This window comes from Aeromonas sp. YN13HZO-058, assembly GCF_001921245.1.
Lineage (GTDB): Bacteria > Pseudomonadota > Gammaproteobacteria > Enterobacterales > Aeromonadaceae > Aeromonas > Aeromonas allosaccharophila.
The window spans coordinates 1-98,526 of record NZ_MQSY01000055.1 but is presented as its reverse complement, the minus strand read 5'-3'; the positions used below and the strand labels follow the sequence as shown (position 1 = coordinate 98,526).

The window sequence follows — 98,526 nt, the reverse complement described above, 5'->3', positions numbered from 1 at the left end:
AAATCCGAAACCAAATCAACAGGTTTCGGATTTTTACACATCAGGAGGATCGGTCAATGGATCCTTAACTGATCGGCATTAGAGCCACGGCTCTCCCTTTTTCATTGCTGCGGTTGGCGGCGTTACTGCTGCTCGCCAAGATAGTGGCGGCTGAGGCGGCGCCAGGTATCCGAGCCGATGGTGCCTGCAAGCAGCTTATTGGCGGCGGCATCAAAGCGGCCATCCGGCAGCCAGCCCAGTTGGGGTAGCAGTCGGGCCAGGGTGGCGTCATTGTGTTGCAGCTCCCGATCCAGCGCTTCCCAGAAGGCGCTCCCCTTGACGTAAAAGAGCGGGTAGTAGGAGCGATCGCCAGCTATTACCTCGCGGGCCGCCTGATAGAGGCCGCTATCGCTATGGGGCAGCTGGTTGCCCCGCTCGGCCAGCTCGTTGACCGCCGTGACCTGATGCAGCCGAAAGCGGCGCAGCGCCTTGATGGCGAGGTACTCGGCGAGGCTCTCGTTGACCCAGGTGGGTTGCGGCTCGGAGCGGCGAGCGCTGAGGATGTGTACCGCCTCGTGGGCCGAGGTGCGGAGCAGGCGCAGGGGAGCCTGTGGCGTCGGTTTACCAGCCTCGGTGGGGTAGTTTGCGACAAACACCTGATCACCGGCGGCTCCGCCGAGGGATCGGGTCGCCACATCCCGCCCCAGCCACACCAGTTGCCACGGGTGAGCGGGCGGGTCCACATCGAGCTGGAAGGCCAGATAGTCGATGATCTCATTCAGTTGCTGCTGCAAGGCCGGCAGATCGAGCTGATTGGCGGTCTCGTCATGGCTCAGCACCAGCCGCGGATCCGGCTGGGTGACGGGCACCGTTTCCAGACCAAATGGCAGGATCAGCGGCGGCTGGTTGACATCCGGCAGCGGTTGGCAACTGCCATCCGGCAGACAGATCTCCCCTCGGCGGCTCCCAAGCTGGCGCACCAGATTGCCCCATTCGGTCAATAGCCACCGGTTGGGGGCAAACAGCAGCGACTGTTGTGCCGAGGCATCCGCCCCAAGTGCCGGAGCCGGTGTGAGCGTGATCTGCCAGCCGATCTCTTTGCAGGAGAAGGGTTGATTGAGGGCCACCGGCTGGTTGTCTTCAAGGCAGACCAGCGCGGGAGAAACCGGCGTGGCACTGCCCGGTAACGGGCGGGCGGGGAGCAGGGTAAAGGGGGGCTCGCCCTGCATGGTGAGGCGTACTTGCAGCACATTGGCGCTGGCGCCCTGCTCGATAAGGTAGCGGGGGCCGCTCGCGCCATCGGCGGCGCAGGCCCACAGTGGCAGCAGCCACAGGGCAAACAGAGTGATATGACGACTCATAAGGGGGTTAGCGCTCCTGCTCGTAGCCCAGCAGATCGCCGGGCTGGCATTTGAGTTCACGGCAGATGGCCTCCAGGGTGGAGAAGCGCACCGCCTTGGCGTGGCCATTTTTGAGGATCGAGAGGTTGGCTTCGGTGATGTCGATGCGCTGCGCCAGTTCGCGAGCGGTCATCTTGCGGTCGGCCAGCAGGGCATCGAGACGGATGATGATAGGCATAGGATCCTCACACCGTCAGTTGCTGTTCGTCGGCCAGCAGTTTGGCCTCGCGCATCACCAGTGCCAGCGCCAGTACGATAAGGCCCGCCAGCAGCAGCCGGAAATCGGACGAGCTGATGGAGACGGAGCCATGTATCTCGGGGCCGCTCATGGTGAGGACGGTATCGAGCAAAGGGGTCTGGATCAGCTCGACCAGGAAGGAGACGCAGAGCAGCACTCCGATCTGCCGGTAGCGGCGGATCTGCTCGAAGGTGAACAGCAGGCCGTGGCGGTAGCCGCGAAACAGCTGCCGCAGTTGCCACAGCATCAGCATAAAGACCAGATCCGGCAACAACTGCACCAGGGTGCCGAGCAGCCGGTTGGCGGTGCGCAGCGGGTAGTCGGCCATGGTAAGCGGGGGTTCTGGCAAGAGGTCGAGGGACGGCGTTTCACTATGGGCCAGCGGCACGCCGTTGAGAATGTGCGAGCCGCTGCTGTGGATGATCTGGTTGAGCTCCTCTTGCAGCAGGTCATTGCCGCCGAACAGGTGGGACCAGGTCTCCATCAGGGTAATGGTGGGGGTGGCGAGCAGGGCAAACAGCAGCAGCCACTCGATCAGAACGCTCAGGCGTTCGAGTTTGGTCGTTCTCATCATGAACCTCATGGTGGGTGCCATCCCGCTGGCGAAATGGCTTGAAGTTTATTGTTTATCAATATGCAGATGGGCGAATGTTTATCGTTTTACGATATTCAGTCAAGGCAAAACTTATTGAAAAACGATAATTTCAATCTGCCCGAAGGGGATGACTTTTGGCTGCCGCCTCTCTAGACTGGCGAGGTTGTATACAAAAACTCAACATGGACAAGGAGTTATCGATGCACCAGGGATGGCTGCTGATCGGATTGTCGCTCACCTATCTGGGGCTGCTGTTTCTGATCGCCTTCGTGGCAGACAAGCACAAACGGCACCGTCTCAAGGGGCAACCGCTGCTCTACAGTCTGTCGCTGGCAGTCTACTGCACCTCCTGGACCTTCTTCGGCACCGTGGGGCAGGCGAGTGAATCCCCCTGGTCGCCGGTGCCCATCTACCTTGGCCCCATGCTGGTATTCCTGTTTGGCTGGCGGCTGCTGGCCCGCCTCATTCTGGTGGCCAAGCGCGAGCACATCACCTCCATCGCCGACTTTATCGCCGCCCGTTACGGCAAATCCCAGCGGCTCGCCATGGTGATCTCCCTCATCGCCATCATGGGGATCCTCCCCTATCTGGTGTTGCAACTGAAAGCCATCGTCACCGGGCTGGATCTGCTGATGGTCAACAGCGGCGGCATCAGCCCAACCAGCAATACCAGCGAGCTGGCGCTCGGGGTCACCCTGCTGCTGGCGCTGTTCAGCATCCTGTTCGGTACCCGCCATCTCGATGCCACCGAGCATCACAGGGGGATGGTGGTGGCCATCGCCTTCGAGTCGGTGGTCAAATTGCTGGCCTTTATCGCGGTGGGGGGCTTCGCCCTCTGGCTGATCCTGAGCAAACCCGGCGTTGCCCACGAGCAGGTGACCCGCGACTTCTTTGTACAGGTGATGGCGGTGAGCCCCGGCAACCTGCTGGAGCTTGCCATCTATACGGTGCTGGCGATGTGCGCCGTCATCTGCCTGCCGCGCCAGTTTCATGTGACTGTGGTGGAGAACAATCAGGGGCAGGATCTGCACTGGGCGCGCTGGATCTTCCCGCTCTACCTGTTCGTGATGGGGCTCTTTATCTGGCCATTGGCGCTGGCGGGCAAGCAGTGGGTGGGGGCCGACATGGCCTCCGACACCTATGTGATCAGCCTGCCGATGGCCCTCGGTTTTGATGGCATGGCGATGCTGGCGTTTCTCGGCGGCACTTCGGCGGCCACCGGCATGGTGATCGTCTGCACCATCGCGCTGGCGATCATGGTGAGCAACGATCTGGTGCTGCCGGTGCTGCTGCGCCGCTTCTGGCGGCAGGGGCGCGACGAGCGGCTGGTACGGCTGCTGTTGCAGGTGCGCCGTGGCGCCATCCTGCTGATCTTGCTGGCGGCTTGGGGACTCTACCTCTGGCTCGGCGATCTCACCAGCCTCTCCCGCATCGGCTATCTCTCCTTTGGCGCGGTGGCCCAGTTTGCACCGGCCCTGCTGCTCGGTCTCTACTGGCGTCATGGCAATCGCAAGGGGGTCTATCTTGGGTTGAGCCTCGGGGTGAGCCTCTGGTTCGTGACCCTGCTGGTGGAGAGTGGCTTGCTGGCGGGTTCACCGCTGGCCGAGCTGCTGGCGCCGCCGGACTGGCCCGCGTTTCGCGAGCTGAGTCTCGGGGCCTGGTGCATCTTCCTGAGCCTGCTCTTCAACCTGCTCGGCTATGTGGCCGGTTCCTTGTTGTCTCGCCCTGCAGTGAGCGAGCGGCTGCAGGCGGCCAACTTTGTCGGCAAGCCGAGCCGCGATACCGCCGCCCTCTATCAGGCACGGGTCTCGGTCAAGGAGCTGGAGATGCTGGCGGCCCGCTTCGTCGGTTCGAGCCGGGTCAAGCGCGCCTTTGGCCGATTCGCTGGTGAGCGGGGTGGCACCCTGGCGCCCCAGATGCAGGCCTCGGCCGAATTGATCGCCCACACCGAACGGCTGCTGGCGGGGGTGTTTGGCACCTCGTCGGCGCGGTTGGTGCTCGCCTCTGCCCTGCAGGGGCGCAACATGCAACTGGAGGAGATCGCCACCATTGTCGATGAGGCCTCCGATGTGTTTCGCTTTAACCGCGGCCTGTTGCAGGGGGCGATCGAGCATATCGGGCAGGGGATCTCGGTGGTGGACAGGGAGCTTCGGCTGGTGGCCTGGAACCGCCGTTACATCGAGCTGTTCCACTATCCGCCGGGTCTTATTCAGGCGGGGCGCTCCATTGAGGAGATCATCCGCTACAACGCCCAGCAAGGGCTCTGTGGCCCCGGTGATATCGAGGACCACGTGGCGCGGCGGGTCGCCTTTATGAAGCGCGGCAGCGCCCATATCTCCGCGCGGGAGCGCCCCGACGGGCGGGTGATCGAGATGCAGGGCAACCCCATGCCCGCCGGCGGTTTTGTCATGACCTTTACCGACATTACGCCGTTTCGCGATGCCGAGCGGGTGCTGCGCGAAGCGAACGAACATCTGGAGGCGCGAGTGGCCGAACGCACCCACGAGCTCTCCGAACTCAACCGCCAGCTGCTGCTGGTGAACCAGCAGGTGGAGCGGGCCAACCACTCCAAGAGCCGTTTTCTGGCGGCGGTCAGCCACGATCTGACCCAGCCCCTCAATGCGGCCAAGCTGTTTACCTCCTCCTTGCTGGAGATGCTGCCCGCGGCTGGCGAGCAGGCCCGCATCGCCCGCCATATCGATGATGCGTTGGGGGCGACCGAGGATCTCATCACCGATCTGCTCGATATCTCGCGGCTCGAAGCGGGCAAGTTCAAGGCCAAAAAGCTCGATTTTGCCCTGCGCGATCTGTTCGACAACCTCAAGGCTGAGTTTGGCGTGCTGGCGCAGGCGGGGGGGATCCACTTCTCGGTGGTGGAGAGCAAGCACGCGGTGCACAGCGATGTGCGGCTGCTGCGCCGGGTGCTGCAGAACTTCCTCACCAATGCGTTTCGCTACAACCCGGGTGGCCGGGTGCTGCTTGGTTGTCGCCGGATGGGGGAGAAGATCCGCATCGAGGTGTGGGATAACGGCCCCGGCATTCCGCAGGATAAGCAGGAGGCGATCTTCGACGAGTTCTCCCGCCTTGATCACTCCCGCACTGCCAAGGAGCAGGGGCTGGGTCTGGGGCTCGCCATCGCCCGCGGTATCTCGCAGGTGCTCGGTCACCAGCTCACCCTGCAGAGCTGGCCGGGCAAGGGGTCAGTCTTTGCGGTGACCCTCAATCTGGCGACCCGGCCGGTCACGGCTCATCAATTGGCGGCGCCGGTAGTGCGCGACAGCCAGCTGGAGGGGGTGGCCGTGCTCTGCGTCGACAACGAGCGGGACATTCTGACAGCCATGAGCACCCTGCTTGGCCGTTGGGGCTGCGAGGTGCGTTGCGCCGTTGATCTGGCCGAAGCCGAGGCGCTGGTGGCAGACGGGTTTGTGCCGAGACTCGTGCTCTCTGACTACCACCTCGACGACGGCAAGACCGGGTTGGAGGCTCTGGCCGCGCTGCAACTGCTGTGTGGCGACGAGCTGGGAGGCATCATCATCAGCGCCGATCGCAAGAGCGAGTTGCAGGCGCAGATCCGCGAGCGGGGGTATGGCTACATCAGCAAACCGGTCAAACCGCTCAAACTGCGGGCCCTGATGAACAGCCTGCTGCTGCGATAGCCGCACCCGGGGCGGCAAGCCGTGAACCGGCTCACAAAACCACGCAATGGTTGCGCGGGCCATGGTCATGGATGAATGCCGAGAACAGAGTTTTATCGGCGAAGATGCCTTCACATTCTTGTGTGATGGCAATCCATTGCTGCATTGGCTTGTCACTGTCGGTAAACGCCGACAGTAGCGGACCGGATCGGCTCACTCTATAGTCGGGATGCGATTATTTTCATCGCGAATGAAGTAACCGAAGGGCAAACCGATCGCAAGGTCGGGACGCAAAGCTTCCGGTCCAGGGATGAGCCGTACTTGAGATAGCGGGGCCACCACAGGTTGTTGTGCACCTTTGCCAAGAGGTTGCACTGCTGTCTGCGTTACCTGTCAGGGCGTAGCCCTTTTCGTTGCCAACATAACGAAATAGGGAAATATAAAAAATGCTAAGTCCAAAGCCTACCATGCTGGCCCTCGCGGTCGGTCTCTGCTGTGCCTCGTCTGCTTATGCTGCGGCGCCCGGCAAGCCGACCATCGGATGGGGCCCCACCAAGTTTTCCATCGTCGAAGTCGATCAGGCGGCCACTGCCTACAACAATCTGGTCAAGGTAAAGGATGGCGCCGATGTGGAGGTGAACTGGAACCTCTGGAGCGGCGATCTGGGCCAGAGTGCCAAGGTGCTGCTCAATGGCAATGAGGTGTGGTCCGGCCCCTCGGCCGCGGCGGGCAGCGCCAAATTCAAGGTGAAGAAAGGGGGGCGCTACCAGATGCAGGTGGCGCTGTGCAACGCCGAGGGCTGCACTCTGTCTGATGCCAAGGAGATCGTGGTCGCCGATACCGACGGCAGCCATCTGGCGCCACTCAAGGCGCCGTTGCAGGAGAACAACAAGCCCTACGCCAACAAGTCCGGCAAGGTGGTGGGGACTTACTATGTGGAGTGGGGCGTCTATGGCCGCAAGTTTACGGTGGACAAGATTCCGGCCCAGAACCTGACCCATATCCTCTATGGTTTCACCCCCATCTGCGGCGGTGATGGCCTCAACGACAGCCTCAAGGAGATCGAAGGGAGCTTCCAGGCGCTGCAGCGGGCGTGTGCCGGTCGCGCCGACTTCAAGGTGGCGATGCACGATCCCTGGGCCGCCATCCAGATGCCGCAAGGCAGCCTCACCGCCCATGATGAGCCCTACAAGGGCAACTTTGGCGCCTTGATGGCGCTCAAGCAGGCCTATCCGAACCTCAAGATCCTCCCCTCGGTCGGCGGCTGGACCCTCTCCGACCCCTTCTACTTCCTCGGTGACAAAACCAAGCGCGATGTGTTCGTCGGCTCGGTGAAAGAGTTCCTGCAGACCTGGAAGTTCTTCGATGGCGTGGATATCGACTGGGAGTATCCGGGTGGACAGGGCGCCAACCCGAAATTGGGCAGCCCGAGCGATGGTGCCACCTACGTGGTACTGATGAAGGAGCTGCGCGCCATGCTCGACGAGCTGGAGGTCGAGACCGGGCGCCAGTATGAGCTCACCTCGGCCATCGGGGCGGGGGGCGACAAGATCCAGGATGTGGACTACAAGGCGGCCCAGCCCTACATGGATCACATCTTCATGATGACCTACGACTACAACGGTGGCTGGAGCAAGACCGAACTGGGTCACCAGACCAACCTCTATGCGGCGAGCTGGGATCCCGATACCAAGTACACCACCGACAAGGCGGTCAGGCAGTTGCTGGCGCAGGGTGTTGAGCCCGGCAAGCTGGTGGTCGGGGCCGCCATGTATGGTCGTGGCTGGACCGGGGTGAGCGGTTATCAGGGCAACAATCCCTTCACCGGCACGGCCACTGACAAGGTGAAGGGAACCTGGGAGGACGGGGTGGTGGATTACCGCGACATCGTCAACAACCGGATGGGCGCAGGCTGGGAGCAGGGCTATGACGAGGTGGCCGAGGGGCCCTATCTGTTCAAGGCGGCGACCGGCGATCTCATCACCTATGACAACGAGCGTTCGGTCAAGGCCAAGGGACAGTATGTGCTCTCCAATCAGCTCGGTGGGCTCTTCTCCTGGGAGATCGATGCCGACAACGGCGACATCCTCAACGCCATGCACGAGGGGCTGGGTCACGGCAGTGGCGTCACGCCACCGGCCAACAAGCCGCCACTGGCCAACGCGGGCAGTGACCTCAAGGTGACCGGCCCGAGCGAGGTGACACTGGATGGTTCGGCCTCCCACGATCCGGAGAACAGCGCACTCAGCTACAGCTGGAAGCAGATCTCCGGGCCGCAGGCTGGTTTGCTCGATGCCACTCAGGCCAAGGCGCGGGTGGTGCTGGATGCCGTGGCTGCCGACATCAATCTGGTGTTCGAGTTGACAGTGACCGATGACCAGCAGTTGAGTGCCAAGGATCAGGTGGTGGTGACCAACAAGGCGCCGCAGGCCAATCTGGCGCCGGTGGTGAGTGTACCTGCCACGGCCTCTGTGGAGGCGGGCAAGCAGGTGACCATCAAGGCGACCGCCTCCGATCCCAATGGCGATCCCCTGACCTATCAGTGGAGCGTGCCGGCAGGCATCACCGCGACAGGTCAGAACAGCGCCACTCTGGTGGTCACCGGCCCGAGCGTGACCAGCGACACCGGCTATGACCTGAGTGTCACCGTCTCCGACGGCGGGCTGGATGCCAGCGCGACAACCCGTCTGACGGTCAAACCGGCCAGCAGCGGCGGTGGTTGCACGGCGACTGATCCGGATGCGGTCAATTGGCCAGTCTGGAAAGCGGCAAGCACCTATAACAGCGGCGACAAGGTGAGCCATAACCAGCTGGTGTGGCAGGCCAAGTACTGGACTCAGGGCAACGAGCCGAGCCGCACCGCGGATCAGTGGCTGCTGGTGAGCAAGGTGCAACTGGGTTGGGATGCCAATGTGGCCTACAACGGTGGCGAGATCACCACCCATAACGGTCGTCAGTGGAAGGCGCAGTACTGGACCAAGGGCAATGAGCCCGGCAAACACGACGTCTGGCAGGATGTGGGGGCCGCCAGCTGTAAATAAGCGTTGAATGGTGGCGGGGCATGCCAGTCATGCCCCGTGTTTCTCCCCGCACAGCTAAATGTTGGCAGGCCTGCCAACCTGTTTCGCTTCCCTTCTTGTCTCTTGCTCGACGACTGCGGCCCTTGCGGGCTAGTGATTGATGTTCTCCCCGATAGCTGGCATCTGTGCCGCCCGCTGCTCCTTGCGGCGCCGCTTGTGTTGATACATGGCTGCATCGGCCTTGGCAAATGCGGCTGCAAAGTCGCCGCGATAGGGGGCCATCCCCATGCTGCACGAGATAGTGGGGGAGGCGCTGGCCAGCATGGTCGCCAGCATAGTCATTGTCTGTTGCAGCGCGGTTGGTGCCAGAGTGGTGAGTAGCACAAACTCGTCTCCGCCAAAACGGGCGGCAATCACTCCCTGACCGAAGTGCTGGCGTATTCCATCCGCAATCAGTCGCAGGGCCTGATCACCCGCCAGATGGCCGCAGCTGTCATTGAGCTGCTTGAGGTTGTCCATGTCGATCAACAGCAGGGTGCCTTCCGGCTGTGCCTGCAGAGCGAGTTCGAATTGCTGGCGATTGGCGAGGCCGGTCAGCTGGTCGGTATTGGCCAGCTGATAGATGCGGCGGGACTGCTGATAGATGGTGATGGCGTGGCGAATATCCCGCGCCAGGATTGCCATCAGGTGGCTGTCGTAGCGGGTAAAGGCATGGCGTTTACTGCTGTCCATATTGATCATGCCGTAGAGCTGACCATCGATATGGATCGGGGTCGCCAGGGTGGCCCGGATGGGCAGGTCGCTACAGTTGACCAGCAGCTCCTTGTCCTGTTCGGACAGGGGCATGGTGGCATTGATCTTCGACAGGTCATTGATCAGCAGCGTTTTGTTGCAGCGCCCCTGAGTCAGCTTGTACTGAAAGGTGTGCTCCAGCGGCAGATTGATCCGCCGCAGCTTCACCAGATCCATGCCGATGGCCGCTTCATATCTCAACATACCTGTACCCGGCAGCAGCTTGATCAGGCAGCCCATCTCGGCCCCCGGGATCAACATCACGGCCCGTCTGAGCAGATCCTCCAGAAAGGCCTCTTCGGTCTGGTAGTGCGCCGAGTTGCGGGCCAGCTCGGCGGTGATTTCGTTGATCCGGAGCGCCTCACTGAGATGTTGCCACTGGCGCTGCAGATGGTAGCGGTAGTGGCGATAGAGCCAGAAGGTGCAGATAAGGTAGCTCTGGACCAGTAAGGTGCAGGCAAGCGGTGCCTTCTGCCAGCCGTTGAGGCTGTTGAGCAGCAGGATTATCCCCGCCAGTGGCAGTGTGTAGACCGTCAGGCGAACAAATTTGTCGTATCTGGATAGCCGGGTGCGTGAGGGGAGATCGCTGGGCATGAAGGCACCTGATGGTCATGCAAAACGGCGATTATATATTCATACATTGCGATGCAGATGGGTCTTTTGATGTGAAATACGCTTACTGATTGATTTTTATCGCATTGATGTGATTTGGATCAATAAATGGCGCGCAGCCTTCGGTTGGGGATGATGACATTCCATTCATGCATGAGTCTGTTTATTAAGCGTTAATTCTAAAAAAGTGGGTGAAATGTGGGCTTGGCAACAGCTTGGTTGGCAATGGTCGGATTTGCTTAGCTATCCGAATTACCCTAAAGTTAATCCGCGATTATTTATCGCCAAGAATAAAGTTGTGACAAGGGCAAACCGATTGAAAAGTCGGGACGCAAAGCTTCCGGTCTAAGGGACTTATCGACCTAGGATAGCGGGGCCACCACAGAGTTATGCAGGCTGCCTTTGCCAAGGGGTGGCCATTTTTGTGTTACCTGTCGTGTTGCGTTGCCCTTTCGTTTTTCCATAACGTAAAGGAAAGCAATATGCTAAGTCCAAAACCCGCATTGCTGGCCATGATGGTCGGTACTCTGCTCGCTTCATCTGCCGCTCATGCTGCCGCACCGGGCAAACCCGCCATCGGTTGGGGCCCCACCAAGTTTGCCATCGTCGAAGTCAATCAGTCTGCGACAGCTTATAACGAGCTGGTCAAGGTCAAGGATGGCGCCGATGTGACCGTCACCTGGAACATCTGGAGCGGCGATATCGGTCAGAGTGCCAAGGTGCTGCTGGATGGCAAGGAAGTCTGGTCCGGTCCCTCGTCGGCGGCGGGCACCGCCACCTTCAAGGTGCACAAGGGGGGCCGCTATCAGATGCAGGTCGCGCTGTGCAACGGCGATGGCTGCACCCTCTCCGATGCCAAGGAGATCGTGGTCGCCGATACCGATGGCAGCCACCTCGCACCGCTCAAGCCTGCCCTGCAGGAGAATAACAAACCCTATGTCAACAAGTCCGGCAAGGTGGTCGGTACCTACTATGTGGAGTGGGGCGTCTACGATCGCAACTTCAGCGTGGACAAGCTGCCCGCCCAGAACCTGACCCATATCCTCTATGGCTTCACTCCGATCTGTGGTGGTGATGGCCTCAACGACAGCCTCAAGGAGATCTCCGGCAGCTTCCAGGCGCTGCAGCGCTCCTGTGCCGGTCGCAAGGATTTCCAGGTCGCCATTCACGACCCCTGGGCAGCATTGCAAAAAGGGCAGGGTTCACTGGTCGCCTGGGATGAGCCTTACAAGGGCAACTTCGGCAACCTGATGGCCCTCAAACAGGCCTATCCTGACCTGAAGATCCTCCCCTCCGTCGGTGGCTGGACCCTCTCCGATCCCTTCTTCTTTATGCATGACAAGGCCAAGCGCGACGTGTTCGTCGCCTCGGTCAAAGAGTTCCTGCAGACCTGGAAGTTCTTCGACGGTGTAGACATCGATTTCGAGTATCCGGGTGGCGACGGTGCCAACCCCAACCTGGGTGACAAGAGCAAGGATGGTGAAACCTATGTGCTGATCATGAAGGATCTGCGCGCCATGCTCGACGAGCTGGAAGCAGAGACCGGTCGCACCTATCAGCTCACCTCTGCCATCGGTGCCGGTTACGACAAGATTGAGGATGTGGACTACAAGGCTGCCCAGCAGTACATGGATCATCTCTTCGTGATGAGTTACGACTACAACGGTGGCTGGAGCAACACCTCTCTGGGCCATCAGGCCAACCTCTATCAGGCCACCAACGGCTCGGCCAACAAGCGCTACAACACCAATGAAGCGGTTAATCTGCTGCTGGCTCAAGGTGTTGATTCCGAGAAGCTGGTTATTGGTGCCGCCATGTATGGCCGTGGCTGGAAAGGGGTGAGCGGCTATCAGGGCAACGATCCCTTCACCGGCACCGCCACCGGCAAGATCAAGGGTACCTGGGAAGATGGTGTGCTGGACTATCGCCACATCGTCAACGGCCACATGGGCGCGGGTTGGGAGTACAACTACGACGAGACCGCCGAAGCGGCCACCCTGTTCAAGCCCTCCACCGGTGAGCTGATCACCTATGACGATGAACGCTCGGTCAAGGCGAAAGGCCAGTATGTGCTGACTCACAAGCTGGGTGGTCTCTTCTCCTGGGAGATCGATGCCGACAACGGCGACATCCTCAACGCCATGCACGAAGGGCTCGGCCATGGCGAGGGGATCACCCCGCCAGTCAACAAGCCGCCGGTTGCCAACGCGGGTAGCGATGTGACCGTGACCGGTCCGGCCTCCCTGACGCTGGATGGCTCCGCTTCTCACGATCCGGAAAAAGGCACCCTGACCTACAGCTGGAAGCAGCTCTCCGGCCCACAAGCCGTGCTGAGTGATGCCACTCAGGCCAAGGTGCGGGTCGATGTGAATGCCGTGAGCGCCGATACCGCGCTGGTGTTCGAGCTGACCGTGACCGATGACCATCAACTGACCGCCAAGGATCAGGTGGTGGTGACCAACAAGGCGCCGCAACCCAACTTGCCTCCTGTGGTCACCCTGCCCGCCAGCGTCAAGGTGGAAGCGGGCAAACAGGTGAGTATCACTGCCAAGGCATCCGACCCCAATGGCGACGAGCTGATCTATCAATGGCAAGTGCCTGCCGGTATCACGGCGACCGGCCAGAGCAGCGCCACCCTGGTGGTCACCGGCCCGGCGGTCGATGTCGAAACCGGTTATGACCTTTCCGTGACCGTCTCTGACGGCGCGCTCGATGCCAACGCGGCAACCCGCCTCACTGTCACCCCGATCAACGAAGGCGGTGAGGGTGGCTCCTGCAACACCACCGACCCGGAAGCAGCCAACGTCCCCGCATGGCAGGCCAGCAAGGTCTATAACGGCGGTGACAAGGTGAGCCACAACCAGCTGGTATGGCGTGCCAAGTACTGGACTCAGGGCAATGAGCCGAGCCGTTCCGCCGATCAGTGGGCGCTGCTGAGTCAGGTTGATCTGGGCTGGAACGCGGCCGTTGCCTACAACGGCGGTGACCTGACCAACCACAACGGTCGTCAGTGGAAGGCCAAATGGTGGACTCAAGGTAATGAGCCGGGCAAGCACGATGTCTGGCTGGATGTCGGGGCGGCAAGCTGCCGTTAAGTCGAGATCGTTATGATGGTAACGGGGTCTGTTCAGACCCCGTCTTTTCCTGCTGAAAAATTTAGCCAGAGAGCAACAATAATGAAAAAAAATCGCATCACCCTTCTGCTTGCCAGCTTGATGCTGAGCGGCCACCTGTGGGCGGCCGAGGCATATGACATCAACAAATCCTATCCGGGCGGCAGCCAGGTCAACTACAACGGCCAGGTGTTCGAGGCCAAGTGGTGGGTCAATCCGGGTCAGACTCCCGGCATGGCGGTGGCCAACGAGTGGGATACCCCGTGGAAACTGATCGGCGAAGGGGAAGTGACTCCACCGGATAATGGCGATGGCGATGACAAGCCCACGCCGCCGACACCCACCCCGCCGGATGGCAGCACCACCCCTGTCTACATGAGCCAGGCCGAGCTGGATGCCAAAGAGCAGGCGCTGACCGACTTCCCGGCGATGGAAGCGGTCAAGGCCTCCATTGCTACCCGTGACAATCTGGTGGTGGAAGCGGTGCAACCGGGTCGTGCCGACAACCCGGACAACGTCAAGCTGGTAGAGAGCCTGCTCAGCGAAAGTCAGTTCAACTACCTGTTCCCGCTGCGTGCTCCGGAGTATACCTATCGCGGCCTGTTGCAGGCGGCCGCCAAGTTCCCGGCCCTGTGCAGCAACTACAGCGATGGTCGCGATGCCGAGGCCATCTGTCGCAAGACTCTGGCGACCATGTTCGCCCACTTCGCGCAGGAGACCGGCGGCCACGAGAGCTGGCGTCCGGAGGCCGAGTGGCGTCAGGCGCTGGTCTATGTCCGTGAAATGGGGTGGACCGAAGCGATGCGCGGTGGTTACAACGCCGAGTGCAGTCCCAGTGTATGGCAGGGTCAGCAGTGGCCATGCGGCACCTTCGACAATGGCGAGTTCAAGAGCTATTTCGGTCGCGGTGCCAAGCAGCTCTCTTACAACTACAACTATGGCCCCTTCTCCGAGGCGATGTTCGGCACGGTGCGCACCCTGCTCGACCAGCCTGAGCTGGTGGCCGACAGCTGGTTGAACCTCGCCAGCGCGGTGTTCTTCTATACCTATCCGCAGCCGCCCAAGCCCTCCATGCTCCATGTCATCGACGGCACCTGGCAGCCGAACGAGCACGACAAGCAGAATGGTCTGGTCCCTGGTTTCGGGGTGACCACCCAGATCATCAACGGCGGAGTGGAGTGTGGTGGCAGTGCCGAACACGCGCAGTCCCAGAACCGCATCAACTACTATCGCGAATTTGCCAACTATCTGGCCGTGGCGGTTCCCGCTGACGAAGTGCTCGGTTGCAAGAACATGAAGTACTTTGACAATCAGGGCTCCGGTGCCCTGCCCATCTACTGGGAGCAGGACTGGAGCTATGTGGCCGAGAACCCCAACGGCGGCAAGAGCTATGCGTGCAAGCTGGTGGGCTACCAGACCCGCTTCAGCGCCTTCAAGGAGGGTGACTACAGCCGCTGCGTCCAGCACTTCTATCCCGAGCTGGTGATTGAAGACAATGGTGGCGGCACCAACCTGCCACCGGTGGCCACTATCACCGGCCCGGCGCAGGCCGAAGGTGGCAGCAAGGTGATCCTCTCCGCCCAGCACTCCAGCGATCCGGAAGGCAAGCCGCTGAGCTATGCCTGGACCATTCCGGCCGGCGCCGCTGCCCCGGCGCTGGATCAGGTGACCCTGGAGCTGACTCTGCCCAAGCCGGCCAGCGATACCAAACTGGATATCAAACTGACGGTGACCGACGAAGGGAGCCTGAGCCGTAGCGCCAGCCATGCCCTGCTGGTCAAAGGGGAAGAGGGGGACGTGACGCCGCCGGATGGTGACTACCCGGCCTACAAGGCAGGCACACCCTATAAAGCGGGCGAGCGCGTCAGCAATGGTGACGCCAGCTACGAGTGCAAACCGCACCCCTACACCGGCTGGTGTTCCGGTGCAGCCTGGGCCTATGAGCCCGGCAAGGGAACCGCATGGAGCGATGCCTGGATCAAGCTGTGATCCGGCAATAAGCCGATGCAATAAAAGATGGGGCCTGCGGGCCCCATTGTTGTTTGGTGGAGTTCAGGTGTGGCCGAGGTATTGCTCTGGCCGGGACAGGACAGCACCTGATGGCGCTGCGACAGGATGTGTGTGATGTAGTTTTATTACTGTTATTGGTGAAATACTTTCACGGCTCACTTGCCGTAGCGGAAGTAGTATTCACGGGTGGACGGTGCATAGGCATCTTTCTCTACAATGCCGCTCTTGGTGGTTGCGCCCTTGAGGCGGAACAGGACTGCCAGATTCTCAAACATGGTTTACCTCATCGCTCTGTCATTTATGGTTATGGTGTGTGACCTGGGTCACGGTTTGATCCTATGGCCATTTGTGAGCTGGATCAACTTTTTGTGTTGTAAATTTACCAAAATCATGGAAAGGGTTTTCAAATGCAAAGCTCTTTATGGAAAGGCTTTCCCGGGGTGACGGTGGAGAAGCTGGATACCAGCCAGTAAAAGAGGCCCGCGAGCGAGAGTCTTATATAGATAAGGGAGCATGCCTGATGACTTGCGCGTTATCGGGGTTTGAGCCGATTTATGACATAAAACAGAGAGATAGCGTGCTCCTTGCTGGTAAAAACAGCGAACTGCTGCAATTTTGACTAAACGAATCAATCGCAGTTATTTTAGGGTTGACAGCAAAGCGGGTGATGCCTATCATGCGCCTCCGTTGCCGGAGATAACTTCGTCAGCGCCGAGGTGAGTTGGGGTTATAGCTCAGCTGGGAGAGCGCTTGCATGGCATGCAAGAGGTCCGCGGTTCGATCCCGCGTAGCTCCACCAAATTCAGAGTGACGTAAGTCATTCACACAAATCGGGGTTATAGCTCAGCTGGGAGAGCGCTTGCATGGCATGCAAGAGGTCCGCGGTTCGATCCCGCGTAGCTCCACCAAATTCTCCTCGAACAATCTGGAATCAAAGGGGTTATAGCTCAGCTGGGAGAGCGCTTGCATGGCATGCAAGAGGTCCGCGGTTCGATCCCGCGTAGCTCCACCAGATTCTTGATTGTGATTGAATACCCAGGGCAGTGCGGTGTGTATCACCCAGGCCGACCTTTGTGGGGTTATAGCTCAGCTGGGAGAGCGCTTGCATGGCATGCAAGAGGTCCGCGGTTCGATCCCGCGTAGCTCCACCACTATTTAGGATGAATGGCCGCCAGAACCATTCATTCAGTACCGAATTTGGGGTTATAGCTCAGCTGGGAGAGCGCTTGCATGGCATGCAAGAGGTCCGCGGTTCGATCCCGCGTAGCTCCACCAAATTCAGAGTGACGTAAGTCATTCACACAAATCGGGGTTATAGCTCAGCTGGGAGAGCGCTTGCATGGCATGCAAGAGGTCCGCGGTTCGATCCCGCGTAGCTCCACCAAATTCAGAGTGACGTAAGTCATTCACACAAATCGGGGTTATAGCTCAGCTGGGAGAGCGCTTGCATGGCATGCAAGAGGTCCGCGGTTCGATCCCGCGTAGCTCCACCAAATTCAGAGTGACGTAAGTCATTCACACAAATCGGGGTTATAGCTCAGCTGGGAGAGCGCTTGCATGGCATGCAAGAGGTCCGCGGTTCGATCCCGCGTAGCTCCACCAAATTCAGAGTGACGTAAGTCATTCACACAAATCGGGGTTATAGCTCAGCTGGGAGAGCGCTTGCATGGCATGCAAGAGGTCCGCGGTTCGATCCCGCGTAGCTCCACCAAATTCTTGTTACAAGAAGCAAAAAGGCCACCGCATCGCGGTGGCCTTTTTGTTTTCTCCCGCATTCCTTTCCCCATATTCCTGTGCTTTTCATGTGTAAATCCATTGCTCCAACGAAAAAGCCCGCGGGTCTCGCGGGCTTTGGTTGCACTATTCAAATGCGCCTGTGGTTAACGGCGACGGCGCCATGCCAGCGGCAGCAGGGCCAGCAGGCCGAGTCCCAGCGCACCGCCACCGGATGAGGTGTCCGGTTTGGTGGCATCGCTCTCCAGTCGCAGGTCGACGATGATGGGATCATGGTCGGAGGCGCTGAAGGGGTTGTCAGACTTGAGCAGTGTGCCGGTGTATTGGCTGCCGTACTCGAACAGGGAGCTTTCGAAGGAGTTGATGTGCCAGTCGGCGACACCAGCCACCTTGCTGGCCAGCGCCGGGTTGGCGAGGGCGTAGTCCAGGGTGCCCAGCTCCCCTTCGTAGCTGTAGGAGATGGCCTTCTCCTTGTTGAATTTGACGTTGAGGTCGATCAGGCCGTAGCTGCGAGTCACCTCGCGACCAAGCTGTTCATAGGACTGGTCACCGATAAAGGTGTGGGAGGCCGATACGATCTTGCGTTCGCTGGTGGCCGGGTTGTAGTCGGTCAGCACTCGGATCGGATCTTCCTTGGCGTAGGAGTTGAAGTCACCCACCAGCAGCACTTGGCCCGGCAGTTTGCTGACAGTCTCACCCAGCACCTTGGCGGCGGAGACCCGGAATTCGGTGCACTTGCCCTGCAGGTCGGCCGGCTCAGTCTTGCCATCGCCATTTTCGTAGCAGCCTGATCCCTTGGATTTGAGGTGGTTGACCACCAGCGTCAGCGGCTCCTTGCTCTTGGCGATGGTGAAGGTCTGAACCAGCGAGTCGCGCTGACCGGCTGTCTTGGCCACACCGCCTGTGATGTAGCGCTGCTCCGGCAGCTTGATGACGCTGGCATCCCCGCTGGGGGTGAGCAGGGCGGGGCGGTAGATCATCGCCACCATGATGGCATCGCCGCCGAAGAACTTGCCATCGCTGAGGGTGCTGACCGGCAGACGCACATAGGCGTAGTGTTTGCTCGCATCCTTCTGCTGTTCGTTGAGGCGGGTCACCAGATTGTGGAGGGCCGAGTTATCCTCGAAGCCATTGTTCTCCATTTCCATCAGACCGAGCAGATCGGCATCCATTGCGGTGATGGCATTGACGATCTTGGTGCGCTGCTTCTCGAACTCTTGCTGGCTCTTGGCTCCCCGGTTGCACCCTTTGGCGCTGTCGGCATCCGCCTGATCCTTGCACAGGACATTGAGTGCGCCACCGATGCTGGAGTGACTGGTGAAGTAGTTGAGCACGTTGAAGCTGCCGATCCGCAGATCGCTGCCAGAGAGGCGTGCCGGTGCGTTTTGACGATCCTCTTCAGGGCTGCGCAGCAGGGCTCCGGCAGTGAGGGTGACATCGCTCGGTACCACCAGACGGAAGGCATCTTTGTTATAGACGATCACCCCCTCCAGCCCTGTCAGCTGATCCCCCAGACGCAGATAACCCTGATCGGCATCCAGCTCCGGGAACCAGGGGATCACCCCATCCGGTACTTTGTTGCTATCGGACTCCACCACCAGACGGTTGCTGCCATTTTTGGTGGCCAGTGCGACTGCATCTGCACTGTTGGCGACATGGAGCTGGGTCGGTTTGATCAGCGGGGTTTTGTGGGCCAACTCTACGTTGTTGCGATAGACCTTGTAGTCGAAGCCGTAGTTGCGGGTCAGGTGCAGGTCACTGCTGCTGTCGAGACGTACCCGCATCCCTTCATAACGATTCATGGCCTGAGCCAGGCTCTCCCCTTCATTCACCTGCAGCACGCTGGTCGGCACATTCAGCCCCTGGGTAGTGACTTGCACACGGGCTTTGCCGGATTCGAAGGTGGGCTTGAGCTGGGTGCCGCCGTAATACTCCTCGACCTTGGCTTCGAGGCAGAGTTCAGCCCCCGGCTTGATGTCGGCATATTTGGTCGCAAAGTCCTTGTCGCTCAGGTAGACGAAGATGCCGTCAGAGGTCGCCGGATTGCCATCACCCACCGGATCGGTCAGATAGAAACCCTTGGTCAGACTTTGGCCCAGCGCCGTCACGATACCGCGAACGTTGAAGGTGCCCGGGCTGACCTTGCCGGTCACGTTGCCGTTTTTGTCGGTCACGGTCTGGGTGGCCAGCGCGCTGGCGGAGCCTGTGCCCTGAATAGTCGGGATGGGAGTGAGTTGAGCCGGATCGGACGGACAGACAAATGCCGCATGGGCACCAGAGGATGCAAGTGCCAGCCCCACGGCCAGCGACAGCAGGGTACGAGTACCTTTCATAGGTGTTCCTTTTTTATTTTTGCCAGTGATTCCATAGCCTTGGCTCGTTGACCAAGGGCGCGCATTGTCACATTTCTGGCATGTCGTACCAGTGAGCCAACGCACATTAAGCGAATCTGGGAAGGTGCGGAAAAGCGTTTTTTATGATCCCTGTAACAGTATGATTTTTTTTGATAAATCAATCAATTCTACCCCTGTGTTCATGACGCTTTCGTGGCAGGGGATAATTCTCTTTGAGAATAAAGATTGAGGTGATCTTGTCACCTTCCTATACTGGGGGCGTTCCTCACGGAACCCAGGTAAAGGGCAAACCGGCAGTGATGTCGGGGCGCAATGCCTCCGGTCTGGATCATGGTTCCAGATAGCGGGGTTTCCCTGGGTGAGGGTGGTTTTTGTGGCAGGTCCATTGCCAGTTGTCTGCGCCCATCACGCAGGTTGCGATTGTTCTTTGCCTTGGTGAACCATGCCAAGACAAAACAAGGAAGATAACAATATGCAACAGCTCTTCAGACCCAGCAGGCTTGCCATGCTGGTCGCCCTTGCGGCTGCGCCCGCCTGGGCTCAGGCCGCTTATCCCGCCTACAAATCCGGCACTGCCTACAAGGCTGGTGATATCGTCAGCAACGTCGGCGCCCTCTACGAGTGCAAAGAATTTCCCTATTCAGGCTGGTGCGGGGCATCCCCCTATCACTATGAGCCGGGTGTCGGCGTGGTCTGGGCCGATGCCTGGAAGCTCTATGGCGGCGAAGTGCCCCCTCCGGCGCTCGGCGTGGCCGTCAGCTCACCGGCTACCGGTGCAAGTTTCAATGAAGGCGCCAGCGTGGCGCTGGCGGTGACCCTGAGCGGCCCTGTGACGGCGCTGGTCAAAGTTGAATACCTTGTCGATGGCAAGCTGGTCGCCACGGCGAACGCTTCGCCCTGGAATACCAGCTGGAGTGCCGCTGGTGTGGGGGCCCATGCCCTCAAGGCGCGCGCGCTGGATAAGGATGGCAAGCTGCTGAGCGAGGCAGATTCCAGCTTCAGCGTCGCCGCCGTGGCCGCGCCAGAGGCGCCCAAGGCGAGCATCAGCAGTCCGGCCAATGGCGCCAAGGTAACGCTGGGTCGCAGTGTGGCGGTGAGTGGCAATGTCACCGATGCCAACAACGATGTGGCCAAAGTCGAGCTCTATGTCGATGGCAAGAAGGTGGGCGAAGATACCACTGCCCCCTGGCAGGTGAACTGGACGCCGGATGCCAAAGGAAGTGCCGCCCTCAAGCTGGTGGCCACCGACAAGACCAATCTGAGCGGCGAGTCGGCGGCGGTGACCGTCACTGTCGAGGAGGCCGCGCTGCCGCCCGATGGCGGTAACCTCTCCTGCGATATTCGCCAGATCTACCGTCCGGATGGCTACGAGTGCATGGGGGATGATCACGCCCGCCGGGTCATCGGCTACTTCACCTCTTGGCGCACCGGCAAGAATGGCCTACCCGCCTATCTGGTGAGCGATATTCCGTGGAACAAGATCACCCACATCAACTACGCCTTCGCGGCGGTGGATGAGCAGAGCCATCAGGTCAAGGTGGACGACGCTGCCACCAAGATGACCTGGGATGGCGTGCCGGGTGCCGAAATGGATCCTGAATTTGCCTACAAGGGCCACTTCAACCTGCTGTCGAAGTACAAGAAGCAGTATCCGGATGTGAAGACTCTGATCTCGGTCGGGGGCTGGGCCGATACGCGCGGCTTCTACACCGCCACCACTAAGGGTGACTGCTCGGTCAATACTGCCGGTATCAGCACCCTGGCTGACTCGGCGGTGAACTTTATCCGCCAGTACGGCTTTGACGGGGTCGATATCGACTACGAATACCCCACCTCGATGAAGGATGCGGGCAACCCCAACGACTTCCCGCTCTCCAACCAGTGCCGTGCCAAGCTGTTTGCCAACTACGAGGTGCTGATGAAGACCTTGCGGGCGCGGCTCGACAACGCCGGTAATGAAGATGGCCGCAAGTACATGCTGACCATCGCCTCACCGGCATCGGCCTATCTGCTGCGCGGGATGGAGAACTTCCAGGTCACCCAGTACCTCGATTACGTCAACCTGATGACCTATGACTTCCACGGTGCCTGGAACCACTTTGTCGGTCACAACGCGGCGCTGTTTGACAACAATGCCGACCCCGAGCTCTCCCACTGGGGCGTCTATACCCAGGCCCAGTTTGGCGGTATCGGTTACCTCAACGCCGCCTGGTCTGCCCACTACTTCCGCGGTGCGCTGGCGGCCGGCAAGATCAACGTCGGTGTGCCCTATTACACCCGCGGTTGGCAGGGGGTGAGCGGTGGCAGTCACGGGTTGGGTGGCAAGGCGGCCTTGCCGAGTCAGAGTGATTGTCAGTCGGGCACCGGTGGCAGCACGATTCCGTGCGGCAACGGGGCGGTCGGCATCGACAACATCTGGCACGATCTCGACAAGAACGGCAAGGAGATCGGCGGTGGCGCCGTGCCCATGTGGCATGCCAAGAACCTGGAGAATGCGGCCAGCCTCGGCATCACCACGCTGCCGAGTTACGGCACCGCCTGGGGTCTGGATCCCAACAACCCGGCCCATGTGATGCAGGGCAAGTACGTCCGTTACTACGATGACAAGGCCCACGCGCCCTGGTTGTGGAACGAAGAGAAGAAGGTGTTCCTCTCTACCGAAGATGAAGAGTCCATGGGTCACAAGCTGGATTACATCATCAAGCGCGGCCTGGGTGGGGTGATGTTCTGGGAGATGGCGGGCGACTACGCCTTCGATCCGGCCAAGAACGAGTACGGGATGGGCAGCACTCTGACTACTCTTGCCTACGACAAGTTTGCCAAGGCAACCCCGTACAACACCAAGCAGAATGATCTGGCCGCGCCGAGCGCCCAGCTCGACATCCAGGTCAGCCTCTCCGGCTTCAAGGAAGGGGACTCCAACTACCCGATCAACCCGAAACTCAAGCTGGTCAACAAGTCGACCCAGACCATTCCGGGCGGCGCGCGCATCGAGTTTCTGGTGCCCACCTCCACCTCTGACACCATCACGGATCAGAGTGGCATGGGGCTGAAAGTGGTGGAGAGCGGTGGCAACGACAACTCGGAAGGCATTGCGGGCGAGAAGGACTTCCACAAGGTCGCCATGAACCTGCCTGGCTGGCAGACCCTGGCGCCGGGGGCCGAGATTGAAGTCGCGATGACCTACTACCTGCCTGCAGCGGGTGTGCCGAGCGGGATGCGCATCATCAGCGGCAGCCAGACCATAGGGCTCAAGGCCGAGTTCCCGACCCTGCCGGAGGCCGTGCTGGGCTCGGGCGGCGGCGAGAATCCGGGCACCAGCTGCAGCAGCCAGAACGTCAATCCGGCGGCCTACAAGGCCTATCCGAGCTGGCCGCAGGGGGATCATGCCAATGGCGGCGATCGCATTACCCATAACAAGGTGGTGTGGCAGGCGAACTGGTGGACCAGCAGCGAGCCCAAGGCAACCGATGGCAGCTGGAAATCCGTATGTAGCTATTGATTTTAAAATCAATGAGATAAGTGAGGCTTCGGCCTCACTTTTTTTGTCTGGTTGGTCGCTCTGGTTGAAAATGCGTCTGCCTTTCCTGACAGGCAGCCTCTATAATAGAGTCGATTAATAATCAGATGGATATCAGCGTATGGCGAGTATATTGGATTCCGTTGATCAACGAACTCAGCTGGTGGGTGAAAACCGCCTCGAGTTGTTGATGTTTCGTCTCGGCACCCGTCAGATGTTCGCCATCAACGTCTTCAAAGTGCGGGAAGTGGTCAAGCTGCCCCACCTCAGCAAGATGCCGGGTTCCCACCACAATATCAGCGGGGTGGCCAATATCCGCGGTACCTCGATCCCGGTGATCAACCTGCGCAGCGCCATCGGTATGCGCCCCATGCCCATCGACAGTGAATCCAACCTCATTATCACTGAGTACAACCGTACCATTCAGGGCTTTCTGGTGGGGCAGGTGGCTAACATCGTCAACATGACCTGGAAGGATATCCTGCCGCCGCCGCGCTCGGCCGGGCGCGCCAACTACCTCACCGCCATCACCCGCATCCCGGAAGAGGGGGTCGATCAGATCGTCGAGATCATCGACGTGGAGAAGGTGCTGGCGGAGATCATCACCTATGACATCCGGATCTCCGAAGAGGTGCTGGATCGGGAGATCCTGCCCGAGATGCATGGCCGCAAAGTGCTGATCGTCGATGACTCCAGCACCGCCCGCAATCTGGTGCGCGAGACCCTGGGCCAGCTTGGGCTTGAGGTGATCGAGTGTCAGGATGGTTTGCAGGCACTGACCCTGCTCAAGGGGTGGTGCGATGCCGGCAAGAAGGTGACCGACGAGATCCTGCTGATGATCACCGATGCCGAAATGCCGGAGATGGACGGCTACCGCCTGACCCACGAGGTACGCAGCGATCCGCGCATGTCTGATCTTTTTATCACCCTCAACACCTCCCTGAGCGGCAACTTCAACGAAGCCATGGTCAAGAAGGTGGGGTGTGACCGCTTTATCTCCAAGTTCCAGCCCGACCTGCTGGTGGGCGTCACGCAGGAGCGGCTGCGTCAGGTGCTGGAAAGCTGAGAAGCTGTCTGCCGGTTATGCTAAGTCAATAACAACACATCCCGCTTCGGCGGGATGTGTTGTTATTGGGTATTGGCGATGGATTGGTTGAATCAAGGTGCTACGCAGAGATCGTCGACTGCCCAAAACATCCGATTTGGGCGGGATGTTTGGTTATGGGATATTGGCGATAGACGGCGGGCTTATTGGCTGAGCAGCGGCTCCATAAAGCGGGCGACTTTATCGCGGATTTGGGGCTGGGCCGCCGGGGTGGGATGAATACCATCGTTCATCATAAGTTCAGGGCGCAGCGCAATATCATCCATAAAGAAGGGCAGCAGGGGCAGATCGTTAGCCTGGGCCAACTCGGGGAAGATCTGCTCGAACTGGCGCAGATAGCGGGCTCCGTAGTTGCGGGGGAGCTGGATCTGGGTCAACACCACACGGGTCTGCTGCTCCTTGGCGAGCGCAATCATATTGGCCAGATTCTGGCGAGTAATGGTCGGTGCGAAGCCGCGCAGGCCGTCGTTGCCCCCAAGTTCGATCAGCAGCCAGTCGGGATTGTGCTCTTTCAGCAGGATGGGCAGACGGGCCAGCGCCCCTTGCGTCGTTTCACCGCTGATGCTGGCATTGAGCAGGGTGTGTTTGCCCCCCTCCTCCTGCCATTTCTGGTTGAGCAGGGCGGGCCAGCTCTGCTCAAGCTGCATCTGATAGCCGGCACTCAGGCTGTCACCCAGCACCAGCAGAGTCTGGGCCTGAACCGACGAGAGCAGGCTGCCAAGGCCAACCAACAAGGCAAACAGAATACGCACCATCAATTCAACTCCCGCTATGGATTGCCATCAAGGGATTGGAACAAAGGACACAGAGCATGAGTTCAACCCCCATTATTGTCGTCAAGGGCCTCGGCAAATCGGTTCGCCTCGGCCAGGAAAGCCTCACCATCCTTGAAGGGATCGATCTGCAAGTCAATAGCGGCGAGACGGTGGCACTGGTCGGCGCCTCCGGCTCCGGCAAGTCCACCCTGCTGGGGTTGCTGGCCGGACTCGACCTGCCGAGTCAGGGGGATATCGAGATCCTCGGCAAATCCCTGGGTGAGCTGGATGAAGAGGGGCGGGCCCGATTGCGCGCCGAGCAGATCGGCTTTGTCTTCCAGTCGTTCCTGCTGCTCCCGACCATGACGGCGCTGGAGAATGTGATGCTGCCTGCCGAGTTGCGCGGTGAGCGCGATTGCGAGCCAAGAGCCCGCGAGCTGTTGGCGGCGGTCGGTCTTGGCGAGCGGTTGCACCATCTGCCGCCACGGCTCTCTGGCGGTGAGCAGCAGCGGGTGGCCATTGCCCGTGCCTTTATGACCCGTCCCAGCCTGCTGCTGGCGGACGAGCCGACCGGCAACCTCGACAGCAAGACCGGCGAGAAGGTGATCGAGCTGCTGTTTGAACTCAATCGCAAGCACGGCACCACCCTGGTGGTAGTGACCCATGATCATCAGCTGGCCGAGCGCTGCCAGCGGCAGCTGGTCATGACGGCAGGTCGGCTGGATCGCGAGGTGGCCCATGATGTGGTGTAACAGGGTGAGCTGCGGATCAGGCAGGAGATGCAACGGATGATGCAGTGGCGATTGGGATGGCGACTGCTTCGCCGGGAAGGTTTCAGCGGCGAGCTGCGCTGGTTTGTGCTGGCGCTGGCGCTGAGCGTGGCATGCGTCTTGAGTGTGGCGCTGGTGGCGGATCGGCTCGATGCCGGACTCAAGGCATCGGGCCGTGACTTTATCGGGGCGGATCGGGTGCTGCGCACTGCCGCAGCTATGCCGGATGGCTGGTTGGCCCGTGCGAAACAGGATGGCTTGGCGGTGCAGACCACCGTCAGCTTCAACAGCATGCTGTTTCACGGCGATGCGTTGCAGCTCGCCTCCATTCGGGCGGTGCCCAACGGTTTTCCCTTCTACGGCAAGCTGGAGCTGGAACCTGCCCGTGCCCCGGCCCCCGGCGAGATCTGGCTCTCTGCCCGGGTGATGCAACTGCTTAAGGCCAAAACGGGGGATGAGCTGGAGGTGGGCAATACGGTGCTCAAGGTGGCTGGTCTGCTTGGCGAGGAGCCGGATCAGGGCTTCAGCCCCTTCCTGCTGGCGCCGCGGGCGCTGATCCACAGTGCCGATATCGAGGCGACCGGTGCTTTGCTACCGGGCAGCCGTCAGCAGTGGCGCTATCTGTTCAAGGGGCCGCGAGAGTCGCTGGCCCGTTACGAACAGTGGCTGCTACCGCAGTTGCAGGCCGGACAGAAGTGGATCAAACCGGATGACAGTGAATCCCGGGTAGGCCGCTCGCTGGCCAATGCCGAACGTTTCTTCCGGCTCGCCTCGCTAAGCGGGGTGTTGCTGGGGGCGCTGGCGATGGGCATCGCGGTGCGCCACTTTGCCGAGCGCCAGACCAATATGGTGGCGCTGCTCAAGACGCTGGGGGCATCCCGTCGCTCGCTCTGGCAACTGATGGGCTCCTTGCTGCTGTCGTTGACGCTGATCGGCGCGCTGCTGGGGTTGGTGGCGGGCACTGCCATGCAGTGGATCACCTTGCAACTGCTGGGGGACCTGCTGCCGCCGGATCTGCCGCCTCCCTCCTGGCGCCCCTTTGCCCTTGGTGTTGCGGTGGCGCTCTTTATCACCCTGCTGCTCGCTTTTGTGCCCTTCTTGCGGCTGTTGAAAGTGCCGCCGCTGCGAGTATTGCGCCGCGAGCTGGAGGCGGGCATTCCCCCCTGGCTGGCGCTACCGGTCGGTTTGCTCGGGCTGTTTGCGCTGGTCTGGGGCTTTACCGCCGATGTGCGGCTGGCACTGGGTCTGGTCGGTGGCATGGGCTTGCTGATGGGGCTGTTGGCCCTGCTGGCGGCGCTGATGTTGCGGCTGGGAGCAAAAGTGAACGGGCCTCATGCCTTGCGGCTGGCGCTGGCACACCTGTCGCGCGAGCGCAGCAGCGGCCTGTTCCAGCTGGCCGGTTTTGCGCTGGCATTGATGTTGTTTGGTTTGCTCTGGGCGGCTCGAGTCGATCTGCTGGATGAGTTTTCGGCTCGTCTGCCCGTCGATGCGCCCAACCGGTTTCTGGTCAACGTGGCGGAAAACGAGCGGGAGGGGATCCTGAGCGAGCTGGCGGCGGCGGGGGCCGTGACCTCCGATTTCTATCCCATGGTGCGCGGCAGGCTGACCCATATCGCCGGTGAGGCGGTGGGCGAGGGGGCCAGCAGTGGCCGTGAAGGGGTCGATCGGGAGCTCAACTTCACCACCACGGCTACCCTGCCAACCGACAACAAGCTGGTGGCCGGGAAGTGGCTCGCCGGCCCCGGCGAGGTGTCGGTGGATAGCGAGCTGGCCAAGCGGCTCGATATCAAGCTGGGGGACATGCTCGCCTTTACCATCGAGGGACGCAGCTTCAGCGCCAGGGTCACCAGTTTGCGCAGCATCAAGTGGGACAATATGCGGCCCAACTTCTACATGATCTTCTCCGGGGATCTGCTGGCCCCCTTCTCAAGCACCTGGCTTGGCAGCTACCGGCTGCCCGAGGCGGGGCGCACTGCCGAGGTAGAGCTTATTCGCCGTCATCCCACGGTGAGCCTTATCGATGTGGATGATCTGATTGCGCGGCTCACTCAGGTATCGGAGCAGGTGAGCCGGGCGCTGGCCCTGATGCTGGGGCTGGTGACGGTGGCGGCGCTCTTGGTGCTGCTGACCCAGACCCAGGCCAGCATGGCCCAGCGTCGGCGCGAGTTGCTGCTGATGCGCACCCTGGGTGCCAGCAGCGACCTGCTGAAAAAGATGCTGCGCTGGGAGCTGGTGGCCAGTGGCGCGCTGGCGGGACTGTGCGCCGCCATGGTGGTGGAGCTCTGCTCCTTTGGCTTGCAGTGGTGGTGGTTCGAGGGGCAGTGGCAGTTCCACTGGGCCATCTGGCTCGGCCTGCCGACGCTGGGGGCACTGCTGGTGACGCTGGCCGGGCAGGGGATGCAACGCCAGCTGCTGGCTGGCACCCTCAGCGATAGGCTGCGGGGTCTTGGTCAGGGACTGTTGTAATCCCGCCAGAACGAGCCGATGCCACAAAGTGCGATCGAGCATCCACAATAAGCAAGCAGCCCGGTCATTGGCCGGGCTGCTTGCTATGTAGGGCGCTGGCGAGCGAACGCAGCGAGTTAACGGGGCTCGTGCAGCAGATTGGTGAGGGCGCCCGGCAGCTCGGGATAGCTGAAGTGAAAACCGGCCTGTTGCAGCCGTGCTGGTATCACCTTCTGTCCGGTCAGCAGAAGATCCGCCGCTTCCCCCATCACCAGTTGCAGCAACGGCGCGGGGACGAAGAAGAGGTGCGGGCGGTGTAGCGTCGCAGCCAGGGTCTGGCTGAACTCCCGGTTACTGACCGGATGAGGGGCGGTTCCGTTGAAGGTGCCGCGGCACTCTTCGTGTTCCAGTAGGAACAGTATGGCGCGCACCAAATCCTGCACATGGATCCAGCTCATCATCTGGCTGCCCGACCCCATGGGGCCGCCGAGTCCGAGCCGATAGGGGGGGAGCATTTTGGGCAGCGCGCCGCCATCCATGCCAAGCACCAGTCCGATCCGCACTATACAGACCCGGGTCTGGCTGCTCTGCGCCTCCTGCGCCAGGGTCTCCCACTGCTGGCAGAGCTGGTGGGTAAACTCATCGTTGGGAGAGCGGCACTGCTCGTCCAGGGTTTCGGTGCCCTGTCTGCCATACCAGCCGATGGCGGAGGCGTTGATCAGCACCTTGGGCGGCGTGCTGGAGAGCTTGATGAGATCCACCAGCTGCTCGGTCAGCAGCCAGCGACTATCGCAGAGCAGCTGTTTGCGCGACTCGCTCCAGCGTCCGGCGGCGATGGGTTCACCGGCCAGATTGATCACGGCGTCCACGTCATTGAGGTCATCGAGCCGGTCGAGGTTATCCAATACCTTGATATCGTGACCGAGCAGGGTGTAGGCCCGGCTCCCCTGCCTGCTCAATACCACGACCTCGTGATTGACCTTGAGATGGGCAACCAGCTTGCGGCCGATAAAGCCGGTTCCTCCGGTAATAAGAATCTTCATCGCGCACGCTCCTGCTGCCGTTTGCTCTACTCTAATGGCGCTGCCCCGCTTCAACAAGGGAGATACCGAGAGAACATATTGTCACCTTGATATGTGTTAACCATATCTCCCCTTGGTAACATATTGTTGAACAATACGCTGATTTGATTGATTTTTGTGAGGTGGACATTTGTTGAGCGGTCGCTATTATTGCGACCCTTTGCGCCTGTCCACCGGGGTTGCTACCACTCATCGTGTATCAAAGAGGCCACCATGCCATTTCGCCGTCTGAAACTTCGCCAGCTCTCAATGAGGATTCTTATGGCGCTAATGATGGGGTGCGGGATCCTGTTGTTAGGGGGCATTTCCGTCATCTGGCAAACAGTGACGGAGATCGAGCAGGATGCCGAGTCACGGTTGCAGCGTGCCCAGCTGATGTTTGATCGTACCTTGGGTTATGCTCAGCAAGCCGCCATGAATGTGGAGAAGGTGATTGGTGCTCCCTGTGCAGAGGCCGCCTTGCTGCTGCGCGAGCAGGTGATCATGGTTCCTGATGTTCGTTCGGCCAACCTGACCATCGGTCGCCGAATCTACTGTACGTCTCTGTATGGCGAGTATGATGGCCCTATGGGTCCGGACAACTATGTCGACGGTAAGCTACAACTGTTCAGCGGTAATGACACGACACCAGATAGACCGCTGATTGTGTTGCGTCATGAGGTTGAGAAAGGGAGTGCGCTGATCGCTGTGGATGGCTACTACCTGCTTAATACCCTTGATATCGCCAGCAAGAACTCCTCGATGGCCTTGGTGGTCGGTGACAAAGCGCTGTTTGGCTCAGGTCAGGTCGCAGCTGCGCCCTCTCCCGCTGAGGAGGGGTACATGGCACTCTCGTCAGCCAGCTTCCCATATCAGGTAGCGACACTGGTGACAAAGGATGATTATCTGGCCCATGCATGGCGCTACTCCAGAGACACGCTGCTCCTCTCTCCGCTGCTGGCATTGCTGATTGGATTCGGCACCTTCAGGCTGATGGGGCGTAGCAGCTCGCCAGCGGAGGAGCTCAAGCGGGCGCTGATCGAGGAGGAGTTTATTCCCTACCTGCAGCCTGTGGTCACTGGCGCTGATGAGCAGTGTAGCGGTTGTGAGGTGCTGATGCGCTGGCAGCATCCCAAACAGGGGATGATCTCGCCGGATCGCTTTATTCCGCTGGCGGAGGATAGTGGTCTGATCGTCCCCATGACCAGCCTGTTGATGGCCCAGGTGCGGGATCACTTCGCCCCTCACGCCGGCAAGCTGCCGGCCGGATTTCATTTCGGTTTCAATATCTGCGCCAGCCACTGCAAGGATCTGAGTCTGCTGATTGATTGCCGGGCCTTTATCAATGCTTTCAAGGACAACCCGGTCAAACTGGTGCTGGAGCTGACCGAGCGGGAGCTGATCGTGGCGGACGAGACGACCGACCAGCTGTTTGCCGAGCTGCGTCAGCTGGGGGTCATGATCGCCATCGATGACTTTGGTACCGGCCACTCCAGCCTGACTTACCTGCAGCAGTTTCAGGTCGATGCATTGAAGATCGATCAGAGCTTCGTCGGGATGATCGGCTCCGATGCCCTCTCCAGCCATATTGTCGAGAACGTGATCGATCTGGCGACCAGACTGGGGCTCCAACTGGTGGCCGAAGGGGTGGAGACTCAGGTGCAGGCGGACTATCTGCAAGCGCGTCACGTCGATTATCTGCAAGGGTATCTCTACGGCCGCCCCATCCCGATGAAGCAGTTCCGCCAGACTCTGTTTGGCTGATGGGTTGCGTTGCGGGCACCAACAAAAAAACCAGCGATCTCTCGCTGGTTTTTTGTTGGTGCCGTTTGGCCTGACGATCAGAGCATGCGCTGGAGGGCGCGGGCCAGCCGTTTGACCCCCTCCTCGATGGTCGCTTCATCGACGCAGGAGAAGCTCAGGCGCAGGGTGTTCTTGATCTCGGGGCGCACATAGAAGGGAGCGCCGGGCACGAAGGCCACCTTCTCCTTGATCGCCTCGTCAAACAGCGCCATGGCACTGATGTGGGCTGGCAGGGTCAGCCAGAGGAACATGCCCCCTTCCGGCCGGGTGTAGCTGACGCCGGGCGGGCAGTGACGGGCCAGCGCAGCCTCCATGGCGGCACGCTGGCGGCCGTAGACCTCCTTGATCTTCTCCAGATGGGCATCCAGCGAGTTATCGCTCAGGAAGCGGTGCAGCACCTGCTGGCTGAAGGCGTTGCTGTGCAGGTCGGTGGCCTGTTTGGCGATGGTCACCTTCTTGCGCAACCAGTCCGGCACCAGCATCCAGCCCAGACGGAAGGCGGGCACCACGGTTTTCGAGAAGGAGCCGAGCAGCACGGTATTGTTCGGCGCCAGCTTGGCGATGGGGGGCAGGTGTTCGCCCTCGAAGCGCAGCTCACCGTAGGGGTCGTCTTCCACCATCAGGAGCTCGTGGCGCACCAGTCGCTCGGCCAGTGCCTCGCGGTTGGCACGGCTGTAGGAGACGCCGCTCGGGTTCTGGAAGTTAGGCACACCGTAGAGCAGTTTGGCATTGGAGCCGCTTGCCAGCAGCGCATCCAGCGCCGCCAGATCCAGCCCCTCTTCTTCAAGGGTGATCGGCTTGAAATTCGGTTGATAGACAGAGAAGGCCTGAATGGCACCAAGATAGCCCGGCTCCTCAATGATCAGATCCTGACCCTCGTCGATCAGCACCTTGCCCAGCAGATCCAGCGCCTGCTGGGAGCCGCTGGTGATCAGGATGTTGTCCGGATTGACCTGCATGCCGTGACGGGCCAGATAGCGGTCGGCAATATACTGGCGCAGCGGGGCGAAGCCCTCGGTGGCGGCATATTGCAGGGCTGCAGCCCCTTGTTCACGCAGTACATCCTGACAGGCCTGATCGATCGCCTTGACCGGAAACAGGTGGGGATTGGGCAGGCCACCGGCGAAGGAGATGATCTCCGGATTGGCGGCAACTTTGAGGATTTCACGGATAAAGGAAGGCTCGACCTTCTCGAAGCGCTGGGCAAAAAACGGCTGCATAGACAATTCTCTCGGCATGTGGGCGGTCGCTCCATTCGACCACCAGGTTATCCGTTTGTATCAGATTTCAGAATTGAGGCAATGATTGTCACAAAAATCGCCAAAAAAGGGCTGGATTGACTCTGATTCGGCGTATATTGAGCGGTTGTTCGGGGCGAAGGGGCAGGATGGAATATTTGTTGTGCGAAACACTTGCGCCTTGGGCCTATCTTGGGATAATTCGCTCCCCTGTTTTCGCGGGTCGATGACATGACGAGCCGCGAGCGGTCCCGGTCGGGATCGGACACAAGATGTATTACCCGGATTGATGAAATAACGAGACCATTATGCCTGTGACCCAAGATGTATTTAACGAAGACGGCAAGTTCATGCGCAAGATCCGCAGCTTTGTCCGTCGCGAAGGCCGCCTGACCAAAGGGCAGGAGAAGGCCCTGGAAGAGCTCTGGCCGGTCATGGGTATTGATTTTGCGCCAGCGCCGCTCGATCTGGTCGCCCTGTTTGGCCGCGAGGCCCCGGTGGTGCTGGAGATCGGTTTTGGCATGGGCGCCTCTTTGGTCGAGATGGCCAAGAATGCCCCCGAGAAGAACTTCATCGGCATCGAAGTACACTCCCCGGGCGTGGGTGCCTGTTTGGGCACCGCTCAGGAAGCGGGTGTCACCAATCTCAAGGTGATCTGCCACGATGCGGTCGAGGTGCTGGAGCACATGATCCCGAACGGTTCACTCTCCTGCCTGCAGCTCTTCTTCCCGGATCCCTGGCACAAGAGCCGTCACCACAAGCGTCGCATCGTACAGCCGGCGTTTGCCCAGGACATTCGCCAGAAGCTGGCCATCGGTGGTGTATTCCACATGGCCACCGACTGGGAAAACTATGCCGAGCACATGCTGGAAGTGATGAGCGCCGCGGAAGGTTACGAGAACACCTCCGCCACCGGCAACTGGGTGCCCCGTCCGGACTGGCGTCCGCTGACCAAATTTGAACAACGTGGCCACCGTCTCGGTCACGGTGTTTGGGACCTGATTTTCAAGCGTGTCAGCTAAGCTGGCACGTCAACTCGCGTATCAACTAACTTGAGGAGCTATCATGGCCAATCGTAGCCGCCGTCTGCGTAAGAAACTGCGTGTCGATGAATTCCAGGAAATGGGTTTCGACATCAGTTTTAATTTCCCGGTCGGCACTGCCGAAGAGACCATCGATGCGGTAGTCGATGCGATGATCGATGAAGTGATCGAGTCCCGTAAGCTGGCGTTTGCCGGTTCCGGCCACCTGGCCTGGGAAGGGATGATCTGCACCCAGCAACTGGGCAAATGTACCGAAGAAGACCGCGCTGCGATCAAATCCTGGCTGGAAGGCAAGGGGATGGAAGCCGTGGTGGTCACCGAGCTGTTCGACCTCTGGTACGGTGAGCCGGCCTGATACAAGGCTGCCTCGTCTGGCGCCTTGTTGTGGGTAACTGGAAAAATCCCGCCGCTGGCGGGATTTTTGTCAGTGGGGATGGGATCTCCACCGCTGTTTTAGTCATGGAATCGCTTATTGCTTATGGTGTTGTCATCCGAATTACTGGCCAGCATCCTTGAAGAGGTGCGCCCGTTGCTGGGACAAGGCAAGGTGGCCGACTATATTCCGGCACTGGCTCAGGTTCCGGCCGATCGGCTCGGTATCGCAGTCTGTACCGTCGAGGGGGAGCTGTTCACCGCCGGTGACGCTTTTGAACCCTTCTCCATCCAGAGTATCTCCAAGGCCCTGAGCCTGACCCTGGCGCTCACCCTCTATCAGGAGGATGAGATCTGGGCCCGGGTGGGCAAGGAGCCCTCCGGCCAGCCGTTCAACTCGCTGGTGCAGCTCGAGTTCGAGCAGGGGATCCCCCGCAACCCCTTTATCAATGCCGGGGCGCTGGTGGTGAGCGATCTGCTGGAGACCCGCCTCACCGCGCCGCGTCAACGCACCCTCGAGCTGGTGCGACGCCTCAGTGGCAACCCGGCCATCATGGCGGATCAGGTGGTAGCCCGCTCCGAATATCAGCACTCTGCCCGCAACGCCGCCATCGCCTATCTGATGAAGGCGTATGGCAACTTCGAAAACGAAGTGGACAAGGTGCTGCAAAGCTACTTCAATGCCTGTGCCATCCGCATGAGCTGCGTCGATCTGGCGCGGGCATTTATCTATCTGGCCAACCGTGGGGTGCCATTGGGCGACAGCGTGCCGCTGCTGCCTGCTCGCACCACCAAACAGGTCAACGCCCTGCTCGCCACCTGCGGCCTCTATGACGAGGCGGGAGATTTTGCCTATCGGGTCGGCATGCCGGGCAAATCGGGCGTCGGCGGCGGTATCATCGCCCTGATCCCGGGCGAGCTCTGCGTCTGTGTCTGGTCGCCCGAGCTCAACAAAGCCGGCAACTCGCTGGCGGGTACGGCGGCGCTGGAGCTGCTGGCCGAGCGGCTGGGTCGCTCCATTTTTTAACCTTGTTCACTATGAATCGAGACATCATCATGAAACGACATCTTCGCTTCCTGCAGGCCGCGCTGGCGACCTTACTGCTCTGGTGTGCCCTGCCCGCCGTGGCAGGGGAATTGCCACCGCTCTCGCTGGCCGATGCCAAGGCCAAACAGGCGGTCATCCTGGATACCCGCGCCAGCTACTTCTATCAGGGGTGGCCGATGGAAGGGGAGAAGCAGGGCGGTCATGTGGTGGGCGCCGAGAACCTCTCTGCCGAGTGGAAATACAGCGATGAAGAGTGGCCAAAGGCGCTCGAGATCAAGGGGCTGAAAGCCGATCATCCTGTTGCGCTCTACGGTGCGTCCCGCGAAGTGGCCGAGGTGGCTCGTCTGCTGCGCAAGCAGGGGGTCAAGCAGCTGTTCGAGCTGCAGGGGTGGCAAGCCGCACCGCGCGAGTCGCTGGCACGCTGGCAGCAGCTGGTCTATCCGCGCTGGTTGGCAGATCTGCAAGAGGGCAAGCCGGTCGCCGCAGCGCCCAAGGGCGACTGGAAGCTGTTTGAAGTGGATTGGGGTTCACCCAAGGCTTACCTCATCAGCCACATCCCGGGGGCCGGTTATATCGATACCAACAGCCTCGAAGAGGAGCCACTGTGGAACAAGGTCTCTGACGAGGCGCTCAAGAAGCTGCTGCTGGACAACGGCATCCGTCACGACACCACCGTCATCCTCTATGGTCGCAACACCATGGCGGCTGCCCGTGCCGCGCATCTGATGATGTATGCGGGGGTGGAAGATGTGCGCCTGCTGGATGGTGGTCTGGATGCCTGGTTCGTGCAGCATCTGCGCACCGAAACCGGTCTGCCCAACAAATATGAGCCGGTGAAGGAGTTTGGTGTGGCCATTCCCGCTCACCCCGAGTACTACACCACGCTGAGTCAGGCGAAAGAACTGCTCAAGCAGCCCAATAGCGCGCTGGTCAGCGTGCGTACCTGGGACGAGTTTGTCGGCAACACCTCCGGTTACAGCTACATCAAGCCGAAGGGCGATATCCCGGGGGCCAAGTGGGGTCACGGCGGGGTGGATGCCAACAGCATGAGTGATTTCCATAACCCGGACGGCACCATGAAGCCGGCCCGCGAGATCCTCGCCATGTGGGACCAGTGGAACATCGAGCCGACCCAGCAGGCTGCGTTCTACTGCGGTACCGGCTGGCGCGCCTCCGAAGCCTTCTTCTACGCCTGGCTGATGGACTGGAAACAGATCAGCGTCTACGACGGCGGCTGGTACGAGTGGAGCATGGATCCCAAGAATCCGACTGTGACCGGTGAGCGTCAGCCCGCCAAGTCATGATTGCGCTCTTGCGTTCTAGAGAAGAGGCCGGACAGATGTCCGGCCTTTTTCATTGCTCGCTCCACCAAGCCAGATAGCGATGTTAAGTTGCTGATTATTGACGGCGATCCCGCTTTGCTCATCCCGCCATCCCGTGCTGTGCGATTGAACTAGGCTTCAAGAAACATCCTCGTGGTGAGGGTGAAGGGAGAAGAGGCAGCAATGAAAAAACTGATGATGATCCTGGTGTGCGCCTTGGGGCTGGTGGCATGCAGTTCCCAATACATCATGAGCACCAAGGATGGCAAGTTGATCACCACAGAGAGCAAGCCCAAGCTGGATGAGAGCACCGGCATGTACCGCTATTACGATCACGAAGGGCGCGAGGTGATGATCAAGAAGGATGACGTCACCCAAATCATGGAACGTTGATCTTCTTTTGAGGCTTGAGGCTTGGGGCTTGGGGCTGCCAGTTGGCGGCCCTTTTTGTATTCAGGGGGATAGCGTTTACCGAGGTTGTGATCCTCCGAGGAGGCTGGCTCTGGCGCCATCCCGGACCGGATACAGCTCCTGTTATGGTTCGACCCCTATCATAACGCTCCGTTTTTTATTGGAGGTGTTATGTCCCTGAACTCTATCTGGCGTAAAGCGTGTTCCGGTCGTGCTCTGTTTGGCGCTCTCTTGTTGGTGGCGGCGTCGGCTTGTCAGGCCGGTGATGATCAGTTCACCCTTGGCCGCACCATCTTGCTGGGAATGGGTGATCATGGCGCCACCATTCCGATGGTTGCCTGCCGTCAGACCAAATATATCAAGGTGAAGGCGGAGCGTGATTTGACGCTGGATCGGATCGTGGTGACATATGGCAGCAATCGTACCAAGACCATCAAATTTGATCGCGATATGCGCGCTGACAAAGAGACCGAATGGAAATCTCTCGGTTCCAGAGTCTGTGTAAAACGGCTGGAAGTGTACGGCAATTCGGAAGGCAGCAAAGCGGGCGTCAAAGTATTTGGTCGCAAATAAGCGAGCGCTGAAGCACTGTTATTAAAAATAATGGCGAGCCACGGCTCGCCATTATTTGTTATGGACGGGTCAGCTATTTTTTCGGTCGAAATGGCTTGATGACGGTCTCATCGCACTCGAGATAAGGCCCTTCCATCAAATCGATGCAGTAGGGGATGGCGGGGAAGACCGCATCCAGACACTCGCGGATCGACTTGGGCTTGCCCGGCAGATTGACGATCAGGGTATCGTCGCGCAGGCCGGCCGTCTGGCGCGACAGAATAGCGGTCGGCACAAACTTGAGGGATTCTGCCCGCATCAGCTCGCCAAAGCCCGGCATCATGCGATCACACACCGCCTCGGTCGCTTCCGGTGTCACATCCCGCTTGGCCGGGCCGGTGCCGCCTGTGGTGACGATGAGACAACACTGCTCTTCATCCGCCAGCCGGATCAGGGTCGCTTCAATCTGATCCTGCTCATCGGGGATCACCTGATAGACGGGTTCCCACGCCGAGGTCAGATAGGCGTTCAGGGTGTCGATGATGGCCTTGCCGGAGAGGTCTTCATAGATGCCCGCGCTGGCGCGATCGCTGACGGTGACGATACCGATTTTTGCCTTGCTCATGGTCTGCTCTTGAATGTCCGATAAAAGTGGCAATTAAAATAACATAATCAGCGAGATATGTTAAACCGACATAAGATGAGGCGGGCCGGTGAGGGAATAATAAAGTGTCGAATGAAGCGAAATAACCTCTACCTGAATTTTATTTGCAATAAAAAACATAAAATAACAGCCTAAAATGTATAAGTGTTTTATCGCGCCTGAATTAAAAATAATCGCTTGTTTCCAAACACAATTAAAATAGAGAGATACCCTCGTTGTGAGCATTGTCCGGTTCAGACGCCAGCGGATGGATTGAACCCTTGTTGGCCGCGTCGTATATACAGGTTTATGTGGCTGGGGCGTGATGGTGTGGTACCGCAGTGGGTTGCCAGCAATAGTCGCCAAGGAGGGCATATGGAGTTGCCTGATTTTGACACCCTGAAAGAGTTGGCTGCGAGTGAGCCTTCCCGGCTGGATGCGATTCTTGAGCAGCAGATTGACCAGTTGATGGCACGGGCGAGCCCCGATCAGCAGCGCCGTCTGCGCGGGTTGCAGTTCAAGATTGATGGTCAGCGTCGCCTGGCTAAAAACAATCTCGATAGCTGTATCCGGATTGCCAGCATGATGCGGGAATCCTTTTATTTGATGCGCAGCGAAATGATCCAGTTTCGGGAGGAGGGGGAGCTTCTGCCTGAAAACGATAGCGCTGGCAAAATAATTCGAATGGCTGACTATCGACGTCGTAAATAATCTGCAGCCAGCCCCTCTTCTGATATTTAATCCATATATCAAGGGGCAGTAATAAGGCGAGGTAACGGCGGACAGATTGTTATGGTTTTTAATGTTAGTGGTAATGTATTTGTGATGTAACCTCTTTTTTCCTTCATGTAATAACTCATCGGCCAGGTTGTGATAGGGGTGGATGAATAACGGTAAAAGTTAGGCTAATATGGCCGAAATTTTTATTGCTACGACTCGAAGGGATTATGAGAAGTATCACACCAAGACGGGTGTTGTCGCGGGAGCAACAGACAGAGATCACCCGCATTATCGTCAAGGTGGGTCAGATGTTGGCCCAGTTCGGGGCGGAGAGCCGGATCATCGAGCAGACCACGGTGCGGCTGGGGATGGCGCTTGGGCTGGAGAGTGTCGAAATGGCCATCTCTTCCAGTGCCATCGTGCTCACCAGCCTCTATCAGGGGGGCTGTGTCACCACCACCCGCCGGGTGCGCGAGCATGGCATCAACATGCAGGTGGTGTGCGAGATCCAGCGGATCTGCATCATGGCGGAGAAAGAGCTGATCGGTGCCCGTGAAGTGCGCCAGCGGCTCGAAGCCATCGTCCCCTTCCACTATCACCCCTGGCTGGTGGTGCCCATGGTCGGGCTCTCCTGTGGCGCCTTTAGCCTGCTGTTTGGCGGTGACTGGCCCATCTTCCTGGTGACCTGTTGCTCCGCCGCCGTGGCGATGCGGGTGCGTCAGTTGATCGCCCGTCATCACCACAGCCCGCTCATCAACTTTGCCGTGACCGGTTTTATCGCCACCTTGCTGGCATCCAGCGCCACCTTCTTCAACTGGGGGGCCCAACCCTATCTCGCCATGGCGGCCAGCGTGCTGCTGCTGGTGCCGGGCTTCCCGCTGATCAATGCGGTCTCCGACATGGTGAAGGGCTACTTCAACATGGGGCTGGCCCGTTGGGGCTCTGCCACCTTGCTCACTATCAGCGCTGCCATCGGCATCATTCTCGCCATGTCGTTGACCGGGATCTGGGGGTGGAAAGTATGACGGATCTGCTCTGGTTACTGGCCAAGGATGCCTTCTGGTCCTCCATCCCGGCGGTGGGCTTTGCCATGCTGTTCAACGTGCCGCCACGAATGCTGAAGTATTGCGCCATGGGCGGCGCGCTGGCCCACAGCCTGCGCACCCTGCTCATTCACTACGGCATGCCCATCGAGTGGGCGACGCTGGCGGCGGCGACCACGGTCGGTTTTGTCTGCGTCTACTGGTCTCGCCGTCTGCTGGCGCCGCGTCCGGTGTTCAGCGTCGCCTCCATCATTCCGATGATCCCGGGCAGCTATGCGTTCAAGACCATGATTGCGGTGGTGGAACTCAACATCAACGGTGTGACCATGGATCTGCTGCAGAGCGCGGTGGAGAACGGCCTCAAGGCGCTGTTTATCGTCGGCGCCCTCAGTTTCGGTTTGGCGATCCCCTCTCTGGTCGTGTACCGTAACCGCCCCATAATCTGACAGACGGTGAGAGGCCCCATGAAGATTTCCATGATTGCCGCCATGGCCCACGACAGGGTGATCGGCAAGGACAACCAGATGCCCTGGCATCTGCCGGCCGATCTGGCTCACTTCAAACGGGTGACCCTTGGCAAACCGGTATTGATGGGGCGCAAGACCTTCGAATCCATCGGGCGGCCGCTGCCCGGACGGCGCAATCTGGTGATCAGCCGCAACCCCGGCTATCAGGCCGAGGGTATCGAGGTGGTGGGTTCTGTCGAGGCGGCGCTGGCCCTGTTGGCGAGCAGCTCGGTGGAGGAGTTGATGGTGATCGGCGGCGGTCATCTCTATGCCGAGATGTTGCCGAGCGCGGATAGCCTCTACCTGACACAAATCGATCTGGCGGTTGAAGGGGATACCCGCTTCCCCGCGTTTGATGATGGCCAGTGGCAACGCATCGACTGCGAGAGCCACCCTGCCGATGAAAAGAACCCGCACCCCTACCGCTTCGAGACCTGGCAGCGCCGCTGAATCATGGCATGTGCTAACCGATAGCCACTAAAAAGCCCCTTGTGTTGCACAAGGGGCTTTTTTCGCACGGGTGATTTGCCAGCAGCACCGTGCCAGCAGGCCGATAGTCCAGAGGTGGCAGCGGCGATCTCATCGCGGCGTGTGAACATACCTTCAGCCTCGGCTCTGACCCTCCTCAACCCCTTTTCTTGTCCCCCAATCTGTCCTCATTGCGACCAATAAATAGTTAGATGTGTAATTATTTGGTCGCTGTTGATTATCTGGATGGCGCGTCACGCAGTTACCGTCATTAACCTGCATTGCCTTGCTCTTTTTTGATTGTTTTTGAATGATTTTCCCCAGTGCATCTTCGTTTGATATGGAAAATATTATGGATAAAACCAGACTTTGTCCGGTTTTTATTGATAAAAATAGCTGTTAAAAATCAATGGCTTATTTTGTGATTTATTTTGTGGGATTCCATTGGTTCTTTTGTTTTGGTTGTAAATTGCTTAGTGTAAAAAGTAATTGGTTCGCGTTCGGCAGGTTAATCACCAAGATGTCGACCATGAAAAAAGGACAGTATGACAGTCAAACTCGAAGTCAAATCACTCTATAAAATCTTCGGCGATCAGCCGGAAAAAGCATTCAAATTGCTGGCGAAAGGGCATGACCGTGCCAGCATCCTGCAACAGAGCGGACAGACCCTGGGTGTGCAGGGGGTCGATCTGGCCATTTACGAAGGAGAAATCTTCGTGGTGATGGGCTTGTCCGGTTCGGGAAAATCGACGCTGGTGCGCCTCTTCAACCGGCTGATCGAGCCGACTCGCGGCCAGGTGCTGATCGATGGCGAGGATATCGCCGCCATCTCGGAGAGCGAACTGCGTCAGGTGCGGCGCAAGAAGATCAGCATGGTGTTTCAATCCTTTGCCCTGATGCCGCACCTGAGCGTGCTGGAAAACACCGCCTTCGGGCTGGAGCTGGCCGGGGTGCCGCTGGCGGATCGCCAGCAGAGTGCCCGTCAGGCGCTCCATCAGGTGGGGTTGGGTCAGTGGATCGATGCCTTCCCCGATGCCCTCTCCGGCGGTATGAAACAGCGGGTCGGTCTGGCCCGGGCACTGGCCAACGATCCCGACATCCTGCTGATGGATGAGGCTTTTTCTGCGCTGGATCCGCTGATCCGCACCGAGATGCAGGACGAACTGCTCAAGCTGCAGGCGAGCCAGCAGCGCACCATCGTCTTTATCTCCCACGATCTGGACGAGGCGATGCGTATCGGCGATCGCATCGCCATCATGCAGGATGGTCAGGTGGTGCAGGTCGGCACCCCCGACGAGATCCTGAGTCAGCCCGCCAACGACTATGTGCGTGCCTTCTTCCGCGGGGTGGATCTCGCCAATGTATTCAGCGCTCGCGATATCGTCAGCCGCAAGCAGATGCCGCTTATCAAGAAACACACCACCGACGGGCCGGGCAACGCCCTGCGTCAGCTCAAGGAGCTGGAGCGGGAGTTTGGCTACGTGGTGGATCGCAGCCGCCGCTTCATCGGCGTCGTCTCGGTCGAGTCGCTCAGTGAGGCCGTGCGTGGCAAGGGGAGTCTGGAGCAGGCGTTGCTGGCGGATATCCAGCCTATTCTGGCCGACACCTCGCTCAATGAACTGATCAGCCAGGTGGCTGCCGCACCCTGTCAGGTGCCCGTGGTCGAGGAGGATGGCACCTATCTGGGGCTCATCTCCAAGGCCAATCTGCTCAACACCCTGGACAGGAGTACCCCGGTATGAAGCTGAACCATCTTCACGCGTTACTGATCGGTTTGCTGGCATTTTTGCTGCTGGCGAGTCCCTCCCTTAGGGCTGACGAGGCGGATGCCGATCCTTGGGGGGCGGTGGTAACCACGACAGCCGTCGCCGATCCCTGGGGCAGTACAGCCACCGAAGCGGCCGACTGGCAAAAACAGATTGCTGCCGTGGATACCGAGGCAGCCGTCAACTGGCTGGATCCCTTCCAGCAGGCGCTGGTGCCGCTGGACAGCTGGGTCGAAGGGGGCATCGGCTGGTTGGTGGAGAACCTGCGCCCTGTGTTTCAGCTGATCCGCGCACCGGTGGAGGTGACTCTGAACGCCATGACCCATCTGCTGCAGACGGTGCCATCCACCCTGATGATCGGGCTGTTGACCCTGATTGCCTGGCAACTGGTCAACGGCCGGATGGCGGTTGGCACCCTCGCCGCATTGGTCGGGATCGGGCTGATCGGAGCCTGGTCCGATGCCATGGTGACCCTGTCGCTGGTGCTGACCTCACTCTTCTTCTGCATCCTGATTGGCTTGCCGGTGGGCATTTTACTGGCCCGTAGCGAGCGGTTGTCTACCTGGACCCGACCGCTGCTGGATGCGATGCAGACCACCCCGGCGTTCGTCTACCTCATCCCCATCGTCATGTTGTTCGGTATCGGCAACGTGCCCGGTGTCGTGGTGACCGTGATCTTTGCCCTGCCGCCGATGATCCGCCTCACCATGCTGGGGATAAGACAGGTGCCTGCGGATCTGGTGGAGGCGGCCCACTCGTTTGGTGCCAGCCCCTCCCAACTGTTGTTCAAGGTGCAGTTGCCGCTCGCCATGCCCACCATCATGGCCGGGGTCAACCAGACCCTGATGCTGGCGCTCTCCATGGTGGTGATCGCATCGATGATCGCGGTTGGCGGGTTGGGTCAGATGGTGCTGCGTGGCATCGGTCGGCTCGATATGGGGCTCGCCTCCATTGGCGGCCTCGGCATCGTGCTGCTGGCCATCGTGCTCGACCGTCTGACCCAGGCGATGGGACAGCCGGATCGCAACCGGGTTGGCCGCTGGTATCAGCGTGGCCCCGTCGCCCTGCTGCTGCGCCTCATTGGCCGCAGCAAATCCATCGATTACCAAGGAGTAAAGGCATGAGCCTCATTACCACAACGCACACCCGTCACGCCTTGCTGCTGAGCACTCTGCTGTTGAGCTCCTCGCTGCTGAGCCCGCTGGCCATGGCCAGCACCGAGTTGCCGGGGGAGGGGATCCGCGTTCAACCCTTGCAGAGCTCCCTGCCGGAAGAGGCGTTCCAGAGCCTGCTGGTCAGCAAGCTGATGGCGCAGCTTGGCTACGACGTTCAGCCTGCTCAGGAGGTGGATTACAACGTGGCTTATGCCTCGGTGGCACAGGGGGACGGCACCTTCCTCGCCTTTAACTGGATCCCGCTGCAGGACAACAAGTACGAACAGGCGGGGGGAGACAAGGTGTTCTTCCGCCAAGGCACCTATGTGGCCGGTGCGGCGCAGGGCTATCTCATCGACAAGCAGACCGCGACCCGATATGGCATCACCAACCTCGGTCAGCTTAAGGATCCCGCGCTGGCAGCGCTGTTTGACGGCGATGGCGACGGTAAGGCCGATCTGGTGGGCTGTAACCCGGGCTGGGGCTGTGAAGAGGCGATCAACCATCATCTGGACGAGTTCGGCCTGACCCCCACCGTCACCCACAAGCAGGGCAACTATGCGGCGCTGATCGCCGACACACGGGCCCACTTCCAGAGTGGCAAGCCGGTGCTCTATTACACCTGGACCCCCTACTGGCTCAGCAGCGAGCTGGTGCCTGGGCGTGACGTGGTGTGGCTGGAAGTGCCTGCCGATGGCCCTGATGCGGCCAAGACCCGGTTGCCGAACGGCAAGAACTACGGCTTCCCAGTCAACACCATGCATATCGTGGCCAACAAAGTCTTCACCGATGCCAACCCGGCGGCGGCCAAGCTCTTTTCCATCGTCAAGCTGCCGCTCAATGACATCAACGTCCAGAACGGGCTGATGAACAGGGGGCAGAGCAAACCGGCGGATATCGAGCGCCATGCCGATGCCTGGCTCAAGGGGCACGGGGCGCTGGTCAATGAGTGGCTGACTCAGGCGCGGGTTGCCGCCGAGCAGGCCAACGCGGCGGGTTAAGCCTCTCGGCCCATTCGTCATCTTGGAAGGGTTGCATATCAGCCCAAGCAAAACGCCCGGCAGTAGTTGCCGGGCGTTTTTTATGGTCAGAACCTTGACGAGGGATCAGATACCCGAGCCGTCGTGCTCGCCGTTTTCCTCGTGCAGGCCACACTCGCGCTTGAGGCCGAAGAAGCGGGTCTGCTCCTCGCTCATGCCCGGCTCCCACTTGGTGGTGGTGTGGACATCGCCCACCGACAGGTAGCCCTGCTCCCACAGCGGGTGATAGGGGAGGTCGAACTCCTTGAAGTAGTAGAAGACGTCCTTGTTGCTCCAGTCGATCACCGGCAGGAACTTGAAGCGGCGGCGCTGGATGCCGAGCACCGGCAGCTTGCCCCGGCTGCCCGCCTGCTCGCGGCGCAGGCCGGAGAACCAGGTCTGGGCGCCGAGCTCGCGCAGGGCTCTGTCCATCGGCTCCACCTTGTTGATCTGGTTGTAGCGGGTGATCCCCTCCACGCCCTGCTCCCACAAGAGACCAAATCGCGCCTCCTGCCAGGCCGGGCTGAGCTCGGCTCGATAGATCTTCAGGTTGAGCGCGAGGCGCTCGGTCAGCTCGTCGATAAAGCGGTAGGTCTCGGGAAAGAGATAACCGGTATCGGTCAGCACCACTGGCACATCGGCCCGCTCGCGGCTTACCAGATGGAGCATCAGCGCCGCCTGAATGCCGAAGCTGGAGGAGAGCACATGCTCCCCCGGCAGATTGGCCAGAGCCCAGCGCACCCGCTCGGGGGCGCTCATGGTATCCAGCTCCCGGTTGAGGGGCGCCAGCGCCTCGGCCTGCTCTTCACGGCCGAGGGCCAGCAGTGCCTGCAGGTCAAGGCGGCCATCTTCAGTGACATTAAGCGGCAGATTAAGCAGCATAGAAGTCCCTCGCGGAGTCGATAACGGGGGCAATCACCCCAACCCGGATCACGAAGTCTCCGAAGCATTCGCCCGCGTTGCGCTCGCTGGCCCAGCGGCCGATCAGCGCGTCCAGTTCGGCCAGAATTTGCGGTTCGGTGATGTTCTCCTGATAGAGGCGCGGAATGCGGGTCCCCTCCAGGTTGCCCCCCAGATGGAGGTTGTAGCGGCCGGGCGCCTTGCCCACCAGACCCACTTCCGCCAGCATGGCGCGGCCGCAGCCGTTGGGGCAGCCGGTGACCCGGAAGACGATGGCGTCATCCGCCAGCCCGTGCTTGGTGAGCAAGCCCTCGATGTCGGTGACAAACGCCGGCAGCATGCGTTCGGCTTCAGCCATCGCCAACGGGCAGGTGGGCAGGGCCACACAGGCCATGGACTGCTTGCGCTGCTCGCTCACGCCGTCATCCAGCAGGCCATATTGGCGCGCCAGCCCTTCGATGCGGGCCTTCTCGCTGGCGGGCACGCCTGCGATGATCAGGTTCTGGTTGGCGGTCAGGCGAAAATCCCCCTGATGCACTTTGGCGATCTCCAGCATGCCGGTCTTGAGCGGCTTGCCCGGGAAGTCCAGCAGACGGCCGTTCTCGATAAACAGGGTGAGGTGGTGCTTGCCGTCGATCCCCTCAACCCAACCAAAGCGATCGCCACGGCTGGTAAATTCATAGGGGCGACTCTCGGCGAAGGGGATACCTGCGCGGCTCTCCACCTCGGCCTTGAACGCCTCGACGCCAACACGTTCGAGGGTGTACTTGGTCTTGGCGTTCTTGCGGTTGACCCGGTTACCCCAGTCGCGCTGGGTGCTGACCACGGCGGCCGCAACCTCCAGCACATGGGAGAGCGGAATAAAGCCAAAATCGCTCGCCTTGCGCGGATAGGTGCTGGTGTCGCCGTGGGTCATGGCGAGGCCACCGCCCACCAGCACGTTGAAGCCTACCAGCTTGCCACCTTCGGCAATGGCCACGAAGTTGAGATCGTTGGCGTGGATATCCACGTCGTTGTGGGGCGGGATCACCACAGTGGTCTTGAATTTGCGTGGCAGGTAGTTGGAACCCAGGATCGGCTCCTCGTCCTGCCCCAGTTTTTCACCATCCAGCCAGATCTCCACGTAGGCGCGGGTCTTGGGCAGCAGGTGCTCGGAGATCTTCTTGGCCCATTCGTAGGCCTCCTGATGCAGCTCGGACTCCACCGGATTGCTGGTGCAGAGCACGTTGCGGTTCACGTCGCCCGCGGTGGCGATGGAATCGATGCCGGTGCTGTTGAGGGTCTGGTGCATCAGCTTGATGTCGCGCTTCAATACCCCGTGGAACTGGAAGGTCTGGCGGGTGGTCAGGCGGATGCTGCCGTAGAGGCTGTGCTCCTCGGCGAACTTGTCGATGATCTGCCACTGGGCCGGGGTGATGATCCCACCCGGCAGGCGGGCGCGCAGCATGACGTTGTGCAGCGGCTCCAGCTTCTGGGCGGCGCGCTCCGGGCGGATGTCGCGGTCATCTTGCTGGTACATGCCGTGAAAGCGGATCAGCTGGAAGTTGTCGCCGTTAAAGCCGCCGGTGAGCGGGTCTTGCAGATCCTGCTCAATGGTGCCGCGCAGAAAGTTGCTCTCGCGCTTGAGGCGCTCGTTGTCGGCCAGCGGCCCTTCGACCGGTCCCGCTTTTGGGTGAGAAAGAGGTTGTTTGCTCATCAATAGACATCCCTTTGATAACGTTTGGCACGACGCAATTCGCTCAAATACTCTTCTGCTTCCTCACGGCTCTTGTGGCCGTGTTCGGCAATCACATCCAGCAGGGCCTCCTGCACATCCTTGGCCATCTTGTTGGCGTCACCACACACATAGAAGTGAGCACCTGCTTCCAGCCACTGATAGAGTTCCTGGCCCGCTTCGCGCAGGCGGTCCTGCACATAAATCTTGTTGGCCTGATCCCGGCTGAAAGCCAGCGAAATTTTCGACAGCAGTCCCGATTTTACATAACGCTGCCACTCCACCTGATAGAGGAAGTCCTGGGTGAAGTGGGGGTTGCCGAAGAAGAGCCAGTTCTTGCCCTCTGCCCCCTGAGCTTCCCGCTCCTGCATAAAGGCGCGGAACGGGGCGATGCCGGTGCCCGGCCCCACCATGATAACGGGGGTGTCGGGGTTTTGCGGCAGTCGGAAGTTGTCGTTGTGCTCGACAAACACCCGTACCTCGGCATCTTCGGCCAGCCTGTCCGCCAGATAGGAGGAGGCGGCGCCACTGCGCACCGTGCCATCTTCTTGCGGGTAGCGCACCACGCCAACGGTGAGATGCACCTCCTCTTCCACTTCGCTCTGGGCGGAGGCGATGGAGTAGAGGCGCGGGGTGAGGGGACGCAGCAGCCCGATCAGTTGCTCGGCTGTGAGCGCGGTCGGGAAGCGCTTCAATACATCCACCACTTGGGCAGAGGCCACCAGGGCATTGACCTGGGCCTTGTCACCGGCCAAGTCTTTCAGCGCTGCGTTGTCCGATATATCAGCGAGCCCTGTGATAAAGCCGCCGTGCAGCCGGGTCAGTTCGAAGTGACCGGTCAGGGCGGCGCGCAAGGTGCCGTGGGCCGTGGCTTCATCGCCGGAGAGGCCTGTCAGGGCCAGCACTTCGCCCACCAGTTCTGCGTCATTGTCGAACCAGACGCCGAGGGCATCCCCCGGTTGATAGGCGAGTCCGGAGGACTCGAGGCTGATCTCGATATGGCGGATATCCTTGGTGGAATCCCGGCCGGTGATCTTCTGATTGACCGACAGGCGGGCAGGGAAGGGGTTCTCCTTGCTGTACTGGCTGTGGCCAACCGCCTGCTGCACCGCACTGGCCACGCTGCTGCTGGCCGTACCGGCGGAGAGGGTGGCGGTGATGGCGTTGAGTGCCTGCTCGCCCCAGCTCCTGGCGGCATCCTGATAATCCACATCGAGGCTGGCGAGTTCATAAATGCGCTCGGCCCCTGCTTTGGCGAGGAAGTCGTCAAAATCTTTGCCGGTCTGGCAGAAAAATTCGTAGGAGCTGTCACCCAGCCCCAGCACCGCGAACTTGAGGCCGTCCAGTTTGCCAATCTTGCCTTTTTTAAGCTGCTCGAACAGATCGACGGCGCTCTCCGGCGGTTCACCCTCCCCGTAAGTGCTCACTACCACCAGCAGATGGCTCTCTTTCTTGAGCTGCTTGGGTTTGTAGTCGGCCATCGACGCGAGGGTGACGGGCAGGCCACGGGCCTCGGCCTGCGCCTTGATGGCACTGGCGACACCTTTGGCGTTGCCGGTCTGGGAGCCGTAGAGAATGGTCAGGCTGCCACCGGGCGCAGCCACGGCGGCGCTGGCAGCAACGCTCTGCTGACCGGTCTGGGAGAGGCCGTAGAGATATCCGCTCACCCAGGCCAGTTGCTGGGTATTGAGGGTCGAGAGTACCTGACCCAGCTGACGTTGCTGCTCGTCAGAGAGGGGAGAGAGGTTGAATGGGGAATCCTTCAATTGCATCACACGCGTCTTCCATGGTCTGATTTTTGGCCAGATTAAAGGGCGTGTTGGCTAACAACAAAGAATAAAAATATCTTCTTTATTCCATTATTGAATTTTGAAAGTGATTTTGCGGTAAAGGAGATAGAAAAACGCCCCGCAGTGGCGGGGCGTTTTTATTGGCTATCGCGCTCGGGAGTGACCCAAGGGATGCCGCTTACTTCTGTGGGCCTTACTTCTGCGGACGCAGAGCCGGGAACAGGATAACGTCACGGATGGTGTGGCTGTTGGTGAACAGCATCACCAGACGGTCGATACCGATACCCTGACCGGCAGTCGGCGGCAGGCCGTGTTCCAGCGCGGTGACGAAGTCGGCGTCGTAGAACATGGCTTCGTCGTCGCCAGCGGCTTTCTGATCAACCTGATCCTGGAAGCGCTTGGCCTGGTCTTCTGCATCGTTCAGCTCGGAGAAGCCGTTGGCCAGCTCGCGGCCACCGATGAAGAATTCGAAGCGGTCGGTCACGTCCGGGTTCACGTCGTTGCGGCGAGCCAGCGGAGAAACGGCAGCCGGGTACTCGGTGATGAAGGTCGGTTGCAGCAGCATGTGTTCAACGGTCTCTTCGAAGATCGCGGTGATCACGTGGCCCAGCTCCCAGCCCTTCATCAGCTCGATGTGCAGACGCTTGGCAACAGCCTTGGCGCTCTCGAGGGTAGCCAGATCGTCCAGGGTCACATCCGGGTTGAACTTCAGGATGGACTCGACCATGGTGAGGCGCTGGAACGGCTGACCGAAATCGATGGTCAGGCCCTCTTCGCCCTCTTTGGCGTAACGGATCTTGGTGTCGCCCAGAATGTCCTGCGCCAGGGTGCGCAGCAGCTCTTCGGTCAGGTCCATCAGATCGATGTAGTCAGCATAGGCCATGTAGAACTCGATCATGGTGAACTCGGGGTTGTGACGCACCGAGATACCTTCGTTACGGAAGTTGCGGTTGATCTCGTAGACACGCTCGAAGCCACCGACGACCAGACGCTTCAGGTAGAGCTCCGGTGCGATACGCAGGTACATGTCGATGTCCAGCGCATTGTGGTGAGTGACGAACGGACGCGCGGAGGCGCCACCCGGGATGACTTGCATCATCGGGGTTTCCACTTCCATGAAGCGTTTTTCGTTGAAGAACTTGCGGATACCGGCAACCACCTGGGTGCGGATCATGAAGGTCTTGCGGGACTCTTCGTTGGCGATCAGATCCAGGTAACGCTGGCGGCAGCGAGCTTCCTGGTCGGTCAGACCTTTGTGCTTCTCGGGCAGCGGACGCAGTGCCTTGGTCAGCAGGCGGATATCGGAAACGTGAACGGAGAGCTCACCGGTCTGGGTCTTGAACAGGGTACCTTCGACACCCACGATGTCGCCCAGATCCCACTTCTTGAACTGCTCGTTGTAGAAACCTTCCGGCAGGTCGTCACGGGTGACGTAGACCTGGATCTTGCCGGCCATGTCCTGCAGGGTGGCGAAAGAAGCCTTGCCCATGATCCGGCGGGTCATGATGCGACCGGCAATCTTCACCCGTTTACCCAGGCTCGTCAGCTCCTCGGCGCTCTTGTCGTCAAACTCTGCGTGCAGATCGCCAGAGAGGCTGTCGCGACGGAAGTCGTTCGGGAAAGGATTACCCTGGGCGCGCAGGGCGGCCAGCTTGGAACGACGCTCAGTCATCTCGTTGTTGAGTTCGAGTGAATGATCGACTTCCGGAGTGATGGTTTGTTCAGACATGGTGATTCCTGCTTGTTTACAGACCTGATTTCAGGCTGGCTTCGATAAACTTGTCCAAGTCACCGTCGAGCACCGATTGGGTATTACGGGTTTCGACGCCGGTGCGCAGATCCTTGATACGGGAGTCATCCAGCACATAGGAACGGATCTGGCTGCCCCAACCGATATCGGACTTGGTCTCTTCAAGGGCTTGTTTCTCAGCGTTCTGCTTCTGAATTTCCAGCTCGTAGAGCTTGGCTTTCAGCTGCTTCATACACTGGTCTTTGTTTTTGTGCTGGGAACGGTCGTTCTGGCACTGTACCACGACACCGGTCGGCACGTGGGTAATACGCACCGCAGATTCGGTCCGGTTAACGTGCTGACCACCGGCACCGGAGGCGCGGTAAACGTCGATACGGAGATCCGCCGGGTTGATCTCGATGTCGATATCGTCGTCGATCTCGGGATAGACAAACACGGAGCAGAAGGAGGTGTGACGGCGTCCACCGGAATCGAACGGGGACTTGCGCACCAGACGGTGTACACCGGTTTCGGTACGCAGCCAGCCGAACGCATATTCGCCGCTGAATTTGACGGTGGCAGACTTGATGCCAGCCACGTCGCCGTCGGAGCATTCAATCAGCTCGGGCTTGTAGCCGTGGGCATCGCCCCAGCGCAGGTACATGCGCAGTACCATGTTGGCCCAATCCTGCGCTTCGGTACCACCGGAGCCGGACTGGATATCGATATAGCAGTCGGAGCCGTCGTGCTGACCGGAGAACATGCGGCGGAACTCGAGATCCACCAGCTTGGCTTCCAGCTGCTCGGATTCGGCGATGGCTTCGTTGAAGGTCTCTTCGTCTTCCCCTTCCACCGCCAGGCTCACCAGCATCTCGACGTCATCCACGCCCTGGGTCAGGGTGTCGATGGTGCCGACCACGTTTTCCAGCGTGACGCGCTCTTTGCCCAGCGCCTGTGCGCGCTCGGGTTCATTCCATACGTCCGGCTGTTCCAGCTCGGCGTTGACCTCTTCTAGACGCTCTTTCTTGGCGTCATAGTCAAAGGTACCCCCTAAGAAGCTCGGTCCGCTCAGACAGCTCCTTAAGTTTATTTAATACGGGATTAACTTCGAACATCGTGAAAACTCTCAGGGTCGATGTGACTTAAAAACGGGATATTCTAGCCAATTGTGGAAGGAATAAACAGGGTTGCCTTGGCTTGCGCACCCTATGTAGTCAATTTCTGGTGCACTTTTCCTCACCTCGGTAGAAAATATCGCCCGCAGACCCATTTTCAGGTTCAGTTTTGGCCGTTCCGGCCGCTAATGACTACGTAGTGTTGTGCACTGTTAGGGAAAAACCCGCTCCTCACCTCAATAAGAAGAACACATGATGAAAAACCTGTCACTCAAGCAGAAGATACTGTTGTCAGTGGTGATCGCCCTTTCGTTGGTGATTTCGTTGCTCTCCTGGCAGAGCTATAGCAGCCAGAAGAATCTGTTGCTGCAAGGCAGCCAGGAGCAGTTGCAGCGGCTGGGCACCCAGCAGGCTGCCAGCGTCAGTGACTGGCTCTCGGCCCGTCGCGACGTGATCCAGGCGCTCGGCAACAAGGCGAGCTCCGAACCCCTCAATGCCTTGCAACAGGCACAAGTCTCCGGCCGTTTCCAGCTCACCTATTTCGGTGAGAGCAGCGGCAAGATGCACGACTCCGATCCCTCCATCAACCGAGATGGCTACGACCCGCGCTCCCGTGGCTGGTATCAGGAGGCGATGGGCAAGGGTGGCCTTATCGTCACCAAACCCTATCTCGACGTGGCCTACAACATCATGGTGGTAACCCTGGCCCAGCCGGTTTCTGGCGGGGTGATCGGAGGTGACCTCTCCATCGCCTCGCTGGTGGAAGACGTGACCAAGATGCAGCTGCCTGCCGACGGTTTCGCCATCATGATGCACAAGGATGGCACCATCATCGCCTACAAGGATGCCGCCAAGGCGATGAAACCGGCCAGCGAGATCGACAACGATCTGACCAACGCGCTGATCGAGCAGAGCAAGTCGAGCAAGGAGCTGGTGCCGGCTTATTTTGACAACGAAGGTCGCGACAAGCTGCTGTGGGCAGTCGATATCCCCGATACCGACTGGGAACTGGTGCTGGTGCTGGACAAGGCCGCTCTGGAAGCGCCGCTCTCCTCCCTGCTGATGACCCAGCTGGGCATGGCGCTGCTGGTGCTGGTGGGCAGTATCCTCGCCATCTCCTGGCTGGTCAGCATGCTGCTTGGCCCGCTCACCAAGGTATCCCAGGCATTGGCCCGCATTGCCGACGGTAACGGCGATCTGACCCAGCGCATCAAAATCGACGCCAACGACGAAGTGGGCCAACTGGCCAACAGCTTCAACCGTTTCGTCGGCAGTCAGCACCAGCTGATCGGCAATATCCGCAAGCTGGCCAACGAGCTGAACGCCGATGCCGAGCGCAGTCTGGTGACCAACCAGGCCGCGGTGGACGAGCTGCAGCGTCAGCAGCAGGAGGTGACCATGGTCGCCACGGCGGTCACCGAGATGGCGAGCGCCACCATGGAGATCGCCGGCAACGCCGAGAATACCGCCGCCGCTGCCCAGCAATCTGCCCAGAGCAGCGAGCAGGGCAAGATGCTGGTCAACAAGACCCGTCAGTCCATCAATGGCCTGGCCGAAGAGGTGGGGCAGGCGACCGAGGTTATCGGCGAGCTGAGCCGCCACGCGCAGGCCATCACCAGCATCCTCTCCACCATTCAGGGGATTGCCGAGCAGACCAACCTGCTGGCGCTGAACGCGGCCATCGAAGCGGCCCGTGCCGGTGAGCAGGGTCGTGGTTTTGCCGTGGTCGCTGACGAGGTGCGGGTGCTGTCGCGCCGTACCCAGGACTCTACCCAGCAGATCCAGTCCACCATCGAGACCCTGCAGCAGACCACCGCCCGTGCGGTGAGCCTGATGCAGACCAGTCAGGGGCTGGCGGACAACAGTGTGCAGGATGCGGATCAGGCCGTGCGCGCGCTGGAAGAGATCACCAGCGCCATCTCCCTCATCTCCGACATGGCGGGCCAGATCGCTACGGCAGCCGAGGAGCAGACCCAGGTGACCGGCGAGATCACCCAGAACACCACCGCCATCAAGGATGTGAGTGACGAGATCACCGCCGCCGCCATGCGCGATCTGGATCAGGCCCAGAGCCTCAAAGGGCGTGCCACTGACCTGAACCAGCAGGTGTCGACCTTTATCCTGTAAGGCGCAAGTCGCAGTCCTTTTGGGCTGACATAAACAAGCCCCGCCCTCTTTCGAGTGCGGGGCTTGTTCGTTTTTTTTGGGGGGCGAGTGAACGAGTTCATTCGCCTGCTTGGCTGCGAGATTATGTCAATCAGCTGCTTGCCGTGCCCGTTTTCAGTGCAAGCCATTGGGTAAGCTCGGTTTTATTCATAGATAGGATGCGCAAACAGGTAGCCTTGCATCAGATGGCACCCCAATCGGGAGAGTTGCATGCGCACCTCATCGGTCTCGACTCCTTCAGCGATGACGGGCATCTCAAGTTCACGCCCCAGCAAGAGCACTGCTTTGACGAGTCTTTCATCCCCCTTCTGCAGGGTCTGGGTAAAGCTGTAGTCCAGTTTGATGGCATCGATAGGCAGCGAGAGCAATCGCTCCAGAGAGGAGTAACCGGTGCCAAAGTCATCCAGATGGATTTTGAATCCCGCTTGAGTCAGCGCCAGCAGTTGCGCTTCCAGCTGCCCGTGACTCTCGGCAAACAGACTCTCCGTGAGCTCAAAATGGATTGCGCTTCTTGGCAGTTGATGGCGATCGGTTAGCTCGGCGAGTTGTGGCACCAGATCTGGCTCCATCAATTGCAGTACCGACAGATTGATATTGAGGTTCAGATCGGGGTAGCTGTGTCTCAGTTCCCGCAGTGCCCCCATCGCCTGATCGGCAATCCACTTACCCATCGGGACGATCAGCCCGGCCTGCTCCGCCAGAGGAATAAATACACTTGGGGAGCAGAATCCCGTCGGAGTGGGCCAGCGGCACAGTGCTTCCACCATGGCGATGCTGTCATCGGTCACATCCATGATGGGCTGATACCAGACCTCCAGCTGTTGCAGTTGCAATGCTTCCCGCAGGGCTTGCTCCAGTTGCATGCGCTGTGAAAGCTGTTGATGCAAGATCTCCCGATAGCAGCGGTAGCAATGTTTGCCTGCCTGTTTGGCATCATACATGGCCAAATCCGCGTTGCGGATCAGCTCATCAGCACCCATGGCACCATCGTCGTAAGCGATCCCGATAGAGGCACTGACCTGGATTTTTCGTCCTCCCTGTTCGATTTGCTGGTCGGAAATAGTCCGCATCAGACGTTCGGCGAGCGTAATGGCGCCCTCTTCCTCTCGGACCATTTTGGTGATGATGGCAAATTCGTCCCCACCGATACGAAAAAGCATGTCTTCACCACGGATGACCTGTTTGAGACACTCTGCGATGGTTAGCAGGACCTGATCCCCTTGCTCGTGCCCCAGGCTGTCATTGAGGGTCTTGAAATCGTCCAGATCGATCATCAGCAGTGCGATGCGGCAGCGGTCATGTTTGCTGAGCAGACAGGGATGCTGATTGAGCTGTTCGCTCAAACATTTGCGGTTGCCCAGCTGGGTCAGGCCATCACGTCTGGCCTCGTTGTAGAGGGCCTGTTCCGATTGCTGGAGCTGCTCCACCATGCTATTGAGCGCCCTGGCCAGGGTATCGAACTCGGGGTTGCCCGATAGCGGCCAGTGTTTGCCGGTTGGTTGCAGGCTGCTGTATTGCTCGGCCAGGCGGGTGAAAATGGCGAGCCGGCGCATCACCATGCGCTCATAAATGGTGATAGTGCCGAGGCCGGCGGCGATCAGGAGCAGGGTCGAGTTAATGAGTAGCATGCGATTGCTGAGCCGTTGTTGAGCCAGCAACTGGTGATCCGCAGGAACGCGCAGTATGAGCCGACCGCTATTATCGCTGTCCGGCAGCGCGCGCTGCTCGGCCTGGGGGGCTTCTCTTGTATCCCGTAGAAACTCAAGGTCCAGCTTGGTCATCTCCCGGACCTGTTGCACGCTCGCCCCGTCAAGTTCGCGGATCATGACTATCCAGCCCTCCATGGGCGGCGCGGTTGCATCCGGATCGTGGACAGGATGAATCGCCAGCAGGATGGGGTGCTTTTGAAACCAACCGTTCAGCGTGTACCCCCTTGTGCTGTGTGATGACCAGTAGTGAGTGAGGTATGCCTGTGTTTGGGACCAGATGGGGTGGGCATCGCCCAGCGTCGCATAGGTGGCTCCCCCTCTACCGATGGCATGGTAGAGCGAGTGATCCGGTTTGATGAACAGCACAAAGTGGGTATTGAAGTTATCCAGCGTCCCTGCGTTAAAGTTCTCGTCGAGATAAGTGGGCAGGTTTCCCTTGATAAAGCGAATGGAGTCTCGCCATTCGGCATAGTCCCGAGTGCTGACCATGAGGCTTTTCTGCATGGATTCAATGTAGAGTTGCGCACGATCCAGGGCCGCTTGCTGATTGTGCTCGATCAACCGCTGGGTATTGGCAGAGAGGACTGCCGTGCTGACGCCATAGCTGATGGCTGCTGCGCATGAGATCAGCAGCAGAAGATAGAGGGATACTTTATTGCGCAGGCTATTGAGTCTCACCACACCACCCCGCATTTATTACGTCACGTATCAATAGTAGTGGAGGGGGCGCAATGTGGCCTGTGCCTTGTTTCAATCGAGTAAAAAGCCCCCCTCTTCGTCAAAAGAGGGGGGCTTCAGTCATCAGAACCTTCCGGCGGGGAGGTTCTTGTGCCTATTGCGTCTGACGGTAGGGATTACAGGAACGGCATCGCCATAAACAGCTTGATCACCATGGCGTTGATGATGTCGATGAAGAAGGCGCCCACCATGGGCACCACCAGAAACGCCAGGTGGGAGGGGCCAAAGCGCTGGGTGATGGCCTGCATGTTGGCAATCGCCGTCGGGGTGGCCCCAAGACCAAAGCCGCAGTGGCCCGCCGCCAGCACGGCCGCGTCGTAGTTGCTGCCCATGACCCGGAAGGTGACGAAGATGGCGTAGAGCGCCATCGCCACGGTCTGGGCGGCCAGCAGGATGAAGATGGGCAGGGCCAGACTGGCCAGATCCCACAGTTTCAGGCTCATCAGCGCCATGGCGAGGAACAGCGACAGGCTGACGTTGCCCAGCAGGGAGACCTCGCGGTCGCTCACCTCATGCCAGTTCAGCAGGGTCAGGACGTTGCGCAGCAGCACGCCGACAAACAGCACGCAGACAAAGATCGGCAGCTCGAAGGCGCCCCCTTTGAGGGAGGCCGAGAGCAGCTCGCCACCCTTGAGGCTGATGGCGATCAGTGCCAGCGTCTCAATCAGGCTGAAGGTAGTGAGGGGGCGCTCCATATCGGGCATTTCGAAGCCCTTGGGGGCCTCATCCTGGTTGTGCTCTTCACCGGGCACCTGCACTTTCTTCACCAGATAGCGAGCGACCGGGCCGCCGATCAGACCGCCCAGTACCAGACCGAAGGTGGCACAGGCGATGGCGAGTTCGGCGGCGGATTGCACCCCGTACTTCTCGGAGAAGGTGGCGCTCCAGGCCGCCCCGGTGCCGTGGCCGCCGGAGAGGGTGATGGAGCCGGCCAGCAGCCCCATGTGGGGATCCAGGCCGAGCAGGGTCGCCAGACCGACACCCAGACTGTTCTGCACCAGCAGCAGGCCGGTGACCACCATCAGGAAGGTAACCACCGCCTTGCCGCCGCGTTTCAGGCTGGCGAGATCGGCGGAGAGACCGATGGAGGCGAAGAAGGCCAGCATCAGCGGGGTTTGCAGGCTGGTATCAAATTGCAGCTCCATCTGCAGAGTGGAGCGCAGCAATAGCAGTACCAGCGCGACCACCAGGCCGCCGGCTACCGGTTTGGGGATGTTGAAGGTTCGCAGCAGCCCGACCCGGGTGACCAGCACCCGGCCAAGCAGCAATACCAGAGTGGCAGCGACCAACGTTGCGTAGGAATCAAGTTGTAACATTCAGTACTCCCATGTTGATTGGCTGTGTCTTTCATAGCAAAAGACTTACAGATTCAGCCGGGATGAAAACAGTGTGGCTCATGCGCCAACAAAGAAGGGGAAACATCTCCCCGCCCCAGGAAAGATGGGGCTTGTGCGGGCCTGAAATGCTCAGGCATCCAGATGAGATTTTAGTAAAATCCGACGGATTGTAGCAAAAAACATCGTTTAATTCCATCTTTGTCGTATTAATGCTCGTTTTAGTTGTTTATTGTGACATTTAACACTATGGGGGTAGTGGGCAAAAATGCCGAAAAGGGTGCATGGAACGGCTGTCATTTGGGGCGCCAGTCTCTATAATTCGCCGGTTTCCGCTGCGCGCAGAGGAGCTGGCGGGCGTTGACATTGTGGTTCACCCCGACATGGCTCATGTTCCGGCGGTGTTCACTTCATCAAGAGGAGAGGGTGTGAAGAAGTCTATCTACATTGCCTACACAGGCGGCACCATTGGGATGCAGCGTTCCGATCACGGCTACGTGCCGATGGCGGGCTTTATGGAAGACTGTCTGGCGCGGATGCCCGAGTTCCACCGCCCCGAGATGCCGGATTACCATATCCACGAATATGCGCCCCTCATCGACTCCTCCGACATGACCCCGGCGGACTGGCAGCGCATCGCCGAAGACATTCGCGACAACTATGAGAAGTACGACGGCTTTGTGATCCTGCACGGCACCGACACCATGTCGTTCACCGCCTCGGCGCTCTCCTTCATGCTGGAAGATCTGCACAAGCCGGTCATCATCACCGGCTCCCAGATCCCGCTGGCCGAGCTGCGCTCCGACGGTCAGCAGAACCTGCTCAACGCCCTCTATATCGCGGCCAACTACCCGATCCACGAAGTGACGCTGTTCTTCAACAACCAGCTCTATCGCGGCAACCGCAGCAAGAAGGTGCACGCCGATGGCTTCCACGCCTTCGATTCGCCCAACTATCCGCCGCTGCTCAATGCCGGGATCGCCATCTCGCTGGAAGCGGGTGAGCTGGGCGTGCCGTCCGAGCGGCCGCTGGTGCTGCACGACATCACCCCCCAGCCGATCGGCGTGGTGACCCTCTATCCGGGCATCTCCAGCGAGGTGATCGCCAACATCCTGCAACAGCCGGTGAAGGCGCTGATCCTGCTGTCGTTCGGGGTCGGCAATGCGCCGCAGAACCCGGCCATGCTGGCGCTGCTCTCTGAGGCTTCCGCTCGCGGCGTCATCATTGTCAACCTGAGCCAGTGTCTGCACGGCAAGGTCAATATGGGGGGCTATGCCACCGGCAATGCCCTGTCGCGGGCCGGGGTGATCTCGGGCTTTGACATGACCGCCGAAGCGGCGCTCACCAAGCTGCACTTCCTGCTGAGCCAGGATTTGCCATCCCACCGCATTCGCGAGCTGATGCAGCAGTCGCTGCGCGGGGAGCTGACGCCCTGAGCGTTGCGGCCCTCACCCTAACCTTCTCCCTTGGGGAGAGGGGATAGCTCGGGGGGGTTGGCAGCAAGGCTTGCCATCATGAAGATCGCCCGTAGGTGGCCCGCTTACTGTCCGCAGGCTGCGAGCCTGCTCCCTTCTCCCTCCCCCGCGGGAGAAGGGCCGGGGATGAGGGGGATGAGTCACCCTGCAGAGAGAGGGAAAAAGAGGGGAGCCATAGTGGCTCCCCTCTTTGCTATTTATCGCACTCTTTATCGAACTATGTATCGCTCTCTTGCTATTCGATTGGCCGCCGCGAGACGGGATGGCGAGCGGTCTCAGTGGTTGAGATTGACCCGCACTATCTCCTCTTCAACTGGCTGATTTTCTTCACGAAACAGCCGCTTTAGCTCGCTCTTGCTCTTCATCACGATCTCGCCGTCGCGGCCGATGTTCATATGCTCGGGGTTGTCGAGGTGCATCGCTTGCCAGGCCATCACGGCTTGCAGCGATGTGGCCTTCTGCTCGTCGGTGAGGGGCTTGCCATCGGGCCACTTGCCCAGCTCGACTGCGGTCTTGAGCCGCTCGTACACCTCTTGTGGCATCTGCCTGATTGCTTGCAAAAACTCACCCTGTTGAAACGACATCCGGCCTCTCCTTGCACATTGAGCCATGACGAATCGGGATCAGGCCGGCAGATCCTGGCGGACTACGCCAGCCATCTGCTCCATCACCCGCACTACCTGACAACTGTACCCGAACTCGTTGTCATACCATACGTAGAGCACACAGTGATCCCCCTCGGCGATGGTCGCCTGGGAGTCGACGATGCCCGCATAGCGGGAACCCACCATGTCGGAGGAGACCAGCTCGGTGCTGGCGCTGAAGTCGATCTGGCGATGGAGTGCCGAGCTTAGTGCCATCTGTTGCAGATAGGCGTTGAGGCTCTCCCGATCGGTGGCCTGCTCCAGCGACAGATTGATGATGGCCAGCGAGACATTGGGGGTCGGCACCCGGATGGCGTTGCCGGTCAGCTTGCCCTTGAGTTCGGGCAGCGCCTTGGCCACCGCTTTGGCGGCGCCGGTGCTGGTCATCACCATGTTGAGGGCGGCGCTGCGACCACGTCGCTCTCCCTTGTGATAGTTGTCGATCAGGTTCTGATCGTTGGTGTAGGAGTGGACCGTCTCCACGTGGCCGTGGCGGATGCCGTACCGCTCCTGCATTACCTTGAGCACCGGCGTGATGGCATTGGTGGTGCAGGAGGCGGCGGAGATGATCCTGTCATCCGGGCCTATCACCTCGTGGTTGACCCCGAACACCACGTTCTTCATCTCCCCCTTGCCGGGGGCGGTCAGCAGTACCTTGCCGGCACCGCGCGCCTTGAGGTGTTCGGAGAGGCCCGTTTCATCGCGCCAGGCCCCGGTGTTGTCGACGATCAGCGCATCGTGAATGCCGTAGGCGGTGTAGTCGATGTCAGCCGGACTATTGGCGTAGAACACCTGAATAAAGGTGCCGTTGGCGATGATGGCGCTGCGCTCCACATCCACTTCGATGGAGCCGTTGAAGGGGCCGTGCACCGAATCACGGCGCAGCAGGCTGGCGCGTTTCTCCAGATCTCCGTCGCGGCCGCCACGCACCACGATGGCACGCAGGCGCAGCGGATTGGCGGCGCCGGTACGCTCGATCAGCAGGCGGGCCAGCAGGCGGCCGATACGGCCAAAACCGTAGAGCACCACGTCGGTAGCTTGCGGCATCTGGCTGCGGCCAAGGGCCGGCGCCAGTCTGGCTTGGAGATAGTCCTCGATCCTCGCCTCATCCTGATGATCCTGCCAGTAACACACCGCCAGTTTGCCCAGATCGATCTCGGCGGCGGTGGGTTTCAGGGCAACGATGGCCTGGAGCAGGGGGAAGCTGTGCTGGATGGGGAGGGGAGCGCCCTGGTGGCGGCGGACGACCCGGTGGGCCTTGAGGATATCGATGGTGGAGGCGTTTTGCAGCGGGCGGCCGTAGAGGGTGATCTCGACCCCTTGTTGTCGGTAGAGGCGACCAATCAAGGGCTGCATGGCTTCGGCGAGCTCCTGGCTCTCCTGCCACGCTTGCAAGTAGTGCTCGTGGGTCATTGACCAGATCCTTTATTTCACGTTGTTGGTGTAAATAGAAAATTCGTCGAATGCAGATCAGTGTAGGGGTGTATATTTCGTTATATTATTCTGCAATCGCGGCCTTATATGGCGCGCGCATTGTAATGGATATGTAATCGGTTTGCTAGCCGTAGGTGGCCACTCGAGGCTCCCGTTGTTACCAACCTGCGTTATCAACAAGATGTGAGCCATGGCCAATTTCCCCCTGCGACAGACTTTCATCATGCTTTCCGTCGGCCTTGTCGTGGCGGGCTGCAATGACGACCGGATCCACAATATTTGCAGCAACCATCCCGAGCTTTGTCAGGATCTGGTGGACGATGGCTGGTGCCGCTACGAGCGTACCGACATCATTCGCAGCCGCTTCTACCTCAAGGAGGAGGGGACGGATCGGCGCAAGTACGAGCTGATGCGCAACCTTGAGCGCTATCTCAAGTGTGCCGAGCGCTCCACCAACATCGAGTACAAGAATGCCCGCGAGCAGAAGAGCCCGCGGGTGGAGGGGATGCTGGCGGCCGGGGATCAGCTGGCCCAGCTCGATGTGGCAACCCGCAATTTACAGGATCCCTATCTGCTGCTCTGGCACTGGACCAACAACACCAACGAGCTGGCCCGCCAGCAGTTTATGGCGCTGGAAGGCACCAAGGTGCTCGACGAGCCGGAGCTGCAACTGGCGCTCGGCGGTATCTACGCCAAGAGCGACCCCGAGAAGGCCATCGCCACCCTGCAGCGCGGCCTCTCCCTCTATCGGGAGGGGGAGCAGGTCAACAGTCGCATGCTCACCTCTCTCAGCACCCTCTACATGGGTCAGAAGCAGTACGGGCTGGCCTATCTGTGGGGCAAGGTGAGCGAATCGTTTCAGGATGCGCCAGAGGTCTCGGCCAAGCGTTTTGGCATCTATCACTCCCTGAGCAAGACCGAGCAGGATGGCTACGATGTGCGGGCTGCCGAGATTGTCGAGCAGCTCAAGCATGGCAACTACCGGCCCTGATGCAGTGATGACGACGCTCTCCCCGGCCAGCTGCTGGCCCAATCCGTTCGATCTCTGTTTCGTTCATGGCGAGGTGATCACCGATGGCCGCACCCTGGAGCGGCTCACTGTGCGCGCCGTGGTGCCCCGTGGCGACGAACTGCTGCTGGTTCACTCCCGGGTCAACGGCGATCTGATGTTTCCTGGCGGTGGCGTTGAAGCGGGGGAAAACCACCATGTAGCGCTGGCCCGCGAGCTGCTGGAGGAGTGCGGTGCCGAGCTGATGGAAGTGGGGGCTCTGCTTGGCGAGACCCGTGAATATCGCGCCGCCCGCGAGTCGGGGTTTGATGCCTACTGCATCCGTTCGCTCTACTACTTGTGCCGGATTGGCGATCAGCTGGTGGCCCCGCAGCCGCAGCCCTACGAGATCCGCCTCGGCTTCGTGCCCGGCTGGTTTGCCCTCGATGATGCGCTGCAGACCAACAAGACCCAGCTGGCGGGGCCCTGTCCCCAATGGACGGCGCGGGAGACCCGGGTGCTGGCCCAGCTGCAACGCTGGCATCAGCAGGGGATCTTCGACAACGGCTGCTGAGCACATCAAGCAGTTGCGGTCAGGGATACCTACAAAAAGAGCGCCAATAGGCGCTCTTTTCTTATTGTGAGGGTTGGCCTCTCTGTCGTGCGAGGTTATTTGACCTCTTCACCCTTGGCTTGCAGATCCGCGTGGTAGGAGGAGCGCACGAAGGGGCCGCAGGCGGCGTGGGTAAAGCCCAGCGCCATGGCGACATCTTTCAGCTCGTCAAACTCTGCAGGCGGCACGTAGCGCTTCACCGGCAGGTGGTGGCGGCTCGGCTGCAGATACTGGCCCAGAGTCAGCATGTTGACGCCGTGCTCGCGTAAGTCCTTGAGTACCTGCACGATCTCTTCGTTGGTTTCGCCAAGGCCCATCATGACACCGGATTTGGTCGGTACATGGGGGTGCATCTCCTTGATGCGGCGCAGCAGCTCCAGCGACCACTTGTAGTCGGCACCTGGGCGGGCGACCCGATACATGCGCGGCGCGGTTTCCAGGTTGTGGTTGAAGACATCCGGCGGGGTGTCGCGGAACACCTCCAGCGCCTGTTCCATCCGGCCACGGAAGTCCGGGGTCAGGATCTCGATGCGGGTCTGCGGGCTGTGCTCGCGGATCTGCTTGATGCAGTCGGCAAAGTGCTGGGCACCGCCGTCGCGCAGATCGTCGCGGTCCACCGAGGTGATTACCACGTACTTGAGCCCCATCTCCTTGATGGTCAGTGCCAGCTTCTTCGGCTCTTCCGGGTCGAGCGCCAGCGGGCGGCCGTGGGCCACGTCGCAGAAGGGGCAGCGGCGGGTGCAGATGGCGCCCATGATCATGAAGGTGGCGGTGCCGTGGTTGAAGCACTCCGCCAGGTTTGGGCAGGAGGCCTCTTCACAGACAGAGTGCAGCTTGTTCTTGCGCAAGGTGCTCTTGATGTGTTCGATCTTCTGGCTGGAGGGGGGCAGCTTGATCCGCATCCAGTCCGGCTTGCGAAGGAGTTCTTCGTTGGGATCCGGCATGAATTTCACCGGGATCAGGGCCATCTTGTCGCCATCGCGCAGCTTGACGCCCGGCTCCATACGAACGGGTTTGCTCATGATTCACTCTCGGTGTTTGTTATTGTCTGGTTGGTAGCCATCAGGGTCTGCTCGGAGCCCTCATGGTTGCACGGCATGGGGTTGCTCATGCTGCTTCTTCGGTATTGATGATCGTTTGATAGCCAATCAGGTTGGCCAGTTCGGCCACCAGAATGGATTGCGCCTCGGCCACGCTCTGCGGGCCGTCCAGGGCGCTGGTCTGGGTCATGGCCATGCCTGCATAGCCGCACGGATTGATGTGCAGGAAGGGGGTCATGTCCATGTTGATGTTGAGGGCCAGCCCGTGGAACGAGCACCCCTTGCGGATGCGCAGGCCGAGCGAGGCCAGTTTGGCCTCCATGCCGAGATCATTTTTCACATAGACCCCGGGGGCATCGGCCTTGGCATAGGCCTGAATATCGCTCTTGGCGAGGGTATTGATGATGGCTGTCTCCAGCGCGGTCACCAGCTCGCGAACCGAGAATCTGCAGCGGCGGACATCCACCAGTACGTAGAGAACCAGCTGGCCCGGGCCGTGATAGGTCACCTGACCGCCGCGATCGCTCTGCACCACCGGGATATTGCCCGGATTGAGCAGGTGTTCGGCCTTGCCGGCCTGACCCTGGGTGTAGACGGGATCGTGCTCGACCACCCAGAACTCGTCCGGGGTGTCGGGGGTGCGGTTGTCGGTGAAGGCTTTCATGGCGTCCCATACCGGCTGGTAGGGGCGGCGACCCAGCTGCCTGACAATCAGGCTGGACTGGGCGGGGATCTGGGATGACATGGCGTCCTCGCGGCGTGCTGCGGCCAAAAACAGTCGCCCCGCAGAACGGGGCGAGAGAGAAATTACAGTACGTATTTCACCAGCTCGATCTTGCCAAGAGCGTGGTACATCGCTTCGATGTGCTCCTTGCTCTGGGCAGTCACGGTCACGCGGACCGAGTGGTAGTTGCCCTTGGAGCTGGGCTGGACAGTCGGGCTGTAGGTGCCGGGGGCGTGCTGCTGCAGCACTTCAACCACCCTTTCCGGCAGTGCCGGGTCGGCAACGCCGAGCACCTTGAACGGGAATTTGCAGGGAAACTCCAGCAGTTCATCAAACTTGGTATTCATTTACTCACCTTTTGCGTCATCAACGGGATGACTTCATCTTGGATGGCTAGTGGCCGATGGCCCGTGGAGGCCGCCATTTCAAGTCTATATGGGCACGGCTCATAACTATATGGGCGCTGCCCGGACCGGGATCAAGGCCAGGATCGGTCAGACATGGATGGAAGTGCTGCTTTTTACCACAAATCAGGGTAAGGCGGAACCTGCAGTTTACAGGGTTATTCACTGCCTTTACCGGTCACAGACAGCAGCGGCGCCTGTTGGCGCCGCTGTTTGGTGAGGATTGTGCGTCGGATTACTTGAACCAGCTGGTGACCAGCAGTACCAGGTAGTCCCACAGACGGCTCATCAAGCCACCTTCCTGCACCTCTTCCAGGGCGACCAGCGGCACCTGCTTGATCTCTTTGTCGCCCTGCTTCAGGAACACGGTACCGACGCGCTGACCCTTGGCCAGCGGCGCTTTCAGCTCGCTGTCGAGCTGGAAGTCAGCCTTCAGGTTGTTGCCCTGACCGCGGGTGACCAGCACGGAGACATCTTTGTCGACGCCCAGTTTCACTTCAGACTTGTCGCCCATCCAGATCTTCTGGGTGACCAGCTCGGTGCCCGCCTTGTACGGGGTCAGGCTCTGGAAGAAGCGGAAGCCGTAGGTGAGCAGTTTTTTGCTCTCGGCGGCGCGGGAACCTTCGCTGCTGGCGCCCAGCACCACGGCGATCAGGCGCATGCCTTCGTTGTTGGTGGCAGAGGAGACCAGGTTATAGCCGACCTGGCTGACGTGGCCGGTCTTGATGCCATCCACTTGCAGGGATTGATCCCACAGCAGGCGGTTACGGTTGTGCTGGGTGATGCCGTTGAACACGAAGGATTTCTGGGAGTAGATCTTGTACTCCTCCGGCAGGTCGCGGATCAGCGCCTGACCCAGACGGGCCATATCGTGAGCGGTACTGTAGTGACCTTCCGCATCCAGACCGTGCGGGTTCATGAAGTGGCTGTCGTTCATGCCGAGCTTGGCGGCCCAGCTGTTCATCAGGCTGGCGAAGGAGTCGGTGCTGCCCGCCAGGAATTCGGCCATGGCGACGCAGGCGTCGTTGCCAGACTGGATGATGATGCCCTTGTTCAGGTCATCGACGGAGACCTGCTTGCCCACCTCGATAAACATCTTGGAGGAGTCGGAGTAGTTCTTGGACCAGGCGTTCTGGCTGATGGTCACCATGTCGGTGCGCTTGATGTTCCCCTTCAGCAGCTCCTGGCCGATGATGTAGGAGGTCATCATCTTGGTCAGACTAGCGGGCGGCAGACGCTCTTCGGCGTTCTGCTCGGCCAGCACCTGACCGGAGTAGTAGTCGATCAGAATATGGGCCTTGGCGGAGATCTCCGGCGCGGCGGGCACCACCATGGGCATGGCATTCGGGGTCGGTGTCGGCACCGGCGTATTGGCCTGGGCGGTTACGCTGATCAGTGAGGCCAGAAGAACTGAACGGGCAAATTTGGACATCTTGAAATTCCTGCGAGCCAGATGGGGATAAAATGCGGGCCTAACTATACCAGATGCGCCCGCAGGTTATAGCCCGACATGGCGATCAGAACTGGTTTTTTATCCATCACTCCCTGTCATCACGCCATAAAACGACGTGATGACAGTGAGTAAGCGGTTAGTCACATCCGCGGCAAAAGGGGACGATCAGGGCACGATAAAGGCCTGTTCCAGCCCGCCCTGACGTACTTTTTCCAGCACACTTGTCTGCTGGTCTGCGGCGACCGGGCCAATCAGCACCCGGAAAATGGCGCCATGGGCATCGACCCGGTAGGGCACGCCGTAACGCTGGGTCATCACCGTGCCCATCGCCTCGGCCCGCTCCCGGGAGCCGCTGGCCAGCACCTGGATCATCTTGCCATCACCACTGCTGGCGGGCGCTGCAGCCTTGGCTGGCGCTGGTTTGACCGGTGCCGCTTTGACAGGTGCCGCTTGGGCGGGCTTGGCCGTTGGCGCCTTGACGGGCGCAGGCGCGGGGTCGGCGGCGGGAGTGGCCATCGCCAGCGCGGTCGGTTCACCCAGGAAGCCATCTTGTGACAGGGTGTTGGAGGCTGCTGCGGCCGGGGTGGTCGGGGTCATCTCGATGGGCTTCATCGGCTCCATGATCACCATCTGATCCGGGGTGTCGTTGATCAGCTCCAGCCGTACTCGCGCTTCACCGCTATCGACCATCTCCAGCTGCTTGGCGGCCGCGTAGGAGAGATCGATCAGGTGGGGGCTGTCGAACGGGCCGCGATCGTTGACCCGCACTATGGTCTCCAGCCCGTTGTCCAGATTGGTGATCCGCACATAGCTCGGGATCGGCAGGTTGCGGTGGGCGGCGCTGAACAGCTTGCTGTCCAGCACATCGCCGTTGGCGGTCTTCTGGCCGTCCAGATCCGGCGACAGCCAGCTGGCGGTGCCCTCTTCGCTGTAATGCTTGATATCGCGCCACACCTCGTTTTTCTGCTTGCCGATCCAGTAGTCCCGGTTGCCGCTGGCACTCAGGGGCTCGGGGCGCGGAATGGCGCCGGTGGCTTGCGGGATCTCGATAACGGGTGGCTTGCTGACCGGTGCTTGCTGCTCGACGGGGGCGGACTGTTCCGGCTGGCTGCTACAGGCGGCCAGCAACAAGCTCAGGCTGAGCGGGAGGAGTTTGTGACGAAGATGCATACGCTTCCTGAATGGCTTGGCTAAGTTGATACACCGCCATCGCATAGAGTGGGCTGCGATTGTAACGGGTGATCACATAAAAGTTATGCCGTGCGACCCAGTATTCCGGTCCATCGGCTTGGGCAAACGCCAGTAACTTGACCGGCGTCTGTGGGGCCAGCGGCGTGGCGAGCTCAATCCCTGCCGCCGCCAGTTCTGACCACTGTTGTGTGAGCTCGGGCTCAGGCCTGAGTAGAGGTTCGACTGCCATCAGCCCGATCTGGGCCGGTTCCACCACGGATTCGCCCCAGCGCCACTGGTGGCTGGCAAAATAGTTGGCCACGCTGCCGATGGCATCGACCGGGTTGGCAAACAGATCCCGTTTGCCATCGCCGTCAAAATCGACGGCGTAGTGGCGATAGCTGGAGGGCATGAACTGCCCCATTCCCATAGCGCCGGCATAGGAGCCCTTGAGGCGCTCCAGCGGCCAGCCCTCTTCCCGTGCCAGCAACACCAGCTGGGCGAACTCCTTGGCAAAGAAGTCGCTGCGTTCGGGGTAGTGAAACCCCAGGGTGTAGAGGCTATCGAGCACCGGATGGCGACCCATCTGGCGACCATAGAAGGTCTCGACCCCGATGATGGCCACGATGAGCGAGGCGGGCACCCGATAGGTCTGCTCGGCGCGGGCCAGCGTTTCGGCATGTTGCTGCCAGAACTGCTGCCCGTCACGGATGCGATCCGGGGTAACGAACAGCGGCCGGTAGCGATGCCAGGGTTTGGCTTCCCACGGCTTGCTGATGGTGTCGAGCACCTCCTGCCGTAGCTGGGCGCGGGCGACCGCGGCCTGCAATTCCGCCAGCGGCACCTGCTGCTGTTCGGCGAGCAGGGCCAACCGATCCGGCGCCACGGCAGCGGTTGCCATCGTTGTGGCGAGCGAGAGCAGCAATCCAACCCGTCTCATCAGGCGAGCAGTCTTCTATGAGTCTGAATGGACATCAGGATACCGAATCCTGCCATCAGGGTCACCATGGAGGTGCCGCCATAGCTCACCAGCGGCAGGGGAACCCCTACAACTGGCAAGATACCGCTCACCATGCCCATGTTGACGAACACATAGACGAAGAAGGTGAGGGTGATGGCGCCACCCAGCAGTCGCTCGAAGCTGTTCTGGGCCTGCATCGAGATAAACAGGCAGCGGCTGATGACGTAGAGGTAGAGCACCAGCAGCAGGGCAACCCCCACCAGCCCGAACTCCTCGCTAAATACCGCGAAGATGAAGTCGGTGTGGCGCTCGGGCAGGAACTCCAGCTGGGACTGTGTCCCTTGCAGCCACCCCTTGCCAAAGACGCCACCGGAGCCGATGGCAATCTTGGACTGGATGATGTGGTAACCGCGGCCGAGCGGGTCTTTCTCCGGGTCGAGCAGCATCAGCACCCGCTGGCGCTGGTAGTCATGCATCAGGAAGAACCAGAGCACCGGCATAAAGGCAACCATCAACATGACCGCCAGCCCGATCAGCCACCAGCTGAGTCCCGCCAGAAAGATCACGAAGAAGCCGGAGGCAGCCACCAGAATGGAGGTGCCAAGGTCGGGCTGGGCGGCGATCAGCAGGGTAGGCAGCAGCACCATGATGAGGGCGATCACCACATGGCTGAACTTGGGGGGCAGCGAGTGGCGACTGAGCCAGGCGGCCACCATGATCGGCATGGAGAGCTTCATCACCTCGGAGGGCTGGAACTTCATAAAGCCGAGATCGAGCCAGCGCTGGGCCCCCTTGCCGATGTGGCCGAACACGTCCACCGCAATCAGCATCAGTACCACCACGGCGAACAGGGGCACCGACCAGCGGGCGTAGAGGGAGGGGGGCAGCTGGGCCATGCCGATCATCAGGGCAAAGGCGAGGCCGCCGCGCACCAGCTGGCGCACGATGGAGTCAATATCCTGGCCGGAGGCGGAGTAGAGCACCACCATGGAGAGGGTCATCACGGCCAGCAGACCGAGCAACAGGGGCAAGTCGATATGCAGCTTGTACCAGATACTCTGCTGGCGAGCTGAATTACTCATGGGGGGCGACCTCACTCGGTTGGGACGGCTTTTCCGGTGCCGGTGGCAGTTGCGGATCAGGGGGCAGCAGATAGGCATCCAGCATCTGGCGAGCAATGGGCGATGCAGCCCGACCACCACCACCACCGATGGAGTTTTCCAGCACCAGTGCTACCACCGCTTTGGGCGCCTCAAAGGGGGCGTAAGCGACGAACAGGGCGTTATCGCGATGCTCCGCCTTGACGGTCTTGATGTTGTACACCTGATTTTCCTTCAGACCGACTACCTGAGCGGTGCCCGATTTGCCACCCGAGGAGTAAGGCGCCTTGGCGAACGAGTGGCGGCCACTGCCTTCACTGCCATGGTTGACGCGCCACATCCCCTCCTGCGCCACTTTCCAGAAGCTGTCGTTCTTGAGCTTGAGGGCGATATTGGGGTTGATGGGGGCATCGACCACCCCCGCCTGTGAGGCGGTGCTCTTGAGCAGATGCGGGGTCACGTCGTGGCCGTTCTGGGTCAGGATGCTGATCGCCTTGGCCAGCTGGAGCGGGGTGGCGCTCCAGTAGCCCTGACCGATACCGACCGAGATGGTGTCACCCTGATACCAGGGCTGGCGCCAGCGGGCCATCTTCCAGTCGCGAGACGGCATGACGCCCTTGGTCTCTTCATAGAGATCGACCCCGGTGTACTGACCGAAACCGAACTTGGTCATGTAGCTGTGGATCTTGTCGATGCCGACCCGATAGGCGAGATCGTAGAAGTAGGTATCGGCCGAGACCTCGATGGCGCGATAGACATCGAGCCAGCCGTGGCCCCAGCGGCGCCAGTCACGAAACTTCTTGGTGGTACCGGGAATGGAGAAGCTCGGGCCGCCGAAATAGCGGTAGCCCGGGGTGATGGCCCCCTCGTTGAGGCCCATGATGGACATCATGGGTTTGACGGTGGAGGCGGGGGCATAGATGCCCTGAGTGGTGCGGTTCACCAGCGGCCGCGCCGGATCGTTGAGCAGCGCCGAGTAGTTGGCGCTGGAGATGCCGGTCACAAACAGGTTGGGGTCGTAGCTCGGGCTCGACTCCAGAGCCAGGATGGCGCCGGTTCTCGGGTCCATCATCACGATGGCACCGCGCTGGCCCGCCAGCAGTTGCTGGGCCTTGAGCTGCATCCGGACGTCGATATTGAGGTAGATATCCTGGCCGGGAATGGGCGGCTGGAACTTGAGGGTGCGGACAATCCGGCCGCGGTTGTTCACCTCGACCTCCTGATAGCCCGCCACGCCGTGCAGCTGATCCTCGTAGTATTTCTCCACCCCCTGCTTGCCGATATCCTTGGTGGCCGCGTAGTTGGCGAGTTTCTCTTCCTTGTCGAGGCGCTCCACGTCACGAGTGTTGATCTTGGCCACATAGCCCAGCGCATGGGTGAGGGTGTCACCAAACGGGTAGTAGCGCTTGAGGTAGGCCTCGATGCTGGCGCCCGGGTAGTTGTGCTGGTTGACCGAGAAGAGGGCCACCTGATACTCGGTCAGCTTCTCGTAGAGGGCGACCGGCTTGAAGCGGCGCTGGCGCTTCACTTCGGCGAGGAACTTCTCCTTGGTGCCTTCCGGCAGCCCCAGCAGGGTGATCAGCTGGTCGGCGGTTTTTTCGAGATCAGTGGTCTCTTCCGGCACAATTTCCAGACTGTAGACCGGGCGGTTTTCCGCCAGCAGCACGCCGTTGGCGTCATAGATCAGCCCCCGTGGCGGCGCCACCGGCACCACGCGGATACGGTTGGAGTTGGAGCGAGTCTGGTAGGTGTCGTAGGACTCGACCTGCAGATAATAGAGATTGCCCAGCAGCACCAGCATCAGCACGACGATGCCGATGTAGGCTACCAGGGTGCGCCGGAAGAACAGATTGCCCTCGGCACTGTGATCGCGCATTTCGATGCGTTGTTTCAGCATGCCTTTACCTCAAGACCCTTGGGGGCAATAACAGCAGGAACTGCATTGTTCACTCTCTGTGATACGGGTGAATATGAGAGGTGAGACTCCAGAGACGCATGGCTCACTCTCTATGATACGGATGATTGGTGGTGATGCTCCAGGCCCGATAGAGGCTCTCGGCCACCAGTACCCGCACCAGCGGATGGGGCAGGGTGAGCGGTGACAGCGACCAGCTCTGTTCGGCGGCAGTCTTGCACTCGGGGGACAAGCCTTCCGGCCCGCCGACCAGCAGGGCGACATCGCGGCCATCAAGTTTCCACGCTTCCAGCTGGGTAGCCAGCTGCTCGGTGGTCCAGGGTTTGCCCGGAATATCGAGGGTGACGATACGCGAGCGGCCTGCGGCCGCCAGCATGGCTTCCCCTTCCTTTTGCAGGATGCGGGGAATGTCGGCATTTTTGCCGCGTTTGCCAGCGCCGATCTCGACGAGTTCAAACGGCATGTCTTTCGGGAAGCGGCGACGATACTCTTCGAAGCCATGCTCTACCCAGGCGGGCATCTTGGTGCCCACCGCAATCAACTGGATCTTCATGGTCGTTACACTTGTGTTCTTATTGCGTATTCACTTGAGCGGCACCGCTCCACAGCTTTTCCAGTTGGTAGAAGTCACGATGTTCATCCTGCATCACATGCACGATCACCGAGCCCATATCTACCAGTACCCATTCACCGCTCAACTGCCCTTCCACGCTCAGCAGATCCAGACCCGCGTGGCGTGCCTCGCTGGCCAGATGGTGGGCAATGGCGCTGACGTGACGACTGGAGTTGCCGGAACAGACGATCATGGTGTCAGTAATGCTGGATTTGCCGCGTACATCGAGGGTGATGATGTCGCGGCCTTTCATGTCATCGATCTTGTCGATGATAAAGGCATGCAGTTCTTGGCCTTGCAATGAGTCTCTCCTCTGTTCCGGCGCGCAGCGTTTGCGTCAGGGCGGCGGATTATATCATGGTCACTCCCGTTTCCCATCGGGCGGGGCGGGATTACGACAGGGGCTAGCGGCGATTGGCGCGGTAGAGCCCCTGTTGATCAATATAGTGCGCAACCGACTCGGGCAAGAGGTAGCGGGTGTCTTGCCCCGCATCCAGCAGGGCCCGCAGCCGGGTGGCTGACAGTTCGATGGGCTGGTTGTCCGCCAGCCAGATATGACCGGCCAGACGCTGGTGCAGCGCGCTGGCGTCAGTGGTGTGATGGCGCGCCAGCAGCAGCGCTACTTCGGCCGGATACTCCGGTTGCCAGCCCGGCCGCACGCTCACCACCAGATGGGCATAGTCGAGCAGCTCCTGCCAGCGGTGCCAGCTTGGCAGGCTCAGCAGGGAATCCATCCCCATCAGAAAACAGAGCGGCGTATCGGGCAGTTCATGACGCAGCTCGATCAGGGTATCGATGGTGTAAGAGGGTTTATCCCGCATCAGCTCCCGCTCATCCACCACAAAGTGGTGGTTCTCCGCCGCCGCCAGTCTGACCATGGCGAGGCGCTGCTCGCTGGAGCAGAACGGATTGGCGCGGTGGGGCGGGATATGGTTCGGGATCAGCCGCACTTCCGCCAGACCAATGGCATCGCGTGCCTCGATGGCCGGGCGCAGATGCCCGATATGGATGGGGTCGAAGGTGCCGCCAAGCAAACCGACAGGCGCCTTCAGCACGGGCTGCTCTCCATCACCAGCGGCAGCGGGGTGCCATCACGAAAGCCGAGGGCAATGGTTTGCAACATTAGCCAGGCCTGTTCGGTATCGAAGCGGCGCTGGGCGTCGTCCAGCTGAGCCATCAGTTGCCACAGTTGCTGCAACTTGGCAAACGGCAGTCGGGTCAGCGCTTGCTGAATGAGCTGCTGGCGGCTCTGCCAGATCCGCAGGCGGCTGAAGTGCTCCCCCAGTGGCTGGCCGTTGCACATGGCCAGCGACAGTTCGGTCAGCTGCTCCAGCTCGCGGCAGAGGGTCCAGGCCAGTATCCCCGGCTCGGTGCCTTCGGCCCGCAGGGCGGCCAGAATGCGCTGGGCCCGGTTCACCTTGCCCTCCAGCAGGGTATCGACCAGCTGGAACGGGGTGAAGTGGGCGTGGCGGATGATGGTCTCTTGCAGATAAGTGACGCTGATGGGCTGGGGCGGCGAGAGCAGGGTCAGCTTCTCGATCTCCTGACTGGCGGCCAGCAGGTTGCCCTCGTAGGAGTGGCACATGAAGTTGATGGCATCCGGCAGCGCCTTGAGGCCGAAACGTTGAAAACGGGCACTCATCCAGCGCGGGAAAAACTTGGGCTCCGGATGGTTGACCGGCACATAGGTGCCAATCTGGTAGAGCTTGTCGAACCAGGCTGCCTTCATCTGGGTCTGATTGAGGCGACCGCCGCTCAGCACCAGCAGCAGGTCGGGATGGAGTTGCTTGCCGATTTCACTGATGCGGGCCGCCAGATCCTTGTCCACCTTGGCGGGCAGCTCCAGTTCAATGATCTGGCGGGCGGAGAAGAGGCTCATGGCCTGACAGGCATCGTAGACCTGATTCCAGTCCAGTCCCTGCTCCACCACGAAGGTGTGGCGTTCATCGAAACCCTGTTTGCGGGCGACCTGACGGATGGCATCGATGGCCTCCAGTCGCAACAGGGGCTCGTCGCCAAAAACGAGATAGCAGGGCCGAAGCCCTGCTTTGAGGTGGTCACCAAATTGCTCAGGGTAGACTCTCATCAACATATTCTCATCAAGATAGTCGCATCAGAAGCTGACCTGACTCAACTGCCGGATCACCTGATTGGCCGCCTGCTCCTGCATCTCGCGGTTGAGCTGCTCCTGCTCACGGGAGGAGGCGAGCGCTGCATCCGGCTTGTTGAGGAAGCTGCGGTTGAAGTTGATGGGGAAGACCTGAGTCGGCTTGCCTGGCACCGAGATGGTGAACTGGGTACCAAAGCCCAGCACATATTCGGTGTCCGTCCCCAGCGCGTTGACCGAGGCGACCTGACTGGTGCTGCCTACGCCGCCCAGAGTGAGCACCGGAATGCCCTCCTTGTCGGCCAGGGTCACGCCAGAGGCCTTCAGGCGGGTGGTAACCATCCGGTAGAAGTCGCTCTTGTTGTCGCCCACGACCTTCATGGTCATCAGCTCGCTTGGAATGCCGTTGCCGCGCATGTGAAAGCCGCAGCCTTGCAGCAGCAGACCAGCCAGCACGATGGTCATCCAGCGGGTGAAGATGGTGCCCATAGAAAATCCTCTTTGCATTAAGGGAAAGCGGCGGGCGCAGGGCCCGCCGTTATCATCCGTTTGCTGTCACGGATTGGCAATGATCAGTTGGTAACCAATCAGTTGGCCGTCAATCAGTTAGCGACAATATTGAGCAGCTTGCCAGGTACGTAGATCACCTTGCGCACGGTCAGACCGTCGGTGAACTTCTGCACGGAGGCATCGGCCATCGCCAGCTTCTCGACATCAGCCTGGCTGATCTCGGCTGGTACGGTCAGCTTGCCGCGCATCTTGCCGTTGATCTGCACCACGACCAGCTTCTCGGTCTCGACCATGGCCGCTTCATCGGCCACCGGCCATGCGGCGTGATCCACGTCGTCGCCCTTGCCCAGCATCTTCCACAGCTCGAAGCCGATGTGCGGGGTGATGGGGTAGAGCATGACCACGACAGCTTCCAGTGCTTCCTGCATCAGGGCGCGGTCCTGCTCGTCGGAGCCCAGCTTGGCCAGATTGTTCATCAGCTCCATGATGGCGGCGATGGCGGTGTTGAAGGTCTGACGGCGACCCACGTCATCGCTCACCTTGGCGATGGTTTTGTGCAGTTCACGGCGTACCGCTTTCTGCTCGTTGGTGAGGGCTGCTACGTCCAGCGCGGCAACGGCGCCACCGGAGACGTGCTCGAAGGTGGTGCGCCACAGGCGGCGCAGGAAGCGCTGGGCACCCTCTACGCCGGAGTCGGACCACTCCAGAGTCATCTCGGCCGGGGAGGCGAACATCATGAACAGACGGACGGTATCGGCGCCGTAACGCTCGACCATCAGCTGCGGGTCGATGCCGTTGTTCTTGGACTTGGACATCTTGGTCATGCCGGAGTGCATTACCTCACGGCCTTCGTTGTCGATGGCCTTGGTGATGCGACCCTTCTCGTCACGCTCTACTTTGACGTCGGTCGGGCTGACCCAAACGTTGCCGCCCTTCTCGTCCTTGTAGTAGAAGGCGTCGGCCAGCACCATGCCCTGGCAGAGCAGGCGCTTGAACGGCTCGTCGCTGTTGACCAGACCTGCGTCACGCAGCAGCTTGTGGAAGAAGCGGGCGTAGAGCAGGTGCATACAGGCGTGCTCGATACCGCCGATGTACTGATCCACCGGCAGCCAGTGGTTGGCAGCAGCCGGATCCAGCATGCCCTTGTCGTAGTCCGGAGAGCAGTAGCGCGCGTAGTACCAGGAGGACTCCATAAAGGTGTCGAAGGTATCGGTCTCGCGGAACGCTTCCTGACCGTTGTAAGTGGTCTTGGCCCACTCGGCGTCAGCCTTGATCGGGCTCTGGATACCGTCCATTACCACATCTTCCGGCAGCAGCACCGGCAGTTGATCTTCCGGCGTCGGCACCACGGTGCCGTCAGCCAGGGTCAGCATCGGGATGGGGGCACCCCAGTAACGCTGACGGGAGACACCCCAGTCACGCAGACGGAAGTTGACGGTGCGCTTGCCGTGGCCTAGCGCTTCCAGCTTGTTGGCGATGGCGTCAAAAGCGCCCTGGAAGTCGAGACCGTCGAACTCGCCGGAGTTGAACAGTACGCCCTTCTCGGTGTAAGCCGCTTCGCTCACGTCGACGTCGCCATCAACCGGCTTGATCACCGCTTTGATGTCGAGGCCATATTTGGTGGCGAATTCGAAGTCACGCTGGTCGTGAGCCGGAACTGCCATCACGGCGCCGGTGCCGTAGTTCATCAGTACGAAGTTGGCGACCCAGACCGGTACCTTGCGGCCATCCAGCGGGTGAATGGCATAGAGGCCGGTGGCCATGCCTTTCTTCTCCATGGTGGCCAGTTCCGCCTCGGCTACCTTGGTGTTCTTGCACTCTTCGATAAAGGCGGCCAGTTCCGGGTTGCTGGCAGCAGCCTGCAGCGCCAGCGGGTGACCGGCGGCGATACCGACATAGGTGACGCCCATGAAGGTGTCCGGACGGGTGGTGTAGACCTCCAGCTGCTCAGCCTGACCCTCGATATTGAAGCTGATGTTGACCCCTTCGGAGCGGCCAATCCAGTTGCGCTGCATGGTCTTGACCATCTCTGGCCAGCCTTCCAGATTGTCGATGTCGTTCAGCAGCTCTTCGGCGTAGTCGGTGATCTTGATGAACCACTGGGGGATCTCTTTTTGCTCCACCGGGGTGTCACAGCGCCAGCAGCAGTTGTCGACCACCTGCTCGTTGGCCAGCACTGTCATGTCGTTCGGGCACCAGTTGACGGAGGAGGTCTTCTTGTAGACCAGACCCTTCTCGTAGAGCTTGGTGAAGAACCACTGCTCCCAGCGGTAGTAATCCGGTTTGCAGGTGGCGACTTCACGATCCCAGTCATAACCCAGACCCAGCATCTTCAGCTGGTTCTTCATGTATTCGATGTTTTCGTAGGTCCAGGGCGCCGGGGCTGTGTTGTTTTTGACTGCGGCGTTCTCCGCTGGCAGACCGAATGCATCCCAACCTATGGGTTGCAGCACGTTCTTGCCATTGAGGCGTTGATAACGGGAGATCACATCACCTATGGTGTAGTTACGAACGTGCCCCATGTGTAGTCGACCAGACGGATAGGGGAACATGGACAGGCAGTAGAACTTCTCCTTGTCTACTTTCTCCACGGCCTTGAAGGTTTTCTTGGCATCCCAGTGCTTTTGCACTGCTGGTTCGATTGATTGGGGAACGTATTGCTCTTGCATTGGTGACATCCGGATCTGTGAAATGAATAGATAAATCAGCTGGGAAATCGCAATAGAATACCCATATCCTGCGGCGGCAACAACCGCCAGCGTCCCTTGGGCCTTAAGCCGGGCCAGATCAGGGTTTAGTAGAGGAGTTAGAGCCATGGACAAACGTCAAAAAGGGTACGAAGCCTTCATTGCCGAGCTGCAAAAACAGTGGCAAGAGACTGAAGAGTTCCAGGGGGAGCGCCTCAACCGGATGATCGCCAAGGTGCAGGCCTATCTGGAGGCCGCCAGCGACCTGACCCAGGACGAGCTGGCGCTCATCGCCGAGTACGTGAAGCGGGATCTGGGCAACTACGACGAGGGGCGCCATGACGATAGTGCGCAGGTGGAAGAGTCTGCCTTTATGCTGGCCCTGAAAGACACCGCCTGGTCCTGGTTGGCGGATGTGACCGACCGCGCCCAAGTGGAGTGGCGGGAGCTGGCCGACGAGCTGGAGCACAAGGGCGTCTATGAGGCCGGTGACTGGGTGGGGCTCGGGGTCATGGTGTGCGACCAGTGCGGCTGGTGTCATACCGTGCTGCATCCCCAGCAGCTCGATACTTGCCCCGAATGCGGCTGCGCCGAGTATCACCGCGAGCCGCTCGCGCCCTGAGCCATGCCATCAATGCGGACGAGATAACGAGACCAGTAGGGATGATTAGCGAAGCGTAATCGTCCATTTAGTCAGAGGTCTCGACACTCTGCTTGCGAATTTGCTTGCCAATAAGAGAGAGGCGCCATCAGGCGCCTCTCTCTATTGATGGGCGGGTTTATTTGCCCGCAACGGAGAGGCCGCCAAAACGGATCAGCGGGGCGAAGAAGCCCTTGCCATCGTTGTGGTGCAGGGTGTCACCGACCGCTTCCAGCTCGCCCAGCAGGCGATAGAAGTTGCCCGCTACCGTGATGCCGCGCACCGGCTGCAGGCGAACCCCATCGCGGCAGAGGAACCCTGACGCGCCAAAGGAGAAGTCGCCGCTCACCGCATCGGCACCAGAATGCAGGCCGTCCAGCTTGACCAGCTCCAGATAGTCGCCGCTCCGCACCTCCGCTTCGCGGTGGGGGCCCGCGCCAAACACCAGATGGCGAGCGGTGACATCGAGGGCGCTGCGGGCACCTCGGGCGGCCGAGCCGTTGCTGGCGACGCCAAAGTGGCGGGCGGTGGCACTGTTATGGAGCAGGGTCTTCAGCTCCCCTTCGCCAATCAGCAGCAGATCCGAGCTGGCCGCCCCCTCGCCATCAAATGCCTTGATGTTCATGCCACCCGGCATATAGACCCGGCTCTCCAGAGTGAGCCAGCGTGACGCCACGCTCTGGCCGACCTTGCTGCGCCAGGGGTTGATCCCTTGCTGGGCCCACTTGCCCGACAGCACACCCTGAAAGCTGCCAAACAGGCTGGCGAAGCAGTTGGTGCTGAAGATAACGCTGTAGCGACCGCTCGGCACCGCTTCTCCGGGCAGTAGGCCATCGGCGATGGCGTAGATCTGCTCGATCAGGATCTGACTATCCAGCTCGTCGAAGCGACGGCCATACTGCCCCTGCGAGTGCATCGACTGGCGGCCATCCCGCTCCACCAGCGCCGAGGTGTAGCAGCCGACGCTGAACTCGCCGTGTTGGCAGAGGGTGCCCTGACTGTTGGCGAGCCAGAGCTGGCTCTCCCCTTCGAAGACGCTGTTGTAGGGGGCGCCGCTCACATCGGGCATGGCCAGCATGTCAGACTCCAGACGCAGGGCCAGGGCGATCTTCTCCTCTACCAGCGTGGTATCGGGCTGGTTGATCTCGGCACAATCTGTGGTGATCCGGCTATTGGCCACCGAGATGCGCTGATCCGGATCCACCTTGGCAAAGCGGCTGGCATCGAGCGCATCCTGCAGCATGGCATCCAGCGCCAGCTCATCGAGCGCTTCAGAGTAGGCGATGCCGACCCGACCCTCTTTGATCAGGCGAATGCCAAGCTGCTGGCTGCTGGTGACCTTGTATTCACCCAGCTCGCCCTTGTCTGCCTTGAGGGAGAAGGCCTTCTCCTGATTGGCGATGATGTCTGCCTCGGCGCCGAGGTCGGCCACTTTATCCAGCAGGCGGGTGAGCAGTTGGTTCATGTCGAGTTGGCTCATCAGGCGTTCCCTCCCACCAGGATATTGTCCACTTTGAGGGCCGGCTGGCCCACCGAGGTGGGGACCGAGCCCGAGACCGAGCCGCACATGCCGGCGGCCAGTGCCAGATTGCGGCCCACCATGGAGATCTCTTTCAGCACCTGCGGGCCGGTGCCGATCAGGGTGGCCGACTTGAGCGGTTTGGTGATTTTGCCGTGCTCGATGAGGTAGGCCTCCTGCACGTTGAAGTTGAATTCACCGGTGCCGGGCTGTACCGAGCCGCCCCCCATCTTTTTGGCGTAGATGCCGTGCTCTACCGTGGCCAGCATATCGTCGAGGCTGTGGTTGCCCGGTTCGATATAGGTGTTGCGCATGCGCGAGGTGGGGGCGTACTTGTAGGATTCGCGCCGACCCGAGCCGGTGCGGGCGTAGCCCGTCTTGAGAGCGCCCATTCTGTCCACCAGAAAACCGGCTAGCACGCCGTCCTTGATGAGTTGGGTGTGCTGGGTCGCCATCCCTTCGTCATCGACGTTGATGGAGCCCCAGGCATTGCCTTGCAGTCCCTCGTCCACCGCATTGACCACCGGATTGGCGATAAGCTGGCCCATCTTGTCGTGGAACACCGAGGCCTTTTTGGCTACCGAGGTGGTCTCCAGCAGGTGGCCGCACGCCTCGTGGAAGATGACGCCGCCAAAGCCGTTCTCCATGATGACCGGCAGGGTGCCGCTCGGGCAGGGAGCCGCGCCCAGCTTCACCAGTGCCTGACGAGTGGCGGTGAGGGCCAGCTCGCGCGGATCGATGCGATCGGCATGCTCCCAACCCATCAGGGCGCCGGGGGCCTCGTAACCGACGCTCTGCTCGCTCCCTTCCATGGCGATGGTCTGGGCCATGATGCGGTTGTAGTGGCGGCGATCGGCCACTTGCACTCCTTCGCTGTTGAAGATCTCCACCTCCTGCTCCCAGCCCAGCACGTTGCCGGAGAACTGGCTCACCTTGCCGCTCTCGGCGCGGGCGGCCGCATCCATGGCGTGCAGATAGGCGATCTTCTGCTCCAGCTGCTTGTCTGCCGACAGCGGCAGCGCCACCGGGTTGCGATCGCTCAGACGGGTGAAATCGAAGGCGGTGGCGGTCACTACCGGGTCACGGCGGTCTTTGGCCGCCAGCAAGGTGACGATACGCAGCAGCTCGTCGCGGTTGGCCAGATTGGTGTAGCCGTAGAGCACTTTGTGGCCGTAACAGAGGCGCACGCCGATGCCGAAATCGAGGCCGCCGCTGATGTTCTCTATCTGGCTGGAGAGCAGGCTGAGCTGGCTGCGGCGCTTGCGCTCGACAAACAGCTCGGCGAAATCGGCACCCAGCGCCAGCGCGTGATCGAGCACGTCACGGGCAATGGCGGGGGCCAACAGGGAGAATGGAGTCATAGAATATCCTTTTCTGGTCTGTCCGTTTGCTTCCGACATCCGGCTCTGATTGTTATGGGATGTCGAGTCCATTGTTGCAGACCAGCACAAAAAAGTCGCTATAGCGTCACGCGATGATACCGATTGAGAAAATCGGTGCGATAACTGCGCCCGGGCGGCCACATCAGCGGGTGAGTGGCCACCTTGGGAGAAGGGGTAAAGATCAGAGCAGGGCGTGGATTTCGCTCAGGATCTGCTCGACCCACTGCTCGATGCGCGGATCGGTCTGGTCATATTGATTGGCATCGTCCAGCGCCAGCCCGACGAAGTGACGGCCATCGTCGATCAGTGCCTTGGAGGCATCGAATTCGTACCCTTCGTTGGGCCAGTAGCCCACCAGCTTGACCCCTTTGGGCACCAGCTGATCGTGCAGCATGCCGAGGGCATCCTGGAACCATTCGCCATAACCGAGCTGATCGCCGAGGCCAAATAGGGCCACGATGCGTCCCTCCAGATGGAGATCGCCGATATCTTCCCAGCGGGACTCCCAGTCCTCCTGCAGCTCGCCGAAATCCCAGGTAGAGATGCCGAGGATCAGGATCTCGTAATCCTCCATCCGGCGCAGGGAGACATCCTTGATATTGTGAATATCCACCAGCTCGGGGCCGATGAGGGCGCGGATCTTCTCGGCAGCCATCTCGGTGTAACAGGTGGTGGAACCGTAAAACAGACCAATCTTCATCGCTCTTCTCTCTGTTGGCGCTTTCTCGCTTGCTTTTGGCGCCTTCTCGCTTGCTCGTGTGGACGACGCCATGTGGGCAACACGATGGGTAACGTAAGGGGAGGGGGCCAGTCTAGCAGATTGCCATTCGACCTTCACCGCCCGACAAGGGGCCTGGCAAAAGTGGCTTATCTTTCCAATGAAAGTGCCTTGTCTTTCCAAGGAGTTGGCGCGTTACAATGGGCCATCGATCCCCTGATTGCAGCGCACCATGAGCAAGCCCGACCCCCATCCCCTGATTGAACCCTTCCTCGACGCCCTCTGGCTGGAGCGGGGATTGTCTGACAACACGGTCAGCTCCTATCGCAGCGATCTGGAGAAGTTCTCCCTCTGGCTCGATGAGCAGGGTAGCTCGCTGCTGCTGGCGGGGATGGACGAGATCCAGCACTACCTTGCCTGGCGGGTCGATCACCAGTTTGCGGCGAGCAGCACCGCCCGTTTCCTGTCGGCGCTGCGCCGTTTTTACCAGTATCTCAATCGCGAGAAGCTGCGCAGCGATGATCCGACCGTGCTGCTGGAGGGGCCCAAGCTGCCGAAAAAACTCCCCTCCGATTTAAGCGAAGCGGAAGTGGATGCCCTGCTGAGTGCGCCGCTGGTGGATGACCCGCTGGAGCTGCGGGACAAGGCGATGCTGGAGCTGCTCTACGCCACCGGGCTGCGGGTCTCCGAGCTGGTGGGGCTCACAGCCGAGCATGTCAGCCTGCGTCAGGGGCTGGTGCGGGTAGTGGGCAAGGGCAACAAGGAGCGGCTGGTGCCGATGGGCGAGGAGGCGATGCACTGGCTGGAGCGTTACTACCGGGAGGCCCGCACCCTGCTGCTGGGGGGCACCAGTTCGGACGTGGTGTTTCCCTCCAAACAGGCCCGTATGATGACCCGCCAGACCTTCTGGCACCGCATCAAGCTCTATGCCCTGCGGGCCGGGATTAACGGCGAGCTATCCCCCCATACCTTGCGCCACGCCTTTGCCACCCATCTGCTCAACCATGGCGCCGACTTGCGGGTGGTGCAGATGCTGCTGGGCCATGCGGATCTCTCCACCACCCAGATCTACACCCATGTGGCCAACGAGCGGCTCAAGGCGCTGCACGGTGAGCACCACCCCAGAGCCTGAGTGCCTAGCCTCCCAAAAACAAAAAACCGCCAGCAGGCGGTTTTTTTGGCATTACACGACAGGAAGTGGCGTTTATTTCCCCTGTTGGGATTTCAGCAGATCACGGATCTCGGTCAGCAGCTCCTGATCCTTGGTCGGGCCTGCCGGTGCTGCGGCTTCCTCTTCCTGCTTCTTCTTGAGGGTGTTGATGGCCTTCAGCCCCATGAAGATGGCGAAGGAGATGATCAGAAAGTCGATGATGGTCTGGATGAATTTGCCATAGGCGATGACAACGGCCGGGGTGCTGCCTTCTGCGGCCTTCAGGGTGACAGCCAGGTCGCTGAAGTCCACGCCGCCAAGGATCAGGCCGATGGGCGGCATGATCACGTCACCGACAAAGGAGGAGACAATCTTGCCGAAGGCGGCACCGATGATGATACCGACCGCCATGTCGATGACGTTGCCGCGGGCGGCAAAGGCTTTGAACTCTTGAATCAGACTCATTATTTCCTCCGAAATTAAACAAGATAGCGCGTTGATGCCCCTTGCCAAAGGGCGAACTCTTGTCAGGAAAACAGAGGCTAAGCCGCGTTATTCCTGTCGTCCTGACTAGCTTGCGGGCGTTATGAGTCCTTGGCAATCGGAGGGAATCATTTTTTTTGGTACAAAGTGATATTAATTTTTTGGTAAGTAGCAGGTTGAATAATGAGCTGTGCTGCTGTAGTTTGCTTGGTCGATTCATTCATACCACGTGAGTAAACAAGTGAAGTATTTACTACTGGGAATGATGCTTTTGTGCACATTTGCTGCCAGAGCGGGGATGGATACCCAAGCCTTGAAACAGACCATCACGGCCCGACTGGGGGTGCCCGTCTATCTGGTTGAACCGACCCCGATTGCGGGGTTGTATATGTTGGGCACCTCCCAGGGGGTGCTCTACAGCGATGCCAAAGGGGACTATGTGGTGCAGGGGATCATGCTGGATATGACCCGTGACATGAAGAACCTGACCATCTCTGGCATGCGTGAGCAGCGCCGACTGGGCCTGGCTCAGGTGGCCCATACTCCCATCGTGCTCAAGGCCCGGGATGAGCGTCACCGGGTGGCGCTGTTTCTCGGCGAACAGGATGCGGCACGCCGTCAGCTCTCCGCCACACTGCAACAGTTGCAGGCCTTAGGAGTTAGCGTCGAGATCTATCCCGTCATTGATCATGCCGAACGAGCCGCTGACTGGTGCAGCGACCCCCTGCTGCAAAATGATCCGTTAAAAGCCTATTTGCCTCAAACGGCATGTAGTGAGACCCTTATCCAAAATATTGGCCTGAGCCAATGGTTGGGGGTCAAGGTACTGCCGGCCTGGGTCTCCTCTGACGGGGATCTGGTGCGCGGGTATCAGAGCCCCGAACAGCTGCTCAAGATACTGGATCATATTGATGTCCCTGCAAATCCGTCGTCGTCCGCGAGTTGATGATTCCCATCTGCCTGCCACCCTGCATCCCCTGCTTCGCCAAATCTTCGCCAGTCGTGGCGTAGACGATCCGGCCCTGCTGGAGCGTAGCGCCAGCCAGCTGTTGCCGCCCCAGCGCCTCTATGGCATGGAACAGGCGGTGCCGCTGCTGGCGGAGGCCCTGACCGCCCAGAAACGGATCCTGATCGTCGGTGACTTCGATTGCGACGGTGCCACCAGCTCGGCGCTCTGTGTGCTGGCGCTGCGCGCCATGGGTGGTCGCCACATCGATTTTCTGGTGCCCAACCGCTTCGAGTTCGGCTACGGCCTCACCCCCGAAATTGTCGAGCTGGCGGTGGTCCGCGGCGCCGAGTTCCTGATCACGGTGGATAATGGCATTTCCAGCATCGCCGGGGTGGCGGCGGCCAAGGCGGCTGGCATGCAGGTACTGGTTACCGATCACCATTTACCGGGTCAGGAGCTGCCTGACGCCGATGCGATCGTCAACCCCAACCAGCACGGCTGCGATTTCCCCTCCAAGTCGCTGGCCGGGGTCGGGGTCGCCTTCTACCTGATGGCGGCTCTCAACACCCATCTGCGCCAGCTCGGCTGGTACGAACAGCAGGGGCTGCGCGCCCCCAATGTGGCGGATTATCTCGATCTGGTGGCCCTCGGTACGGTGGCCGACGTGGTGGCGCTCGATGGTAACAACCGCATTCTGGTCCATCAGGGCTTGCAGCGGATCCGGGCCGGGCGCTGTCGCCCCGGTATTCAGGCGCTGGTGGATGTGTCGGGCCGCGATGGTCGCCGCCTCACTGCCGCCGATCTCGGTTTTGCGCTGGGGCCGCGCCTCAATGCGGTGGGCCGCCTCGATGACATGTCGCTCGGGGTCGCCTGCCTGCTGAGCGATGATCTCAATCTGGCGCGCCAGCTCGCCTCCGAGATGGATAGCCTCAATCAGGAGCGCAAGGAGATTGAGCAGGGGATGCAGCAGGAGGCGCTTGCCACCCTGGAGCAGATCCGCTTTCGCGATGGCGAGGTGCCGTCGGGCATCGTGCTGCACCGTAACGAGTGGCATCAGGGGGTGGTGGGGCTGGTGGCCTCCAAGGTGAAGGAGAAGTACTACCGCCCGGTCATCGCCTTTGCCGAAAGCAGCGAGACCGAGCTCAAGGGCTCAGGGCGCTCCATCCCCGGGGTGCACCTGCGCGATGCGCTGGAACTGCTCGATACCCGCCACCCCGGCCTGATGGGCAAGTTTGGTGGCCACGCCATGGCAGCGGGGCTGACCCTGCCCAAGGCCAATATCGAGGCCTTCGGTCGGGCGTTTGAGGCGGTCATCAGCGAGCTGGTGACCCCCGAGCTGTTGACCGGGGTGCTGCTCACCGACGGCGAGCTGCTGCCGGACGAGCTAAACCTCGAGCTGGCGGAGCTTATTCGCGCCTCCGGCCCTTGGGGTCAGGCCTTCCCCGAGCCGCTGTTTGACGGCGAATTCGTGCTGGTACAGCAGCGGCTGGTGGGGGAGAAGCACCTCAAGATGATGCTGACCACCGATTCCGGCCATGCGGTGGATGCCATCGCCTTCGGCGTCGATCTCAAGCGTTGGCCCGATGCCTCGGTCAAGCGGGTGCGGCTGGTCTATCGGCTCGATGTCAACGAGTGGCGCGGCAACCGCAGCGTGCAACTGCTGGTAGAGCATCTGGAAGCCGCTGGTGGTTAAGCCACGTCCCTGTTCATGATAAAAAACGAGGCGCCTGTGGGCGCCTCGTTGTTTATCGGGGATTGCGGATTGGCGTTACAGCTCGCGGGCCCAGGGGTGGGCCTTGGGGCGCAGCGCCAGCGCCAGACCCAGCAGCAGCACGGTCAGGCCGTAGAGGGGCCAGCTGCCAAATCGCATGTAGGGGGTCTCGCCGTGGGCGGGACGCACCTCGCTGCGCAGCACGCCCGCTTCAAACTGCGGGATCTGGCCGATGATGCTGCCATCGATGTCGGTCACGATAGTGATGCCTGTGTTGGTGTCGCGCAGCAGCGGACGAGCCAGCTCCAGCGCGCGCATCCGGGCGATCTCCATATGCTGCCACGGACCGATGCTGGTGCCGAACCAGGCGTCGTTGGAGACGGTCAGCAGGAAGTCGGTATCGGCATTGACGTTGCGGCGCACCTCCTCCGGGAAGATGATCTCGTAGCAGATGGCGGCGGCGAACTTGAGCCCCTTGGCGATCAGGTTGGGCTGAATGTCATCGCCCCGGCTGAAAGAGGACATAGGCAGGTTGAAGAAGGGGGCGATGGGGCGCAGCAGATCTTCAAACGGCACGAACTCGCCGATGGGCAGCAGGTGGTACTTGTTGTAGCGGTTGGAGTGGTTGTAGAAGTAGGACTCCTTTCCATCCGCATCCTGCACCCCCATGCCGAGCACGGTATTGTAGAAGCGCTGTTGCTGCTCGTCGTAGTGGATGATCCCCGCCAGCAGGCCGGTATCGTTCACCTTCATCGCCTTGTCCAGATTCTCCAGATAGGGGCCCATCGCCTTCTCGATAGCCGGGATCGCCGACTCAGGCCAGACGATGATGTCGGCATCCTGATTCTCGCGGCTTAAATCCTGATAGGTGCGCACCGTGGGGGCCAGTGCCTCCGGATCCCACTTGAGGGACTGGGCGATATTGCCCTGCACCAGCGCCACCTTGACCGGCTCGCCACGGGTCACCCAGTTGAGCTGCATCAGACCGTGGGCACCGGCGACCAGCAGGGCGGGCACCGCCAGCCAGAGCGGGGAGCGGGATTTCCACACCAGCCAGATAGCGGAGGCAGACAGCAACAGGGCGAGGGTGATGCCTTGCACCCCGAGAATGGGGGCGAGGCCCTTGAGAGGGCCGTCGATCTGGCTGTAACCAAACCAGAGCCAGGGGAAGCCGGTCATCACCCAGCCGCGCAGCCAGTCAGCCACCAACCACAGAGCCGGGAAGGCGAGCAGCCAGCGGCTCCAGTGACGGCCGCCAAAGAAGCGGGCGAAGGCCCAGCAGGCGAGCGTCGGGTAGAGCGCCAGATAGGCGGAGAGCCCGGCCAGCAGCACGAAGGCGACCGGCAGCGGGATGCCGCCAAACTCGGTCATGCTGACGTGGATCCACCACAGCCCCGGCAAAAAGAGTCCCATGGCGTAGCCAAAACCGCGCCAGGCGGCCTGTTTCGGCGTGGCTTTGTCCAGCAGGGCGTAGAGGCCGAGCAGGGAGGGGATCACCAGCGGCCAGTAGCCGAAGGGGGAGAAGGCCAGCACGGCGATGGCGCCACAGGCCAGCGCGCTGAGGCTCAACAGGATTCTTGATGTAACGGGAGATGATTTCACGGGCGATTGTGCTCGTCTTGGTGTGCAACTGGGGTTGAATGGCCGCTATCTTAACCTGTAAGCGGGGCAACGGCGAGCCTCGATGCCGGTGGCAGAGAGCACAACGCCCCGAGGTCGGGGCGTTGTTTCAAACATCGAGCGGATCTGCTTACTGCGGCTCGGATTGCGCCGCCGCGTGGTGCTCGGGGATCTTCACCTGCAGTTGCTGCAGACGGCGCCGGTCGGCATGCATCACCTTGAAGAGGTAGCCGTCCAGCTCGATCTCCTCGCCCTTCTTGGGCAGGTGGCTGAAGGCGTGCATCACCAGACCGCCCACCGTATCCACCTCTTCATCGCTGAATTTGGTGCCGAAGAAGTCGTTGAAATCCTCGATCTCGGTCAGGGCGCTGATGGAGAAGACCCGCTTGCTGAGGCGGCGGATTTCGTCCGGCTCATCCTCGATGTCGTCAAACTCGTCGTCGATCTCGCCAACGATCAGTTCCAGTATGTCTTCGATGGTCACCAGACCGGAGACGCCACCAAATTCGTCGACCACGATGGCCATGTGGTAGCGCTCTTCACGGAACTCCTTGAGCAGACGGTCAACCCGTTTGCTTTCCGGCACGATCACCGTGGGGCGCAAGATTTTCTCGAGCTGCAGCGGCTCGCTGGCGTGATGGCCGCCAAACCCGAAGGGGAGCAGATCCTTGGCGAGCAGAATGCCCTCCACATGATCCTTGTCTTCGTTGATCACCGGGAAGCGGGAGTGACCGGACTCGATGATCACCGGCAGGATCTCGTCGATCGGCTGGGACTTCTCGATGGTCACCATCTGGGAGCGGGGGATCATGATATCGCGCACGCGAAGATCGGCGATCTCCAGCACCCCCTCGATCATGTCCTTGGTGTCCTGATCGATGAGGTCGCGCTCTTCGGCATCGGCTATCACGTCTACCAAATCATTGCGGTCTTTTGGCTCGCCCTGGAAGAGTTGGCTGAGTTTGTCGAGCCAGGTTTTCTTCGGCGAGCCGGTACTAGGGTGATCGTCGGTCATTTTTTCTCTTGGTTACTCGCTTCAACACACTTGAAATTGTTCGGGTTATATAAGGATGGCCATCTGCTGTTTCAAGTGGATGACCGTCCGGCGTTTTACTCTTCGTCGTTCAGATAAGGATCGGCAAAACCCATTTCCTGCATGATGTCGCGCTCAAGCGCTTCCATCTCTTCGGCTTCCTCATCATCGATATGGTCATAACCTAGCAGATGCAGACTGCCATGCACAACCATGTGGGCCCAGTGGGCCATGAGGGGCTTGCCTTGCTCTTGGGCCTCGTGCTCCACCACCTGACGGCAGATCACCAGATCGCCGAGCAGCGGCAGCTCCAGACCGGGCGGTGCCTCGAACGGGAAGGAGAGCACATTGGTAGGCTTGTCCTTGCCACGATAGGTGAGGTTGAGCTCGTTGCTCTCCGCCTCGTCGACGATACGCACCGTCACTTCAGCCTCTTGCTGGAAGCCGAGAATGGTGCCATCGAGCCAGCCTTGCAGCTGGGCTTCGGTGGGCAGGCCGTCAGTGCTGGCGCTGGCCAGCTGCAGATCCAGGGTTACGCTCATTGCTCGCTCTCTTTGCTGGTGCTCTCTTTGCCGATGCTCTCTTTCCCAATAATGGGGGCTGCTTTTTCCGCCGCCTGTTTGGCATCGAATGCCTCGTAAGCCTGCACGATGCGGGCCACCACCGGGTGGCGCACCACGTCTTTGGACTCGAAGAAGTTGAACGACAGGCCATCGACCCCTTGCAGCACTTCCAGCGCGTGACGCAGGCCGGATTTGGCGTTGCGCGGCAGGTCTACCTGGGTGATGTCACCGGTCACCACCGCCTTGGAGTTGAAGCCGATGCGGGTCAGGAACATCTTCATCTGCTCGGTGGTGGTGTTTTGAGCCTCATCGAGAATGATAAAGGCGTCATTGAGGGTTCTTCCGCGCATATAGGCGAGCGGCGCCACTTCGATGATGTTGCGCTCCATCAGCTTCTCAACCCGCTCAAAGCCCAGCATTTCGAACAGGGCGTCGTAGAGCGGACGCAGGTAAGGATCCACCTTCTGGGAGAGATCGCCGGGCAGAAAGCCCAGCTTCTCGCCCGCTTCCACCGCAGGACGGGTCAGCAGAATGCGGCGAATTTCCTGACGTTCCAGCGCATCCACCGCCGCCGCAACCGCCAGATAGGTCTTGCCTGTTCCTGCGGGGCCTATGCCGAAGCAGATATCGTGGCGCACGATATTGGCAATGTACTGGGCCTGATTGGGGCTGCGTGGTTTGATGAGACCGCGCTTGGTCTTGACCGTCACCTCCTTGCCATAGGGGATGCTCGGCGCCGGTTCGTCATCCTGCTCCAGCACTCGCGACTCCTGAATGGCCAGATGGACCATGTCGGGAGTGATGTCGGTCACCTTGCCACCCTTGAGGGGCTGGGTTTCCACATAGAGGTGCTTGAGGATGACGGCGGCGGCATCCAGCTGGGCCGGTTTGCCCACCAGCTGGAAGTGGCTGTCACGGTAGCTGATCTCGACGCCGAGGCGGCGCTCCAGCTGCTTGATGTTGTCATCGAAGGGGCCGCACAGGCTGGCAAGGCGCTGGTTGTCGGCTGGCTCCAGATGCAGATTCAGGGTCGAGATGTGTCGGCTCAAAATATCCTCGTCTCAAGGCGCTCCCCATCCGCCGGGCGAATGGGGAGGAGGGGATTAATGGGGTGTGAAGGCGGCCACGCCCAGCTCGTCCGGCACATTGTCGGGACGACGGGCCAGGATTTCGCTCGGGGCGGTGGCGATCCGCAGGTTCATCTCGCTCTCGCCGCGGATGAACTTGCCGCGCAGGGAGTTGGGACGTACCTCGGTGATCTCCACGTCGGCAAAGCCGCCGATCAGGGTGTGCAGCCCTTCGAAGTTGACCACCCGGTTGTTCTCGGTGCGGCCACACAGCTGCATCGGGTCGAGCTTGGAGGGTCCTTCCACCAGGATGCGCTGGGTGGTGCCCAGCATGGCGCGGCCAATCTGCATCGCCTGATTGTTGATGACGTGCTGCAGGCGGGCCAGACGGGCTTTCTTCACTTCCATGTCGACATCGTCGGGCATATCGGCAGCCGGGGTGCCCGGGCGCGGACTGAAGACGAAGCTGTAGCTCATGTCAAAGTTGATCTCTTCGATCAGCTTCATGGTCGCTTCAAAGTCTTCGTCCGTCTCGTTCGGGAAGCCCACGATGAAGTCGGAGCTGATGGTGATGTCGGGACGGGCGGCACGCAGGCGACGGATCTTGGATTTGTACTCCAGGATGGTGTGCGGGCGCTTCATCATGGTCAGGATGCGATCAGAGCCGCTCTGCACCGGCAGGTGCAGGAAGCTAACCACTTCCGGGGTGTCTTTGTAGACTTCGATGATGTCGTCGGTGAACTCGATCGGGTGGCTGGTGGTGTAGCGAATGCGATCGATACCGTCGATGGCGGCCACCAGACGCAGCAGCTCGGCGAAGGTGCAGATACCGTCATCAAAGGTCGGGCCGCGGTAAGCGTTGACGTTCTGACCGAGCAGGTTCACTTCGCGCACGCCCTGCTGGGCGAGCTGGGCGATTTCGTAGAGCACGTCGTCCAGCGGTCGACTCACCTCTTCACCGCGGGTGTAGGGCACCACGCAGTAAGTACAGTATTTGGAGCAGCCTTCCATGATGGAGACGAACGCGGTGGCCCCTTCGGCGCGCGGTTCGGGCAGGCTGTCGAATTTTTCGATCTCGGGGAAGGCGATATCAACCTGGGCACCACGGCCCTCTTGCACTTCCTTGATCATGGCGGGCAGGCGATGCAGGGTCTGCGGGCCGAACACGATATCCACATAGGGAGCGCGCTGGCGGATGGCATCGCCCTCCTGAGAGGCAACGCAGCCACCCACGCCGATCACCAGACCGGGCTTGTTGGCCTTGAGCTTTTTCCAGCGTCCCAGCTGGTGGAACACCTTCTCCTGCGCCTTTTCGCGGATGGAGCAGGTATTCAGCAGCAAGACATCTGCCTCTTCGGGCTCTTCGGTAAGGGTGTAGCCATTGCTGGCATCCAACAGGTCGGCCATTTTGGACGAGTCATACTCGTTCATCTGGCAACCCCAGGTTTTAATGTGAAGTTTCTTGCTCATTGCTTCTCTTGACTTGTTTTGAAATCGGCATGGTCAAAGGACCGCGCATTTTACTCCGCAATCTGGATACTGCCTAGCTAATATCCAGCTGGCAATGGTGCTCACCCGATACCTGTTGCCAGCAAGCTCAATAAGCTTTCTCCTTGATTTGACGCAGCAATTCCCCGTTTGTCTCACTGTTTATCAGCCGCCCTTGCGCTATCATGCAGCCATCCGGTTCACGTCCGGGCGCTGTCGCCGGACGCACCCTTTCAGGAATAAATGTATGGAACAGTGTGATATCGCCATCGTCGGCGCCGGCATGGTGGGCGCCGCCACCGCCTGTCTGCTGGCGGCTCAGGGCCTCTCGGTGCGGGTCATCGAGACCCAACTGCCGGAGCATTACGCACGGTCGCAGCCGCTGGATCTGAGGGTCTCCGCCATCAGTCAGGCCTCGGTGGCGCTGCTGGAGCAGGCCGGTGCCTGGCACCATCTGCAGCAGATGCGGCTCTGCCCCTATCGCCGGCTGGAGACCTGGGAGCTGGACGGCTTTGCCACCCGCTTCAATGCCGCCGATCTCGGTCTGCCCCAGCTTGGCTACATCATCGAAAACCGGCTGGTGCAGCTCGCCCTGCTCAAACGGATGGAGGATTTTCCCACCATCCAGACCCACACCCCGGCGGCGGTGACCAGCCTGCGCCAGAGTGCGGATGAAGCTGTGCTGACTCTGGACGACGGCACCGAGCTGGCGGCCCGTTGGGTGCTGGCTTGCGATGGTGCCGAATCCCACACCCGCAAGCTGGCGGGTATCGGCGTATCGCGCTTCGAGTACCGCCAGCACTGCATGCTGATCAATATCGACACCGACTTTGCGCAGGAAGATATCACCTGGCAGCAGTTCACCCCGAGCGGCCCGCGCGCCTTCCTGCCGCTGCCCGGCCAGCACGGCTCTCTGGTGTGGTATGACAGCCCGGCACGTATCCGCGCGCTGGCGGCCATGAGCAACGAAGGGCTTGCCGCCGAAGTGCGCCGCCACTTCCCGAGTCGGCTCGGCGGGTTCACCGTCACCGGCAAGGGGAGTTTCCCGCTGGTGCGTCGCCACGCCAACGACTATCACGTCGGTCGGGTGGTGCTGCTTGGCGATGCTGCCCACACCATCAACCCGCTGGCGGGGCAGGGGGTCAACCTCGGCTTCAAGGATGTGGCCTGCTGGGCTGATCTGCTGCAAGGAGCTGGCGCCGACTGGCATCAGCTGGCGCTGGCCGAGCGTTACGAGCGACGGCGCCGCCCCGACAACCTGCTGATGCAGTCGGGGATGGATCTCTTCTACGGGGTGTTCAGCAACGAGATTGGCCCGCTCAAGCTGGCCCGCAATCTGGCCCTCAATCTGGCTGACAAAGCGGGTCCACTGAAGGAGATGGCGCTGCGCTATGCACTGGGGCTGGTTTGACAGGTAGGAAGCAGATAGCACGGACTGAATTCGCGAAGGAGCAAAGGTGATGAACAAGGCACTGCTGGTGATCGACTTTATCAACGATATTGCCCATCCCGACGGGCGTATCGCCGCCTCCGCAGCCCACGTGGTGGAGCAGGATGCCATCGCGCATGCCAATCAGGCGCTGGCCCATGCCCGTGCCAACGGCTGGCTGGTAGTGCTGATCAAGGTGGGCTTTGACGGCGGCTATCAGCTGCAACCCAAGGGATCTCCCATGTTTGGTCGCGCTCACCAGTTGGGGGCGCTCTCTTTGGCTGACAGCGGCACCGACTTTCATCCTGATCTGGATGTGCAGCCCGGCGATCTGGTGCTGACCAAGCCCAGGGTCAGCCCCTTCTATGGCACGGCGCTGGAGCCTGCGCTGCGGGCCAACCACATCGACCACCTCTATCTGTGCGGAGTGAGCACTAGCTGGGCCATTCAGGCGGCAGCGCGGGATGGTCACGATCGCGACTACGCCATCACCATTCTGGAGGATGCCTGCGCCGCCGCAGATGCCACCGAGCATCACACCTCGCTGCGGATGCTGGGTCGCATCGCTGAGATCATCAAGGTGTCCCAGCTGGCTTGATCCTTAACGCAGGCTGCGCCCGATCACTGTTTTGAGATTGACTCTGCGGCTCCCTGTCGGGCCGCTGCGCTTTTGGGCAACATGATTGTCGGGCAATATAGTGCTCACATGGATAACAACAAGGATGGACAGATGCGTTATCAGGGACGGATCGCGAGCTGGAACGAGGCGCGCGGCTTTGGATTTATTACGCCGGAGCAAAATGGCGCCGAGCAGGCAATCAATGGAGCACGCAGTGCAGGGCTGTTTGTGCACGTTACGGCGCTGCAATCAGATGGCCGCGTGCCCGAGCCGGGGGAGCGTGTCACCTATCTGATCGGCAGTGGCCAGGATGGCAAACCAAGGGCGTTACAGGTCTTTTTCCCCGATCGCCCGCTCACGTTGGCGGATGCCGTGCCCTCGGCCGAATCATCAGCAGCAAGATCGGCCGCATCATCGGCGGCGCCATCCTTTCGGGCGGCAAGTCAGCCGCCACGACCCACTTCTACCAGAGAGCGGAGTAACCCCTATCGACGTCGCAAGAGCAGCTGGAGTGGCAAATTGATCCCCCTGTTGGTGCTCGTCGGCCTCTTTTCCATCTATTCCCGTTTCTCGGCCGAGTCGATGGCGCCATTGCCGGTCTCCTCTTTCAATAAGGAGGAGGTCAGCACGCCACAGGCAACGACCTTTATTCGTCAGTGTGATGGTCGGCAGCATTGCTCCCAGATGACTTCCTGCGAGGAGGCAACCTGGTTCTTGCAAAACTGCCCGAATACTAAAATGGACGGAGAGGGAGATGGCATCCCCTGTGAAAATCAGTGGTGTGGGCATTAAATGTTACTTATCAGTCAAATACATTCATAACCTGTTCTTGTTATCCGGTGCGGGGCGCTGGCCTGAAACCTTGCCGGATGGGGGCCTCGCGACGAATGGTCTCTGTTGGCCAAGTGGTTATTGGGTGCTTTACTCTAACTGCTGATGCAACTGTTAATAGATGGCGATGCGCCACGTTTGCCACAGGATGGCCACTATGGTGGATGAAAGAGAGAAGCCTCGGAGCCAGTTTGCCGAGCGATCCCATTATCTGGCCGCGCTGCTGGATTCGCTGGAGGATCAGATCTCGGTGATCGATCGGGATGGGGTGATCCATTACACCAATCTCGCCTGGGATCTGTTTGCCGAGCAAAACGGCATGCCCAAGGGATATAACTGGCTCGGAGTCAACTACATGGGCGTGTGTGACAGCTCTGACGAGCCGCTGGCGCGCAGCGCCGTGGAGGGGATCCGCAGGGTGCTACGTCGTATTCAGGATAAGTTCTATCTGGAATACCCTTGCCACAGCTCGGATACCCAGCGCTGGTTTATGATGCGAGTGGCGCCGGTGACCGGTATCGATGATGAATTTTATGCCATCGCCCATATCAATATCACCGAACGCAAGCTGCTGGAGCTGGAGGTGGCCAGCCTCTCCCAACATGATCCCCTGACTGGACTGGCCAATCGGCGGCTGTTCAACAGCTTTCTGCATAACGAGTGGCGGCGCAGCATGCGTGAACATACCCCGCTCTCCCTCATCATGCTGGATCTCGATAACTTCAAGGCGTGCAATGACCATCTGGGTCATCAGATGGGGGATGGATCCCTCCAGCTGGTGGGCCATCTTCTGCAATCCTTCTGCCAGCGTCCGGCGGATCTGCCCTGCCGTTTTGGTGGCGATGAGTTTGCCCTGATCCTCGGCAATACCGACCGGGATGCGGCCCAGCGGATTGGTGAGGCGATCCGCCGGGCCATCAACGACCTCGACATCGTGGTGGCGGATGATATTCAACTCAGCGCCAGCATCGGCATTGCTACCTACACGGCAGAACAACCGCTGGCGGGGGAAGGGGAGTTGCTGGCCGCGGCCGATGCGGCGCTCTATTGCGCCAAGGGGGCGGGTAAAAACCGTAGTCACTGCGCCAACTGTTGAGCCGAATGGCCGCTCTTGTTCTGGATGCGCCCCCTTGATGGGGGCGCACTGTTTTGGCTGGCCAGGGTGCTAGCCACCAGCAAGCGTTGGCCTCAGCGCTCGGGCGTGGCCGACACCGGCAGGGGATGGCTGGCGATCACCTGCCTGACGAAGTGATCCCGGATGGGATCGGCAAAGTCCGGGTTCCATACCATGCTGATTTCCCACTCGGAGTTGGGGCCAGAGAGGGGATAGAGGGTGACATCGGGCCCTGCGATAAAGCTGACGCTGCGTGGCAGGATGGCATTGCCGATGCCTGCCGCAACCAGCGCCACCAGCGTCTGGATATCTTCGGCCTCCTGAACCATGCCAGTCAGTCGGTTGGCGCCGAGAAAACCGGCGATCTGCTGGCTGAGACCGGGGCAGCGGTGGCCCACCATCTGCAAAAGCGGTTGACTGATCAGTGCCTGCTGGACGTCGAATGCAGCCGGGTCCGGCTCGGTCATTCGGGTCGGCACCGCCAGCACTAGCCGGTCGATCAGTAGCCGGTGCTCCTGCAACTGCGGCATCTGGGGCCTGCGCATAAAGCCAAGCTGCAACTGGCCGGAGAGCAGCTGCTCCTGCTGGATGGCGGAGGGCATATCCTGCAGATGGACCATGACGTCCGTGACCTGCTGTTTGAAGCGGGCCACCAGCGCAGGGGCCAGCGCGAAACTCGACAGGCCAAACCCAATCTTGAGCCGACCGGCCACGCCGCTCGCCACCGCCAGTGCGTGACGTTCAAATTCCCTGCCGTGTTTGACCAGTGCGCTTGCCTGAGTGAGCAGCTGGGCGCCGAGCGCTGTCAGCTCGGCACCGTGGCGGCCCCGCTTGAACAGGGTGCAGCCCAGCGTCAGCTCCAGCCCCTGGATCTGCTTGGTGAGGGCCGGTTGGGTGATAAAGAGGCGGCTGGCCGCTTCCCGATAGTTGGCGGTGTCGGCCAGCGTCACAAACGCCTGCAGTTGCCTCAAGTCGAATTTCATTCCAATTGGTTATCCAAAGTGGCGATTTATTGATTATAAATTATCTAATCGCCTTGTTCTAATGGCTTGGCAAGGGGGGCGCCTCCCTCCTCAGAACCGGAACAAGGAGCCATATCATGTCTACCCAACGCTATCTCTTTTTGATCAAGGGCACGCTGGTGCTGGCCCAGCCATTGGCTGCCCCGGAGACGGGAGAGCTGCTCGCCAGCCTGCTGCAACAGGGGTTTGTGGTCGGCCCCTTGCAAGTGTGGGCTGGCAGTGCCGAGCAGGCGCTGGCCTGTTATGAGCGTGCCGCCCAGCAGCAGGCGTTTGCCGATGCGCTCTCTGGTGCTGCGCCCGAGCTGACGGGAGTATCTGCATGAGTAGCGAACTGAGCGCCTGTATGGACGTCAGTGCGGGTACAAAAACCGTGGTGGTCGCCGCCCTGCTGCTCGATATGGACGGCACTCTGGTCTGCTCGACCGGTGATGTGGAGAAGGTGTGGCGGCTCTGGTGCCAGCATCATCAGCTGGCTCCCGAGCCGGTGCTGGCGATGTGCCACGGCATGCGCTCGCGGGAGGTGATCCGGGCGCTGGCTCCGCAACTGGATGTGGAGCGGGAGGCGGCGCGGCTCGACGAGCTGGAGATGGAACATACCGGCGGCGATGCCATCGCGGGCGCTGGCCAGCTGCTGCGCCGCCTGCCGTCCCTGTGCTGGGCCATCGTGACCTCCGCCAGTGAGCGGGTTGCTCGCCATCGCCTGAGTTGTGCCGGTTTGCCGCTGCCCAACCTGCTGGTGGGGGCCGAAGCGGTGATCAATGGCAAACCCGATCCCGAGCCCTATCTGCTAGGTGCCGAGCGGCTGGGCGTACCGCCCGCTTGCTGTCTGGTGTTCGAGGATGCACCGGCCGGTATCGAGAGCGCCCTGCGTGCTGGCTGCGCCGTGGTGCAGGTAGGGGGCGATGTGCCGCTCAATCCGGCGGTGGTGGCGGTGATCCGTGACTGGCGCGAGGTGACGGTGGTGTTGGGGGAAGGCGAATCGCTACACAGCACCACATCGGGTGAAATCAGAGGTCTTCAAGACCGTGATGACCGCCTCGGCATTTAAGGAAGAAGGTCTCGTCTACCTTAACGATGCCCTCTTCCCGGGGGGGCCTGATGGGTTGCCATCACGCTCAAGAAACGGTGACGCCAGAGGAACGCAGTGTTTTTGCTGACCCCACAACGCAGAGCTGCCTTGCGAACGGTCAACCCTTCGATGAGGGCTTGCGCGTAGTCTTCCCAGCACTGTGCTTTACGCAATCTGGCCAGGGGCGTTTTGGTGAGGATGGAGCTGGTGCGCAGACATAGTTTGCAACGGTAGCGGCGCAGCCCCCGACTCCAGCCCCAAGGAGCCAGCTCGGTGACATCGGCATGACAATGTGGGCAGCCACGGCATGTCGGTAACTGAGTATTGAGCGAGGTAATGGTGTGGGGGGCAGAGAGTTCCTGCTGAGCAACACGGCGCTGGCGCAGGGTAAGCAGTGGAAAGAGAGACAACAGGTGTTGAAAGGCTGGGGTATCCATGATGGTAGACCTCAAGGTGATGGCCTACTTCAAGATTAGCCTTTCAACACATAATTGGGACAGAGCCATAAAAAACGGGAGCCCGCAGGCTTAATGCCGATCAGTTAAGGATCCATTGACCGATCCTCCAGATGCAGGGCGAGATCGCGAACGTTTATTGAGCACNTGCAGGGCGAGATCGCGAACGTTTATTGAGCACATTTACATGATTTGACCGATGTTGCGGGTTATGATCTTATGCTCCCTTTTCGGGAGCCATTTCATGTCCATCGACGCTTTCTCTGAACACTTTGCCGAACTCCAAGATCCCAGACAAACCGCCAAAGTGGCCTACCCCCTGTTTGATGTTCTGTTCCTGACGCTCTGCGCCGTGATCGGCGGCGCTGAAGGATGGCAGGATATC

The 98,526-nt window shown here is 60.3% G+C and carries 79 protein-coding genes, 9 tRNA genes, 1 pseudogene and 3 riboswitches; of the genes and pseudogenes, 46 read left to right on the top strand and 43 right to left on the bottom strand.

What is annotated here, in order from left to right; translation table 11 throughout:
- Window positions 1–122: 122 nt before the first annotated feature.
- From BSP75_RS13425 to BSP75_RS13415, 3 genes are read right to left on the bottom strand one after another with little or no spacing between them, the layout of a single operon-like run.
- Complete coding sequence (locus BSP75_RS13425; RefSeq protein WP_075113521.1) at window positions 123–1,340, bottom strand: hypothetical protein; 1,218 nt, start codon at window positions 1,338–1,340, stop codon at window positions 123–125.
- Window positions 1,341–1,347: 7 nt separating this feature from the next.
- Complete coding sequence (locus BSP75_RS13420; protein ID WP_042656491.1) at window positions 1,348–1,557, bottom strand: helix-turn-helix transcriptional regulator; 210 nt, start codon at window positions 1,555–1,557, stop codon at window positions 1,348–1,350.
- Window positions 1,558–1,564: 7 nt separating this feature from the next.
- Complete coding sequence (locus BSP75_RS13415; RefSeq protein WP_075113520.1) at window positions 1,565–2,188, bottom strand: DUF2975 domain-containing protein; 624 nt, start codon at window positions 2,186–2,188, stop codon at window positions 1,565–1,567.
- A 224-nt stretch (window positions 2,189–2,412) separates the two neighbouring features.
- On the opposite strand from BSP75_RS13415, the gene BSP75_RS13410 reads away from it, so the two are divergent.
- Window positions 2,413–5,868 (top strand): PAS domain-containing hybrid sensor histidine kinase/response regulator, encoded by a 3,456-nt coding sequence (locus BSP75_RS13410; RefSeq protein ID WP_075113519.1) that lies wholly within the window; start codon window positions 2,413–2,415, stop codon window positions 5,866–5,868.
- A 234-nt stretch (window positions 5,869–6,102) separates the two neighbouring features.
- A riboswitch (cyclic di-GMP riboswitch) is annotated at window positions 6,103–6,190 on the top strand.
- Between the two features lie 103 nt (window positions 6,191–6,293).
- Complete coding sequence (locus tag BSP75_RS13405; protein ID WP_075113518.1) at window positions 6,294–8,888, top strand: glycosyl hydrolase family 18 protein; 2,595 nt, start codon at window positions 6,294–6,296, stop codon at window positions 8,886–8,888.
- Window positions 8,889–9,017: 129 nt separating this feature from the next.
- Here the strand turns inward: BSP75_RS13405 and BSP75_RS13400 are convergent, their stop codons facing one another.
- Complete coding sequence (locus tag BSP75_RS13400; protein WP_075113517.1) at window positions 9,018–10,253, bottom strand: sensor domain-containing diguanylate cyclase; 1,236 nt, start codon at window positions 10,251–10,253, stop codon at window positions 9,018–9,020.
- 314 nt (window positions 10,254–10,567) lie between these two features.
- Window positions 10,568–10,655, top strand: a riboswitch (cyclic di-GMP riboswitch).
- A 98-nt stretch (window positions 10,656–10,753) separates the two neighbouring features.
- Here BSP75_RS13400 and BSP75_RS13395 point away from each other — a divergent pair.
- The 11 genes from BSP75_RS13395 (at window position 10,754) to BSP75_RS13345 (ending at window position 17,105) form a co-directional block, all read left to right on the top strand.
- Entirely contained in the window at window positions 10,754–13,366 is a 2,613-nt protein-coding gene (locus BSP75_RS13395; protein ID WP_075113516.1) for a glycosyl hydrolase family 18 protein, read from the top strand.
- Between the two features lie 81 nt (window positions 13,367–13,447).
- On the top strand, window positions 13,448–15,373 hold the full coding sequence (locus tag BSP75_RS13390) for a glycoside hydrolase family 19 protein (RefSeq protein WP_075113515.1): 1,926 nt from the start codon (window positions 13,448–13,450) through the stop codon (window positions 15,371–15,373).
- Between the two features lie 744 nt (window positions 15,374–16,117).
- Window positions 16,118–16,193 (top strand) — tRNA-Ala (locus tag BSP75_RS13385).
- A 33-nt stretch (window positions 16,194–16,226) separates the two neighbouring features.
- Window positions 16,227–16,302, top strand: a tRNA-Ala gene (locus tag BSP75_RS13380).
- Between the two features lie 28 nt (window positions 16,303–16,330).
- Window positions 16,331–16,406 (top strand) — tRNA-Ala (locus BSP75_RS13375).
- 63 nt (window positions 16,407–16,469) lie between these two features.
- Window positions 16,470–16,545: transfer RNA gene (locus BSP75_RS13370), tRNA-Ala, on the top strand.
- Window positions 16,546–16,593: 48 nt separating this feature from the next.
- A tRNA-Ala gene (locus BSP75_RS13365) sits at window positions 16,594–16,669 on the top strand.
- A gap of 33 nt (window positions 16,670–16,702) precedes the next feature.
- Window positions 16,703–16,778: transfer RNA gene (locus tag BSP75_RS13360), tRNA-Ala, on the top strand.
- Window positions 16,779–16,811: 33 nt separating this feature from the next.
- Window positions 16,812–16,887, top strand: a tRNA-Ala gene (locus BSP75_RS13355).
- Between the two features lie 33 nt (window positions 16,888–16,920).
- Window positions 16,921–16,996: transfer RNA gene (locus BSP75_RS13350), tRNA-Ala, on the top strand.
- Between the two features lie 33 nt (window positions 16,997–17,029).
- Window positions 17,030–17,105, top strand: a tRNA-Ala gene (locus BSP75_RS13345).
- Window positions 17,106–17,274: 169 nt separating this feature from the next.
- Here BSP75_RS13345 and BSP75_RS13340 read toward each other — a convergent pair.
- Window positions 17,275–19,461, bottom strand: a complete 2,187-nt coding sequence (locus tag BSP75_RS13340) for an ExeM/NucH family extracellular endonuclease (protein WP_075113514.1) — start codon at window positions 19,459–19,461, stop codon at window positions 17,275–17,277.
- A 295-nt stretch (window positions 19,462–19,756) separates the two neighbouring features.
- Window positions 19,757–19,839, top strand: a riboswitch (cyclic di-GMP riboswitch).
- A gap of 148 nt (window positions 19,840–19,987) precedes the next feature.
- Here BSP75_RS13340 and BSP75_RS13335 point away from each other — a divergent pair.
- Both BSP75_RS13335 and BSP75_RS13330 read left to right on the top strand, forming a co-directional pair.
- Window positions 19,988–22,984, top strand: a complete 2,997-nt coding sequence (locus BSP75_RS13335) for a glycosyl hydrolase family 18 protein (RefSeq protein ID WP_148140715.1) — start codon at window positions 19,988–19,990, stop codon at window positions 22,982–22,984.
- 139 nt (window positions 22,985–23,123) lie between these two features.
- Window positions 23,124–24,068: a chemotaxis protein CheV gene (locus tag BSP75_RS13330; protein ID WP_075113512.1), complete on the top strand. Its 945-nt coding sequence runs from the start codon at window positions 23,124–23,126 to the stop codon at window positions 24,066–24,068.
- 182 nt (window positions 24,069–24,250) lie between these two features.
- On the opposite strand, the gene BSP75_RS13325 is transcribed toward BSP75_RS13330, so the two are convergent.
- The gene (locus BSP75_RS13325; RefSeq protein ID WP_075113511.1) at window positions 24,251–24,862 is read right to left on the bottom strand and encodes an arylesterase; all 612 of its coding nucleotides are present in this window, start codon (window positions 24,860–24,862) and stop codon (window positions 24,251–24,253) included.
- 56 nt (window positions 24,863–24,918) lie between these two features.
- Here BSP75_RS13325 and BSP75_RS13320 point away from each other — a divergent pair, with 56 nt between their 5' ends.
- Together BSP75_RS13320 and BSP75_RS13315 are read left to right on the top strand one after the other, a co-directional pair.
- Window positions 24,919–25,614 carry an ABC transporter ATP-binding protein gene (locus tag BSP75_RS13320; protein WP_019446439.1) on the top strand — a complete coding sequence of 232 codons (696 nt, stop codon included), beginning with the start codon at window positions 24,919–24,921 and terminating at the stop codon, window positions 25,612–25,614.
- A 36-nt stretch (window positions 25,615–25,650) separates the two neighbouring features.
- Window positions 25,651–28,098, top strand: a complete 2,448-nt coding sequence (locus BSP75_RS13315; protein WP_075113510.1) for an FtsX-like permease family protein — start codon at window positions 25,651–25,653, stop codon at window positions 28,096–28,098.
- 116 nt (window positions 28,099–28,214) lie between these two features.
- On the opposite strand, the gene BSP75_RS13310 is transcribed toward BSP75_RS13315, so the two are convergent.
- On the bottom strand, window positions 28,215–29,120 hold the full coding sequence (locus BSP75_RS13310) for a TIGR01777 family oxidoreductase (protein ID WP_075113509.1): 906 nt from the start codon (window positions 29,118–29,120) through the stop codon (window positions 28,215–28,217).
- Window positions 29,121–29,372: 252 nt separating this feature from the next.
- Between BSP75_RS13310 and BSP75_RS13305 the strand changes: the two genes are divergently transcribed.
- Window positions 29,373–30,902 carry a cyclic diguanylate phosphodiesterase gene (locus BSP75_RS13305; RefSeq protein ID WP_075113508.1) on the top strand — a complete coding sequence of 510 codons (1,530 nt, stop codon included), beginning with the start codon at window positions 29,373–29,375 and terminating at the stop codon, window positions 30,900–30,902.
- 77 nt (window positions 30,903–30,979) lie between these two features.
- On the opposite strand, the gene BSP75_RS13300 is transcribed toward BSP75_RS13305, so the two are convergent.
- On the bottom strand, window positions 30,980–32,161 hold the full coding sequence (locus BSP75_RS13300) for a PLP-dependent aminotransferase family protein (protein WP_075113507.1): 1,182 nt from the start codon (window positions 32,159–32,161) through the stop codon (window positions 30,980–30,982).
- Between the two features lie 326 nt (window positions 32,162–32,487).
- Between BSP75_RS13300 and trmB the strand changes: the two genes are divergently transcribed.
- From trmB to BSP75_RS13270, 6 genes are all read left to right on the top strand, one after another.
- Window positions 32,488–33,201, top strand: a complete 714-nt coding sequence (gene trmB / locus BSP75_RS13295; RefSeq protein ID WP_042060981.1) for a tRNA (guanosine(46)-N7)-methyltransferase TrmB — start codon at window positions 32,488–32,490, stop codon at window positions 33,199–33,201.
- A gap of 43 nt (window positions 33,202–33,244) precedes the next feature.
- Window positions 33,245–33,577: a YggL family protein gene (locus tag BSP75_RS13290; RefSeq protein WP_058052726.1), complete on the top strand. Its 333-nt coding sequence runs from the start codon at window positions 33,245–33,247 to the stop codon at window positions 33,575–33,577.
- A 123-nt stretch (window positions 33,578–33,700) separates the two neighbouring features.
- A complete protein-coding gene (gene glsB / locus BSP75_RS13285) occupies window positions 33,701–34,621 on the top strand; it encodes a glutaminase B (RefSeq protein ID WP_042060982.1) in 921 nt (306 codons plus the stop codon).
- Window positions 34,622–34,650: 29 nt separating this feature from the next.
- On the top strand, window positions 34,651–35,946 hold the full coding sequence (locus BSP75_RS13280; RefSeq protein WP_075113506.1) for a sulfurtransferase: 1,296 nt from the start codon (window positions 34,651–34,653) through the stop codon (window positions 35,944–35,946).
- 201 nt (window positions 35,947–36,147) lie between these two features.
- Complete coding sequence (locus BSP75_RS13275) at window positions 36,148–36,357, top strand: YgdI/YgdR family lipoprotein (RefSeq protein WP_075113505.1); 210 nt, start codon at window positions 36,148–36,150, stop codon at window positions 36,355–36,357.
- A gap of 189 nt (window positions 36,358–36,546) precedes the next feature.
- Window positions 36,547–36,948 (top strand): DUF2541 family protein, encoded by a 402-nt coding sequence (locus BSP75_RS13270; protein WP_075113504.1) that lies wholly within the window; start codon window positions 36,547–36,549, stop codon window positions 36,946–36,948.
- Window positions 36,949–37,021: 73 nt separating this feature from the next.
- Here BSP75_RS13270 and mog read toward each other — a convergent pair whose 3' ends face one another.
- Complete coding sequence (mog, locus tag BSP75_RS13265) at window positions 37,022–37,552, bottom strand: molybdopterin adenylyltransferase (RefSeq protein WP_042658402.1); 531 nt, start codon at window positions 37,550–37,552, stop codon at window positions 37,022–37,024.
- A gap of 393 nt (window positions 37,553–37,945) precedes the next feature.
- Between mog and BSP75_RS13260 the strand changes: the two genes are divergently transcribed.
- The 7 genes from BSP75_RS13260 (at window position 37,946) to proX (ending at window position 44,228) form a co-directional block, all read left to right on the top strand.
- Window positions 37,946–38,281, top strand: a complete 336-nt coding sequence (locus tag BSP75_RS13260; RefSeq protein ID WP_075113503.1) for a DUF3135 domain-containing protein — start codon at window positions 37,946–37,948, stop codon at window positions 38,279–38,281.
- A gap of 236 nt (window positions 38,282–38,517) precedes the next feature.
- Complete coding sequence (locus tag BSP75_RS13255) at window positions 38,518–39,315, top strand: threonine/serine exporter family protein (RefSeq protein WP_042022773.1); 798 nt, start codon at window positions 38,518–38,520, stop codon at window positions 39,313–39,315.
- Complete coding sequence (locus tag BSP75_RS13250) at window positions 39,312–39,779, top strand: threonine/serine exporter family protein (RefSeq protein WP_042060992.1); 468 nt, start codon at window positions 39,312–39,314, stop codon at window positions 39,777–39,779. The genes BSP75_RS13255 and BSP75_RS13250 overlap by 4 nt, the downstream gene beginning before the upstream one ends.
- Window positions 39,780–39,797: 18 nt before the next feature.
- The gene (folA, locus tag BSP75_RS13245) at window positions 39,798–40,289 is read left to right on the top strand and encodes a type 3 dihydrofolate reductase (protein WP_075113502.1); all 492 of its coding nucleotides are present in this window, start codon (window positions 39,798–39,800) and stop codon (window positions 40,287–40,289) included.
- Window positions 40,290–40,852: 563 nt separating this feature from the next.
- Window positions 40,853–42,049, top strand: coding sequence for a glycine betaine/L-proline ABC transporter ATP-binding protein ProV (gene proV, locus BSP75_RS13240; protein ID WP_075113501.1), 1,197 nt, complete (start codon window positions 40,853–40,855; stop codon window positions 42,047–42,049).
- Window positions 42,046–43,197, top strand: a complete 1,152-nt coding sequence (gene proW / locus BSP75_RS13235) for a glycine betaine/L-proline ABC transporter permease ProW (RefSeq protein WP_075113500.1) — start codon at window positions 42,046–42,048, stop codon at window positions 43,195–43,197. Before proV ends, proW begins: the two co-directional genes overlap by 4 nt.
- The gene (gene proX / locus BSP75_RS13230) at window positions 43,194–44,228 is read left to right on the top strand and encodes a glycine betaine/L-proline ABC transporter substrate-binding protein ProX (RefSeq protein WP_075113499.1); all 1,035 of its coding nucleotides are present in this window, start codon (window positions 43,194–43,196) and stop codon (window positions 44,226–44,228) included. Before proW ends, proX begins: the two co-directional genes overlap by 4 nt.
- A 105-nt stretch (window positions 44,229–44,333) precedes the next feature.
- Here the strand turns inward: proX and BSP75_RS13225 are convergent, their stop codons facing one another.
- The 5 genes from BSP75_RS13225 to prfB all read right to left on the bottom strand — a co-directional run bounded on the left by BSP75_RS13225 (window position 44,334) and on the right by prfB (window position 51,494).
- Complete coding sequence (locus BSP75_RS13225; protein ID WP_075113498.1) at window positions 44,334–45,128, bottom strand: phosphoadenylyl-sulfate reductase; 795 nt, start codon at window positions 45,126–45,128, stop codon at window positions 44,334–44,336.
- Window positions 45,118–46,842 (bottom strand): assimilatory sulfite reductase (NADPH) hemoprotein subunit, encoded by a 1,725-nt coding sequence (gene cysI / locus BSP75_RS13220; protein WP_075113497.1) that lies wholly within the window; start codon window positions 46,840–46,842, stop codon window positions 45,118–45,120. Before cysI ends, BSP75_RS13225 begins: the two co-directional genes overlap by 11 nt.
- The gene (locus BSP75_RS13215; RefSeq protein WP_075113496.1) at window positions 46,842–48,632 is read right to left on the bottom strand and encodes an assimilatory sulfite reductase (NADPH) flavoprotein subunit; all 1,791 of its coding nucleotides are present in this window, start codon (window positions 48,630–48,632) and stop codon (window positions 46,842–46,844) included. Before BSP75_RS13215 ends, cysI begins: the two co-directional genes overlap by 1 nt.
- Window positions 48,633–48,843: 211 nt before the next feature.
- Window positions 48,844–50,379: a lysine--tRNA ligase gene (lysS, locus tag BSP75_RS13210; protein ID WP_042061015.1), complete on the bottom strand. Its 1,536-nt coding sequence runs from the start codon at window positions 50,377–50,379 to the stop codon at window positions 48,844–48,846.
- A 16-nt stretch (window positions 50,380–50,395) separates the two neighbouring features.
- A protein-coding gene (prfB, locus tag BSP75_RS13205; protein ID WP_111805239.1) for a peptide chain release factor 2 occupies window positions 50,396–51,494 on the bottom strand; the annotation gives its coding sequence in 2 pieces (ribosomal slippage) (window positions 50,396–51,418 and window positions 51,420–51,494; 1,098 coding nt in all).
- A 255-nt stretch (window positions 51,495–51,749) separates the two neighbouring features.
- Between prfB and BSP75_RS13200 the strand changes: the two genes are divergently transcribed.
- Window positions 51,750–53,621 carry a methyl-accepting chemotaxis protein gene (locus tag BSP75_RS13200; RefSeq protein WP_075113495.1) on the top strand — a complete coding sequence of 624 codons (1,872 nt, stop codon included), beginning with the start codon at window positions 51,750–51,752 and terminating at the stop codon, window positions 53,619–53,621.
- A gap of 182 nt (window positions 53,622–53,803) precedes the next feature.
- Here the strand turns inward: BSP75_RS13200 and BSP75_RS13195 are convergent, their stop codons facing one another.
- Together BSP75_RS13195 and gltS are read right to left on the bottom strand one after the other, a co-directional pair.
- Window positions 53,804–56,047 (bottom strand): EAL domain-containing protein, encoded by a 2,244-nt coding sequence (locus tag BSP75_RS13195; RefSeq protein ID WP_171971596.1) that lies wholly within the window; start codon window positions 56,045–56,047, stop codon window positions 53,804–53,806.
- Window positions 56,048–56,223: 176 nt separating this feature from the next.
- Complete coding sequence (gene gltS / locus BSP75_RS13190) at window positions 56,224–57,423, bottom strand: sodium/glutamate symporter (RefSeq protein WP_042061020.1); 1,200 nt, start codon at window positions 57,421–57,423, stop codon at window positions 56,224–56,226.
- A 446-nt stretch (window positions 57,424–57,869) separates the two neighbouring features.
- Between gltS and ansA the strand changes: the two genes are divergently transcribed.
- Window positions 57,870–58,877: an asparaginase gene (gene ansA, locus BSP75_RS13185; RefSeq protein WP_005335195.1), complete on the top strand. Its 1,008-nt coding sequence runs from the start codon at window positions 57,870–57,872 to the stop codon at window positions 58,875–58,877.
- Between the two features lie 314 nt (window positions 58,878–59,191).
- On the opposite strand, the gene BSP75_RS13180 is transcribed toward ansA, so the two are convergent.
- On the bottom strand, window positions 59,192–59,500 hold the full coding sequence (locus BSP75_RS13180) for a DUF1315 family protein (RefSeq protein ID WP_075113493.1): 309 nt from the start codon (window positions 59,498–59,500) through the stop codon (window positions 59,192–59,194).
- A gap of 39 nt (window positions 59,501–59,539) precedes the next feature.
- Window positions 59,540–60,973 (bottom strand): glyceraldehyde-3-phosphate dehydrogenase, encoded by a 1,434-nt coding sequence (locus BSP75_RS13175; protein ID WP_075113492.1) that lies wholly within the window; start codon window positions 60,971–60,973, stop codon window positions 59,540–59,542.
- Window positions 60,974–61,184: 211 nt separating this feature from the next.
- On the opposite strand from BSP75_RS13175, the gene BSP75_RS13170 reads away from it, so the two are divergent.
- Both BSP75_RS13170 and BSP75_RS13165 read left to right on the top strand, forming a co-directional pair.
- On the top strand, window positions 61,185–61,985 hold the full coding sequence (locus BSP75_RS13170) for a DUF2989 domain-containing protein (RefSeq protein WP_075113491.1): 801 nt from the start codon (window positions 61,185–61,187) through the stop codon (window positions 61,983–61,985).
- Between the two features lie 7 nt (window positions 61,986–61,992).
- A complete protein-coding gene (locus BSP75_RS13165; protein WP_075113490.1) occupies window positions 61,993–62,556 on the top strand; it encodes an NUDIX domain-containing protein in 564 nt (187 codons plus the stop codon).
- Between the two features lie 95 nt (window positions 62,557–62,651).
- Here the strand turns inward: BSP75_RS13165 and lipA are convergent, their stop codons facing one another.
- The 14 genes from lipA to leuS form a co-directional block, all read right to left on the bottom strand.
- On the bottom strand, window positions 62,652–63,617 hold the full coding sequence (lipA, locus tag BSP75_RS13160) for a lipoyl synthase (protein WP_042061034.1): 966 nt from the start codon (window positions 63,615–63,617) through the stop codon (window positions 62,652–62,654).
- An 85-nt stretch (window positions 63,618–63,702) separates the two neighbouring features.
- Window positions 63,703–64,380 carry a lipoyl(octanoyl) transferase LipB gene (lipB, locus tag BSP75_RS13155; protein ID WP_075113489.1) on the bottom strand — a complete coding sequence of 226 codons (678 nt, stop codon included), beginning with the start codon at window positions 64,378–64,380 and terminating at the stop codon, window positions 63,703–63,705.
- A 62-nt stretch (window positions 64,381–64,442) separates the two neighbouring features.
- Window positions 64,443–64,706, bottom strand: a complete 264-nt coding sequence (gene ybeD / locus BSP75_RS13150) for a DUF493 family protein YbeD (protein WP_042061038.1) — start codon at window positions 64,704–64,706, stop codon at window positions 64,443–64,445.
- A gap of 292 nt (window positions 64,707–64,998) precedes the next feature.
- Window positions 64,999–66,195: a D-alanyl-D-alanine carboxypeptidase family protein gene (locus tag BSP75_RS13145; RefSeq protein WP_042061040.1), complete on the bottom strand. Its 1,197-nt coding sequence runs from the start codon at window positions 66,193–66,195 to the stop codon at window positions 64,999–65,001.
- Between the two features lie 186 nt (window positions 66,196–66,381).
- The gene (locus tag BSP75_RS13140) at window positions 66,382–67,386 is read right to left on the bottom strand and encodes a septal ring lytic transglycosylase RlpA family protein (protein ID WP_075113488.1); all 1,005 of its coding nucleotides are present in this window, start codon (window positions 67,384–67,386) and stop codon (window positions 66,382–66,384) included.
- Window positions 67,328–68,326, bottom strand: coding sequence for a lytic murein transglycosylase B (mltB, locus tag BSP75_RS13135; RefSeq protein WP_075113487.1), 999 nt, complete (start codon window positions 68,324–68,326; stop codon window positions 67,328–67,330). The genes BSP75_RS13140 and mltB overlap by 59 nt, the downstream gene beginning before the upstream one ends.
- A complete protein-coding gene (gene rodA, locus BSP75_RS13130; RefSeq protein WP_042061047.1) occupies window positions 68,326–69,429 on the bottom strand; it encodes a rod shape-determining protein RodA in 1,104 nt (367 codons plus the stop codon). Before rodA ends, mltB begins: the two co-directional genes overlap by 1 nt.
- On the bottom strand, window positions 69,422–71,344 hold the full coding sequence (gene mrdA / locus BSP75_RS13125) for a penicillin-binding protein 2 (RefSeq protein ID WP_042061050.1): 1,923 nt from the start codon (window positions 71,342–71,344) through the stop codon (window positions 69,422–69,424). The genes rodA and mrdA overlap by 8 nt, the downstream gene beginning before the upstream one ends.
- 103 nt (window positions 71,345–71,447) lie before the next feature.
- The gene (gene rlmH / locus BSP75_RS13120; RefSeq protein ID WP_075113486.1) at window positions 71,448–71,915 is read right to left on the bottom strand and encodes a 23S rRNA (pseudouridine(1915)-N(3))-methyltransferase RlmH; all 468 of its coding nucleotides are present in this window, start codon (window positions 71,913–71,915) and stop codon (window positions 71,448–71,450) included.
- 19 nt (window positions 71,916–71,934) lie between these two features.
- Complete coding sequence (gene rsfS / locus BSP75_RS13115) at window positions 71,935–72,276, bottom strand: ribosome silencing factor (RefSeq protein ID WP_033135359.1); 342 nt, start codon at window positions 72,274–72,276, stop codon at window positions 71,935–71,937.
- Window positions 72,277–72,379: 103 nt separating this feature from the next.
- Entirely contained in the window at window positions 72,380–73,030 is a 651-nt protein-coding gene (gene nadD, locus BSP75_RS13110; protein ID WP_075113485.1) for a nicotinate-nucleotide adenylyltransferase, read from the bottom strand.
- Window positions 73,024–74,061 carry a DNA polymerase III subunit delta gene (holA, locus tag BSP75_RS13105; RefSeq protein WP_075113523.1) on the bottom strand — a complete coding sequence of 346 codons (1,038 nt, stop codon included), beginning with the start codon at window positions 74,059–74,061 and terminating at the stop codon, window positions 73,024–73,026. The genes nadD and holA overlap by 7 nt, the downstream gene beginning before the upstream one ends.
- A gap of 27 nt (window positions 74,062–74,088) precedes the next feature.
- Window positions 74,089–74,571, bottom strand: a complete 483-nt coding sequence (gene lptE, locus BSP75_RS13100) for an LPS assembly lipoprotein LptE (protein WP_075113484.1) — start codon at window positions 74,569–74,571, stop codon at window positions 74,089–74,091.
- Window positions 74,572–74,684: 113 nt separating this feature from the next.
- Window positions 74,685–77,261: a leucine--tRNA ligase gene (leuS, locus tag BSP75_RS13095; RefSeq protein WP_075113483.1), complete on the bottom strand. Its 2,577-nt coding sequence runs from the start codon at window positions 77,259–77,261 to the stop codon at window positions 74,685–74,687.
- A gap of 145 nt (window positions 77,262–77,406) precedes the next feature.
- On the opposite strand from leuS, the gene BSP75_RS13090 reads away from it, so the two are divergent.
- Window positions 77,407–77,901 carry a zinc ribbon-containing protein gene (locus BSP75_RS13090; RefSeq protein ID WP_075113482.1) on the top strand — a complete coding sequence of 165 codons (495 nt, stop codon included), beginning with the start codon at window positions 77,407–77,409 and terminating at the stop codon, window positions 77,899–77,901.
- 157 nt (window positions 77,902–78,058) lie between these two features.
- Here BSP75_RS13090 and BSP75_RS13085 read toward each other — a convergent pair whose 3' ends face one another.
- The 3 genes from BSP75_RS13085 to fldB form a co-directional block, all read right to left on the bottom strand.
- Entirely contained in the window at window positions 78,059–79,399 is a 1,341-nt protein-coding gene (locus tag BSP75_RS13085) for a metallopeptidase TldD-related protein (RefSeq protein WP_075113481.1), read from the bottom strand.
- Window positions 79,399–80,799 carry a TldD/PmbA family protein gene (locus BSP75_RS13080; RefSeq protein WP_075113480.1) on the bottom strand — a complete coding sequence of 467 codons (1,401 nt, stop codon included), beginning with the start codon at window positions 80,797–80,799 and terminating at the stop codon, window positions 79,399–79,401. The genes BSP75_RS13085 and BSP75_RS13080 overlap by 1 nt, the downstream gene beginning before the upstream one ends.
- A 202-nt stretch (window positions 80,800–81,001) precedes the next feature.
- On the bottom strand, window positions 81,002–81,520 hold the full coding sequence (gene fldB / locus BSP75_RS13075) for a flavodoxin FldB (RefSeq protein ID WP_075113479.1): 519 nt from the start codon (window positions 81,518–81,520) through the stop codon (window positions 81,002–81,004).
- A gap of 250 nt (window positions 81,521–81,770) precedes the next feature.
- Here fldB and xerD point away from each other — a divergent pair, with 250 nt between their 5' ends.
- Complete coding sequence (xerD, locus tag BSP75_RS13070; RefSeq protein WP_075113522.1) at window positions 81,771–82,670, top strand: site-specific tyrosine recombinase XerD; 900 nt, start codon at window positions 81,771–81,773, stop codon at window positions 82,668–82,670.
- A 72-nt stretch (window positions 82,671–82,742) separates the two neighbouring features.
- Here xerD and mscL read toward each other — a convergent pair whose 3' ends face one another.
- The gene (mscL, locus tag BSP75_RS13065) at window positions 82,743–83,153 is read right to left on the bottom strand and encodes a large-conductance mechanosensitive channel protein MscL (RefSeq protein WP_042658573.1); all 411 of its coding nucleotides are present in this window, start codon (window positions 83,151–83,153) and stop codon (window positions 82,743–82,745) included.
- Between the two features lie 316 nt (window positions 83,154–83,469).
- Here mscL and BSP75_RS13060 point away from each other — a divergent pair, with 316 nt between their 5' ends.
- Window positions 83,470–84,117, top strand: coding sequence for a disulfide isomerase DsbC N-terminal domain-containing protein (locus tag BSP75_RS13060; RefSeq protein ID WP_058052703.1), 648 nt, complete (start codon window positions 83,470–83,472; stop codon window positions 84,115–84,117).
- Window positions 84,083–85,813, top strand: a complete 1,731-nt coding sequence (gene recJ, locus BSP75_RS13055) for a single-stranded-DNA-specific exonuclease RecJ (RefSeq protein ID WP_075113478.1) — start codon at window positions 84,083–84,085, stop codon at window positions 85,811–85,813. The genes BSP75_RS13060 and recJ overlap by 35 nt, the downstream gene beginning before the upstream one ends.
- 75 nt (window positions 85,814–85,888) lie before the next feature.
- On the opposite strand, the gene lnt is transcribed toward recJ, so the two are convergent.
- From lnt to miaB, 5 genes are all read right to left on the bottom strand, one after another.
- Window positions 85,889–87,433 carry an apolipoprotein N-acyltransferase gene (lnt, locus tag BSP75_RS13050; RefSeq protein ID WP_075113477.1) on the bottom strand — a complete coding sequence of 515 codons (1,545 nt, stop codon included), beginning with the start codon at window positions 87,431–87,433 and terminating at the stop codon, window positions 85,889–85,891.
- A gap of 148 nt (window positions 87,434–87,581) precedes the next feature.
- A complete protein-coding gene (gene corC / locus BSP75_RS13045; protein WP_042061076.1) occupies window positions 87,582–88,466 on the bottom strand; it encodes a CNNM family magnesium/cobalt transport protein CorC in 885 nt (294 codons plus the stop codon).
- A 95-nt stretch (window positions 88,467–88,561) separates the two neighbouring features.
- Entirely contained in the window at window positions 88,562–89,026 is a 465-nt protein-coding gene (ybeY, locus tag BSP75_RS13040) for an rRNA maturation RNase YbeY (RefSeq protein WP_075113476.1), read from the bottom strand.
- Window positions 89,023–90,096 carry a PhoH family protein gene (locus tag BSP75_RS13035; RefSeq protein WP_075113475.1) on the bottom strand — a complete coding sequence of 358 codons (1,074 nt, stop codon included), beginning with the start codon at window positions 90,094–90,096 and terminating at the stop codon, window positions 89,023–89,025. Before BSP75_RS13035 ends, ybeY begins: the two co-directional genes overlap by 4 nt.
- Window positions 90,097–90,150: 54 nt before the next feature.
- Complete coding sequence (miaB, locus tag BSP75_RS13030; protein ID WP_075113474.1) at window positions 90,151–91,584, bottom strand: tRNA (N6-isopentenyl adenosine(37)-C2)-methylthiotransferase MiaB; 1,434 nt, start codon at window positions 91,582–91,584, stop codon at window positions 90,151–90,153.
- Between the two features lie 265 nt (window positions 91,585–91,849).
- On the opposite strand from miaB, the gene BSP75_RS13025 reads away from it, so the two are divergent.
- The 4 genes from BSP75_RS13025 (at window position 91,850) to BSP75_RS13010 (ending at window position 95,577) form a co-directional block, all read left to right on the top strand.
- A complete protein-coding gene (locus BSP75_RS13025) occupies window positions 91,850–93,013 on the top strand; it encodes an FAD-dependent monooxygenase (protein ID WP_075113473.1) in 1,164 nt (387 codons plus the stop codon).
- A 49-nt stretch (window positions 93,014–93,062) separates the two neighbouring features.
- Entirely contained in the window at window positions 93,063–93,629 is a 567-nt protein-coding gene (locus tag BSP75_RS13020; RefSeq protein WP_075113472.1) for an isochorismatase family cysteine hydrolase, read from the top strand.
- A 132-nt stretch (window positions 93,630–93,761) separates the two neighbouring features.
- The gene (locus BSP75_RS13015) at window positions 93,762–94,442 is read left to right on the top strand and encodes an excalibur calcium-binding domain-containing protein (protein WP_075113471.1); all 681 of its coding nucleotides are present in this window, start codon (window positions 93,762–93,764) and stop codon (window positions 94,440–94,442) included.
- 196 nt (window positions 94,443–94,638) lie between these two features.
- Window positions 94,639–95,577, top strand: a complete 939-nt coding sequence (locus tag BSP75_RS13010; RefSeq protein WP_075113470.1) for a sensor domain-containing diguanylate cyclase — start codon at window positions 94,639–94,641, stop codon at window positions 95,575–95,577.
- Between the two features lie 92 nt (window positions 95,578–95,669).
- Here BSP75_RS13010 and BSP75_RS13005 read toward each other — a convergent pair whose 3' ends face one another.
- Window positions 95,670–96,578, bottom strand: a complete 909-nt coding sequence (locus tag BSP75_RS13005) for a LysR family transcriptional regulator (protein WP_075113469.1) — start codon at window positions 96,576–96,578, stop codon at window positions 95,670–95,672.
- Between the two features lie 116 nt (window positions 96,579–96,694).
- Here BSP75_RS13005 and BSP75_RS13000 point away from each other — a divergent pair, with 116 nt between their 5' ends.
- A complete protein-coding gene (locus BSP75_RS13000; protein ID WP_042061091.1) occupies window positions 96,695–96,940 on the top strand; it encodes a hypothetical protein in 246 nt (81 codons plus the stop codon).
- 20 nt (window positions 96,941–96,960) lie between these two features.
- A complete protein-coding gene (locus BSP75_RS12995) occupies window positions 96,961–97,665 on the top strand; it encodes an HAD-IA family hydrolase (protein WP_148140714.1) in 705 nt (234 codons plus the stop codon).
- Here the strand turns inward: BSP75_RS12995 and BSP75_RS12990 are convergent.
- A pseudogene (locus BSP75_RS12990) lies at window positions 97,661–98,123 on the bottom strand (helix-turn-helix domain-containing protein); the annotation flags it as partial. The gene BSP75_RS12995 and the pseudogene BSP75_RS12990 sit on opposite strands and share 5 nt — an antisense overlap.
- Before the next feature lie 262 nt (window positions 98,124–98,385).
- Between BSP75_RS12990 and BSP75_RS12985 the strand changes: the two are divergent.
- The coding region (locus tag BSP75_RS12985) for a transposase family protein (RefSeq protein ID WP_148140712.1) at window positions 98,386–98,526 on the top strand (141 nt) is incomplete at its 3' end.

Bases quoted from the DNA above. Each gene is read 5' to 3' on its own strand.
- BSP75_RS13425 (WP_075113521.1), bottom strand. From the start codon at position 1,340: ATGAGTCGTCATATCACTCTGTTTGCCCTGTGGCTGCTGCCACTGTGG.
- BSP75_RS13420 (WP_042656491.1), bottom strand. From the start codon at position 1,557: ATGCCTATCATCATCCGTCTCGATGCCCTGCTGGCCGACCGCAAGATG.
- BSP75_RS13415 (WP_075113520.1), bottom strand. From the start codon at position 2,188: ATGAGAACGACCAAACTCGAACGCCTGAGCGTTCTGATCGAGTGGCTG.
- BSP75_RS13410 (WP_075113519.1), top strand. From the start codon at position 2,413: ATGCACCAGGGATGGCTGCTGATCGGATTGTCGCTCACCTATCTGGGG.
- BSP75_RS13405 (WP_075113518.1), top strand. From the start codon at position 6,294: ATGCTAAGTCCAAAGCCTACCATGCTGGCCCTCGCGGTCGGTCTCTGC.
- BSP75_RS13400 (WP_075113517.1), bottom strand. From the start codon at position 10,253: ATGCCCAGCGATCTCCCCTCACGCACCCGGCTATCCAGATACGACAAA.
- BSP75_RS13395 (WP_075113516.1), top strand. From the start codon at position 10,754: ATGCTAAGTCCAAAACCCGCATTGCTGGCCATGATGGTCGGTACTCTG.
- BSP75_RS13390 (WP_075113515.1), top strand. From the start codon at position 13,448: ATGAAAAAAAATCGCATCACCCTTCTGCTTGCCAGCTTGATGCTGAGC.
- BSP75_RS13340 (WP_075113514.1), bottom strand. From the start codon at position 19,461: ATGAAAGGTACTCGTACCCTGCTGTCGCTGGCCGTGGGGCTGGCACTT.
- BSP75_RS13335 (WP_148140715.1), top strand. From the start codon at position 19,988: ATGCTGGTCGCCCTTGCGGCTGCGCCCGCCTGGGCTCAGGCCGCTTAT.
- BSP75_RS13330 (WP_075113512.1), top strand. From the start codon at position 23,124: ATGGCGAGTATATTGGATTCCGTTGATCAACGAACTCAGCTGGTGGGT.
- BSP75_RS13325 (WP_075113511.1), bottom strand. From the start codon at position 24,862: ATGGTGCGTATTCTGTTTGCCTTGTTGGTTGGCCTTGGCAGCCTGCTC.
- BSP75_RS13320 (WP_019446439.1), top strand. From the start codon at position 24,919: ATGAGTTCAACCCCCATTATTGTCGTCAAGGGCCTCGGCAAATCGGTT.
- BSP75_RS13315 (WP_075113510.1), top strand. From the start codon at position 25,651: ATGATGCAGTGGCGATTGGGATGGCGACTGCTTCGCCGGGAAGGTTTC.
- BSP75_RS13310 (WP_075113509.1), bottom strand. From the start codon at position 29,120: ATGAAGATTCTTATTACCGGAGGAACCGGCTTTATCGGCCGCAAGCTG.
- BSP75_RS13305 (WP_075113508.1), top strand. From the start codon at position 29,373: ATGCCATTTCGCCGTCTGAAACTTCGCCAGCTCTCAATGAGGATTCTT.
- BSP75_RS13300 (WP_075113507.1), bottom strand. From the start codon at position 32,161: ATGCAGCCGTTTTTTGCCCAGCGCTTCGAGAAGGTCGAGCCTTCCTTT.
- trmB (WP_042060981.1), top strand. From the start codon at position 32,488: ATGCCTGTGACCCAAGATGTATTTAACGAAGACGGCAAGTTCATGCGC.
- BSP75_RS13290 (WP_058052726.1), top strand. From the start codon at position 33,245: ATGGCCAATCGTAGCCGCCGTCTGCGTAAGAAACTGCGTGTCGATGAA.
- glsB (WP_042060982.1), top strand. From the start codon at position 33,701: ATGGTGTTGTCATCCGAATTACTGGCCAGCATCCTTGAAGAGGTGCGC.
- BSP75_RS13280 (WP_075113506.1), top strand. From the start codon at position 34,651: ATGAAACGACATCTTCGCTTCCTGCAGGCCGCGCTGGCGACCTTACTG.
- BSP75_RS13275 (WP_075113505.1), top strand. From the start codon at position 36,148: ATGAAAAAACTGATGATGATCCTGGTGTGCGCCTTGGGGCTGGTGGCA.
- BSP75_RS13270 (WP_075113504.1), top strand. From the start codon at position 36,547: ATGTCCCTGAACTCTATCTGGCGTAAAGCGTGTTCCGGTCGTGCTCTG.
- mog (WP_042658402.1), bottom strand. From the start codon at position 37,552: ATGAGCAAGGCAAAAATCGGTATCGTCACCGTCAGCGATCGCGCCAGC.
- BSP75_RS13260 (WP_075113503.1), top strand. From the start codon at position 37,946: ATGGAGTTGCCTGATTTTGACACCCTGAAAGAGTTGGCTGCGAGTGAG.
- BSP75_RS13255 (WP_042022773.1), top strand. From the start codon at position 38,518: ATGAGAAGTATCACACCAAGACGGGTGTTGTCGCGGGAGCAACAGACA.
- BSP75_RS13250 (WP_042060992.1), top strand. From the start codon at position 39,312: ATGACGGATCTGCTCTGGTTACTGGCCAAGGATGCCTTCTGGTCCTCC.
- folA (WP_075113502.1), top strand. From the start codon at position 39,798: ATGAAGATTTCCATGATTGCCGCCATGGCCCACGACAGGGTGATCGGC.
- proV (WP_075113501.1), top strand. From the start codon at position 40,853: ATGACAGTCAAACTCGAAGTCAAATCACTCTATAAAATCTTCGGCGAT.
- proW (WP_075113500.1), top strand. From the start codon at position 42,046: ATGAAGCTGAACCATCTTCACGCGTTACTGATCGGTTTGCTGGCATTT.
- proX (WP_075113499.1), top strand. From the start codon at position 43,194: ATGAGCCTCATTACCACAACGCACACCCGTCACGCCTTGCTGCTGAGC.
- BSP75_RS13225 (WP_075113498.1), bottom strand. From the start codon at position 45,128: ATGCTGCTTAATCTGCCGCTTAATGTCACTGAAGATGGCCGCCTTGAC.
- cysI (WP_075113497.1), bottom strand. From the start codon at position 46,842: ATGAGCAAACAACCTCTTTCTCACCCAAAAGCGGGACCGGTCGAAGGG.
- BSP75_RS13215 (WP_075113496.1), bottom strand. From the start codon at position 48,632: ATGCAATTGAAGGATTCCCCATTCAACCTCTCTCCCCTCTCTGACGAG.
- lysS (WP_042061015.1), bottom strand. From the start codon at position 50,379: ATGTCTGAACAAACCATCACTCCGGAAGTCGATCATTCACTCGAACTC.
- BSP75_RS13200 (WP_075113495.1), top strand. From the start codon at position 51,750: ATGAAAAACCTGTCACTCAAGCAGAAGATACTGTTGTCAGTGGTGATC.
- gltS (WP_042061020.1), bottom strand. From the start codon at position 57,423: ATGTTACAACTTGATTCCTACGCAACGTTGGTCGCTGCCACTCTGGTA.
- BSP75_RS13180 (WP_075113493.1), bottom strand. From the start codon at position 59,500: ATGTCGTTTCAACAGGGTGAGTTTTTGCAAGCAATCAGGCAGATGCCA.
- BSP75_RS13175 (WP_075113492.1), bottom strand. From the start codon at position 60,973: ATGACCCACGAGCACTACTTGCAAGCGTGGCAGGAGAGCCAGGAGCTC.
- BSP75_RS13170 (WP_075113491.1), top strand. From the start codon at position 61,185: ATGGCCAATTTCCCCCTGCGACAGACTTTCATCATGCTTTCCGTCGGC.
- BSP75_RS13165 (WP_075113490.1), top strand. From the start codon at position 61,993: ATGACGACGCTCTCCCCGGCCAGCTGCTGGCCCAATCCGTTCGATCTC.
- lipA (WP_042061034.1), bottom strand. From the start codon at position 63,617: ATGAGCAAACCCGTTCGTATGGAGCCGGGCGTCAAGCTGCGCGATGGC.
- lipB (WP_075113489.1), bottom strand. From the start codon at position 64,380: ATGTCATCCCAGATCCCCGCCCAGTCCAGCCTGATTGTCAGGCAGCTG.
- ybeD (WP_042061038.1), bottom strand. From the start codon at position 64,706: ATGAATACCAAGTTTGATGAACTGCTGGAGTTTCCCTGCAAATTCCCG.
- BSP75_RS13145 (WP_042061040.1), bottom strand. From the start codon at position 66,195: ATGTCCAAATTTGCCCGTTCAGTTCTTCTGGCCTCACTGATCAGCGTA.
- BSP75_RS13140 (WP_075113488.1), bottom strand. From the start codon at position 67,386: ATGCATCTTCGTCACAAACTCCTCCCGCTCAGCCTGAGCTTGTTGCTG.
- mltB (WP_075113487.1), bottom strand. From the start codon at position 68,326: ATGAGACGGGTTGGATTGCTGCTCTCGCTCGCCACAACGATGGCAACC.
- rodA (WP_042061047.1), bottom strand. From the start codon at position 69,429: ATGAGTAATTCAGCTCGCCAGCAGAGTATCTGGTACAAGCTGCATATC.
- mrdA (WP_042061050.1), bottom strand. From the start codon at position 71,344: ATGCTGAAACAACGCATCGAAATGCGCGATCACAGTGCCGAGGGCAAT.
- rlmH (WP_075113486.1), bottom strand. From the start codon at position 71,915: ATGAAGATCCAGTTGATTGCGGTGGGCACCAAGATGCCCGCCTGGGTA.
- holA (WP_075113523.1), bottom strand. From the start codon at position 74,061: ATGAGAGTCTACCCTGAGCAATTTGGTGACCACCTCAAAGCAGGGCTT.
- lptE (WP_075113484.1), bottom strand. From the start codon at position 74,571: ATGGGCACCATCTTCACCCGCTGGATGACCATCGTGCTGGCTGGTCTG.
- leuS (WP_075113483.1), bottom strand. From the start codon at position 77,261: ATGCAAGAGCAATACGTTCCCCAATCAATCGAACCAGCAGTGCAAAAG.
- BSP75_RS13090 (WP_075113482.1), top strand. From the start codon at position 77,407: ATGGACAAACGTCAAAAAGGGTACGAAGCCTTCATTGCCGAGCTGCAA.
- BSP75_RS13085 (WP_075113481.1), bottom strand. From the start codon at position 79,399: ATGAGCCAACTCGACATGAACCAACTGCTCACCCGCCTGCTGGATAAA.
- BSP75_RS13080 (WP_075113480.1), bottom strand. From the start codon at position 80,799: ATGACTCCATTCTCCCTGTTGGCCCCCGCCATTGCCCGTGACGTGCTC.
- fldB (WP_075113479.1), bottom strand. From the start codon at position 81,520: ATGAAGATTGGTCTGTTTTACGGTTCCACCACCTGTTACACCGAGATG.
- xerD (WP_075113522.1), top strand. From the start codon at position 81,771: ATGAGCAAGCCCGACCCCCATCCCCTGATTGAACCCTTCCTCGACGCC.
- mscL (WP_042658573.1), bottom strand. From the start codon at position 83,153: ATGAGTCTGATTCAAGAGTTCAAAGCCTTTGCCGCCCGCGGCAACGTC.
- BSP75_RS13060 (WP_058052703.1), top strand. From the start codon at position 83,470: ATGGATACCCAAGCCTTGAAACAGACCATCACGGCCCGACTGGGGGTG.
- recJ (WP_075113478.1), top strand. From the start codon at position 84,083: ATGTCCCTGCAAATCCGTCGTCGTCCGCGAGTTGATGATTCCCATCTG.
- corC (WP_042061076.1), bottom strand. From the start codon at position 88,466: ATGACCGACGATCACCCTAGTACCGGCTCGCCGAAGAAAACCTGGCTC.
- ybeY (WP_075113476.1), bottom strand. From the start codon at position 89,026: ATGAGCGTAACCCTGGATCTGCAGCTGGCCAGCGCCAGCACTGACGGC.
- miaB (WP_075113474.1), bottom strand. From the start codon at position 91,584: ATGAGCAAGAAACTTCACATTAAAACCTGGGGTTGCCAGATGAACGAG.
- BSP75_RS13025 (WP_075113473.1), top strand. From the start codon at position 91,850: ATGGAACAGTGTGATATCGCCATCGTCGGCGCCGGCATGGTGGGCGCC.
- BSP75_RS13020 (WP_075113472.1), top strand. From the start codon at position 93,063: ATGAACAAGGCACTGCTGGTGATCGACTTTATCAACGATATTGCCCAT.
- BSP75_RS13015 (WP_075113471.1), top strand. From the start codon at position 93,762: ATGCGTTATCAGGGACGGATCGCGAGCTGGAACGAGGCGCGCGGCTTT.
- BSP75_RS13010 (WP_075113470.1), top strand. From the start codon at position 94,639: ATGGTGGATGAAAGAGAGAAGCCTCGGAGCCAGTTTGCCGAGCGATCC.
- BSP75_RS13005 (WP_075113469.1), bottom strand. From the start codon at position 96,578: ATGAAATTCGACTTGAGGCAACTGCAGGCGTTTGTGACGCTGGCCGAC.
- BSP75_RS13000 (WP_042061091.1), top strand. From the start codon at position 96,695: ATGTCTACCCAACGCTATCTCTTTTTGATCAAGGGCACGCTGGTGCTG.
- BSP75_RS12995 (WP_148140714.1), top strand. From the start codon at position 96,961: ATGGACGTCAGTGCGGGTACAAAAACCGTGGTGGTCGCCGCCCTGCTG.